At 47.3% G+C, this 115,343-nt stretch carries 111 protein-coding genes and 1 pseudogene (2 of these 112 cut by a window edge); 41 read left to right on the top strand and 71 right to left on the bottom strand.

The features are described from left to right. Positions 1 to 1,988, top strand: partial view of a DEAD/DEAH box helicase gene (locus tag ABD980_RS09985; protein WP_345371423.1) — the 3' portion only. 532 nt of this gene lie to the left of the window's left edge; only the last 1,988 of its 2,520 coding nucleotides appear in the window; the start codon falls outside the window, past its left edge; it ends in the stop codon at positions 1,986 to 1,988. 96 nt (positions 1,989 to 2,084) lie between these two features. On the opposite strand, the gene ABD980_RS09990 is transcribed toward ABD980_RS09985, so the two are convergent. The 4 genes and pseudogenes from ABD980_RS09990 to ABD980_RS10005 all read right to left on the bottom strand — a co-directional run bounded on the left by ABD980_RS09990 (position 2,085) and on the right by ABD980_RS10005 (position 5,361). Next, positions 2,085 to 2,444, bottom strand: a complete 360-nt coding sequence (locus tag ABD980_RS09990) for a JAB domain-containing protein (RefSeq protein ID WP_345371425.1) — start codon at positions 2,442 to 2,444, stop codon at positions 2,085 to 2,087. A gap of 79 nt (positions 2,445 to 2,523) precedes the next feature. After that, positions 2,524 to 3,238: pseudogene (locus ABD980_RS09995) on the bottom strand (recombination directionality factor); the annotation flags it as partial. Between the two features lie 16 nt (positions 3,239 to 3,254). After that, a complete protein-coding gene (locus tag ABD980_RS10000; RefSeq protein ID WP_345371427.1) occupies positions 3,255 to 4,331 on the bottom strand; it encodes a tyrosine-type recombinase/integrase in 1,077 nt (358 codons plus the stop codon). 100 nt (positions 4,332 to 4,431) lie between these two features. Further along, entirely contained in the window at positions 4,432 to 5,361 is a 930-nt protein-coding gene (locus tag ABD980_RS10005) for a YicC/YloC family endoribonuclease (protein ID WP_345371429.1), read from the bottom strand. 87 nt (positions 5,362 to 5,448) lie between these two features. Here ABD980_RS10005 and rph point away from each other — a divergent pair, with 87 nt between their 5' ends. From rph to ABD980_RS10030, 5 genes are all read left to right on the top strand, one after another. Next, positions 5,449 to 6,183 carry a ribonuclease PH gene (rph, locus tag ABD980_RS10010; protein ID WP_345371431.1) on the top strand — a complete coding sequence of 245 codons (735 nt, stop codon included), beginning with the start codon at positions 5,449 to 5,451 and terminating at the stop codon, positions 6,181 to 6,183. 10 nt (positions 6,184 to 6,193) lie between these two features. Beyond that, a complete protein-coding gene (gene rdgB, locus ABD980_RS10015; protein ID WP_345371434.1) occupies positions 6,194 to 6,802 on the top strand; it encodes an RdgB/HAM1 family non-canonical purine NTP pyrophosphatase in 609 nt (202 codons plus the stop codon). Then, positions 6,802 to 8,010: a radical SAM family heme chaperone HemW gene (gene hemW, locus ABD980_RS10020; protein ID WP_345371436.1), complete on the top strand. Its 1,209-nt coding sequence runs from the start codon at positions 6,802 to 6,804 to the stop codon at positions 8,008 to 8,010. Before rdgB ends, hemW begins: the two co-directional genes overlap by 1 nt. Before the next feature lie 113 nt (positions 8,011 to 8,123). After that, positions 8,124 to 9,539 (top strand): type I glutamate--ammonia ligase, encoded by a 1,416-nt coding sequence (gene glnA, locus ABD980_RS10025; RefSeq protein ID WP_260648757.1) that lies wholly within the window; start codon positions 8,124 to 8,126, stop codon positions 9,537 to 9,539. 145 nt (positions 9,540 to 9,684) lie between these two features. Continuing rightward, positions 9,685 to 9,978 (top strand): hypothetical protein, encoded by a 294-nt coding sequence (locus tag ABD980_RS10030; protein WP_300646804.1) that lies wholly within the window; start codon positions 9,685 to 9,687, stop codon positions 9,976 to 9,978. Between the two features lie 20 nt (positions 9,979 to 9,998). Here ABD980_RS10030 and ABD980_RS10035 read toward each other — a convergent pair whose 3' ends face one another. The 3 genes from ABD980_RS10035 to ABD980_RS10045 form a co-directional block, all read right to left on the bottom strand. Further along, entirely contained in the window at positions 9,999 to 10,793 is a 795-nt protein-coding gene (locus tag ABD980_RS10035; RefSeq protein ID WP_345371440.1) for an ABC transporter ATP-binding protein, read from the bottom strand. A gap of 3 nt (positions 10,794 to 10,796) precedes the next feature. Further along, positions 10,797 to 12,467, bottom strand: a complete 1,671-nt coding sequence (locus ABD980_RS10040) for an ABC transporter permease (RefSeq protein ID WP_345371442.1) — start codon at positions 12,465 to 12,467, stop codon at positions 10,797 to 10,799. Positions 12,468 to 12,558: 91 nt separating this feature from the next. Then, positions 12,559 to 13,599: a Fe(3+) ABC transporter substrate-binding protein gene (locus ABD980_RS10045; protein WP_377536229.1), complete on the bottom strand. Its 1,041-nt coding sequence runs from the start codon at positions 13,597 to 13,599 to the stop codon at positions 12,559 to 12,561. A 266-nt stretch (positions 13,600 to 13,865) separates the two neighbouring features. Between ABD980_RS10045 and ABD980_RS10050 the strand changes: the two genes are divergently transcribed. The 6 genes from ABD980_RS10050 to ABD980_RS10075 all read left to right on the top strand — a co-directional run bounded on the left by ABD980_RS10050 (position 13,866) and on the right by ABD980_RS10075 (position 19,959). Further along, entirely contained in the window at positions 13,866 to 14,642 is a 777-nt protein-coding gene (locus tag ABD980_RS10050) for a ferredoxin--NADP reductase (RefSeq protein ID WP_345371444.1), read from the top strand. A 79-nt stretch (positions 14,643 to 14,721) separates the two neighbouring features. Beyond that, positions 14,722 to 15,108 carry a Rid family detoxifying hydrolase gene (locus ABD980_RS10055; RefSeq protein WP_260648752.1) on the top strand — a complete coding sequence of 129 codons (387 nt, stop codon included), beginning with the start codon at positions 14,722 to 14,724 and terminating at the stop codon, positions 15,106 to 15,108. 13 nt (positions 15,109 to 15,121) lie between these two features. After that, positions 15,122 to 17,194 (top strand): ATP-dependent DNA helicase RecG, encoded by a 2,073-nt coding sequence (gene recG / locus ABD980_RS10060; protein WP_345371447.1) that lies wholly within the window; start codon positions 15,122 to 15,124, stop codon positions 17,192 to 17,194. Beyond that, on the top strand, positions 17,195 to 18,118 hold the full coding sequence (locus tag ABD980_RS10065) for a LysR substrate-binding domain-containing protein (RefSeq protein WP_345371449.1): 924 nt from the start codon (positions 17,195 to 17,197) through the stop codon (positions 18,116 to 18,118). It abuts the gene before it with no gap. Positions 18,119 to 18,214: 96 nt separating this feature from the next. Beyond that, a complete protein-coding gene (locus ABD980_RS10070) occupies positions 18,215 to 18,724 on the top strand; it encodes a Dps family protein (RefSeq protein WP_300646808.1) in 510 nt (169 codons plus the stop codon). Between the two features lie 110 nt (positions 18,725 to 18,834). Then, positions 18,835 to 19,959, top strand: a complete 1,125-nt coding sequence (locus tag ABD980_RS10075) for a branched-chain amino acid ABC transporter substrate-binding protein (RefSeq protein WP_377536230.1) — start codon at positions 18,835 to 18,837, stop codon at positions 19,957 to 19,959. A 49-nt stretch (positions 19,960 to 20,008) separates the two neighbouring features. On the opposite strand, the gene ABD980_RS10080 is transcribed toward ABD980_RS10075, so the two are convergent. Beyond that, positions 20,009 to 20,797, bottom strand: coding sequence for an RsiV family protein (locus ABD980_RS10080; protein ID WP_345371476.1), 789 nt, complete (start codon positions 20,795 to 20,797; stop codon positions 20,009 to 20,011). Positions 20,798 to 20,806: 9 nt separating this feature from the next. Beyond that, a complete protein-coding gene (locus ABD980_RS10085; protein ID WP_345371478.1) occupies positions 20,807 to 21,505 on the bottom strand; it encodes a glutathione binding-like protein in 699 nt (232 codons plus the stop codon). A 64-nt stretch (positions 21,506 to 21,569) separates the two neighbouring features. Between ABD980_RS10085 and arsC the strand changes: the two genes are divergently transcribed. Next, on the top strand, positions 21,570 to 21,908 hold the full coding sequence (gene arsC, locus ABD980_RS10090) for an arsenate reductase (glutaredoxin) (protein WP_345371480.1): 339 nt from the start codon (positions 21,570 to 21,572) through the stop codon (positions 21,906 to 21,908). Positions 21,909 to 21,960: 52 nt separating this feature from the next. On the opposite strand, the gene ABD980_RS10095 is transcribed toward arsC, so the two are convergent. From ABD980_RS10095 to ABD980_RS10105, 3 genes are read right to left on the bottom strand one after another with little or no spacing between them, the layout of a single operon-like run. Beyond that, a complete protein-coding gene (locus tag ABD980_RS10095) occupies positions 21,961 to 22,545 on the bottom strand; it encodes a YceI family protein (RefSeq protein ID WP_300646813.1) in 585 nt (194 codons plus the stop codon). 21 nt (positions 22,546 to 22,566) lie between these two features. Further along, the gene (locus tag ABD980_RS10100) at positions 22,567 to 23,118 is read right to left on the bottom strand and encodes a YceI family protein (RefSeq protein ID WP_345371483.1); all 552 of its coding nucleotides are present in this window, start codon (positions 23,116 to 23,118) and stop codon (positions 22,567 to 22,569) included. Between the two features lie 13 nt (positions 23,119 to 23,131). After that, positions 23,132 to 23,653 carry a cytochrome b gene (locus ABD980_RS10105; RefSeq protein ID WP_345371485.1) on the bottom strand — a complete coding sequence of 174 codons (522 nt, stop codon included), beginning with the start codon at positions 23,651 to 23,653 and terminating at the stop codon, positions 23,132 to 23,134. Between the two features lie 100 nt (positions 23,654 to 23,753). On the opposite strand from ABD980_RS10105, the gene ABD980_RS10110 reads away from it, so the two are divergent. After that, on the top strand, positions 23,754 to 24,644 hold the full coding sequence (locus ABD980_RS10110; protein WP_345371487.1) for a LysR family transcriptional regulator: 891 nt from the start codon (positions 23,754 to 23,756) through the stop codon (positions 24,642 to 24,644). A gap of 31 nt (positions 24,645 to 24,675) precedes the next feature. Here the strand turns inward: ABD980_RS10110 and ABD980_RS10115 are convergent, their stop codons facing one another. Further along, positions 24,676 to 25,638, bottom strand: coding sequence for a DNA-binding protein (locus tag ABD980_RS10115; protein WP_300646818.1), 963 nt, complete (start codon positions 25,636 to 25,638; stop codon positions 24,676 to 24,678). Positions 25,639 to 25,873: 235 nt separating this feature from the next. Between ABD980_RS10115 and ABD980_RS10120 the strand changes: the two genes are divergently transcribed. After that, the gene (locus ABD980_RS10120; protein ID WP_300646819.1) at positions 25,874 to 27,052 is read left to right on the top strand and encodes a tyrosine-type recombinase/integrase; all 1,179 of its coding nucleotides are present in this window, start codon (positions 25,874 to 25,876) and stop codon (positions 27,050 to 27,052) included. 50 nt (positions 27,053 to 27,102) lie between these two features. Here ABD980_RS10120 and ABD980_RS10125 read toward each other — a convergent pair whose 3' ends face one another. Continuing rightward, positions 27,103 to 27,438 carry a c-type cytochrome gene (locus ABD980_RS10125; protein WP_300646820.1) on the bottom strand — a complete coding sequence of 112 codons (336 nt, stop codon included), beginning with the start codon at positions 27,436 to 27,438 and terminating at the stop codon, positions 27,103 to 27,105. A gap of 133 nt (positions 27,439 to 27,571) precedes the next feature. Here ABD980_RS10125 and ABD980_RS10130 point away from each other — a divergent pair, with 133 nt between their 5' ends. Beyond that, positions 27,572 to 28,000, top strand: coding sequence for a universal stress protein (locus tag ABD980_RS10130; protein WP_260648739.1), 429 nt, complete (start codon positions 27,572 to 27,574; stop codon positions 27,998 to 28,000). 55 nt (positions 28,001 to 28,055) lie between these two features. Here the strand turns inward: ABD980_RS10130 and fumC are convergent, their stop codons facing one another. The 4 genes from fumC to ABD980_RS10150 are packed head-to-tail and all read right to left on the bottom strand — an operon-like array spanning position 28,056 to position 32,284. Further along, entirely contained in the window at positions 28,056 to 29,453 is a 1,398-nt protein-coding gene (gene fumC / locus ABD980_RS10135; RefSeq protein WP_300646823.1) for a class II fumarate hydratase, read from the bottom strand. Positions 29,454 to 29,503: 50 nt separating this feature from the next. Continuing rightward, positions 29,504 to 30,541: a type I glyceraldehyde-3-phosphate dehydrogenase gene (locus tag ABD980_RS10140; protein ID WP_300646824.1), complete on the bottom strand. Its 1,038-nt coding sequence runs from the start codon at positions 30,539 to 30,541 to the stop codon at positions 29,504 to 29,506. A 16-nt stretch (positions 30,542 to 30,557) separates the two neighbouring features. Then, a complete protein-coding gene (locus ABD980_RS10145; protein WP_377536233.1) occupies positions 30,558 to 31,334 on the bottom strand; it encodes an SDR family oxidoreductase in 777 nt (258 codons plus the stop codon). After that, on the bottom strand, positions 31,331 to 32,284 hold the full coding sequence (locus ABD980_RS10150) for a D-2-hydroxyacid dehydrogenase (RefSeq protein ID WP_345371493.1): 954 nt from the start codon (positions 32,282 to 32,284) through the stop codon (positions 31,331 to 31,333). Before ABD980_RS10150 ends, ABD980_RS10145 begins: the two co-directional genes overlap by 4 nt. Before the next feature lie 105 nt (positions 32,285 to 32,389). Here ABD980_RS10150 and ABD980_RS10155 point away from each other — a divergent pair, with 105 nt between their 5' ends. After that, the gene (locus tag ABD980_RS10155) at positions 32,390 to 34,285 is read left to right on the top strand and encodes a S9 family peptidase (protein WP_345371495.1); all 1,896 of its coding nucleotides are present in this window, start codon (positions 32,390 to 32,392) and stop codon (positions 34,283 to 34,285) included. Then, complete coding sequence (locus ABD980_RS10160) at positions 34,282 to 34,890, top strand: glutathione S-transferase family protein (protein ID WP_345371497.1); 609 nt, start codon at positions 34,282 to 34,284, stop codon at positions 34,888 to 34,890. The genes ABD980_RS10155 and ABD980_RS10160 overlap by 4 nt, the downstream gene beginning before the upstream one ends. Positions 34,891 to 34,931: 41 nt before the next feature. On the opposite strand, the gene ABD980_RS10165 is transcribed toward ABD980_RS10160, so the two are convergent. From ABD980_RS10165 to proC, 6 genes are all read right to left on the bottom strand, one after another. Next, entirely contained in the window at positions 34,932 to 35,633 is a 702-nt protein-coding gene (locus tag ABD980_RS10165) for an ABC transporter ATP-binding protein (RefSeq protein WP_300646828.1), read from the bottom strand. Beyond that, positions 35,634 to 36,398, bottom strand: a complete 765-nt coding sequence (gene livG / locus ABD980_RS10170) for a high-affinity branched-chain amino acid ABC transporter ATP-binding protein LivG (RefSeq protein ID WP_345371499.1) — start codon at positions 36,396 to 36,398, stop codon at positions 35,634 to 35,636. Beyond that, positions 36,395 to 37,621, bottom strand: a complete 1,227-nt coding sequence (livM, locus tag ABD980_RS10175) for a high-affinity branched-chain amino acid ABC transporter permease LivM (protein WP_345371501.1) — start codon at positions 37,619 to 37,621, stop codon at positions 36,395 to 36,397. The genes livG and livM overlap by 4 nt, the downstream gene beginning before the upstream one ends. Further along, positions 37,621 to 38,547: a high-affinity branched-chain amino acid ABC transporter permease LivH gene (gene livH, locus ABD980_RS10180; RefSeq protein ID WP_300646831.1), complete on the bottom strand. Its 927-nt coding sequence runs from the start codon at positions 38,545 to 38,547 to the stop codon at positions 37,621 to 37,623. Before livH ends, livM begins: the two co-directional genes overlap by 1 nt. Positions 38,548 to 38,734: 187 nt before the next feature. Continuing rightward, positions 38,735 to 39,289 carry a VUT family protein gene (locus ABD980_RS10185; RefSeq protein WP_345371755.1) on the bottom strand — a complete coding sequence of 185 codons (555 nt, stop codon included), beginning with the start codon at positions 39,287 to 39,289 and terminating at the stop codon, positions 38,735 to 38,737. Between the two features lie 2 nt (positions 39,290 to 39,291). Next, on the bottom strand, positions 39,292 to 40,131 hold the full coding sequence (gene proC / locus ABD980_RS10190) for a pyrroline-5-carboxylate reductase (RefSeq protein WP_300646832.1): 840 nt from the start codon (positions 40,129 to 40,131) through the stop codon (positions 39,292 to 39,294). Positions 40,132 to 40,317: 186 nt separating this feature from the next. On the opposite strand from proC, the gene ugpB reads away from it, so the two are divergent. The 4 genes from ugpB to ABD980_RS10210 all read left to right on the top strand — a co-directional run bounded on the left by ugpB (position 40,318) and on the right by ABD980_RS10210 (position 44,606). Next, positions 40,318 to 41,625, top strand: a complete 1,308-nt coding sequence (gene ugpB / locus ABD980_RS10195; protein WP_300646833.1) for a sn-glycerol-3-phosphate ABC transporter substrate-binding protein UgpB — start codon at positions 40,318 to 40,320, stop codon at positions 41,623 to 41,625. A 132-nt stretch (positions 41,626 to 41,757) separates the two neighbouring features. After that, on the top strand, positions 41,758 to 42,639 hold the full coding sequence (ugpA, locus tag ABD980_RS10200; protein ID WP_300646835.1) for a sn-glycerol-3-phosphate ABC transporter permease UgpA: 882 nt from the start codon (positions 41,758 to 41,760) through the stop codon (positions 42,637 to 42,639). An 8-nt stretch (positions 42,640 to 42,647) separates the two neighbouring features. Beyond that, positions 42,648 to 43,493, top strand: a complete 846-nt coding sequence (ugpE, locus tag ABD980_RS10205) for a sn-glycerol-3-phosphate ABC transporter permease UgpE (RefSeq protein ID WP_260648726.1) — start codon at positions 42,648 to 42,650, stop codon at positions 43,491 to 43,493. Positions 43,494 to 43,520: 27 nt separating this feature from the next. After that, positions 43,521 to 44,606, top strand: coding sequence for a sn-glycerol-3-phosphate import ATP-binding protein UgpC (locus ABD980_RS10210; RefSeq protein ID WP_345371505.1), 1,086 nt, complete (start codon positions 43,521 to 43,523; stop codon positions 44,604 to 44,606). Positions 44,607 to 44,686: 80 nt separating this feature from the next. Here ABD980_RS10210 and ABD980_RS10215 read toward each other — a convergent pair whose 3' ends face one another. Genes ABD980_RS10215 through mltG form a run of 5 tightly spaced genes read right to left on the bottom strand, consistent with a single transcriptional unit; the run spans position 44,687 to position 48,912 of the window. After that, complete coding sequence (locus ABD980_RS10215) at positions 44,687 to 45,472, bottom strand: ankyrin repeat domain-containing protein (protein WP_345371507.1); 786 nt, start codon at positions 45,470 to 45,472, stop codon at positions 44,687 to 44,689. After that, complete coding sequence (locus ABD980_RS10220) at positions 45,469 to 46,239, bottom strand: TatD family hydrolase (RefSeq protein WP_260648723.1); 771 nt, start codon at positions 46,237 to 46,239, stop codon at positions 45,469 to 45,471. The genes ABD980_RS10215 and ABD980_RS10220 overlap by 4 nt, the downstream gene beginning before the upstream one ends. 8 nt (positions 46,240 to 46,247) lie before the next feature. Then, positions 46,248 to 47,267, bottom strand: a complete 1,020-nt coding sequence (holB, locus tag ABD980_RS10225; protein WP_345371509.1) for a DNA polymerase III subunit delta' — start codon at positions 47,265 to 47,267, stop codon at positions 46,248 to 46,250. Then, positions 47,264 to 47,899: a dTMP kinase gene (gene tmk / locus ABD980_RS10230; protein ID WP_300646840.1), complete on the bottom strand. Its 636-nt coding sequence runs from the start codon at positions 47,897 to 47,899 to the stop codon at positions 47,264 to 47,266. The genes holB and tmk overlap by 4 nt, the downstream gene beginning before the upstream one ends. Positions 47,900 to 47,901: 2 nt before the next feature. Further along, positions 47,902 to 48,912 (bottom strand): endolytic transglycosylase MltG, encoded by a 1,011-nt coding sequence (gene mltG, locus ABD980_RS10235; protein ID WP_345371512.1) that lies wholly within the window; start codon positions 48,910 to 48,912, stop codon positions 47,902 to 47,904. Positions 48,913 to 49,016: 104 nt separating this feature from the next. On the opposite strand from mltG, the gene ygfZ reads away from it, so the two are divergent. Then, positions 49,017 to 49,955: a CAF17-like 4Fe-4S cluster assembly/insertion protein YgfZ gene (gene ygfZ, locus ABD980_RS10240; RefSeq protein ID WP_345371514.1), complete on the top strand. Its 939-nt coding sequence runs from the start codon at positions 49,017 to 49,019 to the stop codon at positions 49,953 to 49,955. Between the two features lies 1 nt (position 49,956). On the opposite strand, the gene ABD980_RS10245 is transcribed toward ygfZ, so the two are convergent. Beyond that, positions 49,957 to 50,304, bottom strand: coding sequence for an RnfH family protein (locus ABD980_RS10245; protein WP_345371516.1), 348 nt, complete (start codon positions 50,302 to 50,304; stop codon positions 49,957 to 49,959). Between the two features lie 21 nt (positions 50,305 to 50,325). Continuing rightward, the gene (locus tag ABD980_RS10250) at positions 50,326 to 50,757 is read right to left on the bottom strand and encodes a type II toxin-antitoxin system RatA family toxin (RefSeq protein ID WP_260648717.1); all 432 of its coding nucleotides are present in this window, start codon (positions 50,755 to 50,757) and stop codon (positions 50,326 to 50,328) included. A gap of 56 nt (positions 50,758 to 50,813) precedes the next feature. Here ABD980_RS10250 and smpB point away from each other — a divergent pair, with 56 nt between their 5' ends. Then, positions 50,814 to 51,272: an SsrA-binding protein SmpB gene (gene smpB, locus ABD980_RS10255; protein ID WP_260648716.1), complete on the top strand. Its 459-nt coding sequence runs from the start codon at positions 50,814 to 50,816 to the stop codon at positions 51,270 to 51,272. Here the strand turns inward: smpB and ABD980_RS10260 are convergent, their stop codons facing one another. Both ABD980_RS10260 and ppsA read right to left on the bottom strand, forming a co-directional pair. Further along, entirely contained in the window at positions 51,273 to 52,604 is a 1,332-nt protein-coding gene (locus ABD980_RS10260; RefSeq protein ID WP_300646846.1) for an NAD(P)/FAD-dependent oxidoreductase, read from the bottom strand. A 103-nt stretch (positions 52,605 to 52,707) separates the two neighbouring features. Next, the gene (gene ppsA, locus ABD980_RS10265; RefSeq protein WP_300646847.1) at positions 52,708 to 55,071 is read right to left on the bottom strand and encodes a phosphoenolpyruvate synthase; all 2,364 of its coding nucleotides are present in this window, start codon (positions 55,069 to 55,071) and stop codon (positions 52,708 to 52,710) included. A 150-nt stretch (positions 55,072 to 55,221) separates the two neighbouring features. Here ppsA and ppsR point away from each other — a divergent pair, with 150 nt between their 5' ends. Continuing rightward, complete coding sequence (gene ppsR / locus ABD980_RS10270; protein ID WP_260648713.1) at positions 55,222 to 56,055, top strand: posphoenolpyruvate synthetase regulatory kinase/phosphorylase PpsR; 834 nt, start codon at positions 55,222 to 55,224, stop codon at positions 56,053 to 56,055. Here ppsR and ABD980_RS10275 read toward each other — a convergent pair. The 16 genes from ABD980_RS10275 to rpsB form a co-directional block, all read right to left on the bottom strand. Continuing rightward, the gene (locus ABD980_RS10275) at positions 56,052 to 56,834 is read right to left on the bottom strand and encodes a TrmH family RNA methyltransferase (protein WP_300646848.1); all 783 of its coding nucleotides are present in this window, start codon (positions 56,832 to 56,834) and stop codon (positions 56,052 to 56,054) included. The genes ppsR and ABD980_RS10275 overlap by 4 nt on opposite strands. Next, positions 56,831 to 57,433 carry a ribonuclease HII gene (gene rnhB, locus ABD980_RS10280; RefSeq protein ID WP_300646849.1) on the bottom strand — a complete coding sequence of 201 codons (603 nt, stop codon included), beginning with the start codon at positions 57,431 to 57,433 and terminating at the stop codon, positions 56,831 to 56,833. Before rnhB ends, ABD980_RS10275 begins: the two co-directional genes overlap by 4 nt. Continuing rightward, positions 57,423 to 58,601, bottom strand: a complete 1,179-nt coding sequence (gene lpxB, locus ABD980_RS10285; RefSeq protein ID WP_345371523.1) for a lipid-A-disaccharide synthase — start codon at positions 58,599 to 58,601, stop codon at positions 57,423 to 57,425. The genes rnhB and lpxB overlap by 11 nt, the downstream gene beginning before the upstream one ends. Continuing rightward, a complete protein-coding gene (gene lpxA, locus ABD980_RS10290) occupies positions 58,598 to 59,386 on the bottom strand; it encodes an acyl-ACP--UDP-N-acetylglucosamine O-acyltransferase (protein WP_345371525.1) in 789 nt (262 codons plus the stop codon). Before lpxA ends, lpxB begins: the two co-directional genes overlap by 4 nt. A gap of 1 nt (position 59,387) precedes the next feature. Beyond that, positions 59,388 to 59,840, bottom strand: coding sequence for a 3-hydroxyacyl-ACP dehydratase FabZ (gene fabZ, locus ABD980_RS10295; RefSeq protein WP_300646863.1), 453 nt, complete (start codon positions 59,838 to 59,840; stop codon positions 59,388 to 59,390). Positions 59,841 to 59,859: 19 nt separating this feature from the next. Then, positions 59,860 to 60,945 carry a UDP-3-O-(3-hydroxymyristoyl)glucosamine N-acyltransferase gene (gene lpxD / locus ABD980_RS10300; RefSeq protein WP_300646852.1) on the bottom strand — a complete coding sequence of 362 codons (1,086 nt, stop codon included), beginning with the start codon at positions 60,943 to 60,945 and terminating at the stop codon, positions 59,860 to 59,862. 2 nt (positions 60,946 to 60,947) lie between these two features. Next, positions 60,948 to 61,499, bottom strand: a complete 552-nt coding sequence (locus tag ABD980_RS10305; RefSeq protein ID WP_260648707.1) for an OmpH/Skp family outer membrane protein — start codon at positions 61,497 to 61,499, stop codon at positions 60,948 to 60,950. Positions 61,500 to 61,543: 44 nt separating this feature from the next. Then, positions 61,544 to 63,883, bottom strand: coding sequence for an outer membrane protein assembly factor BamA (gene bamA, locus ABD980_RS10310; protein WP_260648706.1), 2,340 nt, complete (start codon positions 63,881 to 63,883; stop codon positions 61,544 to 61,546). A gap of 50 nt (positions 63,884 to 63,933) precedes the next feature. Beyond that, entirely contained in the window at positions 63,934 to 65,265 is a 1,332-nt protein-coding gene (gene rseP, locus ABD980_RS10315; RefSeq protein ID WP_345371528.1) for an RIP metalloprotease RseP, read from the bottom strand. Position 65,266: 1 nt separating this feature from the next. Continuing rightward, complete coding sequence (gene ispC / locus ABD980_RS10320; RefSeq protein WP_345371530.1) at positions 65,267 to 66,472, bottom strand: 1-deoxy-D-xylulose-5-phosphate reductoisomerase; 1,206 nt, start codon at positions 66,470 to 66,472, stop codon at positions 65,267 to 65,269. A gap of 5 nt (positions 66,473 to 66,477) precedes the next feature. Then, positions 66,478 to 67,356, bottom strand: a complete 879-nt coding sequence (locus ABD980_RS10325) for a phosphatidate cytidylyltransferase (RefSeq protein WP_260648703.1) — start codon at positions 67,354 to 67,356, stop codon at positions 66,478 to 66,480. An 18-nt stretch (positions 67,357 to 67,374) separates the two neighbouring features. Then, positions 67,375 to 68,121 carry a polyprenyl diphosphate synthase gene (gene uppS / locus ABD980_RS10330; RefSeq protein ID WP_260648702.1) on the bottom strand — a complete coding sequence of 249 codons (747 nt, stop codon included), beginning with the start codon at positions 68,119 to 68,121 and terminating at the stop codon, positions 67,375 to 67,377. 18 nt (positions 68,122 to 68,139) lie between these two features. Continuing rightward, the gene (gene frr, locus ABD980_RS10335; RefSeq protein ID WP_260648701.1) at positions 68,140 to 68,700 is read right to left on the bottom strand and encodes a ribosome recycling factor; all 561 of its coding nucleotides are present in this window, start codon (positions 68,698 to 68,700) and stop codon (positions 68,140 to 68,142) included. Between the two features lie 13 nt (positions 68,701 to 68,713). Then, positions 68,714 to 69,430 (bottom strand): UMP kinase, encoded by a 717-nt coding sequence (pyrH, locus tag ABD980_RS10340; RefSeq protein ID WP_260648700.1) that lies wholly within the window; start codon positions 69,428 to 69,430, stop codon positions 68,714 to 68,716. A 100-nt stretch (positions 69,431 to 69,530) separates the two neighbouring features. Further along, positions 69,531 to 70,403: a translation elongation factor Ts gene (gene tsf, locus ABD980_RS10345; protein WP_300646855.1), complete on the bottom strand. Its 873-nt coding sequence runs from the start codon at positions 70,401 to 70,403 to the stop codon at positions 69,531 to 69,533. Between the two features lie 105 nt (positions 70,404 to 70,508). Continuing rightward, positions 70,509 to 71,267 carry a 30S ribosomal protein S2 gene (rpsB, locus tag ABD980_RS10350; RefSeq protein WP_260648698.1) on the bottom strand — a complete coding sequence of 253 codons (759 nt, stop codon included), beginning with the start codon at positions 71,265 to 71,267 and terminating at the stop codon, positions 70,509 to 70,511. A 337-nt stretch (positions 71,268 to 71,604) separates the two neighbouring features. On the opposite strand from rpsB, the gene map reads away from it, so the two are divergent. The 4 genes from map to ABD980_RS10370 are packed head-to-tail and all read left to right on the top strand — an operon-like array spanning position 71,605 to position 76,199. Beyond that, on the top strand, positions 71,605 to 72,417 hold the full coding sequence (map, locus tag ABD980_RS10355) for a type I methionyl aminopeptidase (RefSeq protein WP_345371534.1): 813 nt from the start codon (positions 71,605 to 71,607) through the stop codon (positions 72,415 to 72,417). Then, positions 72,417 to 74,984 carry a [protein-PII] uridylyltransferase gene (locus ABD980_RS10360; protein ID WP_345371536.1) on the top strand — a complete coding sequence of 856 codons (2,568 nt, stop codon included), beginning with the start codon at positions 72,417 to 72,419 and terminating at the stop codon, positions 74,982 to 74,984. Before map ends, ABD980_RS10360 begins: the two co-directional genes overlap by 1 nt. Positions 74,985 to 74,994: 10 nt before the next feature. Then, positions 74,995 to 75,702, top strand: a complete 708-nt coding sequence (locus ABD980_RS10365; protein ID WP_260648695.1) for a MarC family protein — start codon at positions 74,995 to 74,997, stop codon at positions 75,700 to 75,702. A 14-nt stretch (positions 75,703 to 75,716) separates the two neighbouring features. After that, positions 75,717 to 76,199 (top strand): disulfide bond formation protein B, encoded by a 483-nt coding sequence (locus tag ABD980_RS10370; RefSeq protein WP_300647267.1) that lies wholly within the window; start codon positions 75,717 to 75,719, stop codon positions 76,197 to 76,199. A gap of 84 nt (positions 76,200 to 76,283) precedes the next feature. Here ABD980_RS10370 and purF read toward each other — a convergent pair whose 3' ends face one another. The 7 genes from purF to aceE all read right to left on the bottom strand — a co-directional run bounded on the left by purF (position 76,284) and on the right by aceE (position 86,692). After that, a complete protein-coding gene (purF, locus tag ABD980_RS10375; RefSeq protein ID WP_345371539.1) occupies positions 76,284 to 77,744 on the bottom strand; it encodes an amidophosphoribosyltransferase in 1,461 nt (486 codons plus the stop codon). Between the two features lie 18 nt (positions 77,745 to 77,762). Next, positions 77,763 to 78,251, bottom strand: a complete 489-nt coding sequence (locus ABD980_RS10380; protein WP_300647270.1) for a CvpA family protein — start codon at positions 78,249 to 78,251, stop codon at positions 77,763 to 77,765. After that, positions 78,251 to 79,030: an SPOR domain-containing protein gene (locus ABD980_RS10385; protein ID WP_300647271.1), complete on the bottom strand. Its 780-nt coding sequence runs from the start codon at positions 79,028 to 79,030 to the stop codon at positions 78,251 to 78,253. The genes ABD980_RS10380 and ABD980_RS10385 overlap by 1 nt, the downstream gene beginning before the upstream one ends. Before the next feature lie 75 nt (positions 79,031 to 79,105). Next, positions 79,106 to 80,479, bottom strand: a complete 1,374-nt coding sequence (gene folC / locus ABD980_RS10390; protein ID WP_300647272.1) for a bifunctional tetrahydrofolate synthase/dihydrofolate synthase — start codon at positions 80,477 to 80,479, stop codon at positions 79,106 to 79,108. A gap of 73 nt (positions 80,480 to 80,552) precedes the next feature. After that, positions 80,553 to 82,256, bottom strand: a complete 1,704-nt coding sequence (gene lpdA / locus ABD980_RS10395; RefSeq protein WP_377536241.1) for a dihydrolipoyl dehydrogenase — start codon at positions 82,254 to 82,256, stop codon at positions 80,553 to 80,555. Between the two features lie 11 nt (positions 82,257 to 82,267). Continuing rightward, positions 82,268 to 83,971, bottom strand: coding sequence for a dihydrolipoyllysine-residue acetyltransferase (gene aceF / locus ABD980_RS10400; RefSeq protein WP_260648688.1), 1,704 nt, complete (start codon positions 83,969 to 83,971; stop codon positions 82,268 to 82,270). Positions 83,972 to 83,986: 15 nt separating this feature from the next. Then, complete coding sequence (aceE, locus tag ABD980_RS10405; RefSeq protein WP_300647275.1) at positions 83,987 to 86,692, bottom strand: pyruvate dehydrogenase (acetyl-transferring), homodimeric type; 2,706 nt, start codon at positions 86,690 to 86,692, stop codon at positions 83,987 to 83,989. A 265-nt stretch (positions 86,693 to 86,957) separates the two neighbouring features. On the opposite strand from aceE, the gene ABD980_RS10410 reads away from it, so the two are divergent. From ABD980_RS10410 to ABD980_RS10430, 5 genes are read left to right on the top strand one after another with little or no spacing between them, the layout of a single operon-like run. Further along, the gene (locus ABD980_RS10410; protein WP_260648686.1) at positions 86,958 to 88,715 is read left to right on the top strand and encodes a PAS domain-containing sensor histidine kinase; all 1,758 of its coding nucleotides are present in this window, start codon (positions 86,958 to 86,960) and stop codon (positions 88,713 to 88,715) included. Further along, complete coding sequence (locus tag ABD980_RS10415; RefSeq protein ID WP_260648685.1) at positions 88,712 to 89,335, top strand: response regulator transcription factor; 624 nt, start codon at positions 88,712 to 88,714, stop codon at positions 89,333 to 89,335. The genes ABD980_RS10410 and ABD980_RS10415 overlap by 4 nt, the downstream gene beginning before the upstream one ends. A gap of 1 nt (position 89,336) precedes the next feature. Next, the gene (gene folD / locus ABD980_RS10420) at positions 89,337 to 90,194 is read left to right on the top strand and encodes a bifunctional methylenetetrahydrofolate dehydrogenase/methenyltetrahydrofolate cyclohydrolase FolD (RefSeq protein ID WP_345371551.1); all 858 of its coding nucleotides are present in this window, start codon (positions 89,337 to 89,339) and stop codon (positions 90,192 to 90,194) included. Between the two features lie 14 nt (positions 90,195 to 90,208). Then, on the top strand, positions 90,209 to 92,278 hold the full coding sequence (locus ABD980_RS10425; protein WP_345371553.1) for a M3 family metallopeptidase: 2,070 nt from the start codon (positions 90,209 to 90,211) through the stop codon (positions 92,276 to 92,278). Between the two features lie 15 nt (positions 92,279 to 92,293). After that, positions 92,294 to 92,884: an SCO family protein gene (locus tag ABD980_RS10430; RefSeq protein WP_300647278.1), complete on the top strand. Its 591-nt coding sequence runs from the start codon at positions 92,294 to 92,296 to the stop codon at positions 92,882 to 92,884. Between the two features lie 55 nt (positions 92,885 to 92,939). Here the strand turns inward: ABD980_RS10430 and ABD980_RS10435 are convergent, their stop codons facing one another. Next, positions 92,940 to 94,322 carry a dihydrolipoyl dehydrogenase gene (locus ABD980_RS10435; protein ID WP_300647279.1) on the bottom strand — a complete coding sequence of 461 codons (1,383 nt, stop codon included), beginning with the start codon at positions 94,320 to 94,322 and terminating at the stop codon, positions 92,940 to 92,942. Between the two features lie 90 nt (positions 94,323 to 94,412). Further along, on the bottom strand, positions 94,413 to 94,616 hold the full coding sequence (locus tag ABD980_RS10440) for a heavy-metal-associated domain-containing protein (RefSeq protein ID WP_345371556.1): 204 nt from the start codon (positions 94,614 to 94,616) through the stop codon (positions 94,413 to 94,415). A gap of 156 nt (positions 94,617 to 94,772) precedes the next feature. On the opposite strand from ABD980_RS10440, the gene ABD980_RS10445 reads away from it, so the two are divergent. Both ABD980_RS10445 and cueR read left to right on the top strand, forming a co-directional pair. Beyond that, a complete protein-coding gene (locus ABD980_RS10445; RefSeq protein ID WP_345371558.1) occupies positions 94,773 to 97,040 on the top strand; it encodes a heavy metal translocating P-type ATPase in 2,268 nt (755 codons plus the stop codon). Beyond that, positions 97,037 to 97,450, top strand: coding sequence for a Cu(I)-responsive transcriptional regulator (gene cueR / locus ABD980_RS10450; RefSeq protein WP_260648679.1), 414 nt, complete (start codon positions 97,037 to 97,039; stop codon positions 97,448 to 97,450). The genes ABD980_RS10445 and cueR overlap by 4 nt, the downstream gene beginning before the upstream one ends. Here cueR and ABD980_RS10455 read toward each other — a convergent pair. The 10 genes from ABD980_RS10455 to ABD980_RS10500 form a co-directional block, all read right to left on the bottom strand. Beyond that, positions 97,447 to 98,028: a nitroreductase family protein gene (locus ABD980_RS10455; protein ID WP_377536243.1), complete on the bottom strand. Its 582-nt coding sequence runs from the start codon at positions 98,026 to 98,028 to the stop codon at positions 97,447 to 97,449. The two genes, cueR and ABD980_RS10455, sit on opposite strands and share 4 nt — an antisense overlap. Before the next feature lie 6 nt (positions 98,029 to 98,034). Beyond that, a complete protein-coding gene (locus ABD980_RS10460; RefSeq protein ID WP_300647284.1) occupies positions 98,035 to 98,760 on the bottom strand; it encodes a pyridoxine 5'-phosphate synthase in 726 nt (241 codons plus the stop codon). A gap of 8 nt (positions 98,761 to 98,768) precedes the next feature. Next, positions 98,769 to 100,196: an efflux transporter outer membrane subunit gene (locus tag ABD980_RS10465; RefSeq protein ID WP_345371563.1), complete on the bottom strand. Its 1,428-nt coding sequence runs from the start codon at positions 100,194 to 100,196 to the stop codon at positions 98,769 to 98,771. Continuing rightward, positions 100,193 to 103,351: a multidrug efflux RND transporter permease subunit gene (locus tag ABD980_RS10470; RefSeq protein WP_345371565.1), complete on the bottom strand. Its 3,159-nt coding sequence runs from the start codon at positions 103,349 to 103,351 to the stop codon at positions 100,193 to 100,195. Before ABD980_RS10470 ends, ABD980_RS10465 begins: the two co-directional genes overlap by 4 nt. A 5-nt stretch (positions 103,352 to 103,356) precedes the next feature. Further along, the gene (locus tag ABD980_RS10475) at positions 103,357 to 104,550 is read right to left on the bottom strand and encodes an efflux RND transporter periplasmic adaptor subunit (RefSeq protein WP_345371567.1); all 1,194 of its coding nucleotides are present in this window, start codon (positions 104,548 to 104,550) and stop codon (positions 103,357 to 103,359) included. Positions 104,551 to 104,689: 139 nt separating this feature from the next. Next, a complete protein-coding gene (locus ABD980_RS10480; RefSeq protein ID WP_345371569.1) occupies positions 104,690 to 105,484 on the bottom strand; it encodes an ABC transporter ATP-binding protein in 795 nt (264 codons plus the stop codon). A gap of 5 nt (positions 105,485 to 105,489) precedes the next feature. Next, a complete protein-coding gene (locus tag ABD980_RS10485) occupies positions 105,490 to 106,380 on the bottom strand; it encodes an ABC transporter permease (protein ID WP_300647289.1) in 891 nt (296 codons plus the stop codon). 65 nt (positions 106,381 to 106,445) lie between these two features. Beyond that, positions 106,446 to 107,330 (bottom strand): ABC transporter substrate-binding protein, encoded by an 885-nt coding sequence (locus tag ABD980_RS10490; protein WP_377536261.1) that lies wholly within the window; start codon positions 107,328 to 107,330, stop codon positions 106,446 to 106,448. Between the two features lie 251 nt (positions 107,331 to 107,581). Next, positions 107,582 to 108,343: a spermine/spermidine synthase domain-containing protein gene (locus ABD980_RS10495; protein ID WP_345371572.1), complete on the bottom strand. Its 762-nt coding sequence runs from the start codon at positions 108,341 to 108,343 to the stop codon at positions 107,582 to 107,584. A gap of 73 nt (positions 108,344 to 108,416) precedes the next feature. Beyond that, positions 108,417 to 108,566 (bottom strand): hypothetical protein, encoded by a 150-nt coding sequence (locus tag ABD980_RS10500; RefSeq protein WP_300647292.1) that lies wholly within the window; start codon positions 108,564 to 108,566, stop codon positions 108,417 to 108,419. A gap of 219 nt (positions 108,567 to 108,785) precedes the next feature. Between ABD980_RS10500 and xth the strand changes: the two genes are divergently transcribed. The 5 genes from xth to ABD980_RS10525 are packed head-to-tail and all read left to right on the top strand — an operon-like array spanning position 108,786 to position 113,129. Then, a complete protein-coding gene (gene xth / locus ABD980_RS10505) occupies positions 108,786 to 109,565 on the top strand; it encodes an exodeoxyribonuclease III (RefSeq protein WP_300647293.1) in 780 nt (259 codons plus the stop codon). A 30-nt stretch (positions 109,566 to 109,595) separates the two neighbouring features. Next, positions 109,596 to 109,928 (top strand): hypothetical protein, encoded by a 333-nt coding sequence (locus ABD980_RS10510; RefSeq protein WP_260648667.1) that lies wholly within the window; start codon positions 109,596 to 109,598, stop codon positions 109,926 to 109,928. Between the two features lie 10 nt (positions 109,929 to 109,938). Beyond that, positions 109,939 to 110,589: a guanylate kinase gene (gmk, locus tag ABD980_RS10515; protein WP_260648666.1), complete on the top strand. Its 651-nt coding sequence runs from the start codon at positions 109,939 to 109,941 to the stop codon at positions 110,587 to 110,589. 38 nt (positions 110,590 to 110,627) lie between these two features. After that, the gene (gene rpoZ / locus ABD980_RS10520; protein WP_260648665.1) at positions 110,628 to 110,831 is read left to right on the top strand and encodes a DNA-directed RNA polymerase subunit omega; all 204 of its coding nucleotides are present in this window, start codon (positions 110,628 to 110,630) and stop codon (positions 110,829 to 110,831) included. A gap of 27 nt (positions 110,832 to 110,858) precedes the next feature. Beyond that, positions 110,859 to 113,129 carry a RelA/SpoT family protein gene (locus ABD980_RS10525; RefSeq protein ID WP_345371575.1) on the top strand — a complete coding sequence of 757 codons (2,271 nt, stop codon included), beginning with the start codon at positions 110,859 to 110,861 and terminating at the stop codon, positions 113,127 to 113,129. Here the strand turns inward: ABD980_RS10525 and ABD980_RS10530 are convergent. The 3 genes from ABD980_RS10530 to ABD980_RS10540 all read right to left on the bottom strand — a co-directional run. Then, complete coding sequence (locus ABD980_RS10530; protein ID WP_345371577.1) at positions 113,110 to 113,478, bottom strand: AzlD domain-containing protein; 369 nt, start codon at positions 113,476 to 113,478, stop codon at positions 113,110 to 113,112. The two genes, ABD980_RS10525 and ABD980_RS10530, sit on opposite strands and share 20 nt — an antisense overlap. Then, a complete protein-coding gene (locus ABD980_RS10535; RefSeq protein WP_300647296.1) occupies positions 113,468 to 114,166 on the bottom strand; it encodes an AzlC family ABC transporter permease in 699 nt (232 codons plus the stop codon). Before ABD980_RS10535 ends, ABD980_RS10530 begins: the two co-directional genes overlap by 11 nt. A gap of 94 nt (positions 114,167 to 114,260) precedes the next feature. After that, positions 114,261 to 115,343, bottom strand: partial view of a SurA N-terminal domain-containing protein gene (locus ABD980_RS10540; RefSeq protein WP_345371579.1) — the 3' portion only. Its footprint extends 864 nt past the window's final position; the window shows 1,083 of its 1,947 coding nt (coding positions 865-1,947); its start codon lies off the right edge, out of view — the gene reads right to left on this strand; the stop codon is at positions 114,261 to 114,263.

Below are 115,343 nucleotides of genomic sequence, written 5' to 3' on the forward strand. Positions count from 1 at the left end.
GGTGGAAGAGAATTCTTGTGCTTACTTTCAAACCAGCAGTGCAGAGTGCGTGGGAAGAAGACCTTAATCGTCATGTTGACTTTAAAGGTTGGCAGTTTATTAAGCGTAATGGTGACCTTACTTATGAAAAAGCAAAGAAAGATGCGCCTATTGTTTGTTTTGGATCTTTCCAAGACTATTTGGGACGAAATAAAAAAACAGGTGGAGTCAAAACACATAACGAGTGGGTTCATATAATTAATTGGGATTGTGTGATCTTTGATGAGTATCATTATGGTGCTTGGCGTGATAAAGCCAAAGATCTATTTGAAGCAGAAGGTAGAGCAGAGGTTCAGTTTGGTGAGGGCGAGGGAATTGAGTATTTTGATCAAGATATACTTCCTATAACTACAGATCATTATTTATATTTATCTGGAACCCCATTCCGAGCTATTGCATCAGGGGAGTTTATTGAAGAGCAAATTTTCAACTGGACTTATTCAGATGAGCAAAGAGCTAAAAAAGAATGGAAAGGTGATAACAATCCTTATACCGCCTTGCCTAAAATGGTAATGTTAACCTACCAAATACCTGATGAAATAAGAGTTATTGCATCCCAAGGTGAGTTTAATGAGTTTGATTTAAATGAGTTTTTCGCAGCTACAGGGGAAGAGAAAGAGGCAAGGTTCAAATACCAGAATGAAGTTCAGAAATGGTTGAATCTTATACGTGGCAGTTTTAAAGAAACATTAATTAGTGATTTAAAACTGGGTGGGAAAAAACCACCAATGCCATTCTCTGATGCAAGGTTACTAAACTTGTTATCGCATACATTTTGGTTTTTACCTACGGTGGCATCGTGCTATGCCATGCGAAATCTCTTAGAACAGCCACAAAATAAGTTCTATCATGACTATAAGATTATTGTAGCGGCTGGCAATAAAGCAGGTATTGGTGCCGCAGCGTTACCTCCAGTTGAAGAGGCCATGGGTAATCCGTTAAAGAGTAAAACAATCACGTTGTCTTGCGGTAAATTGACTACAGGGGTAACTGTAAAGCCTTGGACTGGCATTTTAATGCTACGTAACTCATCGAGCCCTGAGACTTATTTTCAAGCTGCTTTTCGAGTTCAGTCTCCCTGGACAGTCAAGAACCCTGATGGGGTCAGCCCAAATAAAGAAGAGGTTATAAAAAAAGTCTGTTACGTTTTTGACTTTGCTCCTGATCGAGCATTGAAACAGATAGCTGATTACAGTTGTCGTTTAAATGTTGATGAGACCAGCCCAGAACAAAAGGTAGCAGAGTTTGTTAGCTTCTTACCTGTTCTTGCTTATGATGGAAGCAGTATGAAGCAAATTAGTGCAAGTGAAATATTGGATATTGCTACTAGCGGTACTAGTGCTTCTTTGCTTGCTAGGAGGTGGGAAAGCGCTCTGCTGGTTAACGTTGATAATGAAACCTTATCTCGTTTAATGGCTAATGAAAAAGCTATGGCTGCGCTAATGAATATTGAAGGCTTTAGGGGGCTAAATCAAGACATTGAAATGATTATCAATAAGTCCGAAGCAGTAAAAAAAGCAAAGCGTGATAAAAATGATGATGAAATGACTTCTAAAGAAAAAAAGGAAATTTCTAAAGAGGAAAGAGAATACAAGAGCTTGCGTAAAAAAGTACAAGAAAAGCTAATTAAGTTTGCAACAAGAATACCTATTTTTATGTACCTTACTGATTATAGAGAACGCACGTTAAAAGATGTTATTACTCAGTTAGAGCCTGGTTTATTTAAACGTGTTACTGGGCTTACACAGGCTGACTTTGAGTTACTTGTGAGTTTAAATGTTTTTAACAGTGGACTTATGAATGATGCTATCTATAAGTTCAAACGTTATGAAGACTCAAGTTTAAATTACATGGGAATAGATAGGCATGAGGGTGAGGAGATTGGTTTATGGGATACGACCCTTACAGCTGCTGAAGCAGGAGCAATATATGAAAATGTTTCACCTTGAGTTTTTAAAGGGCTCCCGAACCATATAACATAATAAGAATGCTTTTTATAAAAATTAAGAGGGGGATGTGGGCTACGTGTATACAGCTTAGCCAACTCAAATCATTGAAGTGATTGATAAAATGACACAAGGCATGTCCGAGCCTATTCTTTGTAAATCTTTAGGATAAACAGGGGCTTGGATGATAGTGCCTCTAAACAGCTCCTCAAAGCCAATTGTTTTGTGTTTGTTGCCAAGTAACAGCACAGCAAAGACCTCATGCTCATAGTCTTGTAGTAAGTTTTGCAAATAGGTTTGAACGGCTTGAGGACTGCTGATGCGGCGGCCTTTCGTTAGGCGCTTTCTAGTGAGCTGGTTTGCCATCGTTAATATATCCGCTTCCGAAAGTACGTTGGACTCCATTAGGTACAGGCCAGACTTGGGGCAGGTTTTCATTTTGTGATAACGAATGATCATTTCCTTTAGACGTTAAAAACGCCACCTGTTAGGGTGGCGTTTATGTTGTTTGGTTATGTAGGGGCTAAGCTGTCGCACGTTATTCTAGCTTCTCAGCGAAGGTCGTGGATTGGGTAGGCTGGGCTTGTGTGTGGGCTTCAGGGTAAAACTCTTCGATAACCTCTAAGGCCTCGTCCTCATTGTCCTCAAAAGCCCCATTGGCAAAGCCTTGTCTTGCTGCTTTATCTAAAGCCGCTTGGTCGTAACCCGACTGGAGACGCTGTTGATGTAATACTCGGGCTTGTTGAATGGCTTCCCCTAGGCTTAGTCTTTCCCGCAGGGTCATGTCCACGTAGTAGATGGCAGACCTAAAGCTTTGCGTCGTGCTCTTGCCTCGTAGCTTGAGCTCTAAGGGCATACTAGGCTAAAAAGCCTCCAGATACCGCATGGTAATAGTGCAGTCGTGCTGCAAGGGTACGGATACTGTTAAAACCCGTTGTTCTAAAGATAAAGGTACCCAGTTCATCGTCTTGGTCAATGACCACATTTAAGCGTCCGTAGGGCTTACAGTAACCGCTTTGCCCAAACTCACATTGGTCTGGAGCAGGGCAGACCAAGGACTGCATGCCGTCTTGTGTGACACGTTTACAGACCTCACCATTACCCATGCAAAGCGGTCGGCCTGATGTGCGGTCAAACAGGCTGTATTCGGCTCGTAGGTTAAGGTCTGGCTCGTTAAATAGCCGGCGAACAGGAATGGAGCGTAGTTTGTCATCCCCCTTGCGCAAGGCACTATCTAGGGGGTGAGGTGTCCAACTGATGGTTTTGAGCCTACTTTTGGTATGGAGCTGTTATCAACAGTAGACTGGCTCTTGTACAAAGAACACGTTGCCCATGACGAAGACTCATTACTACAGTGTGTACAGAATTGGCCTGCACAGTAAAATACGCTATATTCCACATTTTATTTTCAGTCTGAACAGCTCTGCCGGGTTCTCTACCGAATAGCTTGGCGATGGCTCGGTTTAAGGTGTCTTTACCCATGTGAGGCATTTTGCTTGAGCGCCTATTAGGGAAGATATAATTAAATCCTAAAGAACGTACCTTTAACTCATTCAGCCATTGAACAGCCAATTCGGGTAGGGGAATATCAATGGCTACTCCTGACTTACTGCGCTCACTGGGCAAATACCACGTTTTTGTCTTTGGATTAAATTCACTCCACGTCGCTTCAGTTAGCTCACCTTTGCGAACGCTTAGTAGCACCAATAACGCACAGGCTAAATAGTTATCACGTGTGAAGCTGTCTGACTCCTCTCTGAGTTTTATAAAAACTTGTGTAAGTTCTTTAAAGTTAAGTGCTCGGTCTCTGCTTTTTTCCACGTCGCCCGCATCGTCTACTGAAAAAACAAAAGCAGGGTTATGAACTATCAGCTCTAACTTAATGGCATGGTTAAACAGCTGTTTGCAGTAGAGTAGGGCATCATTAGCTACCGTAGGTCTATTGCTTTCCACAATGTTTTGCAATATCTGCTTTATGTCTCGCCCGGTGATATTGGATGGCTGCATCTCTCTAATAACAGAAGCGATGTCTTGCATGCACACCCGCTGTGGGATCTGGTGATGCTTTAAGCGTTTGATATTTCCCTCATGCCAATCTGCAAACAGCTCGTCAATCGTATGAATAGAAGCATATTCCGCTTGTTTTTTTGCAATCAGCGGATCAAGACCTTTACGCAACTGTTTCTTTTTTAAAGCGGCCTCAACACGAGCATCGGCTAAAGATAAGTCATCCACTGGGGCCAGCGTCATTTGTTTACGCTTTGAGTGTGCGGTGTAGCGCAGTGACCAATAGGCTCGTCCCCGCTTAGGTACAACTAAATACAGCCCATTAGCTACCCGCCTCACCTTTTACCTTTGCTGCAACCAGCTTGCTCGTCAGTTTAGTCATTTCTACCCTCCAAAAATGTACTCACCACTTTTTACCTTCGGTAGAGCCCCTTAACCCTCACTCAATATTCTGCGCCTGTTCACGTAGTTGTTCAATCAGCAGTTTTAATTCAATCGCAGCGCGGGTGACTTCGATGGAGCCGGCTTTAGAACCTAAGGTGTTGGCTTCGCGATTCATTTCTTGGAATAAAAAGTCTAAACGTTTGCCGATGCTACCACGACGGGTTTTGTTGGTGCTGGCGGTGGCGGTTGGTTGGCTTTTTAAAATCACATATAACTCTTGTATATGGGAACGTAGGCGGGTTAGTTCTTCTTCTACGTCTACGCGCAAGCCAAATAGTGCGGATTCTTGTGCGACGCGTGCAGACAGCTCTTCGCCGCTAATTTGTGCAAAGCCATCTGGGCTTACCCCTGTGAGTGCTTCGTGTAAACGGTCTGCAATCTTTTGTTGTTGTTCGCGCAAAATATCCGGTAAATGTTGCTCTACGACTTGAACATGTTCGCTCATTTGCTCGGCAAGCTGTTGCATGGCTTCGGCCAAGCGTTGTCCCTCGCGTGCTTTGGCAGCTTGAAAATCATGCAAAGCGCTCTCTAGACAACGCAAGATTATCGGTAGCCAGACTTCGTGATCGAGCCCTTGCTCTTGATGATGGAGTGCGATGACTTCACTAAGACGTGGGGCAGGGATATCAGGGATAATGTTACGCGCCGCTTGCAGCTGGGCGGCTAATTGCGCAAGTAGCTCTGGGTGCAATTGATTTTGCTCTGCATTAAAAGCACGCTGAAACTGAACTCGGATTTCTACTTTACCGCGTTGCAAGGTTTGGGTTAACTGTTCTCTGATAGCGGCTTCGCTAAAACGAAGCTCTTCGGGTAGGCGCAGATGTAAATCTAAAAAGCGATTGTTCACGCTACGAATATCAATGCTTAGGGTGCCAAACTCAAACTCCGTGCGGGCATTAGCAAAAGCGGTCATGCTGCGAATCATAGTTATCCTCTCATCAAAAGCTAAAGATCTATTGTAGGCGAGAGCGTGGCTCATAGTACACTAGAGCCTTTAGAATAAGGAAAGACTATGTTGCGAAGTGATCATCGAGACAGCAAAACATTGCGTTCAGTGCAGATAGAAGCCGGTTTTAGTCAATATGCAGAGGGCTCTGTATTGATTAAAATGGGTAATACCCATGTATTGTGTAATGCAAGCATTCTAGAAAAAGTGCCTCCTTTTCTTAAAGACAGAGCCCAGGGTTGGGTTACCGCCGAATATGGTATGTTGCCACGCGCAACCCATACGCGCTCTGACCGCGAAGCCGCCCGTGGTAAACAAACTGGGCGTACTCAAGAAATCCAGCGTCTTATTGGGCGTAGCTTGCGTGCGGTATTTGATTTAGCAGCTTTAGGCGAGCGCACCATACATATTGATTGTGATGTACTGCAAGCCGATGGTGGTACGCGGTGCGCTAGTATTACAGGGGCGTGGATTGCGGCGGCTTTAGCAGTCAATCATTTATTAGAAAATGATGTGATTGATACTAATCCACTAAAAGACCATGTGGCTGCGGTTTCAGTAGGGATGAAAGATGGCAATGCGCTACTGGATCTAAACTACGAAGAAGACTCTAGCTGTGATGCCGATGTCAATATTGTGATGAATGGGGCGATGCAGTTTGTAGAGATTCAAGGCACTTCCGAGGGGCGGTGTTTTGATCGTAGCGAACTGAATGTGTTGTTAGATTATGCTCAGCACGGGATTACAGAGCTGATTGCTTTACAAAAACAAGCATTAGCGGATCAAGGTATCCACTACTAACGAGGAAAACATGCAAACAAAAAAAATCGTGTTGGCGTCAAACAACCCCGGCAAACTTAAGGAGTTTCAGGCGTTATTTGAGCCCTTGTCGCTTCACGTCATACCGCAAGGGCAGTTAGGTGTCAGCGAAGCCGATGAGCCCTATGGCACTTTTTTAGAAAATGCACTGACTAAAGCGCGTCACGCGAGTGCTATTACCGGTATGCCAGCTGTGGCCGATGATTCAGGGTTGTGTGTCATCGCGCTGGACGGCGCCCCCGGCGTTTATTCAGCACGCTATGCGCAGCTACATGAGGCAGGTAAGGGGGATGCGGATAATAACCGTCTGTTATTAGCGCGTATGCAGAATCAAACCCAACGTAAAGCCTGTTTTGTTTCTGTCTTGGTGTATGTGAATCATCCTGAAGACCCGCGGCCCATTGTTGCCGAAGGAGTCTGGTGGGGTGAGATCGCAGATCAGCCCATAGGGGATAACGGTTTTGGCTATGATCCCGTTTTTTATGTGCCAGATTTAGATTGCACAGCAGCACAGTTATCAGCAGAGCAAAAAAATCATTTTAGTCATCGCGCTCAAGCCTTAAAAATTCTAGCACAACGTTTAGCTGAACTGCATAACTAATGGATACTCTACCTGTAGTACGAATACGGCCACAGGCGCAAGCCGAGAGCTCGTTATTAAATAGTTTGCCTCCCTTGGCATTATATGTGCATGTGCCTTGGTGTGTGCGTAAATGTCCATATTGTGATTTTAACTCTCATCAGGCTCCAGATACGATTCCAGAAGCAGATTATCTGCGCGCGCTACAGGCGGATTTAGAACAGGCCCTGCCATTAGTGTGGGGTCGGTCCATCGTGTCTGTTTTTATTGGGGGGGGAACGCCTAGCTTATTAAGTGCTGCTGCAGTGGATGAGTTAATCAGTTTAATTCGTGCTTATTTGCCGCTGCAACCTTATGCCGAGATTACCCTCGAAGCCAATCCAGGCACAGCAGAGGCGGCTAAATTTGCTGCATATGGTCGTAGCGGTGTGAATCGCTTGTCTTTAGGAATTCAGAGCTTTAATGATCGGGCTTTGGTTGCTTTGGGCCGTGTTCATGATGCCCAACAAGCCAAAGCCGCGATAGGCTTTGCACTGGATGCGGTAGAGCGGGTAAATTTAGATGTGATGTATGCGCTACCACAGCAGCGAGTAGAAGAAGCGCTACTGGATATAAACACAGCTCTTTCTTTTAATACCTCGCACTTATCGCTATATCACCTGACTTTAGAGCCGAATACGGTGTTTGCTAAATACCCCCCGCCATTGCCCTCCGATGATGAAAGCGCAGCGATGCAAGATGCGTTAATCGAATTAACTGCTGAGCAGGGTTATGAGCACTATGAGGTCTCTGCTTATGCCCAAGCTGGCCACCAAGCGGTACATAATACTAACTATTGGGAATTTGGTGATTATTTAGGTATCGGGCCAGGTGCGCACAGCAAGTTATCTTTTCATGATCGTATTGTGCGTCAGGCGCGGGTACGCAATCCGCAGCGATGGATGGATCAAGCCACCGCTCGGGATGGTAGCCATTTGGCCGAGGACAGAACGGTGGATGCACAGGATTTACCCTTCGAGTTTATGTTAAATGCCTTACGTTTGCGTCATGGTGTGCCGGCTACGTATTTTGAGGAGCGTACGGGTCAGCCTTTAACCACCATTTTGCCTACGATTCGTCAAGCCATTGCCAAAGGGTTACTAGACCCTCATCCCACCCGTATCCAAGCCTCTGCATTAGGCTGGCGCTTTTTAAATGATTTACAAGAAATGTTCCTCGAGGTGGGCTAACAATTTTTGATGTTTTTAACGAAAAAATGCCCGAACTCACAACAGAATGCTTTAAGATACTAAATGGGCCATGTCGTAAAAGCCCTTTATTTGCTAATTGATTTGGAGCCTTCATGTCTACCGCCGATGATATCCTAACCCGGATTACTGAAAACGATATTGCCTTTGTGGACCTTCGTTTTACGGATACTTTAGGACGAGAACATCATTTAACTATTCCTGCAACGCGTTTTGACGAAGATCTGATCGAAAGTGGCGTGGCTTTTGATGGGTCGTCCATGCCGGGCTGGAAAGGGATTGAAGCATCCGATATGTTGTTGATGCCCGACTTAGATACTGTGCGCTTTGACCCTTTTCGTGAAGAGCCCACATTGGTTCTAAGCTGTGATGTGGTTGACCCGGCGGATTTAAATGGGTATGACCGTGACCCTCGCTCCATTGCTAAACGCGCCGAGGTTTACCTGCAAGCAACCGGTATTGGCGATACAGCCTTTTTTGGTCCAGAGCCTGAGTTTTTTATTTTTGATGGGGTACGTTGGGATGATCAGCCCTCGGGTTCCTTTGTAAAAATTGATTCCGATACCGCTCAGTGGGCATCTGGTATCGATCACCCTAATCGTAATAACTCCGGCTACAGAGCTCGTCATCAGGGTGGGTATTCTCCTGTACCGCCAGTGGATCATCATCATGATATTCGCTCAGAAATGTGCTTATTACTGGAACAACAAGGGGTTCCAGTGGAAATTCATCATTCCGAGGTCGGGGCGTCAGGGCAGGTTGAAATCGGTACACGATTCTCTACGCTCGTAAAACGAGCAGATTGGAACCAAATCTTGAAATACACTGTGCATAATGTGGCGCACGTGTATGGAAAAACGGCGACGTTTATGCCTAAACCTGTACTGGGTGACAGTGGTTCTGGCATGCATGTACACCAGTCGATCTGGAAAGACGGTGTTAATATTTTTGCAGGTGACGGGTATGGCGGGCTTTCAGAAACGGCGCTCTATTATATTGGTGGTATCATCCATCATGCTCGTGCTTTAAACGCCATTACTAACCCTACCACTAACTCCTATAAGCGCTTGGTTCCCCATTACGAGGCACCGGTTAAGCTAGCTTACTCTGCGCGTAATCGTTCTGCCTCGATTCGTATTCCTTACGTTAGCAATCCCAAAGCACGGCGCGTAGAAGCCCGCTTCCCCGATCCTATGGCTAACCCTTATCTTGCTTTCGCGGCACTGTTAATGGCGGGTTTGGATGGTATTCAAAATAAGATTCACCCTGGAGACGCCGCAGATAAAAACTTATACGATTTACCTCCCGAAGAGGACGCAAAAATCCCAGCCGTTTGCCATTCTTTAGAAGAGGCTCTGGAGCACTTGGATAAAGATCGCGAATTTTTAACACGTGGTGGTGTGTTTAGCAATGAAATGATCGATGCTTATATCGACCTGAAAAGGCAAGAAGTCACCCGTATGCGTATGACTCCCCATCCTATTGAGTTCGATATGTACTACACGCTATAGATTGCTACTCTACATTTAAAGTTAAGCCCATGAAATTCATGGGCTTTTTAAATAGACAATTGGTATGGCTTTGTCATAATTGCTCAAACATTTTTCTGTTTCTATAGCTACACTCAAGGACATCAATACGTTATAGGAGTCTGTTATGCGTATGGCAAAGGTAGCTTTGGCCTGTGCTTTACTTGGGTTGAGTTATACGGCCAGTGCGGATCATTGGCACAGCAAACATCACCGGCATCATAACCAGAAATATGAATACTGGGATGGGCACTGTAAAGTGAAAAGAGAATACAAGAAAAACGGCCGTTATAAAGAAAAGCGTGATTGTAAGCCCAGAGGCCATCCTCATGCATATCGTAGTAAGCCGCCGCGACATTCTGGTTATGGGGTGAGCATACCTGCAATTATTATTGAGCCGGTGATTCGTATTGGTGGCTAACCACCGGCCAATAAATTGATTTAAGCCGCTTCGCCCCGAGCAAAGGCTTGGGCGCGTTGGCTTAATAAAGCTTCGCGGCGAATAAAATCCGCTACAAAATCATTCACAGGGTGGTGGTGCAAGCCATACGCGGTATCCCACTGTACGATTTGACCGTCTTTCATTACCCCGATTCGATCAGCTATAGCAAAAGCTTCTGCTTGGTTATGTGTCACTAAAATCGCGGTTAACCCCGTTTTTTGTAGAATTTCCCGTACTTCAAATGCTAAACGCTCACGGGTGTCTACATCCAAATTAGAGAAAGGCTCATCCAATAATAGTAGCGAAGGCTCAGGGGCTAAAGCCCGTGCTAAAGCAACACGCTGCTGTTGCCCCCCGGATAGCTCGTGTGGATAACGCTTAGCCAAGTCCTCTAAACCCACAAGCTGTAACATGTCTTCGATACGCTCTTGTCGCTTATGTTTGTCCCATTTGCGCAGTCCAAATCCGATATTTTTTTCAATACTAAGATGTGGGAATAAAGCGTAATCTTGGAACATCATGCCCACCTGACGTTTTTCGGGGACAATGGTGTGCTCTGGGGAAGACAGTAATTGCCCATTTAGATATATATGCCCTTGACGTAAAGGCTCAAAGCCTGCAATAGCGCGTAAAACGGTCGTTTTACCGCAACCAGATGCACCTAGTAAGCAACCAATGTGTCCTTTATCGACTTGTAGATCTAGTTGGTTGACAACAGTTTTTAAGCCTTCTGGCGTTTCATAAGCTAAAGATAATTGTTGTAAATCTAAATAGGCCGTGTTGGATGACGTCATGTCTTATCCTTTAAATGAAGCACGTGTGGTTTTTAGCTGGGAGCGTGCCAGTAATACCACTGGCAATAATCCAGCTACCACAATGGCTAAAGCAGCGACTGCACCTTCTTCATAGGTGCCTCGTGCCGCCTCGGCATATAGCCAAGTCGCCAACGTTTCAAAATTCATTGGACGCAACATCAATGTGGCAGGAAGCTCTTTCATGGCGTCCACAAAAATTAATAGTGCGGCTGCTCCCAAAGCGGGGCGCAATAAGGGTAAATGCACTCGTTTGAGGGTGCCTGCAGGGCTTTCTCCTAATAAGCGAGAAGCCTGCTCAATAGAAGGGGGAATGCGAGCTAAACCGGCTTCAATCCCCCCCGCCGCAATTGCTAAAAAGCGAATCACATAAGCCAATACTAAGGCAGCAGAAGACCCCATTAAAAAAAGCTGGGGTGGGGTGTCTTTAAACCAATTAATGACGGTTTGTAGGCTTTGATCAAAGAAAACCAATGGGCTTAATAAGCCAATGGCTAATACTGTTCCCGGAACGGCGTAACCAATGGAGGCAAACTTAGATAAAGCAATAATGAATCCTTGCTTTTGGCCATAACGAACAGTACGTGCCGTCCACGCCACAATCAGCCCAACAATAATAGTGACTGCCGTAGCGATAAAAGCAATATGAATAGTGTTCCATGCGCTGCTAAGCAGTTGATCTGACACCTCGCCAACTAAATGAAAATGTTTATAGCTTTCGCTGAGCAGATAAAGCGCTGGAGCAACAAAACCAATGATAACGGGGGTCCAGCCAAGCAACATGGCAATCAGAGCGGGGAGCCCACGTAATGCGATAGGTTGTACAGGGTGAGAGCGCTGATTTTGACTATACCGCTGATGACGCCGCCCATAGCGCTCAACCATAATCAGGGTAGCCACAATAGCAAGCATGGATAGTGCAATTTGTGCCGCACCGGCCAAATCAGAGCGAGTGACCCAGGTCGTATAAATGGATACGGTTAATGTTTGAATCCCTAAAAATTCCGAGGCCCCAATATCATTTAATGTTTCAAGTAGCGCTAAGCTAACGCCCACGGCGACAGCGGGGCGGGCCATAGGCAGGGCGACTCGATAAAAGACACTACGCTGACTTTCGCCTAAGACCCGTGCGGCCTCAAGCAAACTGGCTGCTTGGGTAGCAAACATAGCGCGAGTGCTTAAATACACATAGGGATAGAGCACAAAGCCTAATAAGAAAATCGCACCGGGCAACGAGCGAATATCAGGCAAACGAAATTGACGGGGGCTGGTGTAGCCCAGTAGCTCTCGAATCCATGTTTGCACCGGGCCGATCGGGTGCAAAATATCTAAGTAGGCGAACGCCACAATGTAGGTGGGCACCGCTAACGGTAGCAACAGCGCCCAGGATAAAAGATGGCGTGTTGGGAAAGCATAGGCCGTCATGAGCCAGGCGCTCCCTACACCAAGAGCGGTAACCAGAACCCCCACGCCTATTAATAACAGCACTGTATTACTAAAGGCCACGGGTAACACGTGATTAAGTAGCAACTGCCAGTGCTCTGTGGAGCCCTGAAAAGCATGCCAAACCAGTACGGTGACCGGTGCTAAAACTAAACAGGTAATGCCTAGAGTTAAAAAGAACCAGCTTTTACCTACGCTTTGCTGCGCGCGCATAGAAGACAACATAGTGAAAGGGTGATAAACGCACAGAGGCCGCTGAGCCTGTAACGTAGCTGCAGCGGCCGTAGTCGTAGAGTAGGAAGATTTAGTTATTGAATCCAACTTTATCTACGAGTTCGCTAGCCAGTTTACGGTGCTTGGCGATTTCTGTGAGGGGAAGATTATCGACATGTAGTTCGCCAAAACTAGCGACGGTAGGGTCGAGTTCTACTCCCGCTTTAACCGGGTATTCGTAGTTGGCTTTGGCATAGAGACTTTGTGCTTTATCCGAAACCAAATACTCTAGCAGTTTAACCGCATTCTCTTTGTTCGGGGAGTGTTTAGCCACTGCTGCCCCAGAAATGTTTACATGCGTGCCACCGCTTTGTTTAAATGTAGGGCGAACCACTTTAATGGCTTCGCCCCATTTGTAGGAGTCGGAGCCGGGTTCTGCGTTTTTCATGCGACCAACATAATACGCGTTTGCAATGCCCACATCACAAATGCCGCCTAAAATATCACGTGCAACATCACGGTCGCCACCAGCAGCTTTACGCCCGAGATTCGCTTTAACACCTTTGAGCCATTGTTCGGTAGCTTCTGAGCCATTGTGTGCAATCATGGCAGCAATTAAAGCCGTGTTATATGGGTGCTGACCAGAACGGATGCAAACTTTGCCTTTCCAGCGCGGGTCAGCAAAATCTTCATAAGTGAGTTCGGTTACATCGTCCATGTCGGCGGCGACATAAGCCACGCGATCACGCATGGATAGACTAAACCATTGGTTATCCTCACCACGTAGATGCGCAGGAATGGCTTCGGTTAATGCCTTGGACTCAACCGGCTGTGTTACTCCGGCTTCGACTAAGTCCAGTAAATTTCCAATGTCCACCGTCATTAAAATATCGGCAGGAGATTGCTCCCCTTCGGTTTTGACGCGCTCAATTAGACCGTCTTTTACAAATACGGTGTTAACCTTAATGTTGGTGTCAGACGTGAACGATTCCAAAATGGGTAAAATCAAACGAGGTTCACGGGTGGTGTAGATATTGATTTCATCAGCAGCCATGGCGGGCGCTGCCGATAGCCCCATCGTAGCAACAGCTAAACTACCCATTAAGGTTCGCAAAGAGGTTTTGAGACGCATTCGTTTACTCCAACGATGACGAAATATGTTTTAAGTATTAACTTTAAATGATAATGATTATCATCATTGAGTGCAACAATAGCAGACTCTGAGGCGAGGCTCAAGAGGTTAATGCTCATTTATGGGAACTAATTGCTAGAACTTTGATCTGTATTAAAGACCTCTTTAGATCAAGTTTTGTATGGTGACCACTCAAATAATTAGGGTTATCCCCGCATAACGGGGTAAACTTAGGCCAAATTCTTCTCTTTTTCTATTTTTGACTTATGGCAGCATTTAATACAGAAACCGTACTTAGTGTGCATCACTGGAACGATACTTTATTTTCTTTTACAACAACACGCGATATGTCATTGCGCTTTACCAATGGTCACTTTGTGATGATTGGTCTAGAGGTCGACGGCAAACCGTTGATGCGCGCTTATAGTGTGGCCAGCCCCAACTATGCAGAACATCTTGAGTTTTTAAGCATTAAAGTACCTGATGGCCCCTTAACCTCGCGTTTACAGCACTTGCAGGTTGGCGATAAAATTCTTATGAGTCGCAAGCCGGTTGGTACGCTTGTTGTGGATGATTTACGTGCCGGGCGCAACCTTTATCTTTTTGGTACAGGCACTGGGTTAGCCCCCTATATGAGTATCATTCAAGACCCAGAAACGTATGAGCGTTTTGAAAAAGTGGTGTTGATTCATGGGGTACGCTACGTCAGCGAGCTGGCTTACAAAGATTTTATCGAAAACGAATTACCCAACAATGAATATTTTGGGGATTTGATCAAAGAAAAGCTCATTTATTATCCTACTGTCACCCGTGAGCCATTTCGCAACGAGGGCCGCATCACGACTTTGATCGAAAGCGGTAAGCTCTTTACTGATATTGGACTACCAGAAATTGACCCAAAACAAGACCGCGCCATGATTTGCGGTAGCCCCGCTATGCTAGAGGATATTAGTGCGTTATTAGATGCGCGCGGCATGGAAATTTCCCCTGGGGTAGGGCAGCCTGGTGACTATGTCATTGAGCGTGCTTTTGTAGAAAAATAAGCACGGGTTTTTGACTTGTTAATTTACGTGTTTGCTGCGTAAAATCAAGGTTGTTCTAACTTTTGCCTAAAGGCCATTTATGAGTAAACAAATTATTCAAACAGAGGCGGCACCGGCCGCAGTTGGTCCCTATTCACAAGCGGTTGCCGTCTCCGGTGGCAAAACAGTTTATGTGTCAGGGCAAATTGGTCTGGATCCCAAAACCGGTGAGCTGGTATCGGATAATTTTGAGGCACAAGTTCGTCAATGTTTTGAAAACATGGCTGCTGTGATTCAGGCGGCTGGAGGGTCGTTAGAGCAGGTGGTTAAATTAAACTTATTTCTAACCGATCTTAGTAAGTTCGCCAGTGTTAATGCCATCATGGCAGAAGTCATGCCACAGCCTTATCCTGCACGCTCTACTTTAGGGGTAGCTAGCTTGCCTAAAAACGCTCAATTCGAAGTTGAGGCGATTGTTGTTATTTGATTGAGGTAGGGCATTGGCCGACACCACAAGCAAAAAAACCGCAAAAAAACCGAGCCTAGCAGAGCGCTTAGCCAAGCTGGGCTTGGTAAAACCGATGGATTTTGTGGTGCATTTACCTTTGCGTTACGAGGACCAAACCCAAATCTATCCTATTGCCTCGCTTGCCGTAGGCGAATATGCACAAATCGAGGGCACGGTAGTACAACAACATATTGTGCAACGACCGCGCCGTCAATTACAGGCCTTGGTACGAGACTCCAGTGGCGAACTCATGGTTCGCCTTTTGCATTATTATCCGAACCAGATCAAACAGTTCCAAGTTGGCCAGACTTTGCGTTTACGCGGAGAGGTACGTCGAGGTTTTCAAACAGCCATTGAAATGGTACACCCCAAGGTCTCACAGGCTGGTGCTCCCTTAGCGACGACGCTCACTCCCATTTATCCTACTACCGAAGGTTTATCACAGCCGGCTTTACGCAAGGCGATTCTTCAAGCTCTAGAGGACGTTGAGCTTGACGACACGCTCCCCCCTAGTGTGCGACAACAATATGATTTATGGGAGTTTGCGCACGCCGTGCGAGCATTGCATTATCCTGCTGCGGAGCAAAGCCAAGCGTTATTAAATCAAACACATCCCGCATGGAAGCGCATTAAATTCGATGAGCTATTGGCTCAGCAGCTATCTTTAGCCGCGGCTCGTGCTCGTCGCGCCAAACTAAAAGCCCCTGCAATTGCTGCCTCTCAAGGTCTTGCTTCTCAGCTATTACATCAATTGCCTTTTCATTTAACTGCTGCGCAACAGCGTGTCATTGCGGAAATCTCTGCGGATATGCAGCGAGCGCAACCCATGCATCGTTTGCTTCAGGGCGATGTAGGAAGCGGTAAAACAGTGGTAGCGGCTTTTGCGGCGGTACAAGCCATTGAGCAGGGGTATCAAGTGGCGTTAATGGCTCCTACAGAGCTTTTGGCTGAGCAGCATTATCAAAAACTTCAGGGCTGGTTAGCTCCTTTAGGTATAACCGTAAGCTGGTTAAGCGGGAGTCTGACAATGGCGCAACGACGTCATGCTTACGAAGCCATCACACAGGGCCAAAGCCAACTTATCGTTGGAACCCAAGCCTTAATTCAAGACAAAGTACAGTTTGCGCGTCTAGGCTTAGTCATTTTAGATGAGCAGCATCGTTTTGGTGTAACACAACGTTTAGACCTGAGTCGTAAAGCCGCTGATAGTCTCCGTAGTCTTGATGATCAAGGTCAAACCTTATTGCCACATCAGTTAAATATGAGTGCGACGCCTATTCCCCGGACGTTAGCCATGACTTTTTATTCTGATCTGGATGTTTCAATTATCGACGAACTTCCTCCTGGGCGCAGTCCTGTGCAAACAAAGCTTGTCGTCGCCGACCGGCGTGATGAGGTGATGCAACGCATACAGGCTGCTGTACAAGCAGGGCAGCAAGTTTATTGGGTTTGCCCCTTAATCGAGGAAAGCGAAGCGCTACAACTGCAAACGGCCGAGGATACCTATGAGCAAATGACCCAAGCTTTGCCTGGTTTACGCATTGGCTTACTACATGGGCGTATGAGTAGCGCAGAAAAAAATGTTGTCATGGATTCATTTAGGCTGGCCCAGTTAGATATATTGGTTGCGACAACAGTGATTGAGGTTGGCGTAGATGTGCCCAATGCCACAATTATGGTCATTGAACATTCAGAGCGCTTTGGGCTGGCTCAATTGCACCAGCTGCGAGGCCGTGTTGGCCGTGGGGCCAAGCAGTCTTATTGCATTTTAATGTATCAGCACCCTTTGTCTGCGATAGCACGGCAACGCTTACGCGCTATGTATGAAACCACTGATGGTTTCGAGATAGCGGAGCGTGATCTTGCTTTGCGTGGACCGGGTGAATTTCTTGGGGTACGACAATCTGGGCAAATGCTATTACGATTTGCTAACCTAGAACAAGACGCTGATTTGATAGAGCAGGCCAAAGCCTGTGCGTCTTATCTTTATGAAAAACACCCTACTGTAGCAACACGTCATGTGGCGCGATGGTTGGGGACAAAAGAAGAGTTGTTACGTAGTTAAATGACATTAACGGAATTAAAATATATTGTTGCTGTAGCACGAGAGCGCCATTTTGGTCGTGCGGCAGAAGCCTGCTTTGTAAGTCAACCCACCTTGTCTGTGGCAATTCGTAAACTAGAAGAAGAGCTGGATGTGGTGATTTTTGAGCGGGGTGGCGCCGAGGTCGGTATTACACCCATTGGTTTGCGCATTATTGAACAAGCACAAAAAGTGCTAGAAGAGGGCGCGAATCTTAAAGAGATTGCTCGTCAGGGACAAAACCCGCTATCTGGCCCGCTGCGTGTGGGGATTATTTATACCGTTGCTCCTTACTTGTTACCTTTATTGGTGCCTCAACAGATTCAGCTCACGCCAGATATGCCGCTAGTACTCCAAGAAAACTACACGGTGCGTTTATTAGAGCTATTACGTCAGGGTGAAATTGATGCCGCCATTGTTGCGTTGCCTCTACCCGAAACAGGGTTTATGGTCAAACCCTTATACGATGAGCCTTTTGTAGTGGCTGTGCCGCATGACCATCCTTGGCAGGGGCGTTCACACATTGATGCCCAAGAATTAAAAAATGAGACCATGCTGCTTCTGGGCTCAGGGCATTGTTTTAGAGATCAAGTGCTTGATGTTTGCCCTGAATTGTCTCGCTTTTCGGCTAGCAGCGAGGGCATACAGCGAACTTTTGAAGGATCATCATTAGAAACCATTCGGCATATGGTTGCGACAGGGATTGGGGTAACGGTCTTGCCGGCTACTGCACTCAGTACTCCTGCACAAGACAATGCCTTATTAGAGTACATTCCGTTTAGTGAGCCGGTGCCGGATCGCCGGATTGCATTGATATGGCGTAAAAGCTTTCCACGCACCGCAGCAGTAGAGGCTTTGGCCGATGCGGTGTTGCAGTGTGGCTTACAAAACGTGCATTACTTATAGTTTTTATTAATAGGGGCGATAGATAAATAATCGCCCCTATTTATTTAAGCGTGGTAATCTTAATACATAGCCTTTTTACTATTAAAGGAGTTCAACATGGCGAAAAAAATGAAAACTAACGTAGCACATACCGATCAGGTTCCCGTAAATATCGGCATTAGTGCAGATGACCGTGCTAAAGTCGCCACGGAGCTATCCAAGGTTTTAGCCGATTCTTATACTTTGTATTTGATGACGCACAACTTTCATTGGAACGTCACTGGCCCCATGTTCAACACCTTGCACACCATGTTCATGGACCAATACACTGAGCTATGGCAGGCTTTAGATGATATCGCAGAGCGTATCCGCGCTTTGGGTCACTTTGCTCCTGGTACTTATGCCGAGTTCGCTAAACTGTCTTCTATTGCCGAGCCAACCTCTGTACCAAGCGCCGAAGAAATGATCAATCTGCTATTACAGGCAAATGAAGCCGTCGCTCGCACTGCACGGAGCGCATTTGAGTGTGCGGATGCGGTTAATGATCAACCGACAGCGGATATTTTGACGCAACGTTTGGATGTACATGAAAAGACAGCGTGGATGCTACGCAGCTTGCTCGCCTAATAGCTCTTCCCCATGAGCCAAATCTAGTCGTAAACCCTAGATTTGGCTTAGAATTTGCAACAAAGATTAAAAAACGGTGTATGCTGGCAGCACTTATGGGAGGTTCTTTTATGAAAATTCGTATTACCCCTTTAGCGGCAGCATTAGGTTTAGCTGCTGGTATGCTTGCAAGCTCTGCGGCTTTTGCTGACACCATTAAATTTGCGGTTGCCGGTCCTTTTACCGGTGCGCTCACCCAATATGGTGAGATGGTCAAACAGGGTGTAGACACAGCGGTAGAACAAATTAACGCCAAAGGCGGTGTGTTAGGTAAACAAATTGAAGTGGTCGTCATGGACGATGCGTGTGAGCCTAAACAGGGGCCTGTTGTGGCAAACCGTGTTGTCAACGAGGGCATTGGCTATGTCGTTGGCCATGTTTGTTCTGGCGCTACGATTGCCGCCACGGATATTTATAATGACGAGGGTGTCATCATGATTTCACCTTCGGCCACAGCACCAGCGGTTACCGAAGGTAAAAACTACGAAACCATTTTCCGCACTATCGGTCGTGATGACCAACAAGGTCCCGCCGCAGCTAAAGTCATCATTGAACAAATTAAACCCAAAAAAGTCGCTGTTTTGCATGATAAACAGTCGTATGGCCAAGGGATTGCCACCGCCGTTAAAAACGATCTAGAAAAAGCCAATATTGATGTGGTGCTTTTCGAGGGGATTAATGCGGGCGATAGCGATTACTCTGCTGTTATCACCAAACTAAAAGGCTCTGGTGCCGAGTTTGTGTACTACGGTGGTTATCACCCAGAAATGGGTTTGTTGCTACGTCAGGGTGCAGAGCAGAATTTGGGTATTACTTTTATGGGCCCAGAGGGTGCGGGGAACCCGGATATTAATGCTATCGCTGGTGATGCAGTAGAAGGCATGCTCGTAACCTTGCCAGCAGATTTCACTAAAGACGAGGCCAACGAAGCACTAGTTAAAGCCTTTAAAGACAAAGGTCGTGATCCAGGTGGTGCTTTCCAAATGACAGCCTATTCTGCGGTGCAAGCATTGGTAGCGGGATTAGAGGGGGCTGGTAAAGACGACCCCATCGCCGTGGCAGAATATCTCCATGCAAACTCTGTTGATACCCCCATTGGTACCATTTCTTGGAATGAGCAGGGTGATTTAAAAGAGTTTAAATTTGATGTGTTTACTTGGCATAAAGACGGCTCTAAATCCGTTTTTGCTCAATAAGCGCTCTATATTTAAAGCAAAAACCCGCTGTTCTCAGCGGGTTTTTTCATTACCGGGGTAAATAAGCAGGGTGTAAAATCCCCCGAAGCTCTGGATAAGGAATGAGTAGCTCTGGCTGCCCAGATGAGTAGGGCGCGATTTCGTAAGAGTTGTATTTCACAACAACGCCGGCATCGGTCAGGGCGATATTATCACTTGGCTGAAATGGCCATAAGCGATTATATTCCGTAGGGTTTTCTTGTGCGGCTTCTTGCGTGGCAAGCCAACGCTGGTGTGCTTGTTGTAGTTTTTCAATAAAAGCAGGTAACTGATTCGGTTTGACGATATCTTTTAGAGTGAGCGCCTGCTTTTTTTGATTATCCCAGTTAATAAAGCGTATCTCTCCCATACCATGAGCTGCACCGGTTAAATATTGCCAAGCTCCTAGCTCTAACACGGTGAGGTACTGATTACGATATCGCACTTTTGAACTAAGAATGACCTCGTCTCTTGGACCTGCATGGACCCAATAATAATCAGTAAAGTCAGAGACGCTAGCTTGTGCTGTATAAGTCCCATCAAACTGAGTCATATCGGCGAGCTGCTGATCCACATAGTCAGTTAAGGCTTTATTACCAGGGAAAATCAAAGAATCGACTTTTAAACGAGGGCAGTCACCCTTGCAACCAGGTTTTTGACGCTCATACTGCAGAGGTTGAGTAAATACACCATCCTTGCTCGTTACATCTGCTGTCTGTGTAGGGATAAGCGATATGTCTTTTTGCGGAGCCGCACAAGCGCTTAAGACTAAAGCGCATAATGCGGTAAGCCCTGCGCGATAGGGTGACTGTAATATCATAGATATTCCTTATTTAATAATTGAAGCATCTTGGCCAAATAGATGTTTACGGGACTCTTCGTCAGAAACAGAAGGTTGCGTATTGATTGTTTCTGCTTTGGCGTAAGCACGTTGTGTTGCAGGCCGTGCCGCAATACGCTCAAACCACGCTTTTAAATGTGGAAAATCGTCTAAGTTCTGGCTTTGCGCTTGATGAGGCACAATCCAAGGATAACACGCCATATCGGCAATGCTGTATTCCCCAACAATATAATCACGATCAGCAAGCTGCTTGTTTAAGACCCCATAGAGACGATTGGTTTCTTTGATATAACGCTCTTGGGCATAAGCAATTTTTTCTGGAGCATATATGTTAAAGTGGTGGTTTTGACCAGCCATAGGCCCAAGCCCACCCATTTGCCAATTTAGCCATTCGAGAGTTTGGGTGCGTTGACGTAGATCTTTAGGTAAAAACAAGCCTGTTTTTTCTGCTAGGTATTGTAGAATCGCCCCGGATTCGAAAACAGAAATAGGGGACCCTCCATCCTGGGGGTTGTGATCTACAATGGCAGGGATACGGTTATTTGGCGCAATGGCTAAAAAATCCGGTTGAAACTGCTCCCCTTTACCGATATTAATAGGAATGATTTGATATTCCAGACCGGCTTCCTCTAAAAAAAGCGTGATTTTATGACCATTAGGCGTGGTCCAGTAGTATAAATCAATCATGTTTTTTCCTTTGTGTGTGTAGTTAGGATTTTATGTTAATCCTTTTTATTCGAGTAGAGAGTAAATGACAAAAATTTATCATAACCCACGTTGTAGCAAATCGCGTGCTGCATTAGCCTATCTACAAGAGCAGGGGCTAGAGCCAGAGGTAATTGAGTACCTCAAAACCCCGTTATCGGTTGAGCAACTTAACGCGTTGGTAGCACAGTGCGACCTTTCTGTTAGAGAACTAGTGCGTACGAATGAAGCGCCTTATACGGATTTACAATTAGATCAGGCCGATGAGCAACAGCTGCTTGAAGCGATTGCCGAGCATCCAATCCTATTAAATCGCCCTTTGGTGCAAACAAAAAAAGGCGTGCGCTTAGGGCGCCCCTTAGAGGCGATTTACGATATTTTATAACCCCAACCCATGTAAAAAAGACCTTCTTAGAGAAGGTCTTTTTTTTAAGTTTTTAGTTAGCAATCGCTTCGAGTGCAATGTTAATAGTGACCTCATCGCTTACTGCGGGTGCAAATTTGTCCGCGTTAAAGTCAGAGCGTTTGATTTTGACCTCTGCGTCAGCACCAATAGCAGGTTTTTTCAGCATTGGATGGGGTTTGGCCGCAAACGAAGTTACTGTTAAGGTTACGGGTTTGGTTACGCCTTTGATGGTTAAGTCACCCTCGACCGCAGTAGGGGTATCGCCTTCAAAGATGATTTTGCTGGATTTAAAGGTAGCAGTGGGGTATTTGGCTGTATCCAGAAAATCCTCGCCCTGAATATGTTCATTAAACGCCTCATGGCCAGTATCTACAGAGGTAGTGTCGATTTCGATTTGCACATCCCCTGTTTTGGCTTCTAAGTCTAGGGCAACAGTACCGCTGGTTTTATTAAAGCGATTCAGCTGCTGGCTTAACCCCATATGATTATAAGAAAAACGGGCAAAGGTATGGGAGGAATCCACGTTGTATGTGACCGTTTCTGCCATAGCAGTAGGCAGGGTAAATAAAGCGGTTAAAGCACCTGTTAGTGCAAGACGGCGCCATGTGGTTTTCATAAAACTCTCCAAATAGATAAATTAAGGGGTGGCAATGATAGTGAAATCAATGCGTACATCGTTTGCAACAATGTCAAACTTGGACCACGCACCTTCGCCAATCGCGTAATCCCCACGCAATAGAGAAAAGCTACCACTAAATGTGGCTTGTTCATCGGTGGTTTCTACCTTGGCAGGAAAACGAATAGTTTGCTCGTGACCTTTGATGCTTAATAAGCCAGCCACTTCGTATTCATTATCCGCTTTAGGCGTAATGCTTTGTGCTTTGAATGTTGCGGTAGGGAAATCAGAGGCATTAAACCATTCTTTTTTCACAACCTCGCTATCGGCCTCTTCTGATCCAGTATCAACGCTTTGCATTTGGACTTCGAGTGTCACCTGTGCTTTTTCGGGAGCATCGGTATCGAAATGCAGTGAGCCATCGATGCCTTTAAAAAAACCATCCATATTTACGCCCATTTGTTCATAGTGAAATTGGATTTCACTTTTTTCGGGAACAAGGGTAGTAAACGTAGCCGCATTAGCTACCAAAGGCAGACTAAGTAATGCGGCAGAAAGAGTTCGTAATAACATAATAAATCCTTACTTATTTCATGCGGGCAAGTAGGTTGTCTTTATCCAAAAACTGGTGTTTTAATGCCGCTAAAACATGGCCAATTACCGTAGCAATAAACGCCCAATTGAGATAGGCATGGACTTGGGCTAAAAGTTCCCCTAGGGCTTTGTCTTTGCTGAGCAAGTCAGGAAGCGGCACAATCCCAAACCATACTGTTTGAAACCCCATAGCGGAACTCATGAGCCAACCAGAAAGTGGTACAGCAAACATAAAAAAGTATAAAGCCCAGTGACCTAAATGCGCTAAGTATTGCGCTGATTGGCTCATACTTTGGGGTAATGCAGGTGGCCGATGTGTGAATCGCCATGTTAAACGCCATATGGCTAAGAAAAACAAGCTCACTCCAGCCCATTTATGCCAAGAGTAGACCTGAAGTTTTGTTGGAGAAAAGGGCATGCTTTGCATATAAAAGCCAAGCGTAAACAATCCAATAAAACCAATGGCCATTAGCCAGTGTAGGGCAATAGCGATTTTTGTATAACGAGCGCTCATATTTCCTCGTGAAGAATGCAGGCAATAGGTATACTGTACCTGTTTTGATTGGTGCAAAAAAGAGTTATTTAGGCAATTAACTATTGTTTAGGGAGCAACAATGAATCAATTTGAGGTCATGAAATTATTTGTGGAGGTTGCAGAGCTAGGTAGCTTTGCTGCGGCAGCCGCACAAAAAGGGGTTGCTCGTTCCGTGGTCACCCGTCAAATTGCTGCCCTAGAAAAACACTTAGGTGTTCAATTAATTGCTCGCAGTACTCGGCGCCAAGCTTTAACTTCGGCAGGGAAAAAGTATTTGGAACAGTGCAAAGCAATTCTGGATCTTGTTGAGCGGAGTGAGTCTGAATTAATAGAAGAACAGGTACGCCCTAAAGGACTGATCCGTGTTAGTTTGCCATTAAGTTTTGGATTGCGCCACCTTACTGATATGTTGATGGAATTTGCTCAAAAGTACCCTGATATCCATTTAGAGCTCGATTATAACGATCGCATGGTAGATGTGGCAGCCGAAGGTTATGACATAGCGATTCGTATTGCTGGGGAATTAGCGCTGAGTGATATTGTGCGCAAAATAGGGGAGTGCGAGCTTTTATTTGTGGCGGCGCCTTCTTATATACAAGCCCATGGCGAGCCGCAGCAGCCGGATGATTTATTAGAACACCAGTGCTTACAGTATTCGCATCATAGTCGTTGGTTATTTTCGGATGGAACGCGTAATTTCAGTATCAGCACCAATGGTCGTATTAAGGCAAATAATGGCGATGCGTTAGCCAAAGCAGCGGCTGCCGGGATGGGGATTAGCTTTATGCCTGATTTTATTGCTAAGGATTATCTAGCGGATGGGCGCTTGGTGGAGTTAAGTGGTTTGCGCTCTGAAAATAAAATCGGGATTTATGCGGTGCTACCCAGTAATAGCTATATCCCAGAAAGAGTGCGCTTACTCATGGATTTTTTACTGAATCATTTGGCTAGCTTTACCGCACTAACATGAGCATGATCTATTTTCCTAAACCGCTACAGATTTATGTAGCGGTTTTTTTTGCGCGCTGCAAAGCAAGGCGACTTGGTGTTGAACGCGTGCGCTGTGTACGTTGTGCGAGTTGCTGTTGTAGCTGTTTAAGAAGCTCACGCAAATCGTGATTTTTTTCATCTAATTGTTGCTGTAATTGTTTTTGTTGTTGCATTTGCTCGCTTTGATAGTGGTAACGCTGCTGCAGTTCTAAATATGCTTTTTGTTGTGCTTGATGCTCCTCTTGTAAGGTTTGGTATTTTTGCAGATGTTGTTGAAAGCGTTGCTGTTCTTGCTGTTGGACTTTGGCTGCATCTTGTCGAACGCGATCGATTTCTAAACGGGCGTATTTTTCCATATCGGCGGCTCGTTGCTCGCTTAGCTGGGTTTTTTCTTGTTGTAGAAGTAGGGCGTGCTCGTGCTGAATATGCAGGGCTTTGATTTGCTCTTGCGTTTGTTCTAGCTGTTGCTGGCGTTGCGTAAGCTGTTGCTCACGCTCAACGAGGGCTTGATCTTGCTGTTCAAGTTGACGCTGAGCCTGCAATAAAGCTTGTTGTAGGGTGTGGGCTTCTGCCTGCGCTTTTTCTAGATTTTGCTGCAGTAGCCCGATTTGCACCAGAAGCGGCTGCTGGTGTTGGTTCGTCATTTTTAACGCCTCATCCAGGCTTTCTTGCCAAAGTTGGGCAATCAGCATGCCAGCTTGTTGTGTAATGGCCGTTGGGATATCTGCTTGCTCCATCCGTACTTGGCTTCGTTCCCGTAGCTCTTGCCAAAATAACCGTAAAGCTTCTGATGGTGCGCTCATGCTGCCTTTGCGCACGAGTTGATACATACGGTTGGTTGTGGGTGTGGTGTCGTATTGAAAAAACAGCAACGCAGCCACGGCCTTGTAAAGATCGACGGTGTTGGTGTGTTGGTTACGTAACTGCTCAACCGCTAGATGCAGTTGCGACTCTGTCAAAGTTGATTGGCTCATGTTTTCCCCAAATGGTAGCGCTACGAAGCCAGAGCATCGTAAAAACAAACAAATGAATTAATTCTATTTTATTACGTAATACGTAAAATAATCAACTTCATTATTGCTCAATTTGACATTACACACATAATGTCAACTTTTGTATTATGATAAGAAAGATTATTGATCCAGCTCTACACATCCAGCCACTTCGATTTATACTGTATGCAACCCCAGCTTTTTCTTAACCACAACTATGACAGAACATTTACCTACTGCGCTTGAATTCTATGCACCTTATTCTTTGGCGCTCGATGGTTCGCATGGCAGTAATCGCGCGACTAGCCCATCTACGTTATTGCAGGCAGATAATGATCTGGATGCAATTAAAGCGTGGTTGGCACAATACATAGATAGTCCAAATACGTTTTCTAGCTATCGTAAAGAATCAGAACGTTTACTGTTATGGGCAAACTTAGAGGCCAATAAACCGATTTCATCGTTAACGCACGAGGATATTCTGCGTTATCAGCACTTTTTACAAGACCCCCAGCCAGCTTCACGTTGGGTGCTTAAAAATGGGTCTAAAGTAGCGCGCTCTCATCCTGACTGGCGCCCTTTTGCTGGCCCTTTATCAGCAAGCAGCATTCGCCAAAGCATGACCGTTATAAATAGTCTATTCACCTGGCTTGTATCAGCTGGTTATTTGGTTGCAAACCCATTAGCCGTATTACGCGGTCGCCGTTATACACCTGCTAAACGCATGCAGCGTTATCTGGATATGGATCTATGGGAACAAGTAAAACGATGTATAGAGGAACTTCCTCGGGATAATGAGCGAGAGCTAGAGCATTATTACCGTTACCGTTGGCTTTTTTCGTTATTATATTTATGTGGTTTACGGGTCTCAGAATTAAGCCAAAACCGTATGGGGGCGTTGTTTTCTCGTCGAGACCGAGATGGACATTTACGTTGGTGGATGGATATTACAGGAAAAGGACAAAAAACACGCACGGTTCCTGTCACCAGTGAGCTTATGGAAGAGCTCTCTAACTATAGACGTTTTAAGGGCTTATCCCCCTATCCCACCGCCAATGAGGAACTGCCTTTGATTTTACCGATTGGCACCATTAAGAATAAACCTTTGACCCGTGCCGCTATCCATAAAATCGTTAAACAGATATTTATTGATACAGCTAAACGTTTACGTGCCTTGGGGCCAGAATACGAAAGCGAGGCGTTGCATGTAGAACAAGCGTCTACTCACTGGCTACGCCATACCGCAGGCACACATATGTTAGAGCAAAATATGGATCTTTTGCATGTACGCGATACTCTCGGTCATGAGTCCATTAATACAACTAACCGTTATCTTCACACCGCCGACGATGCTCGCCACGATGCAACGGAAGATAAACATAAAATCAAATGGTAAACAAAAAAGCGCTCTATCTTAGATAAAGCGCTTTTATTGCCTAGCTATAATTAGTTAGGTGCACCGGCCATGAGCCAGTCCACAACTACGCTTAGGTCTTCATCGGTAATGTTTACGTTTGGTGGCATAGGTACTGCGCCCCATACGCCTTGACTACCCTCTTTAATGTGCTTAGCTAAAATTTCAGCGTTTGCTGGGTCATCTTTGTATTTTTCCGCCACCTCTTTGTAAGCAGGACCAACGACTTTGGTATCTACTTGGTGACAAGCCAAACAGGCGTTATTTTGCAAAATTTCGCTAACCTGCTCGTAAGTAGGCGCATCAGCTTTAGCAACGCCAGCAGCGAATACCAAAGGTAGACACGCAGCTAAATATTTGATTTTCATGAAAAACTCCTAAATAACAATGCTGCTATAGCAGCATGATGTATTATTATCGCACTTTATATGCTTTATGCTATATAGTAAAAAGCTAAAATGATAAAGGCTTTACTCTTTTTTGAATCTTATGGGGGTTGTTATGAAAAACATTCTGGTTCCAGTAGATGGCTCAGAGCCATCTTTGCGAGCGCTTCGTGCGGCGTTAACACTCGCTAAAGACCAATCTACCACTTGTACTGTACATGTGCTAAACGTACAAGCACCTATTATTTCTAATAATGTTGCGCGCTTTTTTACCGCAGATGTACTCGACGCCTACTATCAAGACGAGGGCAAAGAAGCATTAAAAACGGCAAAAGCGCTGCTTGCCCAAGAGCAAATTCCTTACCAAGTCCACGTCACAGTGGGACAGATTGCAGAAAAAGTCCAAGCGTATATTGAAGAGCATGATTGTGACCATGTAGTAATGGGAACACGCGGTCTGAGTGCTGTGCCAGGGCTGCTTTTAGGTTCGGCCACAACAAAGGTATTAAGCCGTATTACTGTTCCCATCACCTTAATCAAATAAGTAGTCATCCCCCTACCCCGTCCTATAGGGCGGGCAGAAAGGGATTACAGTCAGTTTATTCAGGTCGCGTCATTGCCAGCGGATCGATCCACTGATCATATTGTTCAGCGGTGACATAGCCCAGATCGAGTGCTGCCTCTTTTAAATTCAGCCCCTTTTGATGAGCCAGCTTAGCAATAGCAGCCGCTTTGTCATAGCCAATATGGCGATTAAGAGCAGTAACCAGCATGAGATTTTGCTGTAAGTAAGCTTCGATTTTTTCTCGATTTGGGGTGATGCCTACGGCACAATGCTCATTAAAAGCGGCGCATGCATCACCTAATAGCTGAATGCTTTCTAAGACGTTATGCACCATAACGGGTTTGTAGACGTTTAGCTGAAAATTCCCCTGACTTCCAGCAAAAGCTACCGCTGCATCATTACCAAATACTTGCACGCATACCATGGTTAAGGCTTCTGCTTGGGTGGGATTAACTTTGCCTGGCATGATGGATGAGCCTGGTTCATTTTCTGGTATAGAAATCTCTCCAATACCACAACGTGGTCCGCTCGCTAACCAACGTACATCATTAGCCATTTTGAACAAAGCACCGGCTAATGTACGCAAGGCGGCAGAAAAATTCACTAAAGCATCGTGTGCAGATAAAGCAAAAAACTTATTCGCGGCACTTTTAAATGGCATGCCGGTATGTTCAGCAATATAAGCAGCGGTTTTATCGCCAAATTGGGGGTGGGCATTAAGTCCTGTCCCAACAGCAGTACCGCCAATGGCTAAATCATAAATACCGGGTAGTTGCTGTTCAATATGATCTAAAGCAAAATCGATCTGCGCTACCCAGCTACCAATCTCCTGTCCTAAAGTAATGGGGGTCGCATCCTGTAAGTGAGTGCGGCCAGTTTTTACAATCGAGGCATATTTATCGGCAAGTTGCGCTAAAACATCACGCAAAGCACGCACATGAGGAAATAAATGACGATGGGTAGCCAGCGCAACAGCAATATGCATCGCTGTAGGAAAAGTATCGTTGGAAGATTGGCCACGGTTCACATGATCATTAGGATGAACTGGGTTTTTGGAACCCATTTCCCCTCCGGCTAACTCGATCGCACGGTTAGCAATGACCTCGTTGGCATTCATATTACTCTGGGTTCCAGATCCCGTCTGAAAAACCACTAATGGGAACTCTGCATTTAGTTGGCCTGTAATCACCTCGTCGGCAGCTTGAATAATTAGCTCTGCAATATCAGCGGGAATTTGCTCCAAATCACGATTGGCTTTTGCCGCGGCTTGCTTGAGTATCCCTAGGGATTCAATCAAAACGGGTGTAAGCGTAAAGCGTTTTACGCCAATAGGAAAGTTTTGAATGGAGCGTTGTGTTTGTGCTCCCCAATAATGTTGGGCAGGTACGTTGATGGTGCCCATTGAATCGGTTTCAATACGGGTGTTTTGCATGATCAAATCCTAAAAAATTAGCATGCAAGACGGTTACCGATGAGCTGTACTTAAGTGGACTGAGATTGAAAACGGCTAGCCCAAAGCTGACTGATATCAATCATACGATTGGCAAAGCCCCATTCATTATCAAACCAGACAAATAAGTTCACCAAACCGTCTTGGTTCGTACAGGTTTGGCTGCCATCAATAATGGCAGAGTGAGCGTCATGGTTAAAATCAATAGAAGCATGAGGTCTGTCCGAATAGGATAACGTATTCGGATGACGTTGCGCAGCTTGAATGAAAAGACTATTAATTTCCTCTTTGGTGGTAGAGCGGCGTAACTTCACCATCAGATCAATAGCGGATACATTTAAAATAGGCACACGAATCGCTTTGGCTTGGACTCGGCCTTGTAGTTGAGGCAATAGGCGCTCTACTCCACGTGCTAAACCTGTTGCCACAGGTACCATGGACTGCATGGCAGAACGGGTGCGGCGTAAATCACTATGATGGTAACCATCAATCATGGGTTGATCATTCATTACCGAATGCAAAGTAGTAAGAAAAGCATAATCCACCCCATACGCGGCATCGAGCTCAGCCAGTACAGGAATGATGGCATTCGTTGTACAGGAAGCATTCGACACAATGCTCTGCTGCCCATTTAGCTCGGTATCGTTGATACCTAATACTACGGTGTAATCGACTTCGTTAGCGCTATCTGTAGGTTGAGAGACTAAAACCCGCGGACAACCCGCTTGAATGAATTTTTCCAGCTCACTTCGTTGACTATAAGCACCAGAACACTCTAATAAAATATCAATGTCTAAGGCTTGCCAATCAACCGCATCAGGCTGCGTGTGATGAAATACTTGAATGGCTTTACCATTAATTAATAAGCTATTTTCGCTACGCCCTACTTTGCCTGGAAATACACCATGAGTGGAGTCAAACTGCGTTAAATACGCCATGGTTTCTAGATCAGCGGGTTCATTAATAGCGACCACTTCTAGTTCTTGTTCAAGTTGTCGTTCATAGATAGCTCGTAATACACAACGCCCTATCCGCCCATAACCATTAATAGCAATACGCACTGCCTGCATAGAAAATTAGTACACGTTAAAAAGTAATAGAAAAGCCACCATCCACTACCATAACATGGCCATTTACATAGGAGGCGGCAGGAGAAGCTAAAAATACAGCAGCGCCAGTAATTTCATGGGGTTCGGCCCAGCGTTGCATTGGATTTCGTCCCAAAACACGTAAACCTTGAACAGGATCACGGGCAAGCTGTTGGTTGGATTCGGTAGCAAAAGTACCAGGAGCAATACCATTGCTCGTAATACTAAAAGCACCAAACTCTACAGCTAACATGCGTACCATGGCCTCTATACCTTGTTTGGCAATAGGATAAATACTGTCCTCTGGTCTGACTATACGTCCTGCAATAGATGAAAAGCTAATGATACGTCCAGCCAGTTGAGCCTCTTTCATTTTTAATGCTGCGAGACGTGAAATTAATAAAGTAGCGGTTAAATGCTGTTGAATATGTTCTTGAATCTCTAGTGGCTGACAATCTATTAACCCTTTTCTTAGTCGGGGACCCACAGTATTGACATGAATACTTGGGATTCCTATTTCTTTACATAATATATTATAATTATGCGCATAAGATGCGTAATCAGTAATATCTTGAGCAAAGACATCAACCTGATAGCCACGTGCTTGTAAATCATGCTGCAAGGCGGTTAAACCGATTGCGTTACGACCATTTATAATCACGTGGGCGCCTGAGGCTGCCATTGCATAAGCAATAGCCTTACCTAGTCCTTGTGTCGCACCTGTAATAAGGGCTAACTGCCCTGCTAAAGAAAAATTGGGTAAATCATTCATCATTGCACTAAGTGAATCGGCTGCCCTGCAACAAAAGCATTAATATTCGCTATGGTCTGATCTGCCACAAACTGCATGGCTTCAATCGAAGCCCAGCCAATATGAGGCGTTAAAATAAAATGATCCGTCCCCACTAGCTGCATATAGGGATGATCAGCTGGCGGTGGCTCTATTTCACACACATCAATCCCTGCAGCACGGATCTGCCCTACTTGCAAAGCATGGACCAAAGCATCAGGGTCAATCAAAGCCCCTCTGGCGGTATTAATTATCATAGGTTGACGCTGCATTTGCGCAAATGCTTGCGCATCCAGCAAGTGATGTGTTTGAGGGGTAAGAGGACAGTGTAAAGAAATAATATCGCTTTGTTCTAGCATCTGTTCAAAACGAACGTAGCCCTCTCTGCACTGTTTCGCCCCCTTATGCTCTGCTTGTAGCACGTGCACACCTAAAGCGCTAGCAATGCGCGCTACCTCGGAGCCGAGCGCCCCGGCGCCGACCAAACCTAAATAACTGCCTTTTAAATCGCGAATCGGGTAATCAAAATAACAAAACTGACCGCTTTGCTGCCAGCGCCCCGCGAGCAACGAACGCTGATAAGGCAACAACTGCCGTTGCAAAGCAAAAATCAAAGCAAACACGTGCTCCGGCACAGTGGTTTGAGCATAGTCTGGGACATGACACACCTGAACCCCCAAATTTTTACATGCTTCGATATCTATATGGTTGTAACCCGTTGCTGGCACAGCAATTAGCCTTAATTTAGGCAGCTGCTTAAGCGTATCTGCCTCTAAGGGGACCTTATTACTAATCACAATCTCTGCATATTGAGCCCGCTGCACCACCTGCTCCGCTGTAGTCTGATCATACCCCTGCCACTGATGCATAAAATTGGGTTCAGGAAGACGCACAGTCGGTGCCATAGTAGCCTGATCAAGAAATACAATTTGCATAAGCCCACTCTAGAAAGAAAAAGTAAAGCACGGGGTTTTTAATTCGGTCTATGATAAGAGTATAGGTTTAATTTCTTTTTATCGAAACGTATTTAGGATGGTTGTATGAACTTTCATTTGGTGGAGCAGCAAGACACGATCGCCCCGCGGTATGAGTTACGCGATTTTTTCCAAAACCCACAACGCAGTGCTTACGCCCTCTCTGACGATGGCTCGATGATTGGTTTTTTACAACCCATCAATGTTGGTCATGCCACACGCTTAAATGTGTTTGTGCAAACCCTAGATCAAGGTAAACCCGTTGGGGCCCCCAAGCAAGTCACCTATGAAACCGAACGCGATGTCGATGGTTTTTTTTGGAAAGGTCCTAATACCATTGTCTATGCCAAAGACTTTAACGGTGATGAAAATTATCATGTGCTCGCTGTGGATGCGCAAACCGGAGAAAGCAAAGACCTAACCCCCTTTGAAGGCGCACGTGCTGGTATCCAAGATGACCTAGAAGATGACCCTGATCATTTGCTCATTGCTCACAATGCGCGTAACCCTGAAGCTTTTGATGTGTATCGTGTCAATATCCACACCGGTGAACAACAAGCAGTAGCCCAAAACCCCGGTAACATCATTGGTTGGCAAACAGATCATCAAGGAACGGTGCGTTTGGCGATTGCTAGCGATGGCTTACATACCGCGGTGCTCCACCGTCGTCATGATGCAGACGAGTTTAGCGTTATTATCCAGACGGACTTTCGTACGGATGTTACCCCCCAGTTTTTTGATAAAGACAATCAAAAGTTTTATGCACTCAGTAACCGAGGTCGTGACACGGCCGCTTTAGTGCTCATCGACCCCAATCAGCCAGAACAAGAGCAACTGATTTTTGAAAATGCAAAATACGATTTGCTCGGTGCGGGCTATTCTCGCTTACGTCATGTCTTAACCGCTGCTTATTTTGAGGCCGACAAGCTCCACTATCACTTTTTTGATGAAATCAGCGCTATCCGTCACCAACGCTTAAAAGACCTGCTGCCGGGTTACGAAGTCAGCCTACAAAGCGCTACCCGTGATGAGAAAACCTTTGTGGTTGCTGCATATAGCGACCGCACGCCAGGGCATCGTTTTATTTACCATGATGAAACCCAACAGCTTCATCATCTTGGCGAAATCAATCCCAAGCTTAACCCTGCCCACATGGCGAGCATGCGCCCTATCCGCTTTACTGCACGCGATGGCTTAGAAATCCATGGCTACTTGACCCTACCTGTAGGAATGGAGCCCCGTGACCTTCCTGTAGTGGTCAACCCACACGGTGGCCCTTGGGCGCGCGATAGCTGGGGCTTTAACCCTGAAGTCCAATTTTTGGCTAATCGTGGTTATGCCGTCTTACAGATTAATTTCCGCGGCTCAACTGGCTATGGCCGACGTTTTTGGGAAGCCAGTTTTGGGCAATGGGGCTTAAGCATGCAAGATGACATCAGTGACGGTGTAGCGTGGCTGCTCAAACAAGGCGTTGCTGACCCTAACAAATTAGCTATTTATGGCGGAAGCTATGGTGGTTACGCCACACTTATGGCAATCTGCAAAACCCCCGATGTCTACGCCGCCGCTATTGATTATGTGGGGGTTTCGAATTTACTCACGTTTATGCAAACCATTCCCCCATATTGGCGCCCTTTGCTAGAAAAAATGTACACCATGGTTGGGCACCCAGAAAAAGATCGCGAGCGTCTTGAAGCCACTTCGCCTGCTTTGAATGCACAGCATATTAAAACCCCTCTGTTTATTGCCCAGGGTGCCCAAGATCCTCGCGTCAATAAAGCAGAAAGCGACCAAATGGTCAATGCGTTAAAAGCCCGTCATGTTGAAGTCGAATACATGGTAAAAGAGAATGAGGGACATGGTTTCCAGAACGAAGAGAATAAGTTTGAATTCTACGAGCGCATGGAACAATTCCTAGAGCAGCACTTACAACCTAAATCTCGAAGGAAGACACAAAAATGAAACTCTATTACCTACAAGGCGCATGCTCTTTGGCAGTACACATCGTCTTAGAGTGGATTGGTAAACCCTACGCATCGCAAGCCGTTAGCCGCGAAGAGCTCAAACAAGCTACGTTCCTTGCGCTGAACCCATTGGGATCTGCTCCAGCGTTTACCGATGGTGATCTATGCCTAACCCAAAGCAGCGCGATCTTACAGTATTTGGCCGATAAATACCCTAAAAGCCAACTCCTAAGCCAAGATCTTGTCGAGCGCGCACAAACCTTAATGTGGCTTGGCTTAATTAACTCAGATATCCATCGTCATTATGGCTTACTGTTTGGGGCGCCCATGTATGCCCAGCACGAGTCATGTCAAAAAGAACTACAAAGCAATGCCGTGCGCCGTCTAAAGCAGTTTTATGCGGTAGTTAACCAGCAACTCGCTGACAAAGACTACTTGGTAGGGAAGCGTTCAATCGCGGATGCGTATTTGTACGTAACCCTACGTTGGGCACAACGCGCAGACATTGATCTTTCTGACTTTGAGCATTTACCACGATTTTTTGCTTTATTGCATCAGGACGATGGCGTCCAAGCTGCACTAGCAGCCGAGGGGCTAAAATAAAAAAGCGGTCTTTATGACCGCTTTTTTTCTAGATAACCAGCTTACCCACCCAAATAAGCTTTGCGCACCTCGTCATTGGCCAAAAGATTTTGCCCTGTGTCCTCCATAATGACCTTACCAGTCTCTAACACATAAGCTCTATCAGCAATTTGTAGGGCTTTATTCGCATTTTGCTCCACCAAAAATACGGTAACCCCCTCGTCACGAATGGTCTGAATAATCTCAAAAATTTGCGCAATAATAAGTGGTGCTAAGCCTAAGGTTGGCTCATCTAATAACAATAAACGTGGCTGAGTCATCAAAGCACGCCCAATCGCCAGCATTTGTTGCTCGCCCCCTGACATAGTACCAGCACGCTGTTGTGCCCGCTCCTTGAGCCGTGGAAAAAGCTCATAAACATGATCTTCTCCGGCTTCTATATCGGCTTTGGATAAGAAAAACCCGCCCATTTTTAAGTTCTCAGAGACGGTCAGATCAGGAAAAACACGACGTCCTTCGGGAGAAAGCGCAATGCCATTACGCATAATTAAATGCGTAGGCTGCTGTGTAATATCCTTTCCCTCAAAAACCACCGAACCAGAACTGGCACGAGGTGAGCCACACACCGTCATCAACAAGGTGGTTTTGCCCGCACCATTGGCTCCGATCAGCGTCACGATCTCACCTTGGTTTACCTGCACATTTACCTGGTCTAGGGCTTGAATTGCACCATAATAAGTGCATACATTCGTGAGTGTTAACACTTACTCTTCTCCTAGATAGGCTTTAATCACACGCGGATCATTTTGAATAGCTGACGGTGTGCCCATAGCAATGGGCTTACCATACTCCATGACAAGAATCTCATCAGAAATCCCCATGACTAAGCTCATATCATGTTCAATTAATAACACGGCCACCCCCATATCACGCCGTAGCGTATCGATGAGGGCCTGCAGCTCTTTTTTTTCTTGTGGATTTAATCCCGCTGCCGGCTCATCAAGTAACAATAAACGTGGCTGCGTAATCATACAGCGTGCGATCTCCAAACGGCGTTGATGCCCATAAGCCAAATTGCCTGCCTCTCGATTGGCATAAGCACGCAAATCCATAAAATCCAACCATTTGGCTGCTGCTTCTTGTGCTTGTGCCTCTGAGCGCCGATATGCCGGTGTTTTCAGTAAACCACCCAACAAACTCGTATTAAGCTGCTGATGCTGAGCCACGAGTAGATTTTCTAAAACGGTCAGCTGCTTAAACAAGCGCACATTTTGAAACGTACGCACCACCCCTTTTTGAGCGACTTTGTGACTAGGCATCCCATGAATAGGTGCGTTTTCTAGCATAATCTGTCCAGCAGTGGGTTTATAAAAACCACTGATACAGTTAAAAACCGTGGTTTTACCCGCCCCGTTGGGCCCAATGATGGCAAACACCTGATGGGGTTGTACCTCAAAACTTACGGCATCTACCGCCAATAACCCGCCAAAGCGCATGGTCAGATCCTGAACCGATAAAATCGCACTCATGCTTTTAACTCCACATGGGGTCGCTTAACAGGTAATAACCCCTGAGGACGCCACACCATCATGACCACCATTACCAAACCAAAAATTAACATACGATACTCTGCAAACTGACGCGCTATCTCTGGGACTACCGTCAACAGTATGGCTGCTAAAATCACCCCTAGCTGCGACCCCATCCCCCCTAGAACCACAATAGCCAAAATCAGCGCAGATTCGATAAATGTGAATGACTCAGGATTCACTAGCCCTTGTCGCGCCGCAAAAAAGGCGCCCCCAAATCCAGCAAACATTGCCCCAATAGTAAAAGCCGATAGTTTAATCCCCGTTGGATTTAACCCCAACGAACGGCAAGCAATCTCATCCTCGCGCAAGGCCTCCCAAGCACGACCGATTGGCATACGAATCAAGCGATTCGACACAAACAGCGTGATCAATGCCAAAATCAGCGCCAATAAATAAAGATAAATGATCACATCCACATTATTAAACTTCCAGCCCATGAGCTCATGGAAAGTCATCTGCTCCTCGGGAGCACGACGAGCTAACACATAACCAAACACTGTTGGTTTAGGTATCCCTGAAATCCCATCAGGACCGCCAGTGATAGGGTATAAGTTAATTAATAATAAGCGGATAATTTCCCCAAAGCCTAAAGTCACGATGGCTAAATAATCCCCACGCAGGCGCAAAACAGGAAAGCCCAGTAAATAGCCAAACAATGCTGCCATTGCCCCTGCTGCGGGCAATGAGGCCCAAAAACCCCATCCCGCCCAGTAATACAGAAGTGCATAGGTATATGCGCCCACAGCATAAAAACCAACAAAGCCTAAATCTAATAGCCCCGCAAAACCCACGACAATGTTAAGCCCGAGGCCAAGCATGACATAAATCAGTACGAGGGTAGCAATGTCAATTTCCGCTCGCCCTGAAAAAAATGGCCAGATTAAAGCGCCAATAATAATAAAAAACAGCGCTACTTGCCGCGTTTTATCATTAAGGCGTGGCAAACTAAAACTTTGTTGACGTTTAGCTAATAGGGATAAAAGGGAGGGCCGTATTAATTGGAATACAAACACCAAGCCCATACCCCAAAAAATCATTGGCCAATCGGGTTGCAAGGTGGTTTGCATGCCCACCCGTAAAATTTGAAAACCAAAAATCGGCGCAATGATTACCCCAGCCAACAACGCCGCAAAAAAAGCATGTTGAATTCGCTTGGCCATTACACCTTCTCCACTTCCGGTTTACCTAAAAGGCCCGTTGGTCTAAACAAGAGAATCAACACCAGCAACGCAAATGCCACGATATCTTTGTATTGGGAAGAGATATACGCCGCTGCAAAGGTTTCAGCAAGCCCTAGTAACACCCCCCCAAGCATCGCGCCAGGAATACTGCCGATACCTCCTAGTACTGCTGCCGTAAACGCCTTGATGCCAGCAATAAATCCGATAAAAGGATTTAGCTTGCCAATCGCTAATGCAATCAATACCCCGCCCACTGCCGCTAACATCGCGCCAATAATAAAGGTAAAGGAAATAATACGACTTGTATCTATACCCAGTAAATTTGCCATTCCTAGATCTTGGGAACAGGCACGTGAGGCTCGACCTATACGTGAGTATTTAATAAATAAAGTCAAAGCCACCATCAACACCACAGTGGTCACAATAATCAAAATACGCGCGTAGGGCGCATTAAATACAAAACTCTCGCCCAGTGAAAGCTGCAGTGAACCTGACACCAAGTTAGGCACGGCCATATCACGCGCCCCCTGACCCAAAGCCACCCAGTTTTGCAAGAAAATCGACATCCCAATGGCAGAGATTAACGGCACCAAACGAGGACTACCACGCAAAGGGGCATAAGCCACTTTTTCTACCGCAAAACCATAAGCTGCCGTCACTGCCGCCGCCACCAGCAGCATAATCAGCACAATCAGCAAAACGGGTAAACCCGAGTTCATGCCAATCGCAGAAAGGGTAACCAAACCCGTATAGGCGCCAATCATATAAATTTCACCATGGGCAAAGTTAATCATGCCGATGATGCCATAAACCATGGTGTAACCAATAGCAATCAGCGCATAAATGGCGCCTAATGACAGCCCATTAAAGAGCTGTTGCACAAGCTGAGGAAGTAAATCCGACATATGAGCGGTCCCAAAAAGCGGATGATGGCAGCAACAAAGCAACGCCAGAACAACATAAATAAAGGGCTGTTGTCTCTTGTACTAAGAGGCAACAGCCAATAAGACATAGGGTATTTTGTGACAAGTCACGCCAACTTGTCACTACGTAATAGCCCTAGCGCTCCCCATATCTATTGATCTATACCAGTTATTGATTACTGGGGTTAGCTAAGTTCCACATTAATGCGCGGAATGGAGCCAACATAAAAGTGTTTAAACACAACTTAACCGCCAAGTCACCTAAGAGCAGTGTTTGCCATGGCATACTCGTACCAGCAAACGCCACACTAAAGAAGACAAAGGTATCCAGCGTGGCGCCTGCCACCCCCCCCACAAATGGTGCTTGCCACCAAGTGCGGTGACGTAAGCGGTCAAACACATAAATATCACAAAGCTGTGCTACTAAAAAAGCGCTGCCCGATGCCAGAGCAATGCGTGGTGTGGCCACAAAAGCAGAAATCACTAACGCAGCCACAAAACCAAAATAAGCCACGCGCCGCGCCGCCTGTGGCCCAAAACGACGATTTAGCACATCAGCGACGAGAAAAGCGATGGGGTAACTCACTGCCCCCCATGTCAACCAGTTATTAATGGGGTACTGCACCATCACATTCGATGCCACGACAATGAGAATCATGAGCAATACTGCAATGGCTTGTTGACGGGGAGTCATGGGTTCAAAACGAAGGGTTGCCATGGGAATCCTTATGAGTAATGTTGCGCGAGTTCTGCGGCACGCTGTTTGGCTGCATCCATCGCTTGTTGCACAATAGTTGAAAAATTCTGATCTTTAAATACAGCTAAAGCCGCTGCTGTAGTCCCGCCCTCGGAGGTCACATTTTCTCGAAGTTGCGCTAGCGGCAAGGGCGATAAAGCCGCTAATTCGGTGGCGCCTTTTACCGTAGCAAAAGCCAGCTTTTTAGCTTGATCCAAAGATAAACCTTGGGCTTGCCCCGCTTGAATCAACGACTCCAAAAACAAAAACACATAAGCCGGACCGCTACCCGATAAAGCCGTGACCGCATCAATGGCTTCATCATTCTCTACCCATACATACTCGCCCACCGTTTTAAATAAATATTCCGCCACTGCTTTATCGTCCTCGTCAACGGCATCCAATGCCAGCAGCCCGGTCATACCGCAACCGATTAACGCAGGCGTATTAGGCATGCAACGAATAACACGCTGATGAGGCTGGTCCTCAAAACCCAAACGCTCTGCAATGGCCGTTGCCGTAATCCCAGCGGCCACGCTAATGATTAATGTGTCTGGCTGAATAAAGGGCTGACATTGTTGCAGGACTTTTTTCATGTGCTGCGGCTTGACGGCCAACACCCAAACCCGGTATTGCGCTAGTTGTGCTTGCGGCATCTCTGCTGTATGCGTGCCCTGCTGCTGCCAATTTTCTCGAACCTGCTCATTTGGGTCGATGACCAAAATATCTTCGGCAGCACAACGCTTACCGATCAGCCCTGCTGACAAAGCCGACGCCATGTTGCCGCCACCAATAAACGCCAACGTTATAGTATGTTTTTGATTTATCATAAAAAAAATTCAGTCCTACGCGGTAAACTCAACAATAATGCAAGTGTATTTGATTTAATAAGATTGACCAAACCACTATTTACTGGGTACAGTCACGCCAATGTAATAAACAAGTCATATGCTTAAATGCATTTCTGATATAACAAGCTGGCTTGTTCATTCCGTACACACAACAGGAGAACGCATATGCGTAAATCAACCTTTACCCTATCTGTAGCGGCCCTTATCGCCATGATGGGCACAGCCCATGCCGCAACAGACATTCAGTTTTGGCACTCCATGGAAGGCGCACTTGGGGACCGAGTCAACGAACTGGTTGAAGCCTTTAATAAAAGCCAATCCGACTACGAGGTCAAGCCCAGCTACAAAGGTAACTATGGCGAATCCATGAACGCTGGTATTGCCGCTTTCCGTGCAGGTAACGCCCCCGATATTCTACAGGTTTTCGAGGTAGGCACCGCCACCATGATGCACGCCAAAGGGGCGATTCAACCTGTACAAGAGATGTCAGAAAAGGTTGGTAACCCCATTGACCCCAACGATTTCTTAGGGGCAGTGGCTGGCTATTATTCCTCGAGCGACGGCAAGCTTGTTTCCATGCCGTTTAATAGCTCCACGGCCGTACTATATTACAACAAAGACGCTTTCAAAAAAGCTGGCTTGGATCCAGAAAACCCACCTAAAACTTGGGAAGAGGTCGCTGAAGCCGGCAAAAAAATCCGTGAAGCCGGCTACGAATGTGGCTACACCACCTCTTGGCCTTCTTGGATTTTACTCGAGAACTTCGCTGCTTGGCATAATGTTCCTTTTGCCAGTGAAAATAATGGCTTTGGTGGCCTAAATGCTCGCTTAGAGATTGATCAGCCTTTATTTGTTAAACACCTAAGCTTTTTAGCCGACATGGCTAAAGAGGGCTCATTTACCTACGGCGGGCGTGGCGACACCTCCAACGCACTATTTACTGCTGGGAAATGTGGCATGTTTACTGGCTCCAGTGGTAACCGCGCTAACATTATCAAAACAGGAAAATTTGAGTTTGGTACCGCTTCATTGCCTTACTATGCTGACGTAAAAGATGCTCCACAAAACTCCGTCATTGGTGGCGCATCTCTATGGGTGTTTGCCAACAAGTCAGATGAGGTTTACAAAGGGGTAACCGAATTCTTTAAATTTATCTCTAGTCCTGAACAAGCCGCCGCTTGGCACCAAAACACGGGTTATGTGCCTGTAACCACTGCCGGCTACGAGCTCACCAAAGACTCTGGCTTTTATGAGAAAAACGTAGGTGCTGACGTGGCAGTTAAGCAGCTTGATGCTCAAACCACCGAACACTCACGCGGTATCCGTTTAGGCTATTTACCTCAAATTCGTGACATTGAAGACGGTGAAATGGAAAAAATCTTCGCCGGTCAAATCAGTCCCGAAGAGGGGTTAAAAAATATGGTTAAACGCGGTAATGAGTTATTAGAACGCTTTGAGAAAAGTGTAAAATAACAGCTTAATGCTGTCGTTTAGACTACAATTCATACCGGAATGGGGGTGATCCCCCCATTCCGGTATTTGCTTTTTTCTCTTTTACCACTCAAAGACGCTTTGTTGCGGTCTTTATTTTCTTGTCAATTTCCTATGGAAAAGCGTGTCGTTTTTAACCATAAAACGCTGCCCTATTTACTGCTTGCGCCTCAACTGGCGATTACAGTCATTTTTTTCTTTTTACCTGCGGGTCAAGCATTGTGGCAGTCGTTTCATCTGGAAGACCCTTTTGGGCTGAGCTCCAGTTTCGTGGGTTTAGATAATTTCAGAGAGCTGTTTTCACAACAAGCCTATCTGAACTCATTTAAAATCACGGCCAAGTTCTCTCTATTAGTCGCTGTTGCTGGGCTGGCGATCTCCCTATTACTAGCGGTACTCGCTAACCGCGTGATTCGCGCCGCGGCTTTTTATAAAACCATGCTCATCTGGCCTTATGCAGTAGCAACGGCTGTTGCAGGGGTTTTATGGCTCTTTATGTTCTCACCATCGGTAGGGATTATTGCCGTATTTTTATTTGAGCTCGGTATTGCCTGGAACCCTCGCCTAGATGCTGATGATGCCATGCTCTTGGTGGTGATGGCCTCTGTCTGGAAACAAATCTCTTATAATTTTTTGTTTTTCCTTGCTGGCTTACAGGCCATTCCTCGCTCACTGATTGAAGCGGCGGCCATTGACGGTGCCGGCCCAATGCGTCGTTTTTGGTCCATTGTTTTTCCCTTATTATCACCGACCACATTTTTCCTATTGGTGGTTAACGTCATTTACGCCTTCTTTGATACCTTCGCTATCATTGATGTCATGACACAAGGTGGTCCGGGCGAAAGCACATCAATTTTGGTATACCGCGTTTATAACGTTGGGTTCCGTGGGTTGGATTTAGGGGCTTCTGCTGCTCAATCCGTGATTTTGATGCTCATTGTGATAGCGCTAACTGTGATCCAGTTCCGCTACATTGACCGTCGTGTGAATTACTAGGTCCAGTTATGATTGAACGACGTCCTTTACTTGACTTCTTTAGTCATTTTATTTTGTTACTTGGGGTGGCAGTGATTGCGTTCCCCTTGTACATCACCTTTGTCGCTTCTACGCAATCTGCAGTAGAAGTCGCCCAAGCCCCTATGTCTTTGCTCCCAGGCGAGCACTTTTGGTCTAACTACAAAGAAGCGCTCTTTGGTGCGGCAGGCAGTAATGCTCCCCCTGTTGCCCGCATGTTGTTAGTCAGTAGTATCATGGCAATCACCATTGCCGTAGGCAAAATCATTATCTCCATGCTCTCCGCTTTTGCTGTGGTGTATTTTCGCTTTCCGCTGCGCATGGTATTTTTCTGGATGATTTTTGTCACGCTTATGCTACCTGTAGAGGTGCGTATCGCCCCCACTTTTAAAGTCGTTGCCGATTTGGGCCTCTTAAACAGCTACGCAGGTTTAACTTTGCCGTTAATCGCTTCGGCCACCGCCACCTTTTTATTTAGGCAGTTTTATCTCACCATTCCTGACGAGTTGGTCGAGGCCGCACGCATCGATGGCGCTGGTCCCATGCGCTTTTTTAAAGACATTCTTTTGCCTTTATCTAAAACCAGTATTGCGGCGCTATTTGTGATTCAGTTTATTTATGGCTGGAACCAATACCTCTGGCCCTTAATTATCACAACTGAAGAACATATGTACCCGATTGTGATCGGTATCAAGCGTTTAATTTCCGGTGGTGATAGTGTCACTCAATGGAATATCGTTATGGCAACCGCCATGCTAGCCATGATTCCACCCGCTTTGGTGGTCATGCTTATGCAAAAATGGTTTGTTAAAGGTCTGGTCGACTCAGAAAAATAAGACCGCTGCACAGGAATAACAGTAATTATGGCAACCTTAACTTTTAATCAAGTCACCAAAGTCTACCCGGGTAATATCGAAGTCATTCATGGCATTGATATGCAGGTTCAAGATGGCGAATTTGTGGTCATTGTGGGCCCGTCCGGCTGCGGTAAGTCCACCCTGATGCGCATGGTCGCCGGACTAGAAAGCATCACCAGCGGCACCATCGAGATTGATGGTAACGTCGTTAATACCTTAGAGCCCGCTGAGCGGGATATCGCTATGGTATTCCAAAACTATGCGCTCTACCCTCATATGAGTGTGTATGACAACATGGCCTATGGGTTAAAAATCCGCAAATTCAGCAAAGAGGAAATCCGGGAGCGTGTCAATGTGGCTGCACAGATTCTCGAGCTTTCGCATCTACTTGATCGTCGCCCGCGTCAGCTTTCTGGTGGACAGCGTCAACGCGTCGCCATGGGGCGTGCTATTGTGCGTGAACCCAAGGTTTTCTTATTTGACGAGCCACTTTCAAACCTAGATGCTAAGTTGCGGGTACAAATGCGTTTGGAAATTCAACGTTTGCACCAACGCCTTAAAACCACCAGCCTCTACGTCACTCATGATCAAGTTGAAGCCATGACCTTGGCACACCGTATGATTGTGATGAACAAAGGGGTCGCAGAGCAAATTGGTACCCCCATGGAGGTTTTTGAAAAGCCCGCCTCTACCTTTGTCGCCAGTTTTATCGGTTCACCACCGATGAACTTAATCCCTGTACATATTGATCAACAGGGTACGGTCTACAATGATAGAAACATAGCTTTGCACTTTCCTTCTCATTTAATTGCACCCGCGCTCTATGGCAAATCAGTTATTTTAGGGATTCGTCCTGAGCATATTGCTTTACACCAAGCCGGACTGCCTATGGAAATCGAAATGATCGAGATTTTAGGCTCAGAACAGCTGATTCACGGTCGTAATGGCGATCATACGCTTGTTATCCGTACCCCTACAGAGAGCACTCGTGATAACCCATTACAAGTTGGTGAATCCATTCAAATTGGTCTTAACGAGGATTATCAACTGCATTGGTTTGATGCCAACACTACGAAACGTATTGAAATATAAACAAATCGTGTAAATAACAAGCACAAAAAAGCCCCCAAAAAAACACATTTTGGGGGCTTTTTATGACGACTAATAAAACATCACTCTTCAAATCGCTTTAAATCAAAATACTGACTCGTTCCTGTAGAAGGACGGCTTTCCGCAGTTTCCAGATTATCTACCTCTTCTTGCCCTTGTCCCAACAAAATAGGTGCCACCTGCCCGTGATTCTGTGCTCGTTTTTGCTCGTATTCAGCAGCAATCTCACGTAAACGTGCCGCCAAACGAGTATTTTTATTCGACTGGGCCCAGTCCGCTGCAGACAGTTTTGTCACACTCAATGTAGTTGGATCCGCCCCCTGCTCTAAAAGCAGGTTCACTAGTTTTGCACTGCCTGAGCGCGCTGCCATCATTAAAGGTGTGGTTCCATCCGGTGCTGGAGCATTCACCAGAGCCCCATGCTGCAATAATAACTGCACCATCGCGATTTGTTTTTTTGAAGCCGCGTAATGCAATGGCGTCCAGCCTAAACGGTTCACCTGTGCACCTTGCTGAATAAGTGCTTGCGCCCGCTCGGTTTGCCCCATAATGGCTAAGTACATCAGCGGGGTTTCATCGTTAGCATTGGTTATATTGGGCTCAAACTGGCGATGCTGGCGCAATAACTCATATACATCCCACGCTTCATTTTGTATCGCCCACATCACCACTGGTTGTTGCTCACGGCTTTTAATATTGGGGTCTACCCCCTGAGCTAAATAGCGCGTAACCGCCGCCGTTTTATTATTTTGCACCTCTAACCAAAAACTATCATCCACTGCATAACTTGTGCTAAAACTAACAGCGAAAACAAGTCCAATACCAATTTTTTGTAATGGTTTGATCATGGCTGAGCCTTTGTAAAAAGTTGATAAAAATTATGCGTTGTCTGGTCCGCAATCTGTGCTGCCGGTACCCCACGCAATTGAGCAATACACTCCGCCACATGCACCACCAAAGCAGGATGATTCATTTTTCCACGATGCGGCACCGGCGCCAAATATGGAGAATCGGTTTCAATCAATAATCGATCCAAAGGCACTTTTTGTGCTACCTCGTGCACTTGTTTTGCACTTTTAAACGTCACAATACCTGATAATGAGATATATAACCCCAGATCCAGCGCTTTTTTAGCCGCCGTCCAATCTTCACTAAAACAGTGCATAACACCACCACTTTGCTCCACCTCGCCCTCGCGTAAAATGGCGAGCGTGTCAGCAATAGCTTGGCGTGTATGTACAATCACGGGTAGTCCAGTATCTTTACTGACTGCTAAGTGCAAAGCAAACCGCTCACGCTGCCAATCCAAAGGCTCTTGCAAACGATAATAATCCAAACCCGTTTCACCAATAGCGATGACTTTTTCATGTTGTGCGCGCTCAAAAAGTTCAGCATAAGTCGGCTCTGGCACCTGATCATAACCGGGATGCACGCCTACAGACGCATAAAACTCGGGGTAGGCCTCTACCACTTGCATTAAACGCGGCCAATCTTCTAAACAAACACTTACTACTAAGGCACGTGTGACCTGATTATGCTGCATCGCTTGGCGCAAAGACGCCATATCTTGAGCTAAATCAGGAAAATCCACATGACAATGCGAATCAATATACATAATCGGTATCAATGAATAAAACTGTGAATGACACGCTCTAATGCGGTGTGTACCCATAGTTTAGCGTTTAATGGGTGTTCACTATGCTGCTTTTGTGTGAGCAACCATTTCCACTGTTGCTGCAGGCGTAGCGCATGACTACGTTGGCTTAGTTGCTGAGTGCTCACTTGCAAATCAGGGTAGTAACGTACCGGCTGCCCATAACACGCCAAAAGCAAATCCACATACCAACGCTGTAATACAGTTAGCCATTGCGTCGCCGGCTCTTTTTCTATTTCCGACGCTAAGGCAATAATGGCTTGCTCTTGTCCTTTAAGCAGCGTATTTTGCAACTGTTCCAACCAGTCTGGGTAGGGTTTGGACATTTGCTGCGCTAAACGATACGCGGCCAAAGGGGCGCCCCCGGCAGCGGCTAACCAAGCCTCTGGCGTTTGTACCATCTGTGCTTGTAGCCAAACTAAACTTGTCGTGTGGTCTGGGGTACTTAAAGGCAAGCGCCGACAACGCGAGATAATCGTTGGCAACAACTGCTGATAGCGATCCGCCACCAGTAAAAATACGGTATGAGTGGGCGGCTCCTCTAGAATTTTTAGCAATGCATTAGACGATACTGGATTTAAGGCTTCGGCCGGATACAGTACAGCCACCCGATACCCACCGCGGTGCGTAGCAGTATTAAACCAATCCGTTAACGCCCGTAATTGCTCAACACGAAGCCATTTAGAGGGAGTTTTACTATCAATCGTTGGATCATCGGGGTTTTCTATGGCGGCGACGGCATCCGGACGCACCCAACGCAAATCCGGATGATTTCCTGACTGTACCCATTGGCAAGCATCACATTGACCACATGCTAAAAACGACTGTGGCTGCTCACAAAGCAAAGCCGCCGCTCCCGCTTTAGCAAACTGGGTTTTGCCTATTCCTGCTAAGCCATGAATGAGCCAAGCATGGGCAAAACGCTCTCGCTGCTGTAACCAGCGTTGCGCCGTCGCGCGTTGCCACGGATAGAACTCCAAAGGACTCATACGTTTTTCCAAGAAAGAATCAAAGCCTCCAGCTGATGCTGTAACTGCGTTTGAATCTGCTGCACACTTTGGCTACTATCAATACAAATAAAGCGCTCTGGCTGTGCTTGCGCACGCTGATGATAAAAGCGTTGCGTGCGGTAAAAAAATGCTTCTTGCTCTTTTTCAAAACGATCTAAAACTCGCCCACTTTGTAAACGTTGGGCAGCAACCGCTAAGGGCAAATCAAATAGCCAGGTACGATCGGGTTGTAAGTCTGGGTGTACCCAGTGTTCCAGTATCTCAATGGCGGTGGCTCCTAGCTGCCTGCCTCCCCCCTGATAAGCATAGCTGGCATCGCTGAACCGATCACAAAGCACCCACTTACCCGCATTGAGTGCTGGTTGAATCACTGTTTCTATATGCTCATTGCGAGCCGCAAACATCAACAAAGTCTCGGTTTTAAGATGCATCGGCTGATGCAATAATAACTCCCGTAAGCCCTCGCCAAGCTCTGTGCCACCAGGCTCGCGCGTTATGACTACCGGTATACCTGCTTGCTGTATATAGTCTGCCATAAAAGGAATATGGGTGCTTTTACCAGCCCCATCCACCCCTTCCAGGCTTAAAAACAATCCTTTTTTTTCCGTCATGCTTAGCCACTTCGATTCAAAATATATTTACGTACTGCCCGATTGTGATCGCGCAAGTTTTTGGAGAACTCACTGGTCCCATCACCGCGTGAAACAAAATACAGATAATCATGCTTTTCAGGGTGTAGGGTCGCTAACAAAGCGGCTTTACCAGGACTGGCAATGGGTGTAGGCGGTAATCCCGCTCGCGTGTAAGTGTTCCATGGCGTATCTGTCTGTAGGTCTTTTTTCCGTATACGCCCCTGATACTGATCCCCCATCCCATAAATCACTGTCGGATCCGTTTGCAGCAACATACCAATACGCAAACGGTTAATAAACACCCCTGCTACACGCGCCCTGTCTTCGCCATGACCGGTTTCTTTTTCAACGATAGAAGCTAAGATCAACGCTTCATAAGGGGTTTTTAATGGCAAATCCGGGTCACGACTTTCCCAAAGCTGCTGTAATAACTCTGTTTGCGCCTGGTAGGCACGACGCAAAATATCAAAATCCGTACTACCTGGTACAAACACATATGTATCTGGGTAAAACAGTCCTTCGGGGTGAGTCGCTTGAGCCCCTAAACGCTCCAGTAATTCACTATCACCCACTGTAGTAAGCGTCTGTTTAATATTTGGGTCTGCGGCCAGCTGTTGACGTATACGCTTATAATCCCACCCCTCTACCAAGGTAATACGTGTCTGCATCATATCGCCCTGGGCCATACGCTCTAGTAAAGTCCACAAACTATCGCCTTGCACGGCCTCATACGCACCCGCCTGTAGCTGTGTATCTTTTTCCGTTAGGCGTGCCAAAAGAGCAAAATGGTTTTCATCTACAGCGATGCCAGCTTGGCGCATAGTGCGAGCAATGGCTTTAGGTCCAGAGCCAGACTCAATAATATAGTCCACTCGTTCAGCTTGCATAGGCACAGCACGCCACATCACCCACCACCACACGCCATAGGCACTTGCCAGCGCTAGCAAAAGCGCCAGCAAAAAACTCCCTATGAGAACGCGTTTTTTTTTCATAGCTGTTTTTTATTCCTTTCATCACTTAGTGGCATCATTTTAACCTTAAGCCAAGCAAGTTATTATATAGAATCCCTTTTATTTATCTGCGCTGTATTAACATCATGAATAACTCTTTACTCTCTGCTCAATCTGTCTGTCCTCTTTCGCATCTAGCTCTCTGGCATATTACTGGTGCGGACACCTTAGACTTTATGCAGTCTCAGCTAACGAGCTCTATTAATGAGCTCACAGAAAATCAGGCCGTATTAGCAGGGTTTTGTCAGGCTAAAGGACGCTTACAAGCCACCATGCTCGTCTGGCGCGACCCTCAACAGCCCGCGCATTTATACGTGATGATTGATCGCTCCATCGAAGAACAAGTGCGCAAACGTTTATCTATGTTTGTATTACGTGCCAAGGTCAGCATCACACCTATACATACGAAGGTCTATGGTGCTTTGCTCCCAGACAGCCCTGGCTTTCAACTGCCTCAAGCGCATTATGCTGTACGTCACGAGCAAGCACTCACATGGATAGCCGCACCCAATGCAAGTGAACAAAGTGCTCGCGCCTGGGTCATTGATTGGGACAATCAAATTCAAGCCGCCGAGCTCTCACCAGCGCATTGGGCTGCTGCCGATATTTATGCCGGTCTGCCTTGGGTACAAGCCCCCATTTACGAAACGTTTTTACCCCAAGATATCAATCTGGATATTATTGGGGGCGTAAATTTCAAAAAAGGCTGCTTTCCTGGGCAAGAAGTGGTGGCTCGTTTGCATTACCGCACTACCGCAAAACGTCGTGCAGCCCTAGGTACATTGGCCGTGGATGCCCAAAGCGATATTCGTGCTGGTATGGATATCTTTGCTTGCGACGACCTCGAGCGCCCATGCGGACGTATTATTAATGCAGCATACGACCCACAAGCTCAGTGTTGGGCGCTACTCATGGAAGTCCACATTGAGCAAATTCAAACCCAATCCATTTGTTTGGCCAGCGCTCCGCAAACTGCTATTACCGTCCAAACTTTGCCTTACGGTTGGGAAATCGCTAAATATTGATTTAGCCCTCGCGATTGATCACCATACGCGCCGCCGCACTCAATGTGCGCCGGCGTGTGCTTTTGGTTTGTTGGTTAGCGCGGTGCGCCGCACGACGGCGCCGGGATTCCATCGGGTCAAAAACCAAAGGTCGATAAACCTCGATCCGGTCCCCGGCTTGCAGCCGTGTATCTTGATGGCAGCGCTCCCCAAAAATACCCACAGCTAAATGCTGCGCCTCGGGGTGATCATGAAATAATCGGCTTTGCTCCAAAGCTTCCTGTACGGTCGCACCTGCAGGCAACGTTAAGGTTTGCTGCCAAAGTGTATTTTTTGCCGCAAAAACGATTTCAATTGTTATCATAGTCATAGCTTAGATGTTTGCCTTGAACTAATCATATAAATCCAAGGCTCGGCGCGTAAAGGAGTCAATAAAACTATTTGCTACCCGATTAAAAATGGGGCCAACAACCATTTCAAGGGCGCGACTAGAAAAAGCATACTCCATGACAAACTCCACTTTACACCCCTCATCGCCTAACGCGGTAAAATACCAATCCCCTTTTAAATCAGAAAAAGGGCCATCTACCAGCTGCAAACGTATATGCCTGGGATAATCATGGGTATTTTGGGTGGTAAAGCTTTGTTTAATGCCAGCAATACTGATGGTGACAGAAGCACGCATGCCCTGATCATTTTCTTCATGTACGCAAGCGCCACCGCACCATGGCATGAACTCTGGATAACGCGCCACATCGGCGACCAGATCAAACATTTGAGCAGCAGAATAAGGAACTAAGACGGATCGTTTAACTGTATGCATCGAGTCGGATTAGTAGATAAAATAAATCGATTTTACCTAAGATAGGTGATGAATTCATGAGTATTGTTGAAAATCGTAAAGCGCGTCACGAGTATTTCATCGAAGAACGCTACGAAGCTGGGCTTGTTTTACAGGGTTGGGAGGTCAAAGCCATCCGCAGTGGCCATGTGCAGCTTGCTGAAAGCTACATTGTGATTCGAGATGGCGAAATTTGGGTCATCGGGATGCATATTAGCCCACTTCCAAATGCTTCTACCCATATTGTGCCAGACAGCACTCGCACTCGTAAGCTTTTACTTAAAGCCGAGGAAATCAGCAAGCTCATTGGTCGCGTTGAACAGCGCGGCTACACCCTGGTACCCCTCAACCTCCATTTTAGCCGTGGTCGCATCAAAATGGACATCGGATTGGGCAAAGGGAAAAAGCAACATGATAAACGCGATACTGCGCGCGATCGCGATTGGAAGCGCGAACAAGAACGCTGGCTCAAACACGATACGCGCCGTCGAGACTGATCAATGCAACTTAATGCGGGGGGCAGAGCGTTTCAGCAATAAGCGCCCTAGCGCTAGACTAAACGTACGCAGCACCCCCAACACGGCAGCATGATGCATCAGGTGTAGGCTCATATACATCATGCGTGCTACCAGGCCCTCTACAAACCAACTTTTCCCTGATAACACCCCCATCAAGCTTCCTACGCCTTTAGAGTGCCCTACGGCCACTAAAGAACCATAGTCTTTATAGGTAAAAGGTGCCGTATGGCTTTGCCCTTTTATTTTTGCGTCCAAAACACGCCGTAAATAATTAGCTTGTTGGTGCGCCACCTGAGCTCGGGCGGGAAGATAAGCATCCTCTCCCACCCATGGCGCTTGCGCACAATCGCCCATTGCATAAATCGATGGGTCCACTGTTTCTAAGCGCTCATTGACCACTAATTGATGAATCCGATTCGTCTCCAGGCCCAGTGTTGTTAAAAACACAGGTGCCTGTATGCCAGCAGCCCATACACACAAGTCCGCCGCATAGCATTCACCATTTTGATCAACCAACTGGTTCGCTTGCACCTCTGTTACGCGCACGCCTGTGCGTACCGTAATCCCACGATCATGCAATAACTGTGTGGCACGTGCAGACAACTCGGGGGGTAATGCCGCCAAAATACGGTCGGCCCCTTCGATAAGAGTGATGGATAAATGTCGTTCAGGCGTAAAAGTATTTGCGCCATAAAAATGTAAGCTTGCCACGGCTTCGGTTAGCTCTGCGGCTAATTCCACCCCTGTTGCTCCACCTCCAACAATTGCAATACGCACCGGCTCAGCCGTTGTATCCACAGCTGCGGTGCCTTGATGCTGTGTTAACGCATGAAGCAACTGCATGCGAAAATGCTCAGCCTGTGCTGTCGCATCCAAAGTAATAGCGTGTTCAGCCGCACCAGGAGTATTGAAAAAATTAGACTTACTCCCCACAGCTATCACCAATGTGCCATACGCGATGGTACGTGCGGGAAAAAGTGTTTGCCCGGCCTCATTTTGTGCTGCCGCAACATGAATAACTTTCTTTTCTCTGTCCAGTCCTTCTAAAGCACCTAAAATAAACGTAAAGTGACAATCACGGGCTAACATAAAATATGACAAGCCCTCGCGATGAATATCCAGTGTGCCCGCCGCCACCTCATGTAAAGAAGGCTTCCAGATATGATCGGTGTCCTTATCCACCAAATACACCTTATCAGGCCCATGCTTACGCCCTAACTTGGCGGCTAACTCTAACCCCCCCGCACCACCACCAATAATCACTATAGGTGTGACTGTATTCACTCGCAACTCCTTTTCTTTATATTTCATTGCTTTTTATTATGCGGCATTGAAAAGCTCTTGCCTAGCAGCAAAAGTAAATAGCCACCTCGTACGAGGTGGCTATTACCTACAGAATAAGCGCTTTAGCTTTTTATTTTGCTAAACGCTGCCAAGTATCTACAACCGTATCTGGGTTCAAGGAAATAGATATAATTCCCTCGTCACGTAACCATTCGGCTAGATCAGGGTGATCACTTGGACCTTGACCACAAATCCCCACGTATTTACCCGCTTTACGACATGCTTGAATGGCACGGCTTAGCATGAATTTTACCGCCGCATCACGCTCGTCAAAATCATCGGCTAATAGCTCCATACCGGAATCTCGGTCTAAGCCCAAAGTCAACTGCGTCATATCGTTAGAACCGATGGAGAAACCATCAAAATACTGTAGGAACTCGTCGGCTAAGATAGCATTAGAGGGAACTTCGCACATCATGATTAGGCGCAATCCATTTTTACCGCGCTCTAAACCGTTTTCTGCTAATAAGTTCACCACTTTTTCTGCTTGCGTTAAGGTACGCACAAAAGGCACCATAATTTCTACGTTAGTGAGCCCCATCTCATCGCGTACTTTTTTCAACGCCTCACATTCCATACGGAAACACTCTTGGAAGTCCTCAGAAATGTAACGTGCGGCACCACGGAACCCTAGCATCGGGTTCTCTTCCTCGGGCTCGTAGCGTGATCCACCCACCAATTTGCGGTATTCATTCGACTTAAAGTCTGACATACGCACAATGACGGTTTTTGGATAGAATGCCGCTGCTAGTGTTGCCACCCCTTCGGCCAGTTTTTCCACAAAAAACGCACGCGGGCTCGCGTAGCCACGAGCGGCGGACTCTACGGCTTTTTTCAGATCAGCATCCACATTGGGGTAATCTAATACCGCTTTGGGGTGAATCGCAATGTTGTTGTTAATGATGAACTCTAAACGCGCTAAGCCAACACCATCATTTGGGATTTGTGCAAAATCAAACGCGAGTTGTGGGTTACCCACGTTCATCATGACCTTCATGCCAATCTCGGGCATTTCCCCCCAGCTAACCTCTTCGATTTCGGTTTCGAGTAGGCCATCATAAATACGACCTTCGTCCCCTTCGGCACATGACACAGTAACCTCTTGGCCCTCTTTGAGCACATCGGTTGCATCGCCACAGCCTACCACCGCAGGGATACCTAGTTCACGTGCAATAATTGCGGCGTGACATGTGCGCCCACCACGATTTGTCACAATCGCAGACGCCAGTTTCATCACGGGCTCCCAGTTTGGATCGGTCATATCCGTGACAAGTACATCACCGGCTTGAACATGATGCATTTCGCTAGCATCACCCACTAAGCGGACTTTACCTGAACCGATTTTTTGCCCAATCGCACGCCCTGTTACTAGGACTTCGCCGGTGGCTTTGAGCTTATAACGCTCTTGAACATCACTGTTGCCTAATTGGGATTTAACGGTTTCCGGACGCGCTTGCAGGATATAAATCTTGCCATCAATACCATCACGACCCCACTCGATATCCATAGGGCGCTCATAGTGTTTTTCAATAATCATGGCATAGCGCGCTAGCTCAATGACCTCATCATCAGTCAATGAGTAACGGTTACGCTCAGAGACTGGAACTTCGACAGTACGTACGGCTTCGCCGCTTTCACGCTTTTCGTCAAATTCCATGCGTAGGAGTTTGGAGCCAATACGACGGCTAATAATGGCATCATGTCCAGCAGCCAATGAAGGCTTAAAGACATAAAATTCGTCTGGGTTAACAGCGCCCTGTACAACCGTTTCGCCCAAACCATAAGCTGAGGTGATAAAGACTACGTCTTTAAAGCCAGACTCGGTATCAATGGTAAACATGACCCCAGAGCTGCCTTTATCCGAGCGCACCATGCGCTGAACCCCAGCAGAGATGGCCACGTCTTCGTGCGCAAAACCTTTGTGAACACGATAAGAAATCGCACGGTCGTTGTATAAAGAAGCAAACACAAGGTGGATTTTTTCTAAGACATCATCAATACCCACCACGTTAAGGTAACTTTCCTGTTGCCCGGCAAAAGACGCATCGGGTAAGTCTTCAGCTGTTGCCGAAGAACGCACTGCAAAAGAACCTTTGCCATCCGCATCAAGCTTGGCAAATGCCTCACGGATTTGTTGCTCAAGCTCAGCAGGGAAAGGGGTTTCGATGATCCACTGGCGGATTTGTGAGCCGGCCTCGGCTAAAGCACGCACATCATCGGGGTCCAGTGTTGCTAAGCGGTCTTCAATACGCTTATCGAGATTGTCGGCACGTAAAAACTGACGGAATGCTTCTGCCGTGGTGGCAAAACCACCTGGTACCCGCACTCCAGCAGAAGAAAGCTGGCTAATCATCTCGCCCAAAGAGGCGTTTTTACCACCCACAATTTCGACGTCTGTCATGCGCAGCGTCTCGAAAGGCAATACATAAGACATAAAAGTCACCTTAAAAGAATAAAAAGCAAGTTTGTGTAATACATTAAGGCTTATGATTAAAATGTATTAGGCAAACCTGCCTTGATTAGCAACGCGATGGTTGGTACTCTTTGCGATTGTACCGTTTATCGCCTTTGTGTGTACTTTAATATGACTAATTCCCCTATAGAGCGTACTGTTTTTGTGGTTTCTGATAGTACAGGCATTACTGCCGAAACCTTCAGCCACTCGGTTTTATCACAGTTTCAGCAATTTGAGTTCCAAGCCGTACGGGTTCCTTTTATTGATACCATCGAAAAAGCCCAAGACGTCACCGCCCGCATCAACCGTTGTTTTGAAGAAACAGGGGTTAAACCACTGGTATTTAGCACACTGGTTGACCCAAAAATGGCACGTGTTGTAGGTTCGGCAAATTGTATTTTCATGGATTTGTTTGGTAGCTTTGTGCGCCACATCGAGCGAGCTTTAGGTGTAAAAGCGGATCGCTCCGTTGGACGCTCACACAGCAATGTCATGTCTAAACAATACAGCAACCGTATCGAGGCCATTAATTTCAGTTTGGCTCATGATGATGGCCAGCTCGTCAATGGCCTCGAACAAGCTGATGTGATTTTAGTAGGGGTTTCGCGCTGTGGCAAGACACCTACTAGCCTCTATTTAGCCATGCAATACGGGGTCAAAGCGGCAAACTACCCGCTGATCCCAGATGACTTTGAACGCGGCGCTTTACCGGCCTCTCTAGTGCCCTATAGAAAAAAACTTTTTGGTTTATCTATTCACCCTGAGCGTTTGGCCGAAGTACGACACGAACGCCGCCCAAACAGTACCTATGCTTCATTAAAACAATGTATTAACGAGGTTGCCGAAGCGGAACGCTTAATGCGCTTAGAAAATATCCCATGGCTCTCTACCACTACACGCTCTATTGAAGAAATCTCCACCAAAATCTTAGATGAGGTCGGACTCAACAAACGTATTTATTAATTAACCCCGTGCTGACGGCGGTGCTCAAATAAACACACCGCTGCAGCCACGGCCACATTCAATGACTCCACAGCAGTACTCTGGGGAATATACACCGCTTGAGAGGCCGCCTGCAGCAACGCTGGTGCTACCCCCTGCCCTTCATTACCAAAGGCCCATGCCACGCTTGGTGGTAATTTCATGGTGTATAAAGATTGTGCTTGTTCTAGGGCCGTGACATAAAGAGGAACACACAAGCGTTCCAAAAAATCATCAATGCTCACATTCTCATAGAGCTGTAACGCAAAATGCGCTCCTTGAGCGCTACGTAACACTTTTTGTGACCAGACCGCCGCGCACCCCGGCGATAAGTACACGGCATCAATCCCAGCTGCAGCAACCGTACGTAATAATGTGCCTACATTGCCTGGATCTTGAACCCGATCTAGATAGACACAGCTATGATGTATCGTCTGCCCTAAAACGTGTTCAGGCATGGCCGCCACAGCTCCAACCCCTTGCCCATGCTCTACTTGAGATAATTGACGCATTAAAGCCGAAGGGAGCTGTATTATCTGCTGTGCTGGCACTCGTTTAATCAACTGCTGTAGCTCTTGATCCAGCTCCAAGCGCTCTGCATCCACCCACAACTGTGCAACCTCATAGCCTCTATCAAGCCACGCCTGACAAAGATGAATGCCTTCTAGCCATACCCAAGTCTCTCGTCCTACTTTACGACCTTGGGCAATACGCAACGCTTTTTTATATAAGGGATTATCTTTAGATTGGATCTGTTTCATGAGGCTTGCCAATTTTTAATGGGCGCAAAACTACGACGATGTTCTGGGCATGGTCCATATTGAGCTAAGCGCTCAAGATGCAGCTTCGTGCCATAGCCTTTGTGCTGATCAAATCCATATTGTGGGTACTGCTCATGCATCACCATACAAGCCTGATCACGAGCAGTTTTCGCCAAAATAGAAGCCGCAGAAATAGCAGGCACCAGCGCATCTCCTTTGATTACGGCACGCGCTGGCGCTGGTAGCTCTTCTGGCACTCGATTACCATCAATCAACACCCAATCAGGGCGCATAGGCAACTGTTGACAAGCCCTCTGCATAGCTAAAAGCGTTGCTTGCAATATATTTAACTGATCAATTTCCTCAGTGTTAGCACTGGCTATACACCATGCTAAGGCTTGTGCTTTAATTTGCTCCGCCAGTGTTTCACGACGCTTAGCACTCAGTTTTTTTGAATCAGTCAGTGCAATAATAGGCTGCGCGGGATCAAGAATCACCGCTGCTGCAAAAACGGGCCCTGCTAATGGACCGCGCCCTGCTTCATCTACCCCCGCTATCGCTGTATATTGGGTCAATAAACGTTGTAAATCATCTTCCATGGGCTAACTCTACAATTTTTTCTGCAGCAAGACGCGGTGTATCTAAACATAAGCTCTGGTGTATCTGCACAAAGCGCTCAGCCACCTGATCCGCCCATGCTTGATCAAAAAGCGCTTTTTCTGTTGCTTTCATCAATTTTTCTGGCGTGGCCTCGTCTTGTAATAATTCAGGTACCACAAAATCCTGCGCCAAAATATTAGGCAAGCCCACCCATGGAGTAAGAGGTCGACTTAATCCAGATTGCCATGCCATCAATCGTCGCATCCAGGGTGATAACACATAAGAAATCACCATAGGACGCTTAAATAGCATTGCCTCCAGTGTTGCGGTCCCACTAGCCACTAACAAAGCATCAGCCGCCTCCATTGCCTCCCACGCTACAGGCTGTGTACGCACCTGATGTGTAGCCGTAGACAATAGGTGTAAGTGAGATACTGGATATTGCGACAACAAGGCGCGAAACTCTTTTTCGCGTTGCGCATTCACCATAGGTACAACTATCTGCAAATCAGGATGAGCCTGTTGTAGGCGTTGCACAGTTTGCAAGAAGCGTGGTGCAAGCAATGCAATTTCACTACGACGACTTCCTGGTAATAACGCCAGTACCTTGGCATTTTCTGCCAAACCCAAACGCTGTCGTGCCGCAGCTTTATTCGGCACCAATGGAATATTTTGCGCTAATGGATGCCCCACACAGGTAACAGGAATACCCTCTTTTTCGTAAATAGGCACTTCGAAGGGAAATAATACCAACATGTGGGAAACTGCTTGGCGGATTTTATGGATTCGCTCATAACGCCATGCCCAAATAGAAGGCCCGACAAACTGTACTGTAGGGATGCCGCGCTTATGCAATTTGGCTTCTAAACGTAAGTTAAAATCTGGTGCATCAATACCTACAAATACATCAGGCGGTTGCGCCTGCCAACGCCCAGCACTTCCATAGTAAGAGCGTAAAATTTTCGGTAGTGCACGAAACACATCGGTATAGCCAAATACGCTTAATGTATCCATGCTATACCAGGTTTCCAAGCCTTCTGCCTGCATGTAAGGGCCGCCTATGCCAGAAAAATGCGCTTGAGGTTCAAGCGCATGGATTCCCTGCATAATACGACCCGCTAACAAGTCTCCCGACGGCTCACCAGCAACCATGCCGATTTGTATCATGGGCGTACAATACCCCGATTAGACTGTGCTAAGAATGTTGTAAAGAGCTGCACCGCTGCTCGTTGCTCCTGATCTTGTCCCAGTTGATGTATCTGCTCAAGGGCTTGCTCTACTGTTAACTGCCGTCGATACAATAAGCGATAAGCATCTTTAATGCATTTAATACTGGCTGGCGTAAAGCCACGTCGTTTTAAACCCTCGGCATTAATCCCACTTGGTCGAAATGGGTCCCCCGTGCCAATCACATAAGGTGGGATATCTTGGCGCACAGAGCTGGTACCACCTACCATCGCATGTGCTCCGATACGCACAAACTGATGTACCGCAGACAAGCCCCCTAAAATCGCCCAATCCCCAATATGAATATGCCCAGCGAGCTGTACACTGTTAGCGATGATCGTATGATTGCCAACCTGACAATCATGTGCAATATGCACATACGCCATGATCCAGTTATCATCACCCACACGAGTAACCCCTACGTCCTGCACAGTACCGGTATTAATCGTTACGTACTCACGAATGGTATTGCCATCACCAATTTCTAGGCGCGTAGACTCTCCTGCATACTTTTTATCTTGTGGTATGCCGCCAATAGAACAAAAGCGATAAAAATGGTTATTTTCGCCTATAGTTGTATGGCCATCGATGACACAATGTGGACCTATTATCGTACCGGCACCAATGGTGACATGCTCACCAATAATACTGTACGCGCCGATTTCCACATCATCCGCAATCACAGCGCCTTTAGCCACAATGGCGGTAGGATGAATGCGACCCATCTTATTTATCCAATACACGAATAGCGCACATCAACTTAGCCTCGGCCACTACTTGATCATCCACCAAGGCTTTAGCTGTATATTTGCACATAACACGACTAATGCGATCTGCTACTACCTCGAGACGCAACTGATCACCTGGTACGACAGGTTTACGGAAACGCGCCCCGTCGACACCTACTAAGTAATACGCCACCTTTTGGCTTGCCGGATCAATGTCGGCATCATCCTCAAAAGAAAACAAGGCGGCGGCTTGTGCCATGGCTTCGATAATCAATACCCCTGGCATTACAGGGTGGTGGGGAAAATGCCCCGTAAAAAAAGGCTCATTGATTGAGACATTTTTGATGGCAACAATACTTTTGCCGGGAACCATTTCAACGACCCGATCCACTAACAGCATCGGATAACGATGCGGTAAGCGTTCCATGATCTGTTGTATATCAAGTTCCATCATATCTTGTTCCTACTTGTTATTGTGATGTGCTGTTTCGCTCCAATGAGCGCACACGTTTACGTAATTGAGAAAGCTGAGAAATCACAGCGGCATTATGCTGCCAATCTTTGTGCGAAGCATAGGGGTATACGCCACTGTAGCGCCCAGCGGTTTTTATCGAAGAGGTAATCGCTGTTCCACCCGAGATCTGCACATGATCCGTAATAGTTAAGTGCCCAGAAATCATCGCTGCACCGCCAATAATACAATGCGCACCGATATGGGTAGAGCCCGCAATCCCTACACAAGCCGCAATGGCTGTATGCTCTCCAATATGGACATTATGCCCAACCATAATTTGGTTATCGAGTTTAACGCCATCTGCAATCACCGTATTATCCAACGCACCCCGATCAACGGTCGTGTTCGCGCCGATTTCGACATCATTGCCAATTTCTACGGTTCCAACTTGAGCAATTTTCGCCCAGCCGCCTTGTGGATGGGGAGCAAACCCAAAGCCATCAGCTCCTATCACACACCCACTATGCAATAGGCAGCGCTCGCCAATTTGCACTTGGTGATACAACGTAACCCGTGGCTGTAAGCGTGTGTTTTTACCGATCTGCGTCCCGGCCCCAACCACACAACCTGCACCGATACGGACGTTTTCAGCGAGCACCACATCAGCCTCGATCACGGCATGTGGGCCGATGTGCACATTCGCAGCAATCTGTGCACTCGGGTGAATGACGGCAGTGGCATGAATACCGTGCTCTAAAGCCTGCAATCGATGTTGGTCAAACCACTGTGCCAACAAAGCATACATTAAATAGGGCTGCTCAAATAACACCACCGCAAAAGCTGGTGGTGTACTTAACTGCGCATACACTTGCTCTGACAAAATTACCGCGGCCGCTTGACAATGTGTCAATTGATCAAAAAGCTGAGGATTCGATAAAAAGCTGATTTCTACCGAAGAAGCGTGCTGCAGCGAACCAATACCCTGTATTTTAAGTGCCGCACTCGCTGGGTCAGCGAGTGTGGCAGCTAAGCCTTGTTGCGCCACAAACTCCACCAGTTGTCCCAAGGTGGGCGCTTGATCGGCTGTTAATAGCACCGGCATGTTTAACCACCCAAGGCTTTAAGTACCTCATCAGTGATATCTACGCGTGGGCTAACGGTGACAGCATCTTGAATAATAATGTCATAGCCCTGCGTTTCTGCGATTTTTTGGATGGCCGCGTCTGCTTTTTCTACAATTGCAGAAAACTCTTCGTTACGGCGACGGTTAAAGTCCTCTTGGAACTCTCGTCGTTTACGCTGTAAATCAGAATCTAAGTCCGCCAATTGGCGTTGACGTTTGATGCGCTCTGCTTCAGAAAGAGCTGGCGCATCTTTATCAAATTTTTGTGCGTCATTACGAAGCTTATTGGCCATATTTTGGAGTTCATCATCACGACGCTTAAACTCAGATTCGATTTTGGCTTGAGCAGCTTTAGCAGGCTGAGAGTCACGCAAAATGCGTTCTGTGCTAACAAAGCCAATTTTAGTTTGTGCTTGGGCAATAGGCGTTGCGGCAACGGAAAGGCCGAGCGCGGCAGCCATCATTAGCGCGCGTTGATTACGGCCTAACTGACGAGCGATTTGTGTAAGTTGTAATGCGAATTTAGATTTCATGAAAATCCACCTTGCTAAAGTTGCTGCTAAAAGAATATATATTATTAAAACCCTGTCCCAATTTGGAATTGGAAAGCTTGCTTTTCATCACCCGGCTTCGTGTTCAGCGCACGGCCGTAAGAAAGCTCCAAGGGCCCCATGGGCGACTGCCAAGAGAAGCCTATACCTGCTGCGTATTTCCAGCCGCAAGCATCGGTAGCGGGATCATTCGGACGCCCTTTTGCACATCCACCACTGGTATTGTCGACTCGACCCACATCGCCAAAGATGAACCAACGTAAAGTTCGGTCACGCGTTGCTCCAGGGAAAGGCAGATACAACTGAACATTACCAACAACGCGACGCGACCCCCCTAGATAGTCACCCGTTAGGGTATCACGTGGCCCCAAGGAGGCTCCCTCGAAGCCACGCACTGAGCCAATACCCCCTGCGTAAACGGTTTTAATCACAGGGAAACTACGGCCGCCATAAGACTTACCCCAATCTACTAATCCATTTAGCGCTAAAGTATAGTCTGTGCCAAGTGGCAGATAGTACTGCTGCTGAGCACTAAGCATATAATAGCGTAAGTCTAAGGTTGAAAAGTCACCTGATAACCGTGTGTAGCCACCCCGTGTGGGAGCAATCGCACTATCGCGAGTATCCTTATCCCAACCTACGTTAAAGATAAAAGCATTCGTGCTTTTGCCGAATTCTCGCACAAACTCCTGATAGGCTAATGGCGTGTATCGCGGATCCAAACGATCGAGACGGTTGTGCTCGTAACTTGCACCCATGTAAATCCGATCGTTTTCCGAAATCGGAATACCAAAATTTAACCCTGCCCCGATAGCTGTGACCTCATAATCGCCATCCGAATAATCATTATCGTAAGGGGTAGTGCGACGGTAATACAAAGACGTGGTTTTACTAATTCCGTCTTTAGTCCAATATGGATCCGTGTGCGCTAAAATCGCTGCCCGGTTGGATTTACTGGTATTCACCTGTAATGACAAGCTATTACCACTACCAAAAATATTATCCTGACTAATGCCCCCGGTCAGCATGAGCTTATCCGTCGAGCCGTATCCAACCCCAAGGTTAATCATACCTGTGGGCTTTTCCTTGACCTCGACATGTACATCGACCTGATCCGCGGTGCCGGGCACCGCAGCAGTAGAAACATCCACCTCTGTAAAGTAACCTAAGCGGTCGATACGATCACGCGAAGTAGCAATGTCTTGAGCGTCATACCAAGCGGCCTCATGTTGACGCATTTCACGGCGAATTACCTGATCGCGCGTGCGTACGTTACCGCCGATCTCAATCCGACGCACATATACCCGACGCCCAGGATCCACATAAAAAGTAAGATCAGCTGTTTTATTTTCCCGATCCAAAACAGGATTAGGGTTAATGTTTGCAAAAGCATAGCCCAAACCACCCAAATAGCTAGAAATGGCTTCTACTGTTTGATTGGTTTTTTCGGCTGAGAATGTTTCCCCCGCTTTAACTGTGACCAAAGGTTGGATTTGCGCATCTAAACCGAGTAAGTCACCTGCTAATTTCACATCACTGAGACGATAACGATCCCCCTCGTGAATCGTAAGTGTAATAAAAATATCTTTACGATCAGGTGAAATCGAGACCTGTGGAGGTTCAATCTGGATCTCTAAAAACCCTCGATCCAAGTAGTAAGAGCGTAAACGCTCAATGTCCCCTTCTAGCTTTTCTCGCGAGTATTTGTTGCTTCCGGTATACCACGTCATCATGCCAGAAGTGGTCAACTGCATTTGTTTTAACAGCTCACTGGTCTTTAGCTGCTGGTTGCCCACCAAATTAATTTCTTTAATTTTGGCAAGATCCCCCTCGAAGACATCAAAACTAATCCCTACGCGGTTACGTGGCAAAGGCGTAATAATCGGAGTGACCTCTACGCCATATTTACCTTTGGCAAGATACTGTTGTTTAAGCTCAAACTCGGCGCGCTCAAGCATAGAGCGATCAAATACGCGCCCCTCTGAAAAGCCAACCTGCGCCAAGGCCTGAGTGATATTTTTATCATTAAACTCGCGCATCCCGTTAAAGCTGATCGAAGCAATAGTGGGACGCTCTTGAACCGTAATCACTAAAACGTTATTTTCCACATCGATTTTGACATCATTGAAAAAACCGCTGGAATATAAACGCTGAATGGATTCACTGGCTTTGCTTTCATCAAAGCTTTCGCCTACTTTTACTGGCAAAAATCCAAATACGGCACCGGGATCAATACGCTGAATGCCATTAACCTGAATATCCTGAATCACAAAGGGGGTGAATGCATTAGCTAGTGGCGCAAGCAATGCCGCCATCGCAGCAGATACCGCACGCAAAGCAAATTGTTTTTTTCGGCTAGATGACATCCTTGATTGTCCTTGCGTAGTCAAAGAGGTTGATATTATAAGACATGTGACTAATTTAATAACCGATTAAAATCATTAAAAAAAGCCAACATGGTCAATGCAGCAAGCAGTGCTATGCCTATTCGTTGCCCAACAAGCTTTATTTCATCCGATACCGGACGTCCTGTTACGGCCTCGATGGCATAATACAGCAAATGCCCACCATCTAACATAGGTATAGGTAAAAGATTTAATAATCCTATACTTATACTGATGAGTGCAAGAAAATGTATATAGGCGCTTAACCCTATACGTGCGCTTTGTCCGGCATAATCCGCAATGGAAACAGGTCCACTGATGTTTTTCACTGATACATCACCAGTCACCATGCGAGCCAGCATTTTCAATGAAAGCCAAAAGGTATCCACCGTGCGAGTTAGACCTTGCTGTATGCTTTGAATAGGACCATAACGTACCGTTACCATTTCAATATTGGCCCCCAGCATAATCCCTACTCGACCAGTTTTAATACCTTTGTCATCCAAATGCGCCTCAACCTGCACAGGTATTGTCAGCGGCTGTTCTTCGCGCAATACCGTTAGTTGAATGGTTTGATCAGGCCGAGCCTGAATCGCCTCTACAAACTGCTTGGCACTCTGAATAGACTCAGCATCAATGGCCACCAATATATCATTTTCCATCAGCCCTGCGCGAGCTGCTGCCGAACCCGCTATCACCTGACGCACGCTTGGTTGTGGAGTTGCCAACATTAAACCGGCTAATGCTAAAGGGTCCTGCTCTGGTTCTAACAAGGAAGGGGGTAAGTATAATGATCGTGTGACTTGAGCCCCACCAGCGCGCTCTAGGGTCAAATCAATGTTTGCCCCCGTATGCATTTTGTCTAGAAGCTGCCAGCGTAATTGCGACCAAGAGGCCACTGGCTTCTGGTCTAAAGCCAGCACTCGATCGCCTGCCTCGATACCCGCTTGTGCTGCAGCGGTTTGCAACGGCGGTTGAGCTAATAGCGCGGCGGGCTCCTGTGTACCAACCCAACCTACCAACGCATACAACAGTACAGCCAATAATAAGTTGGCTACTGGGCCAGCAACAGTAATAGCAGCCCGCTGCCCTACGGTTTTACTTTCAAAAGCACTCTGTTTTATGGCTTCTGGCGCCTGTTCAGGGACTTGGCTACGCATCATCACGTATCCACCTAAAGGCAAAGCTGAGATAGCCCACTCACAACCGTGTTTATCTGTACGCTTAAAAAGCACCCGCCCAAAACCAATGGAAAAGCGCTCGATATGTACACCACAACGCTTAGCCACCCAATAATGACCCAGCTCATGAATGGTGACAAGCAAGCCAATCGCAACAGCAAAAGCCAGCAGTGTTATTAACATATTAGTGGACACTCATAAGAACTTGAGTCTGCTCATTGGCCAAGGCACGCGCATGTTGATCCAGCGCTAACACATCCGCAAGCTCCGCCAATACATAAGCCTTTTTTTCAATCCGATCTATAGTATGCGCTATCACCTGAGGTATATGGGTATAGCGGATTTTTTCTTGTAAAAAAGCATCAACCGCTACCTCGTTAGCCGCGTTTAGGGCCACACAGGCTGCCTGAGAAGTATTGAGCGCATCAAAAGCTAACTGCAAACAAGGAAAACGGGCAAAATCCGGCGCATAAAAATCTAAGCGCCCCAATTGCACTAAGTCCATAAGACCTACCCCGCTTTGGATACGCTGAGGATAGCCAAGACCATAAGCAATAGGAGTGCGCATATCAGGTTGTCCAAGCTGAGCTAAGATAGAGCCATCGGTATATTCCACCATCGAATGCACAACACTTTGTGGGTGGACAACCACCTGGATTTTATCTGCAGGCATAGCAAAGAGCCAGTGCGCCTCAATCACCTCTAAACCTTTGTTGAGCATCGTGGCTGAATCCACAGAAATTTTGCGCCCCATCGACCAATTAGGGTGATTACATGCCTGCTCTGGAGTCACGTGATGCAGTTGATCTGGAGTGGCTTCTCTAAAGGGTCCCCCCGAAGCGGTTAGCAACAAACGCCGTATGGTGCCATGTGGTTCTGTAGGTGCACTACACTGAGCCTCTGGAGGTAAGCATTGAAACATCGCATTATGTTCGCTGTCTATGGGTAACACCTGCGCACCGGATTCGCGCACAGCCTGCATAAACAAGCCCCCTGCTGCCACTAAAGACTCTTTATTAGCCAATAATATCCGCTTTGCGGATTTAGCCGCAGCCAACGCAGGCTCTAAACAGGCGGCGCCAACAATAGCGGCCATCACGGTAGTGACTTCTGGCGCACTGGCTACGCTGTTTAATCCTTCGGTGCCTAAACGGATTTCTGGCAAGGGCAAAGAGCTATTCCAAGCGTCTTTAAACCTTTGTGCCGCCGCCGCATCTGGTACGACCACGACTTTAGCTTGACTTTGTTGGGCTTGGTGAGCCAACTCCACCATTTGGCTAAAAGCAGATAAGGCATACACTCGCATCGTTTCTGGATGACGCGCAATCACATCTAAGGTACTTTTTCCAATGGAGCCGGTCGAGCCCAACACACAGATAGACTGAATCATAAATGCTAAGAATTAACGGGGTTAGTTAGCAAAGCCTGCAGCCATGGCCCTGCCACAAAAGCAGCCAGAGGAGCCACGGGAATAAGCGCATCAATACGATCTAAAACACCACCGTGACCTGGTAAAAGTTGGCTGGAATCTTTGTAACCAGCACGTCGCTTGAGCAGCGACTCAAATAAATCCCCCACCACAGAAAATAACGCTAGAAGCACAGCAAAAACCATAGCACCAAACCAGGACCAATTAGCAACTAGCTCTGCACCAAAAGAACCGGACCAGGTACTACTAATCAGTACCCAAGCAACCACCGCCAGTACCCCCCCACCTAAGCCTGCCCACGTTTTCCCTGGACTAATGCGCGGAGCTAACTTGCGTTGACCAAACGCCTTACCACTAAAATAAGCAGCAATATCAGCCACCCAAACCACGGCCATCATGGATAATAAGTACCACGCACCACGATATAACCACATATCGACCAAGGCCGCCCAGGCCACCGCTATACTCATTACGCCAAATAAGGACAGCGCAAGGGGATTTTGCCGCTTTTGTGTTTGCGCCATGGCGAGCATAAAACCGACACCAATGACCCAATATGCCAAAACAATCGGGCTAATCAGCAAAAAAGGGTGCGAATGCATTAACCCTTGTTCTGCATCGATGATCCATTGGCGTGCATATCCCCATGTCATGAAGGCAAAAGCCACAGCAACAAGAGTGGGAACCAGTGGCTTATCGCTATAAGAAAGTCGTAACCACTCCCAAACAGCACAACTGGCCATGACACATAAAATAAGCACCAATGCCCATGGCGTTGGTGCCCATATAGCGCCTAATAACAGTGCAATCAAAATAGCAGCTGTAACAACGCGTTGTTTTAACATACAGAACCTAAATGTGAATTAAAGCTGAGCACTCGTCCGCCCAAAACGGCGTTCCCGTTTACTATACCAGTCAAAAGCTTCTTGTAGGTGTTTTAGCCCAAAGTCCGGCCAATAGACATCAGTAAAGTACAGCTCTGTATACGCTAGCTGCCAAATTAAGAAGTTAGAAATACGTTGCTCTCCCCCCGTACGAATAAACAAATCGGGCTCTGGTGCAAAAGCCATCGATAAGTACGGGCTAAAAGCCGCCTCGTCGAGCTGAGAGGGATTCTGACAAAGTTGTGGCTGATTTTTAAGTAACTGCTGCGTGGCTTGTAAAATATCCCAGCGCCCACCGTAATTAGCTGCAACTGTTAAATGCAAAGCGTCGTTATGCGCCGTTTTTTGCTCAGCCTGATGGATTAATTCGCGCAAATTAGGGTCAAAACGACTTAAATCCCCGACCACCCGTAATCGCACCCCTTGCTGCTCAAGTTTATGCACCTCTTTTTCAAGGGCTTGCACAAACAATCGCATTAAAAGAGAAACCTCTTCTTCGGGGCGTCGCCAGTTTTCAGAACTAAAAGCAAACAATGTGAGGTATTTCACCCCTGCTTTACCACAGCCTTCTACTACACGGCGCACGGACTGAACCCCACGGACATGACCTGCCGTACGAGGTAGCATGCGACGGGTCGCCCATCGCCCATTACCATCCATAATAATGGCAAGGTGGCGCGGCACTGCGCTGTAGTCGGGTATGGTTTGAGTAGAGCTAAACAGCATCGCAACCACCTAACGGTATTAGACCGTCATCACTTCGTCTTCTTTTTCGGCAATTAACCGATCAATCTCAGCGACGAATTTATCTGTAAGACGTTGAATTTCTTCCTGAAAACGACGATCCTCGTCTTCGGATATTTCCTTATCTTTGAGTAAGCGCTTAGAAGAGTCGTTCGCATCCCGGCGTAAATTACGCACCGCTACCTTAGCGTCCTCGCCTTCAGCACGCACAATACGAGTCAAGTCGCGACGACGCTCCTCGGTCAAGGGGGGCATAGGCACACGAATGGTCTCACCCAACAGAATTGGGTTTAAACCCAAATCGGACTCACGAATGGCTTTATCTACAACCGGAGCCATTTGTTTTTCCCATACTTGTAAGCTTAGTGTACGCGCATCAGCAACGGTGATATTAGCCACTTGACTAACAGGAACCTCGGAGCCGTAGTATTCCACCGAAACATGATCAAGAATACCGGGCGTAGCACGACCAGTACGAATTTTGGCTAAATTGGTGACTAGGGCTTCGATCGATTTTTTCATACGATCTTCAGCGGATTTTTTAATCTCTGAAAGACTCATAACTATTCCTATATTAAACGTGCACTAAAGTGCCTTCGTCTTCACCACACACTGCACGACGTAGTGCGCCAGGCTTATTAATAGAAAAAACTTTAATGGGGAGCTTTTGATCACGACACAGCGCAAAAGCAGTGGCATCCATGACCTCGAGACGACGCACAATTGCTTCGTCAAAACTAATTCGCGCATAACGTGTTGCACCAGGGTCTTTATTTGGGTCTGCGCTATAAATACCATCTACCTTTGTCGCTTTTAAGACGATTTCCGCGCCAACTTCTGCCCCGCGCAATGCCGCTGCAGTATCTGTAGTAAAGAAAGGGTTCCCTGTACCCGCTGCAAACACAACAACCTTGCCTTCCTCGAGGTAGCGTAGGGCCTTAGGACGAATATAAGGTTCGACCACCTGCTCAATATTAAGAGCGGACTGAACGCGAGCATCTAAGCCAGCATTTTTTAGTGCATCCTGCAGGGCTAAAGCATTCATTACGGTTGCCATCATGCCCATATAGTCTGCAGTTGCACGATCCATACCTTGAGCACCAGGAGCAATCCCACGGAAGATATTACCCCCGCCAATGACTATAGCGACCTGAACACCTAGCTTTGCGACTTCGGATATTTCTTCAGTCATGCGCATGATCGTTGCGCGGTTAATTCCAAAGGCATCTTCGCCCATGAGCGCTTCGCCAGACAATTTAAGCAAAACGCGCTTGTATAAAGGGGTGTTCATGACAGAAATTCCGAGAGTTAGAACAGTGAAAGTATAAAACAGAGCGCAAGGTATTGCCTAGAGGCAATACACCTGCGCCTTGCTCAATCAAACTAAATACTTAGGCACCTGTTACGGCAGCAACCTCGGCAGCAAAGTCCTCGTTGCGACGCTCGATACCTTCGCCTACGACATATACGGTGTAAGCAGCAACAGTAGCGTTGTTTTCTTTGAGCATTTGCTCAACGCTTTGTTTATCATTTTTAACAAATGGCTGAGATAGCAACGTGACCTCTTTGAGGAATTTGTTTACAGCACCCTCTACCATTTTTTCTACGATATTAGCAGGCTTACCGGACTCGGCTGCTTTTTGTGCAGCAACGGAGCGCTCGGCTTCGATGTCCTCGGCTGGCACCTGTTCTGCTGATAATGCTTTAGGCTTCATCGCAGCCACGTGCATTGCCACGTCTTTACCGACCTCATCGTCACCAGAGTAATCAACAATTACACCGATTTTGCCGCCGTGTACGTATTGGGCGAGCTTATTTTCGGTTTCAAAACGCTGGAAACGACGTACAGTAATGTTTTCACCGATTTTACCAACCAGACCAGCACGCACGCTTTCCACAGTACCATCACGGAAAGGAAGCTCCGCTAAAGCGGCAACATCCGCTGGGTTTTTCTCGGCAACTAGCTGTGTTACTTCGTTAACAAAGTTGATGAAGTCTTCGTTTTTTGCCACAAAGTCGGTTTCGCAGTTTACCTCTACGACGGCGCCAGTTTTGGCATCGTCAGCAATGTAAACCGTGACCAGACCTTCGGCAGTGATACGAGAAGCGGCTTTGCTTGCTTTGCTACCTAGCTTAACGCGCAACAGTTCTTCTGCACGAGCCATATCACCTTCGGCTTCCACCAAGGCGTTTTTGCACTCCATCATAGGAGCGTCTGTTTTCTCGCGCAATTCTTTAACCATCGATGCTGTAATTTGAGCCACGATTTTCTCCAAATCTGTAAAACATGCCCCAGTAAACTGGGGCAAGTAAAAGTCTACGGTGCACGACTGCGATAAGCCGTGCCTGCCCCCTATGGGTAATAGGGATTACTCTTCGCTGGTTTGTTCAGCTGCTTCTACCTCGACGAACTCTTCTTCGCCGCGGATTTCCTCAACTAAACCGCTTAGAGCTTGGTTGCGACCTTGTAGAACGGCATCAGCCATACCACGAGCATAAAGAGCAATAGCTTTAGCCGAGTCATCGTTACCAGGGATCACTTTTTCGATACCCTCGGGCGAGTGGTTAGTATCCACCACTGCCACAACAGGGATACCAAGCGTTTTAGCTTCGGCCACTGCAATTTTATGATAGCCAACGTCGATGACAAATAAAGCATCGGGTAGTTTGGCCATGTCCTTGATACCACCAATGGACTTGTTGAGTTTTTCCATTTCGCGCTCAAACAACAGACCTTCTTTTTTGGTCATACGCTCTAGCGCGCCATCAGCAAGCTGAGCTTCCATGTCTTTAAGGCGTTTGATAGAAGTTTTAACGGTTTTAAAGTTGGTCATCATACCGCCCAACCAACGGCTGTCTACATAAGGCATGCCACAACGTTGTGCTTCAGCAGCGACAATTTCGCGAGCGGCACGCTTGGTACCTACAAATAAAATGGTACCGCCACGAGCAGCTAGATCGCTGAGGTATTTTTGGGCTTCAACAAACTGCACAACCGTTTTTTCCAAGTTAATGATATGGATACGGTTACGTTGGCCAAAAATGTATTGTTCCATTTTTGGGTTCCAGAAACGAGTTTGGTGGCCAAAGTGTACGCCAGCCTCTAGCATTTCACGCATTAAAGACATGAGAGTTCTCCAAGGGTTTGTTCTTGCATCTAATCCAACATCCGGTAAGGAAACAGTTAAACCGTATATCCAGACACCCTGAGACGATTAGATGCGCGATTTAAAAAAAGAATAAAAACGCAAAAAGACCGTCTTTGCTGAAAAAAGAAAGACACCAACGCAATCTAAGTATTAAACTAAATAGGAAGGCTACCGGTCTGTAGTGCAAATCAAGTGCGTTTACAGCACTTAGCTGATCAAACGGATCTGTCCGATCTCATCGTTTTGCCAAGACGCATGAATTGACTTACGATAGCCAATGATTATATTACTTTTTTCCCATTAAACTCAAGCTATTATGAGCCCAATTGTTACCGATCCAACAGATTTAGATAAAATGCGTGCTGCTTGCCAAGCGGCAGCCCAAACTCTTGACTATTTAACACCCTTTATTCAGCCTGGTATCACTACCGCAGAAATCGATCAACTGTGTAAAGATTATATTCGCGATGTGCTTCACGTCGAGTCGGCGACAGTAGGCTACGCGCCCCCTGGGCACCCCCCTTTTCCCGGTGCCGTTTGCACCTCTGTCAACCATGTCATTTGCCATGGTATTCCCAGTGATAAAAAACTTAAAAACGGCGATATCATTAACTTAGACGTCACTGTCATTAAGGATGGGTGGTTTGGCGATACCAGCCGTATGTATTTTGTAGGTGAGCCCTCCATTCTGGCTCGTCGTCTAACCGAAGTCACTTATGAGTGCATGTGGTTAGGGATCGAACAGGTAAAGCCGGGAGCCACCCTGGGTGATATTGGTCACGCTATTCAAAAGCATGCCGAAGACCATCATTACTCTGTGGTACGCGAATATTGCGGACATGGTATTGGTCAAGTTTTTCACCAAGATCCCCAAGTCCTACATTACGGTAAGCCTGGTACTGGGATGAAGCTTAAGCCCGGCATGATCTTTACGATTGAGCCCATGATTAATGCTGGCAAGCGGGATCTTAAACTACTACCGGATCAATGGACGGTGGTTACCCGTGACCGCAGTTTATCTGCACAATGGGAGCATACCATTTTAGTCACAGAAGACGGCTACGAGGTATTAACCGTTTCCCCAGAGATGCCCGAGCCGCCCGCTTTTGTAAAAGATTTTAAACGCTAATGCAAGCTGCCTCGGATCTTACGCAACTAAAAAAGCGCTTACAACGGCAACGACACAAAGCCATTCAACGCTTCCGTTTGCGTCCTCGATCCGAGCATTTACTACGTCGACTCAGCACCTATACTGATCAATGCTTAACCCAGCTTACCGCTTTAAAGCCGCTACCAGCAGCTAGCGCTCTTATCGCCGTGGGTGGCTATGGTCGCCAAGAGCTTTATCCCTTTTCTGATGTCGATATTTTAATTTTACTTCATCACCCACCATCCCTAAACGAGCAACATGCTATTGAACAGTTTATAGCGGCGCTATGGGATATAGGCATTAAAGCGGCTTCCAGTGTGCGTACCATTGCCCAATGTCTAGAGGCCGCCGAGGCAGACATTGCTACCCAAACCGCACAATTAGAAGCCCGCTTTATCACTGGCCATCTCAAACTTTTTAAACAACTTCAAAAAAGCTTAGAGCAGCAACTTGAGGTTAAGACTTTCTTTCAAGCGAAGCTGGCAGAAATGCGTCAGCGTCATGCTCACTACCAAAATACGCCCTATGCGCTTGAACCCAACTGCAAAGAATCCCCAGGCGCTTTACGAGATTTACAAATTTTATTATGGCTAGCCAAAGCCATGGGGCTGGGAGACTCATGGCAACAAATCGCACAGGCTCAACTCTTGAGCCCAGCCGAACTACGTGCCATTACACGCGCTTCCGCTGCTTTTATGCGTTTACGTATCGAGCTGCATTTGCTTAGCCAGCGTGCCGAGGACCGATTACTGTTTGACTATCAGCCAGAGTTAGCACGTATCTATGGGTTTACGGGCAAAGATAAACAACAGGCAAGCGAAAAGCTCATGCAGCGCTATTACTGGGCTGCACGCACCGTGCATCAAATGAATACCATTTTGATGCAAAACCTTGAGGAGATTTTATTTTCCCCCCAACCGCCTGTACGCGAACCCATCGATGCTTTTTTTGAGGTCCGTAATCAACGCTTGCACCTGCGCCAGCCGGAGCAATTACAAAAACACCCCGATCTCATCCTACGTGCGTTTTTGCTTTTGCAGCAACGCGGTGATCTGCATCATTTTAGTGCCCAGACTTTGCGCGCTCTATGGCACGCGCGCCGTTTAATTAATGAGTCTTTTCGGCAGCAGCCTTTGCACCAACAGCTTTTTTTAGCCATTCTACAGCAACCACGAGGGGTGTTGCATGCTCTTCGGCTCATGAATATGCTTAACATTTTGCCCCGTTATATCCCGGAGTTTCGGCATATCGTGGGGCAAATGCAGCATGATCTTTTTCATGTCTACACCGTAGACCAACATACACTGATGGTGATCCGTAACTTGCGCCGTTTTACGCTCGCCGAATATGCGAATGACCATCCATTAGCCAGCCAGCTCATGGATGCTTTTGAACGACCTTGGGTGCTTTATATCGCCGCGCTTTTCCATGATATTGCTAAAGGTCGAGGTGGTAATCACGCTGAGCTTGGCGCGCAAGATGCTTTGGCGTTTTGTCAGCGCCATCAGCTTAGCGCAGCCGATACGGAACTGATTGTTTTTTTAGTTTATGACCATTTAAGTATGTCTATGGTGGCACAGAAGCGGGATATCAGTGACCCAACGGTCATTGCTGATTTTGCGAAACATGTCAGCACCCCACGCCGCTTATCTGCCTTGTTCTTACTAACTGTAGCCGATATCAAAGGCACCAACCCTACCATATGGAACTCATGGAAAGCCAAACTACTGAGTGATCTCTACACCCTGACACTCCGTGTTTTACAAGGCGATCAGCCAAACGCCACAGAGATTTTAGCACAGCGTAAAGCTCAGGCCCTCACCCAGCTATTGGCTCAAAACATTGATGCAAACGATATTGAAAACCTTTGGGATGTATTTGATATTAGTTATTTTTTACGTCATGAGTGTGAGGAGATCGTTTGGCATGGGCAAGCATTACACAAAGCGTTGCTCCACCCCCACCCTGTAGTCGAAACACGTCCCGTCGGCAAGGGAGAAACCATACAGATCATGATTTATACGCCCGACCGCGAAGACTTGTTCATGCATATTTGTGCTTTTTTTGACCAACACCACCTTAACACCCAAGACGCCCGCATCTACACCACCAACCACGGCTGGGCTTTAGATAGTTTTGTACTGCTTTTACCTCGACATCAGCGTTACTCTACGAACTTTGCCAAGACACTTCAACACCAGTTGTGTACTTTTTTACAGCATCCACAAACCCCATTTGACACCGCTCCCCGCTATCTACCCCAAACACAATCAAGACGTGCACGGGTTTTTCCTATTGCCCCTATTGTGGACATCCAACCAATGAGCCAACCACACACGTGGAAAATCTCTATTGTTTGCGCAGACCGCAAAGGGTTGCTCTATAGCATCGCCCAGGCCTTTACTGCACAACGCATTAACGTAAAATCCGCTAAAATTATGACTTTAGGTGAGCGCGTGGAAGACACGTTCATTGTGCACAGCGATGAACTTCACCACACCGCTTTTTTTAAGCAGTTCGAGCGCGCCTTGCGTTCGGTCCTTTAAGCCATGCTCCATGGAAACCTCCTTATTTTTTGATTTTAGTCGCAGTTTCTTATTTACCATAGCGACTCTACTGCCTATGCTGAATCCACCGGCGGCAGCTCCTATTTTTTTAACACTTACCGAGGGCGCTAGCACATCAGCACGCACTCGCCTCTCTAAAAAAGTCGCAATCAACATCTTTATTATGCTGACGGTAGCCATGATTGCTGGCAATGTGGTGCTGAACTTTTTTGGCATATCTTTGCCGATCATTCGTATTGGTGGCGGCTTACTCGTTATTGCCACAGCATGGCGTTTGGTGAGTGCTTCGGATTTTGATGCAGAGCAAGCGCAGGATATGGCTGAGTCCTACTCATGGGAACATGTGCGGGCCAAAGCCTTTTACCCTCTGACTTTTCCCATGCTCTGTGGCCCAGGGTCACTATCCGCTGCTCTTACTGTGGGCGCCACCTTACACCACAGTAGCGCTGTTGTTGGTGCCACAAAACTAGCCGGTGCCATCCCCGCTGTAGCAGCAGCGGCTTTTGTGGTGTATTTATGTTTACGCTTTGCCTCTCAGTTCTTACACCGTTTAGGCCAAAATGGTACCGCCGTCGTCATGCGACTATCAGCTTTTATTCTGCTTTGTTTAGGCGTGCAAATTGTCTGGGATGGTTTTCACGAAATCGTGTTAGATCTGTTAGTCGAAGCTGCTCATCGCAGCGCTACTGCTCAATAAACCAAGGTTTTTTTATGCAACAACGCTTTTTTCTTTATACCGCCGTCCTCAGTTTACTCGCCCTGGGGGTTGCACTAATCTCTCAACATGGGTTTGGCTTACGCCCTTGTGCCTGGTGCGTTTTTCAACGTCTCTTATTAGTTGTTTTGTTTTTATTGAGTCTCATCGGATATATTGCTATGGCCTGGCGCCAACTTTGGCTAGGCTTATTGGCTCGGATTTTTATTATTATTACGGCCTACGGTGGCGTAATGGCTGCATGGTATCAGCACTCTGTGGCCGCTAAACTGTTTTCCTGCGATATGAGTTTTGCAGATCAATTCATGATCAACACGGGCTTAGAGTCAAGCATTCCCTGGTTATTTGGGATTTATGCTTCTTGTATGGATGCCACAACGGCTGTGTTAGGGCTGGATTATGCTCTCTGGGCTTTGTTGTTTTTTGCTCTGGTTGGCATTACAAATACCTTTGTGCTCTTTCGTAAAGCCGTTATTTAGTTTTCATTCCACCTAAATCAAAAAGCCCCCCAAGACTGACCTGAGTCGTCTTGAGGGGCGTTTTCTTATTGTTACCAACAAATACTATGACCCACCACGCTCTTGTTCTAGTTGGTCTAAATCCTCGGCGGTAATATCCCCTGTCACATAATCCGCATCGAAGCAAGAAGACTCAAAGCGATCAAAATCCGGATTTAAATCGCGTAAGGCTTGCTCTAAATCATCTAGGTCTTGATAGACTAAGCCATCTACCCCAATTTCCAAAGCAACGTCCTCTACCGTTTTGCCATACGCAATGAGCTCACGCCGTGTAGGCATATCAATACCATACACATTCGGGTAACGAACGGGTGGCGCTGCGGATGCAAAAAAGACTTTATTGGCTCCGGCTGAGCGAGCCATCTCAACAATCTCGCGGCTCGTTGTTCCTCTTACAATGGAATCGTCCACAAGCAATACATTCTTGCCTTTAAATTCCATAGGAATAGCACTCAATTTCTGCCTAACCGATTTTTTACGTACCGCTTGCCCCGGCATAATAAAGGTGCGCCCAATATAACGATTTTTAATAAAGCCTTCGCGATAGTTAAGATTTAGCTGTGCAGCCAACTGCATGGCAGACGGACGTGCCGAATCAGGAATAGGCATCACCACATCAATATCCGCTAAACGTAACTGCTTTGCTACCTTGTTCCCCAAATACTCGCCCATTTTCAAGCGTGCATCATACACCGAGACCCCATCCAAGGTAGAATCTGGCCGAGCAAAATAAACGTACTCAAATACACAGGGGGATAACTGAGTGCTTTCTGCGCACTGGTGACGCTGTACATTACCTTTTAAATCAATAAAAATGGCTTCGCCCGGTAAAACATCCCGCTCTAAGTGGAAACCACAGCCCGTCACCGCCACTGACTCTGACGCGATCATCCACTCTTTGCCCTCGGGTGTAAGCTGGCTGCCAATGCAAAGTGGTCGAATCCCATTTGGATCCCGAAATGCCACTAAACCGTAATGAGCGATTTGAGCAATCACCGCATAGGCCCCTTTGGCACGGCGATGTACAGCAGTTACTGCATCAAAAATAATATCCGGCGTTAAATCCCCACCATTCGCTGCTCGTTGTAGCTCGTGCGCAAAAACATTGAGCAATACCTCTGAGTCAGAGTTCGTATTAATATGACGACGATCAATGCTAAAAAGCTCCTGGCGTAGCTGACGCCAGTTGCTCAAGTTGCCATTATGCACAAAGCTAATACCAAAAGGGGCATTAACATAAAAAGGCTGCACCTCGTCAGCATTTTCAGCACTATCTGTGGTCGGATAGCGGACATGACCCACGCCCGAATTGCCCACTAAGCTGCGCATATTGCGTGTACGAAATACATCACGGACCAAACCTGGTCCGCGATGAGTGTGAAAAAAGTAATTGTTGTAGGTGGTTATTCCTGCAGCATCTTGGCCTCGGTGCTGTAGCAGCAATAAACTATCGTAAATCAATTGATTTACTGGCCCACGGCCGACGACCCCTACGACTCCTGACATAATGTTCTATCCATAATGTTAATAAGGTAACCACGCAGCCACATCGGGCGGCAAATAGGATTTTATACCTATTATTACATTGATGGCAGTATTTGCTAAGGTGGATTGTTGCCACCACGGCTCAACTGGTAGTTGCGTGTAGCCTGCTACTAAAATCACACCTAAAACTATCACACTACCTTTGGCTAAACCAAATAGAGCGCCAAGACTATGATCCGCTGAGCCTAAACCGGTATGCTCAATCAGCGCATTTAATGCCATATTTAGCAGGCCTACGCCAAGCAAGGCGACAAAAAACGTGGCAATATAACCCACCGCTGTGCGCAATAAGGGCGTAGCAATTAAATTTTCTAACCAACCGCTGGTTTGTGGCCCCCACCAAATCGCTGCCATAAATGCTGCCACATAAGCCACCAGTGACATCAGCTCTTTCATTAAACCGCGAGCAAAGCCTAACACGCTGGTTAGGCCAAGTACGGCGAGCAGTACATAATCAAAGCTATTCACTACTTAGATGAAATAAAGCTATTTTCGTAACCCAAGGAACGTAAGCGAGCTTGAGCGGCTTGAGCGGCTTGGCGGCTCGGAAAGGGCCCCACGCGCAAGCGATAAGCAGGTTTACCTGAAACTGTTGCGGTTTCTACATAAGCATTGCTCACCCCTGCCGCCACAAGTTTAGCGCGTCGTGCATTCGCATCACTTTGTGAAGAGTAAGCACCGATTTGCACCACGACAGCCCCCTGCTGCATTGTAGGTGCTGATGTGGTTTTGGGTGGGGTTCTGCCCTCGAGCAATGCTAAGGCTACCGCCCCGTCATCCGTACGCACAGGAGCTGGTTTGGGCTTTGGCTCTGGCTTAGGTTCGGGTTTCGGTTTTGGTTCAGGTTTTGGTTCTGGCTTAGGCTCGGGTTTTGCTTGAGCTACAGGCTCCACACTAGGGGGCAAAACGGTAGGCTCTGGCTCAGGCACCGTAACGGGCGTTTCGATTAGCCCAGGGTCTTCGGTGTTATCTATTTCCTGCTCGAACACAGGCTGCTCTAAACTTTCAGCAAGACGGTATTTTTCTTCTGAAGGTGGAATAATTGATGGAATTACACTTACCACCTGCTCTGGCTCTTGTGTGCTTTTATCACTAATAAGAATAGGAATAAGCACAATTGCTGCTAACACCAGCACTACAGCACCAATCAAACGCCGACGCGCCCGATTACGCAGCTCAATGAGCTGATCATCACTTGAGCTTCGTGCTGTTTTTACTGCTGCCTCTTTACGTGAAAACAGTCCCATTTAAATTTTAAAACCTATAACAAGTCAGTGGGCAAAATAAATCATGAAATGCTATTTTAGCCTCTTTTGAATAAATTACAGTCGCCCTAAGTGCGTTAGCACTGGCCCCACCGCAAAAAATGAGCCAAACACTAAAATTCTATCATTTAGCTGTGCGATCTCTTGTGCTTTTACAAACGCTTGCACCATATCAGTACAACTTTGGATTTGTACTGTGCTCTTATCCACCCTAGGCTGCGAGCTACGCACACCAGGACTTAGGGCTGTAGACCCTGTATTATCGTCTATATCCGGCGCTTGCACGACTTGGTTAACCAATTCTGACAATTCCTCTGCCATCAAGGCTCGAGGGCCGCTTAAACTAGCACACAACCAAATATCGACCCAGGGTGCTAAACGCTGAATCACGGCCTTGGCATCTTTATCTTTGAGCATCCCCACCACAGCAATTGTTTTTGCATGCGGTTGATAAGGCATCTGCTGTAAGTTTTGTGCCAAAGCCCCTGCTGCATGCGGATTATGTGCAACATCCAATATCACGGTAGGCTGCCCCGGTAAAATCTGCATACGTCCAGGCACAGCCGCACGCAACAGCCCCTCGCGTACTGCGCTTGCCGGTATCACTAATTGCATACGCAATGCCTCTAATGCTGCTAAAACAGCCGAAGCATTCAAAAGCTGGTTGACCCCACGCAATGCAGGATACGCCAAAGCGGGACGACGTTGCTCACGCCCGGCAAATGCCCACTGCTGCGCATCGCCTGAATAGTTAAAATCCACGCCAAACTGCCATAAATCAGCCCCTACTTGGCGAGCATAGCGAGCAATCGATGCCGGTGGCATCGGATCAGCACAAATGGCTGGTTTATCAGCACGAAATATATGAGCTTTTTCCCAACCAATTTGCTCTCGGTCATCGCCCAAATACTCCACATGATCAATATCCACACTTGTAATAATGCTGCAATCCGCATCTACCACATTGACGGCATCTAAACGCCCACCTAGGCCGACCTCTAGCAACATCACATCGACGTTTGCGTCCATAAAAGCAGTTAATGCGGCAAGCGTAGAAAACTCAAAGTAGCTCAGGGAAATAGCACCTCGTGCTTGCTCTATGCGCGCAAATTGGGTGGTAATCACTGCGTCTTCAACAGGAGCACCATTAATACGTATACGCTCGTTATAATGCACTAAGTGTGGTGATGTGTACGTCCCCACTCGATACCCAGCCGCTAATAAAATTGCCTCTAGCATCGCACATGTTGAGCCTTTGCCATTGGTCCCACCCACCACAATTTTTAATGCCTTACTCTGCGCAACACCTAAGCTCTGTGCTACCTTGCCGACTCGCTCTAGCCCCATATCAATGACCTGCGGGTGTAAGCGTTCCAGATGAGCTAACCATTGGGATAAGGGACTATATTGATCTAAGGTTGTGGTGTTCATAACTGTCATAAAAAGTAAAAGCGGTAGGCGCCCATCATAGCACCTACCGCTCAAAAAATAACCGATAAATGCGTTATTTACGGCGCGCAGGAGGAATATCCGTACAAGCACCTAACGAAGCAGCCGCTGCCATGCCAACTGACTCCCCTAAAGTGGGATGAGGATGGATAGTTTTGGCAATATCCACTTGATCAGCACCCATCTCAATCGCTAAGACGATCTCGCTAATCAAATCACCAGCACCCACCCCTACGATACCTCCACCGAGAATACGCTTGGTTTCTGCATCGAATAAAAGCTTAGTAAAGCCCTCATCACGATTGTTCGCAATGGCCCGCCCTGAAGCCTGCCAAGGAAACAATCCTTTTTCGATTGCTATACCCTGCGCTTTGGCTTGCTCTTCGGTAAGCCCCACCCAAGCTACCTCTGGATCGGTGTAGGCAACGGAAGGAATCACACGTGCATCAAAGAATGATTTTTGCCCTGCGATTACCTCTGCCGCCACATGACCCTCGTGGACGGCTTTATGCGCTAGCATAGGTTGCCCCACAATATCACCAATGGCATAAATATGCGGTACATTGGTACGCATTTGATTATCAACAGCAATAAAACCGCGCTCATCCACACGTACACCGGCATTTTCAGCGCCGATTTTCTTGCCATTGGGGCTCCGTCCTACCGCCTGCAACACAAGGTCATAGCGCTGGGGTTCATCCGGAGCGCCTTCGCCCTCAAAACGCACCCAAATGCCATCATCCTTGGCCTCAGCAGAGATAGTTTTAGTATTGAGCATAATCTGATCAAAACGATGTTTGTTTTGATTTTGCCATACACGAACTAAATCCCGATCGGCGCCTTGCATCAGACCAGACTGCATTTCCACAACGTCTAAACGTGCACCCAGCCCCGAATAAACCGTACCCATTTCGAGGCCAATAATACCGCCCCCGATAATAAGCATTTTTTCTGGAATGGATTGCAGCTGCAAAGCCCCTGTAGAGTCGACAACGCGAGGGTCGTCTGGAAGAAAAGGCAGTTTCACAGACTCGCTGCCTGCCGCAATAATGGCAGATTTAAACCCAAGTGTCAGTGTTCCTGCTACATTTTCCACTTGAAGCTGATGTGGTCCAATAAAGCGCCCCGTTCCAGTGATGACTTCTACCTTGCGCGCTTTAGCCATGCCGGCCAAGCCTTTGGTTAGTTTTGCAATCACACCGTCTTTGTAGCCGCGCAGGCGCTCTAGATCAATACTCGCTTCGCCAAACTGAATGCCCTGCTCAGACAACGTTTGGGCAGCCTCATACACACCTATGGTATGTAATAGGGCTTTAGAAGGGATGCAGCCTACGTTTAAACACACGCCGCCTAGGGTCAAATAGCGTTCAACCAGAGCTACCTTTAGCCCTAAGTCTGCGGCACGAAAAGCCGCCGAATACCCACCGGGCCCTGATCCCAAGACCACCACATCAAACTGCTGCTCCGATTCAGTCGACACGGGCGCTGCAGCGACTGGCTTAGGTGCTGCAGCAGCAGGTGACGCCGTCTCAATGCGCACAATAGCAGAGCCCTCAGAGACTTGATCTCCTACTTGAACCAATACCTCTTTTACCACCCCCGCATGACTGGCGGGGATTTCCATCGAGGCTTTATCGGACTCCACCGTAATCAAACTTTGCTCAAGCTCAATTTGATCGCCCGGCTGCACCAGAACCTCGATCACATCAACGCTTTCAAAGTCACCGATGTTTGGCACGACAATATCTTGTGTACTCATCAATGCGCTCCTTAAAGGACAATGCGACGGAAATCAGCCAATAACTGACCTAAGTACGCATTAAATCGCGCCCCTGCCGCCCCATCAATGACCCGATGATCATACGATAACGACAACGGCAACATCAGCCGAGGCTCAAAGTCTTTACCATTCCAAACCGGCTGCATCGTAGAACGTGATACCCCTAAAATAGCTACCTCGGGAGCATTAATAATAGGAGTAAAGTCTGTACCACCAATACCACCTAAAGAGGAAATGGTAAAGCACCCGCCTTGCATTTGAGCCGCACTCAGTTTGCCATCTCGCGCCAAAGCAGCGAGCTCTGCGGTTTCTTGGGCAATATCCAAAATACCTTTTTTATCGGCATCTTTAATCACCGGTACAACCAATCCATTTGGTGTGTCCGCAGCAAAGCCAATATTGTAGTATTTTTTAAGGACCAGATTATCCCCATCTAGCGAGGCATTAAACTCAGGGAACTGTTTTAAAGCCGCCACACTTGCTTTGATTAAAAAAGCTAGCATCGTCACGCGCACAGCCTGACCTGATTTTTTACCCTCCTCGTTAATTTGCTTACGGAAGGCTTCTAGCTCTGTGATATCGGCCACATCATTATTCGTAACATGCGGAATCATCACCCAGTTACGATGCAAGTTCGCACCAGAAATCTTTTTAATGCGTGATAGTGGCTGGATTTCGGTTTCACCAAAGCGTGCAAAATCCACCTTCGGCCAGGGCAAGACTTGGAAATCACCCGATACCGTTGCAACCCCGGCGGCAGGTGCGGCGCCACCTACGGCCCCACCTGCTAATGCCTGCTTAACAAAATTACGCACATCCTCCGGTTTAATACGACCTTTGCTGCCTGTTCCCTGAACGAGATTTAAGTCTACCCCTAGCTCACGAGCAAATTTACGTACCGACGGTGAGGCATGTGGCAGATTTCGTAAAGGCACATTGGCATCAGCAAAAGAAGAGGTTGGTGACTCGCGCTTAGGTGGGCTAGAGACCATCGCCCCCCCACTGCTTTGCCCCACAATAGCAGAAGGCTTTGACTCCACTTTTGGTGTAGTAGATGCGGCAGGCGCAGGGGCGGGAGCGGGGGCGGCCTTTTGCTCTTTAACCGTATCCGTACCGCTCATGGTTAGCTCTAAGATATCTGAGCCTTCAGACACCTTGTCACCTACCTTAACAAGGATTTTTTGAATCACGCCAGCATGACTCGAAGGCACCTCCATCGATGCTTTTTCTGTTTCGAGAGTAATTAAGCTTTGATCCCGCTCAATCGTATCGCCCTCGCTAACCAAAACCTCGATCACATCCACATCATGCGCATCCCCAATATCAGGAACACGTACCACGACGGTTTTTGTTTCTGTGCTCTCTGCAGCAGCGGTCACTGGCGCCGCTGAAGCGGACTCTGCTGGCTGCTCAGCAACAGCTGCACTTGATGTCTGCGCTGTTGCTGAAGCATCAGCACTTTCTAATTCTAAAATCAACGAGCCCTGACGAACTTTATCGCCCAACTTGACCTTGATAGATTTCACCACCCCAGCATGGCTAGAAGGGATTTCCATCGAGGCCTTGTCCGATTCCACAGTAATCAAGCTGTCCTCTTGGGCTACCGTATCCCCTTCGTTGACAAGGATCTCGATCACGTCCACATCTTCATCACTGCCAATATCAGGGACAACGACTTCAATAATTTCACTCATGACTTGCTCCCCTCTTTAAACGTGATGAGGATTGGGTTTATTTGGGTTAATCCCGTATTTATCAATGGCCTCAACCACTTTATCCATACTGATTTTGCCTTCGTCTGCTAAAGCGCGTAAAGCACTCAACACCACAAAGTAGCGATCGACCTCAAAGTGAGAACGTAGCTTGGCACGGAAATCCGAGCGACCATAACCATCGGTTCCCAATACACGATACGCTCGGTTTTGCGGAATAAACGCACGAATCTGATCGGCAAAAGCTTTGATATAGTCGGTAGATGCCACAATAGGCCCTTCGGTTTGCTCAAGCTGAGCAGTTACATAGGGCTTAGGCGGTTGGGTATCACGCGGGTGTAGTAGCGCATAACGCTCGCAATCCAAGCCATCGCGGCGCAGCTCTGTAAAGCTAGTAACACTCCACACATCCGAGCCAATCCCCCAGTCTTTTTCAAGCAAGTCTTGCGCAGCAATAACCTCACGCAAAATCGTGCCCGACCCCAGCAGCTGTACGCGGTGTTCGCCGTCCACAGACTTGAACTTATACATGCCGCGCAAAATGCCTTCTTCATCACCCGCTTTTAAACCTGGCTGGGCATAGTTCTCATTCATCAAGGTGATGTAGTAATACACATCCTCTTGTTTTTCCACCATGCGGTATAAACCATCACGGATGATAACGGCTACCTCATGAGCAAAAGTAGGATCATAAGACACGCAATTGGGAATAACAGAAGACTGAATATGGCTATGTCCGTCTTCGTGCTGTAAACCCTCTCCGTTCAATGTGGTACGACCGGCCGTCCCTCCAAGCACAAAACCACGTGCCTGCATATCACCGGCCGCCCATGCCAAGTCACCAAAACGCTGGAAACCAAACATGGAATAGTAAATAAAGAACGGGATCATGATGCGGTTATTGCTGGAATAGGAAGTAGCCGCCGCAATCCAAGAGCTAAACGCACCAAGCTCATTAATCCCTTCTTGCAGAAGCTGACCGTTTTCCGCTTCGCGGTAGTACATCACCTGGTCTTTATCCACCGGGGTGTATTTTTGCCCTTCAGGAGCATAAATTCCAATCTGGCGGAATAAACCTTCCATCCCAAAAGTACGCGACTCATCCGCCAAAATGGGCACAACGCGTGGTCCCAATTGTTTATCACGTAATAACTGATTTAATACGCGCACAAAAGCTTGTGTAGTGGAAATCTCACGCCCTTCGGCCGTTGGCTCAAGCACCGCTTTAAAAGTATCTAGGCTAGGCGCAGGCAAATGCTCATCGGCTTTTACACGACGTTTTGGTAAGTATCCCCCTAAGGCCTGACGATGTTCATGCAAATACCGCATTTCAGGCGAGTCTTCGGCGGGTTTAAAGTAAGGAACCTCTTCGAGGCGCTCATCAGGGATTGGGATATTAAAGCGATCACGGAACTCACGTAAGGACTCAACATCCAAGCTTTTTTGTTGATGCGTGGGGTTTTTCGCTTGCCCCACATGCCCCATCCCATAACCTTTAATAGTTTTAGCAAGAATTACCGTAGGCTGGCCTTCGTGTTTAACGGCAGAATCAAACGCGGCATACACCTTATATGGATCATGACCGCCACGATTTAATCGCCAAATATCCTCGTCACTCATGCGACTGACCATCTCAAGCAGCTTGGGATGCTTACCAAAGAAATGTTCGCGCACATAAGCGCCATCATTGGCTTTATAGGCCTGATATTCGCCATCGATGGTGTCTTCCATCACCTGACGTAAAATGCCCTCTTTGTCACGCGCTAATAAAGGATCCCAGTACCCGCCCCAGATCAGCTTGATGACGTTCCAACCACCCCCACGGAATACACCCTCTAGTTCTTGGATGATTTTGCCGTTACCACGTACGGGGCCGTCCAAGCGCTGCAGGTTACAGTTAACCACAAAAATCAGGTTATCCAGTTTTTCTCTTGCCGCTAAGCCAATCGCACCTAAAGATTCTGGCTCATCCATTTCGCCATCGCCCAAAAACACCCATACTTTGCGGCCAGAGGTGTCAGCAATCCCACGAGCGTGTAGGTATTTTAAAAATCGGGCTTGATAAATACCCATCAGTGGCCCTAAACCCATTGATACAGTTGGGAACTGCCAAAAATCAGGCATAAGCTTAGGGTGAGGATAAGAAGAAAGCCCTTTGCCATCGACCTCTTGACGGAAATTATCGAGCTGCTCCTCGGTCAACCGACCCTCTAGGTAAGCTCGCGCATACATGCCAGGAGAGGTATGGCCCTGAAAGTAAACCAGATCCCCGCCTCGACCATCGCTATCGGCTTTCCAGAAATGGTTTTGACCACACTCGATCATGGTCGCCAACGAAGCAAAAGAGGCAATATGACCACCTAAACCACCACCATCTGGAGGCGTTTCTTGGTTGGCTTTAACTACCATTGCCATCGCATTCCAGCGAATGTAGGAACGGATACGCTCCTCTAGGACAGGATCCCCTGGATATTTGGGTTCTAAACCTACAGGAATCGTATTAACGTAAGCCGTATAAGGAGAGAAAGGAATACGTGACCCAGAACGACGCGCTACGTCAGTCAAGCGCTCAATTAAATAGTGGGCTCGAGCCGGACCTTCGCGGTCCAATACGGCTTCTAGAGCCTCTAGCCATTCTTGGGTTTCTAAGGCTTCATCATTATCTACGTGAGCCGAATTATATACTTGATCAAGAGAGGACATAGGGCGTGTCTCCGGTGAATGAATATGAAGTCCGCTCTGACAAAGTTCTGGCATTATTATTCGCGTCTCAAACACTGTCAGATGGCACGAACCGCAAACATAAAAAACGATTTGTTCTTATGCTTGACCTATTCTAGGAAAGAAAAGCAAATGGCTCAAGCAAAATTTCATTTTATGGTAATAGATTTCATATTGCGAAAAGCAACCCATAGCAATACCATAGCATTCACGCTTACAATATTGCTTGGTCTTTTTTATTACTGCTATGGCTAATCACTCTAAAAAGTCTCTCATCCCCTCTACTTTCTACGAGCAAGCACGCCACAACCGGCGCGGCTTTTATTGGCTTACACCGGTTATCGTATTAGTCTTGTATTTATGCGTGATGGGGGCGTTTTTTTGGTTGCAACGGCTGCAACATGACAGTGTCATGTTCATCACCATCGACCAAGAAATCCGACAACAACGCCTGCTTTTGGTGGTGGTTGCCCTGTCGCTGGTGATTATTTTCAGCCTATTAGCTTTATGGCGCTACACGCGTTTTCGCTCCCATGCCGAGGCCGCACTCATCGCAGAAACAGGCTTTAGACGCGCCATGGAAAACTCCATGTCAACGGGGATGCGCGTTTTTGACATGTATGGGCGTATAGCCTACGTCAACCCAGCTTTCTGCCGCATGATTGGCTGGAATGAGGCCGATTTAATCGGACGCACAGCCCCTTTCCCTTATTGGTTACCTGGGCGTCATCAACAACATCAGGAAATTCTCGACCTACTCATGTCGGGTCGCACACCAAGTAGTGGCCTAGAGGTCGAAGCGCAACGGCGTGACGGTTCACGCTTTACTGCCCGCATGTACGTGTCACCTTTACGCGATCCAAATGGCGAGCAAATCGGCTGGATGACCTCCATGACCGATATTACTGAGCCTAAACGGATTCGCGAAGCTCTCACCGCCGCACATGAGCGCTTTATGACCGTCCTAGAGGGCTTGGATGATGCGATTTCTGTTGTAGCAGATACACCCGAAGGCCTAGAGCTGCTTTTTGCTAACCGTACTTACCGTCGTATTTTCGGCGCTCAACCCAATGGGCATGCTGAGCTTATGGGGGGGCGATTAGGACGCTTTACCGATGAAACCGTCGAAACTTTTTCCTTATCCGCTCAGCGTTGGTTTGAGGTCCACCACCGAATGCTAGCTTGGACGGACGGCCGACGGGTACGGCTACAAGTGGCTCGCGATATTACTGAGCGGCGCCAACACGAAGAAGCGTCTCGCATTCAACAAGAAAAAGTCCAGCTCACCAGTCGTCTTACTACCATGGGAGAAATGGCATCCTCTCTGGCTCATGAGTTAAACCAGCCCCTAACGGCGATTAGCAATTACAGCATGGGGGCAGTGGCTATGGTAAAATCAGGGCGATACAATCCGGAAACATTAATTGACGCGCTCGAAAAAGCAGCTGCCCAGGCAGAGCGCGCAGGTAAAATCATTAGTCGCATTCGCGAATTTGTAAAACGCAGTGAACCTCGTCGTCAACAGGTTCCATTAGCTCAAATTCTTGATAATGCGGTGGCTTTTGCTGATATTGATGCCCGCAAACGGCAAATTAAAATTGAAGTCAGCTTACCTACCCCCATTCCGGATGTATTAGCGGATCCCATTTTAATTGAACAGGTGTTATTAAACCTGCTCAAAAATGGGGTCGAGGCGATGGAAAATAGTGATTATCCTATTTTGCACGTCTACGTTACCCCACTCGAAGGTAACTTACTTGAAATCGCTGTCGTCGATAGAGGCTATGGTCTAAAAGACCCTGAGCGTTTATTTGAGCCTTTTTACAGCACAAAAAACGAAGGTTTAGGCATGGGCTTAAATATCTGTCGTACTATTATCGAATCCCATCATGGGCGTCTCTGGGCCACAGATAATCCAGATGGCGGTACGATTTTCCGTTTTACTCTGCCCTGTGCCCACCCCTCACAAAACACAACCACGCATTCCGAGGAGATTCAAGCATGAGTAGTACCCAAATGTCTTGCACTGTATTTATCGTAGATGATGACGAAGCCGTGCGTGACTCGCTCCGTTGGCTACTTGAAGCCAATGGTTATCGCGTCAAATGTTTTGCGGCGGCCGAAGAGTTTTTACAGCACTACGATGCCGAGCAAGTTGGCGTACTCATTGTCGATGTGCGTATGCCCGGCATGAGTGGTTTAGAGCTTCAAGAAGCGCTCATCGCCCGCAAAGCGCCTTTACCCATGGTCTTTATCACCGGACACGGTGATGTCCCAATGGCAGTCAGCACCATGAAAAAAGGGGCTGTGGATTTCTTAGAAAAGCCTTTTAACGAGGCTGATCTACGGGCTATTGTGGCGCGCATGATTGACCAAGCCATTGAGCTTGCCGATCAAGCCGCTCAGCAGCGTAATCACGAGCAAGTCTTATCCCGTTTAACCGCACGTGAGCAACAAGTTCTTGAGCGTATTGTAGCTGGCCGCCTGAATAAACAAATCGCAGGCGATCTTAATATCAGTATTAAAACCGTAGAGGCGCACCGCGCCAATATTATGGAAAAACTGGAAGTCACCACGGTGGCCGATTTAATGAAAATTGCTTTAGCAAAAACCGGAGAAAACTAAAATGAGTTCTAGCAGTGCGCGCCCTATCGATGGCAAAGCATTAGCACAGCGTGTACGTGCCGAAGTCGCACAACGTGTTGAAAAACTAAAAACCCAAGGGATCACCCCGGGCCTAACCGTTGTGCTCGTCGGCGAAGATCCTGCCTCACAAGTCTATGTGCGCAATAAGGCCCTAGCTTGTGAAAAAGCAGGCATGAAATCCGATGTGATCCGCCTTCCTGCCACGACCTCTCAGGCCGAACTGCTAGCGCTTATTGACCAGCTCAATCAAGACCCCACTGTGCATGGTATTTTGGTGCAGTTACCCCTCCCAGATTCCCTCGATGAACACGCTGTGATCGAGGCCATTGCCGCCACAAAGGACGTGGACGGTTTTCATATTAGCAATGCTGGACTCTTATTAACTGGCAAACCACTTTTCCGCCCTTGTACCCCTTACGGGGTCATGAAAATGCTCGAGGACGAACAGGTGAATCTGCGTGGTGCCGAAGCCGTGGTAATCGGTGCAAGCAATATCGTGGGTAAGCCCATGGCATTGATGCTACAAGCCGAAGGAGCAACGGTCACCATCTGTAACAGCAAAACCAAAGATCTTGCTGCTCACACCCGCCGTGCTGATGTACTGGTGGTCGCTGTAGGCCGCCCCCAAATGATCACCGGGGACATGGTTAAACCTGGCGCTATTGTTATTGACGTAGGCATTAACCGTCTCGAATCCGGCAAGCTAGTGGGCGATGTGGATTATGACTCTGTCGCTCAAGTCGCCAGTGCTGTTACCCCTGTGCCTGGTGGTGTTGGCCCCATGACCATTGCCATGCTGCTCGTCAACACCGTTGAAGCAGCCGAACGTCTTATTTAATTTTTACTACCATCATGATGACCAATCCTTTGCTTGCACCCATTACTGAACTCATTGATTATGCAGCGATTCAAGCTGATCATGTTGAGCCGGCGATCACTCAACTACTGCAACAAGCACGTCAAGCAGTAGAGCAGATCGCACAACAGTCAACACCGACATGGGAGAGCACTGTTCCTGCCTTACATCTCGCCACAGAACAATTGTGGCGTGCTTGGACCGTTGTAGGACACTTGGATTCGGTCATCAATAGCCCCGCTTTGCGCGATGCCAAAAACCAATGTTTGCCGCACATCACCGAGTTCTCTACATGGATGGGGCAGCACCAAGGCTTGTATCAGCAATACCTTGCACTATCGCAAAGCCCTGATTATGCCCATTACAATGCAGAGCAAAAGCGCACCATTGAGCTTGCTTTACGCGATTTCCGTTTAGGCGGGGTTGAGCTCCAAGGCCAAGCGCGTCAACGCTATGGCGAAATCACGGAGCAACAGGCGCTGGCCTCACAGCGTTTTTCTGAAAATGTGCTTGACAGCATGGATCAATGGGCCCTTTATATTACAGATGCCTCCCAGCTAGCTGGGATCCCAGCTGACGCCCAAGCCGCCTTTGCACAAGCCGCTGCAGCCGATGGCAAACCGGGCTGGAAAATCACTCTAAAAATGCCAAGCTACCTACCCGTCATGCAATATGCAGACAACCGCGAGCTACGGCAAACCCTCTACAAGGCCTATGCCACCATCGCTTCCGATCAAGCAGAAAACACCGATTTAGATAACTCTGACGTGATTGAGCAACTGCTACGATTACGTGCGGAAAAAGCCAAGTTACTCGGCTATGACAGTTTTGCTGATCTACGCCTAGAAACACGCATGGCAGATAATGCTCACCAAGTTATTGACTTTCTCAACGATTTAGCTCGACGCGCCCTTCCTTTTGCACAACGTGATCTAGAGCAGCTTAAAGCGCACGCACAACAACTGGGGATCGCGGATTTTCAACCTTGGGATGCGGCCTATGTTTCAGAAAAACTGCGTCAGTCACAATATAATTATTCCGAGGACGAGGTCAAACAATACTTTACCGAGCCCCAAGTCCTCAACGGCTTATTTGATGTCGCTCAGCGGCTCTTTGGTGTAGAGTTCAAGCCCGCTACTTTATCGGTTTGGCATCCCGATGTAAAAGCGTACGAAGTACATAATCAACATCAGCAAGCAATCGGCTATTTGTATATCGACTTATATGCACGCTCTGGTAAACAGGGGGGAGCATGGGTTAATAGTGAGCGTTCTCGCCGTTATCACCCAGATGGTCTTTATTTGCCTGTTACCTATTTGATATGCAATTTTAGTGCCCCTCAAGACAACAAGCCGGCTTTATTAACACACGATGATGTGATCACGCTTTTCCACGAAAGCGGTCATGCGCTACACAACCTATTATCCACCGTCGATGAGCCCGACGTTTCCGCCTTTGCTGCAGTGGAATGGGATGCCATTGAGCTTCCCTCTCAGTTTATGGAGAATTTCTGCTGGGAATACCCCGTACTTAAAACGCTTTCCGCACACGTGGATACGCAAGAACCGCTACCCTTAGCCCTCTATCAAAAACTTGTCGCCGCCAAAAACTTCCAAAGCGGTATGCAAATGGTGCGTCAAATTGAATTTGCCTTGTTCGATATGCTGATTCACCATCAATCCCGTGGGCTAACCATCCAAGAGGTCCTAGAAACCTTAGATCAGGTTCGCAACGAGGTAGCGGTAATTATTCCCCCAGCTTGGCATCGCTTCCCCCATGCCTTCTCACACTTATTTGCGGGGGGCTACGGAGCGGGTTATTACAGCTACAAATGGGCAGAGGTTCTCTCGGCCGATGCCTATGCGGCGTTTGAGGAAAATGCTACAACCACTGCTGATGGCAGCCGTGACACGCTGGATCCGGCTACCGGAGCACGGTTCCGCGATGAAATCCTAGCAGTCGGGGGGGTACGCCCGGCGGCACAAAGCTTTGTCGCTTTCCGCGGTCGCGAACCCTCGGCTGAAGCCTTATTACGCCATAGCGGACTCAGTGAAGACGCGGCTTAATCTCAAGGAGCAATCATGTCCAGCCCTCTTCGTTTATTATCCGTGATTCTGGCGCTGTGTATGCTGAGCTTAACCCAAATAAGTCTAGCTAGCTCACAGATTCACCCAGTACGGGGCTTTATGCCAGATCTTAAATTCACGTTAAATGCCGCCAACCAAACAGTCTTAACCGAAAAAGATATGCGCGGCAAAGTCGTACTGATGTTTTTCGGTTACGCTAATTGTCCCGACATTTGCCCAACTTCCATGGCGCAATTAGCGGATGTGATGGAAAAACTCGGTGATGACGCACAGCATGTACGCATTTTATTCGTTAGTGTCGACCCTCACCGTGACACACCCGATATGCTGCAAGAATACGTGGAAAATTTCGATGACCGTTATGCTATTGGGCTTACCGGCACAGAAAAACAAATCGCCGACCTGGCGCGTCGTTATCGGGTTGCCTATCAAATTGAAAAGCCTCGCTCCGCTAATCCCAATGACTACGAGGTATCACACAGTCGAGGCGTCTATTTTTTTGATGCCAAAGGCAAAGCACGTTATTTAGCCTCTGACTCCGAAGAAGTCGAAGCACTTGTAGAAAAAGTACGTGCCATCTTATAAATGCCCAGTAAAAAAGCTCAACAGACGTTGAGCTTTTTTGCGGTTAAAACACTTTTTACTCTACGCGCGCGCCGCGTAATGCTGTACGTAACCCCTCTTCCAACACGGGATGATAAAACGGCATCGCCAGCATTTGCTCAATGGTTAGCTCCATCTGCAAGCACCACGCTAATAAATGCGCCATATGCTCAGCAGCTGGCCCTAGCATCTCTGCTCCCAAAAAACGGCCATTTTCTTTATCCGCATACACGCGTAGACGCCCACAGTTTTTTAACATGACGCGTGCACGACCTTGATTCGCAAAATTGACCTCGCCAATCTGTGTTCGCGCTAAATCCAAATCCTTATAGGCGCAACCTACTTTCATAATCTGAGGGTCTGTAAAGACAATACCCATCGGCGCACGCCGTGCTACGGCAACTGGCGCTTGAGGCCAATGCGCCGCATTCATTCCTGACTGGTACCCGTCATCCGCCGCTTCGTGCAAAATAGGATGTTGATTATTGGCATCACCAGCAATAAAAATAGCTGTATTTTTGATTTGTAAGGTCTCCGTATCAAACAACGGCATCCCTTTCTCATCTAGCTCAGCCGATGTATTCTCTAAACCAAGCCCTTGCACATTGGGTATACGACCTGCTGCACTCAAAACAAAATCTGCTGTCACATGGTGTGTCTGGCCATTTTGTTCATAATGCACTACCACCTGATTATCTTTAAGCTCCGTAGCTGTTACCGTAGCATTCGCTTCTAGGGCAAACTCACAACAAAATGCTGCGCGCGCGGCTTCTCGTACCTCTGGATCTGTGATACCCCCTACCGTATCACTCCGATTCAGCAGGGTGGTTTTTACGCCTAAGCGGCTAAGAGCTTGGCCTAATTCTAAACCAATCACACCGGCCCCAACCACTACAATACGCTGGGGTAAATCCTCCCACTCAAACACATCATCATTAATCACCAGTCGGTCACCAGCGGCCAAAAGTGCTTTGGGAATAAAAGAAGTAGAACCCGTTGCTATCACAAAACTTTGGGCTTGAATTTGCGTGTGCTCATCTACTTGTACTGTTTGGTCATCCAAAAATTTAGCATAGCCTACGACCTTATCGTCCGCAGGAAACGCTTCTACATCACTTAACACAAAACTCACAAAGCGATCCCGTTCACTTTTAACCCGCTGCATCACCTGTTTGCCATCAATGCGCACCGTGCCATCCACATGGACACCAAAGGCAGACGTATGTTGCGCTTGGTGCGCCGCATCGGCCGCGGCAATTAATAGTTTAGAAGGCATACACCCCACCCGGGCACATGTTGTCCCAAAAGCCCCTCCTTCAACTAAAATGGCTTTTTTCCCTGCTCGGGTTGCCGCCCGATAAGCAGTCATTCCTGCTGTTCCAGCACCTATAATGACTACATCAGCCTGACGTTTTTGCATAAACGGTTCCTTTGTGATTAACAATGCATAAAATCAACGCAATCGAGCGGCAAAAACACCCTGCCGCTCTGGACGATACAAAAATCGCCCTTATGCTACGTTCGGGGTATAACCAGCCTCTTGTAGCAGCAGCAAAACCGCTGCCTCATCTAATTGCGTCGTCTCTACCGTCACCTGATGCGTCTGCGTGTCAGCATGAACCTGAGCATCAGCGTCCGCAGCCTGTACGGCTTGTGTGATCATTTTTACACAATGCCCACATGTCATATCGGGCACAATAAAAGTATGTTTCATCGCTTTTTTCCTACAAGTAAATCCATCGTGTAGTCCTTATGCTACCCAGCATAACATTTCACTACAACTACCCTATCATAATCTTCTCTTTATTATTTGACCTTCACCTAAGGTAAAGGTTCATACTAAAATAAAGCAAATCATATCGAGGTATCCATGACACAACAGGAAGGCGTCCAATTAGCGGTGCACGGCATGAATTGTGCCGCATGTGTACGGCACGTAGAAAATGCGCTGAAAGCAATCGAAGGCGTGGACCAAGCTTTTGTCAATTTAGCAACGGCCAAAGCCTATGTCACTCTGGCACCGCATGCCAGGGTTGCCCACACAACGCTCATTCAGGCTATTCAGAAAAAAGGCTTTGAAGCACAACTCTTAAATGAAAGTAATGAGCTCAACGCTCCAGCAGAAAATCAAAAAGCCCTCGCCAAAGAGGCCCAACAAAAAAAACAAGCGTTTCTCCTTGCGCTGATTCTAACCCTACCTGTTTTTATCAGTGATATGGGCAGCCATCTCATTGCCCCCTTTGCCCATTGGTTACACCAACAAATCTCACCTTATGCCCTTGGTCTCATGCAGGCCTCACTCGCCACACTGGTTATGGTAGTACCAGGACGTGATTTTTTTCTGCTTGGCTTCAACGCCTTGTGGCAGCGACAGCCTGATATGAATAGCTTAGTCGCCGTCGGTGCAGGCAGTGCTTGGCTTTATTCGATGGTGGCTTTATTTGCTCCCTTCCTCTTACCAGCAGGAGCCAACCATTTGTATTTTGAAGCGGCTGCGGTGGTAATCACTCTCATTTTGCTAGGTAAATACCTAGAAGCACGTGCCAAAGGTCAAACTGGTGAAGCCATCAATCAGCTTTTACGTCTACAGAGCCGCTTTGCCCGTGTATGGCGCCAAGAACAGTGGTTGGATTTACCAATTGATCAAATAATGATTGGTGATCGCATTTTAGTGCGCGCCGGAGAAACCATTCCTCTCGATGGTAAAATCCTCCAAGGCCAAAGCCATGTAAACGAAGCCATGATTACCGGTGAATCCATGCCCGTTTATAAAAGCACAGAGGATACCGTTATTGGCGGTACACTAAATGGCAATGGTCCTTTAGAAATTCACGTCACCCATCTGGCCAATCAATCTACCTTGGCCACGATTATCCGTATGGTGGAGTCAGCACAGGCCACTAAGCTACCTGTACAAAATCATGTTGATCGCATCACGGCTTGGTTTGTGCCCACTGTCCTCGCTATTGCCGGTGCTGTTTTTATCGGTTGGGCCATATGGGGGCCTGGTTTAAATTATGCGGTAGTCAATGCCGTTGCCGTTCTTATTGTTGCCTGCCCATGTGCGATGGGTTTAGCCGTGCCCACTTCTATTATGGTGGCTACAGGCCGTGCTGCTCAGCTCGGAGTACTCTTTAGACAGGGCGATGCGCTTCAACAATTAGCCTCTGTGCAGTTAATTGCTTTTGACAAAACAGGCACGCTCACTTTAGCTCAGCCGGTAGTTCAGGATCTATTTTTTAACGAGGGCATTGACGCGACACAGACGCTTAGCCATATTGCCTCCTTACAACAGCATTCTGAGCACCCCATCGCCACGGCCTTAGTCAATGCGGCTCAAGCTAAGTCCTTACCACTTTCTGCACCCAGCCAGTTTCACACCCATACAGGCTTGGGCGTTAGCGCCCAAGTCGAGCAACATCACTATTATCTTGGCTCGGCGGCCCTGATGGCGCAACAAGGCTTGCAACCCAGCGCTGCGCAAAAAAATCAATTTGAACAATTAGCCGAACAAGGGAAAACCGTCATTTATGTGGCGCGAGACCAAGATATTATTGGGGTCATCGCCATTATGGACGCCATCCGCCCCGAAGCTGCTGCTGCCATTCAGCAATTACATCAGCTAGGTATAAAAACGGCTATGATTACAGGCGACCATATCCTAACAGCGCATCATGTCGCCAATGCACTCAGCATCGATGTGGTGTATGCGCAAACCCAACCCGGCGATAAAGCGCAAATTATTAAACAGCTACAAGCCAATTATGGTACGGTAGCCTTTGTCGGCGATGGCATTAATGATGCACCCGCGCTCGCCCAAGCCGATGTTGGTATTGCAGTAGGCGCAGGTACAGATGTAGCAATCGAATCTGCTAACGTAGTTTTGCTGAATAATGATCTTGGCACCACCAGTGCCGCCGTACGGCTTTCTCAAGCTACCTTACGCAATATTAAACAAAATCTTTTTTGGGCGTTTGCTTACAATATTGCCCTTATTCCGCTAGCCGCGGGTTTGTTATTGTGGCTAACTGGCCACGTATTCTCCCCTGTCTATAGTGCATTAGCGATGGCATTTTCCAGTGTATTTGTTGTAACAAATGCACTGCGGTTAAAACGCCTTCGTGTCAATCCATCATGACCTATTACAGTATCCGTCAGGCCGCTGAGCACAGCGGGCTGACACCAAAGATGATTCGCGACTATGAGCAAAAAGGCTTGTTAGTCAATATACGCCGTAATGATGCTGGGTATCGCTTATATACCGAGCAGGATTTACATACATTATTTTTTATCGCCCATGCCCGTACTTTAGGATTTTCGCTAAAACAAATCGCTGAGTTAGTCGCTTTATGGCAAAACCCAACACGCAGCAGTGCAGATGTTAAAGCCTTAGCACAAAGCCATATACAAACCTTGGAGCAAAAAGCGCAACAATTGCATGAAATGGCAAACAGCTTACGCCAGCTTGTCCGCCAATGCCATGGTGATGAGCATCCCGACTGTCCAATATTAAAGGGCTTAGAAAAGCCCTTTAATTCCCTCGATTAAGCTAAGTCAGGCTCCCAGTCGGTAACATGGTCCGCTACCGCAGGACGCTCTTTTTGTGCTAGGGGTTCTTGTAATGAGCCAATCACAACAAAGCCCAAAAATTCATATTCTAAGGGGTCAAAACCTAAGGCTTCAGGCACGGCATCAGTATATGTTCCAATACCTGTGCTCCAAAATGCACCAAAACCCAAAGCATGCGCTGCGTTCAGAATATTCATCACAGCCGCCCCCGTAGCGAGCAAACGCTCATGTTGTGGGATACGATCATTACTATGATCCACATAGGAGCCCACCGCTAACACTAAAGGCGCGCGCCCTAACCACTCACGCATGTTTTTTTCTTTGTTTTCAGCTAATGGACGCCCCTCGTCTGCCATGGCTTTAACCGCCAAGTCAGCTAAATGCGCAATGTTTTCCCCTTGAATGCGCTTAAAGCGCCAGGGGCGCAAACGCCCATGATCAGGCGCACACATTGCCGTCGCAAGTATCTGCTGCAACTGCGCCTCATTCGGGCCAGGCCCCGTAATCGCTTTTGTGGAGTTACGAGATAATAATACAGAAATCACATCAGACATCATTAATCCTTAAGCTGCTGCAGTACGAATCAAGGCTTTCATATCACGCACGGCTTTTTCCCAACCATCAAAAACCGCTTGTGCCACAATTGCATGACCAATATTAAGCTCGGCAATACCAGGAATCGCCGCCACCGCTTGCACATTCTGATAATGCAAACCATGCCCCGCGTTTACGCGTAAGCCTAACGCTACGCCGTGTGCCGCTCCCACTCGGATACGGTCAAGTTCTTTGGCCGCACTATCAGGGCTAGCAGCATCAGCATACGCTCCTGTATGTAACTCAATCACTGTCGCCCCAGCACGTTGAGCCGCTTCAATTTGCTCTGTACACGCATCAATAAACAAAGAAACACGAATCCCATGATTCTGCAGTTTTTTTACTGCAGCTTGTACTGCCTCGTAATGTGTAATCACATCCAAACCGCCTTCTGTGGTGAGCTCATTACGTTTTTCCGGCACTAAACACACATCTTCCGGTTTGACCTCGCATGCGATATTCAGCATTTCCTCTGTGATCGCGCATTCTAAGTTCATGCGTGTACGAATCGCTTTACGCATTTTCCATACATCAGCGTCTTGAATATGACGTCGATCCTCTCGTAAATGAAGCGTAATCAGGTCAGCCCCGGCTTCTTCGGCACGCACTGCCGCTAAAATCGGATCAGGATAAGTAGTAAGTCGCTGCTGCCGTAAGGTTGCAACATGATCAATATTTACGCCAAGTTCAATCATGTAAATTCCTAATAAGTGTTATCCAGTTGCCATCCGCCTCCAAGGGCTTTATACAACATAACACGATTCAATAATGACTCCATGCCTGTTTGCACAAAGCGCTGCTGTGCCGCATAGAGGTTAATTTCTGCCGTTTGTACCTGCAAAAAGCTATCAATGCCTGTTTCATAGCGAAGATTAGCTAAGCGTAAACTTTCTGCTGCAGCATGCTCCATATCACGCAAAGCATTCAATTGCTCTGTATAGGTGGCCTCGCCCGCTAAAGCATCTGCCACCTCTTTAAACGCCACTTGAATGGCTTTTTCGTAATTGGAGATCGCAATATTTTGACGTGCTTTTGCTAAATCTAAGCCACCCTTAACCCCTCCAGAAAACAAGGGCATGGTGATTTGAGGCGAATACTGCCAATACGTGCGCCCCGAATCAAATAAGGCACTCAAAGAAGGGCTTGCAAAGCCAAATAGCCCTGTAATAGAAATATTTGGAAAAAAAGCCGCGCGCGCCGCACCGATATTGGCATAAGCCGCTTTAAGCTGATGTTCTGCCGCTAAAATATCAGGCCTGCGCACCAGCAAGCTCGAGGGCAAACCCACAGGTATATCGACAACAATTTGCTCTTTACCAAATACAGCTGGTTCCGGTAAATCCTGTGGTAGTTGGGTACCCACCAGCAGAGTTAAGGCATTATAAGCCTGCATTTGAGCCCGCTGCATTGCTTGAATATCAGCACGTACAGTATCCAGCTGTACCTGCGCTTGATGGCGCTCTAAGGCTGAAGCTGTCCCCACCTCAAAGAGGCGATTGACCAAACGATACGTACGCTCTCGACTGGCCAAGGTGGATTGCATTAAATCAACCATCTGCTGCGCACTACGCCAACGAAAATAAGCCTCTGCAACCTGAGCTACCACGTTAATTCGTACCGTACGCTGTGCTTGCTCAGTCGCTAAGTATTGCTGATAAGCAGCCTCGGAAAGATTACGTACGCGACCAAAAAAATCAAGCTCAAACGCCGTAATCCCTACCCCGGCTTGAAAAAACCGACTGATGGCTGGCGCTTCGGGGCCCCCTGCTCGTAAGTCAGAGGGACTACGTGTTACCTGCCCGGCTCCACCAGCACCAAATGTTGGAAATTGGTCACTTTGCGCAATACCATATTGAGCTCGAGCTTCCTCAATACGATCCACTGCCATCCGTAAATCACGGTTATTCAATAAAGCAAGCTCAATCAAGGCTTGTAACCGAGGATCCGCGAAAAAATCACGCCAACCTAAAGCGTCTAGCTTTGACATATCCTGCTCTATGGTGGCCGGATCCTGATGATCAAACTGCGGCGCCACCGGCGCCATCGGCTGCTCGTATTTGGGGGCTAAAGAGCAACCTGCCAAAATCAACGCCATTGCCATCGCAGATAAGCTAAATTTTGCTCCCATCATGATACATGATCTCCTTTCTGCGCCTGTTGTTTGGCTTCAGCACCAAGTAAACGAGGTTTTGTTTTAAACACTTTTATCACTGCCACAAAGAAAGCGGGAACAAATAATACAGCTAAGGGGGTAGCGGCTAACATCCCACCCAACACCCCAAAACCTACGGCGTTTTGACTGGCAGCCCCGGCCCCAGAAGACAAAGCTAAAGGCGTAACCCCTAAAATAAAGGCAAAAGAGGTCATGATAATAGGACGGAAACGCATACGGGCTGCCTCGACGGTGGACTCAATTAAGCCACCACCACGCGCGACCGCGTCTTTAGCAAACTCGATAATCAAAATCGCATTTTTTGCAGAAAGCCCAATAACTGTCACCATGCCCACTTGGAAATAAACATCATTGGCCATCCCTTTGGCCGAGACCAATAACACGGCTCCTAACATACCTAGTGGCACAGCAAGCATTACCGCTAGGGGTATCGCCCAGCTCTCGTATAACGCGGCTAACACCATAAAGACCACGAGAATCGCTAGCCCCATTAATATCGTGCTCTGACCCGCCGCTTGGATTTCCTGATAGGACAAGCCTGTCCACTCAAAACCAAACCCAGCTGGCAGCTCGCCCACTAGACGTTCCATTTCCGCCATAGCCTCGCCCGTGGTGTAGCCAGGTGCGGCAGAACCACCGATACGAATGGACTCATAACTGTTATAGCGCACAATTTGTACCGGCGCCTGCACAGAATGCGCTGTCACAAATGTGCTTAACGGCACCATTTCCCCACGGTTGTTTTTGGCATTCAGCTTCATCACATCATCAATGTTCATACGGAATCGATCATCCGCTTGTACCCAGATGTTTTCCACCCAGCCCGCATTCGTATACTTACCAATATATGCGGAACCTAATGCGGTGGAAATAAGCTGAGCGGCCTCATCAAAGTTAACCCCTTGAGCCGCAGCCTTTTCCCGGTCAATCGTCAAATTCCACTGACGACCAGGCCCTAAGCCGGTAATGCGCGTTTGCGTTAAAACCGGGCTTTGTGAGGCCAACATTAAAAGCTGTTGGGATGCTTCAAGCAAAGCCTGATGCCCATGGTTCGCTCGGTCCTCTAGGCGCATATCAAACCCAGAAGCATTCCCCAACGAGCTAATAGCAGGTGGCACGATGGAAAACACCATGGCATCGGGTAAGCCGAAAAGTAAATTCTGCATGGCCTTGCCCGCGATAGCCTGCGCTGAATCACCCGGCCCACGTCGCTCTGCAAAATCTTTTAACGTTACGAAAGCAATGGCCGAGTTCAAACCATTACCGTTAAAGCTAAAACCTTGAACGGCAACAATGTCTTTGACCTGTGGTTGCTGTTGAAAATAATTTTCTACTTGCTCAATAATTTCAATGGTGCGGTTGGATGTAGACCCAGCAGGCAACTCAATGTTAGCTAAGGCAAAGCCCTGGTCTTCTTCGGGTAAAAAAGCAGTAGGCATGCGCATATAGGCCCAACCTAACAACACCACAAGAAGCACATAGAGCAGCATCATTCGCCCAACAGCACCAAGGCTCTTGCTCACAATACCCATATAGCCTTTGGTGATACCGTTAAAGAAACGGTTAAACCAGCCAAAAAAGCCACGACGTTCTTTACCGTGTTCCCCTTTGGGAATCGGCTTTAACATCGTCACACATAAGGCAGGGGTAAAAGCCAATGCCAAGAAGCCAGAAAATAAAATCGAAACTGACATCGCCACAGCAAACTGGCGATAAATCACCCCGACGGACCCCGACATAAAAGCCAGCGGCAAAAATACCACGGTAAGAATTAAAGTAATCCCTACAATTGCTCCACTAATTTGGGGCATGGCTTTTTTCGTGGCCTCTTTGGGCGATAAGCCCTCTTCGGACATGATGCGCTCAACGTTTTCCACCACCACAATGGCGTCATCCACCAAAATCCCGATAGCTAATACCATCGCGAACATGGTCAATACATTGATGGAAAAGCCCAACGCATTCATCACCGCTAGCGCCCCCAAAATCGCCACGGGTACAACCAAGGCCGGGATCAAGGTATAGCGAATGTTTTGTAAAAACACAAACATCACGATAAACACCAGCACCATGGCCTCGAGCAATGTATGTACTACTTGCTCAATAGAGGTTTCGATATAAGGTGAGGTGTCATAAGGAATACTGTAGCTAATGCCGGCCGGGAAAAACTCGGCAAGCTCATCCATTTTTGCTTTGATCCCTTTGGCAGTAGATAAGGCATTGGCATCGGGTGAAAGCGAAATAGCAAAAGCCGCCGTGGTTTTCCCATTCAAACGCGCGCCAAACTGGTAGTTATCCGCGCCCACCTCTACACGTGCCACATCTTTAACACGCACACTTGAACCATCCGCATAAGAGCGTAGGATCACGTTTTCAAATTCTTCAGCCGTACGCAACTGCCCGTTCACCACAATAGGGGCCGTCACACGCTGATCACTGGGGTTAGGCGGTGAACCTAAAATCCCGGCAGAAATCAGGACGTTTTGTTGCGCAATAGCAGCGTTGACCTCTGCCATACTGAGGTTATAGCTCACTAGCTTTTCAGGATCTACCCAAATACGCATAGCACGCCCCGCCGCAAACAGCTGGAACTTACCCACACCAGGTACACGTGAAATGGCGTTTTGAATATTGCGCTTAATGTAGTCTGCCAACTCGGTTTGTGTAAGCGAGCCATCATCTGATGACAGGGCTACCACAAGCAAAAAGCCCGTATTGCTTTGCTCGACCTTTAAACCTTGTTGCATCACGGCTGCAGGCAACGTCGCCGTCACGTTTGACACGCGGTTTTGTACATCCACCTGTGCCATATCTGGGTCTGTACCTGGAGCAAAAGTAGCTGTGATTTGGCTTTGACCATAGGAGTCACTCACCGACTCGTAATACAACAAGCCTTTAGCCCCGTTCAACTCATTTTCGATCACACTCGCTACCGAGCTGGCCGCATCGTCGGCGGAGGCTCCTGGATAGGTCGCACTGATCGTGATGGCCGGTGGAGCGACCTCAGGATACTGAGACACAGGCATATTAGGTAAAGACAACAAACCCAACAGCGTAATGCCTAGGGCTACCACCCAAGCAAAAATGGGTCTATCAATAAAAAACTGTGGCATGAGCATTATCCATTATTTGAGCTAGAGGACGCGTCTTCTTGTGTCGCTGGAGCCGCTTTCCAGGGCATACCTTGTACAGGTGCACCCGGACGGATTTTCTGGAAGCCCTCTACAATGACGGTACTATTGGGCTCGAGCCCCTCGTTAATAATGACTCGTCCATCGATTGTGCTACCTAATTTCACAGGAACCACTTGTACCACATCGTCTTTAACTATCATTAAAGAGGTCGTGCCGTTAGCTCCATACTGTACTGCTTGTGTAGGGACTAATAATGCTTTTTCATCTACCCCTTGTTCTAAGCGTACACGCACGAACATACCAGGTAACAATAGCTGATCTGGATTAGGAAAAACCGCCCGCATGTTTAGTTGACCCGTGGTAGGATCCACAGATACCCCGGAGAAAAGCAGACGCCCTGTTTCCTCATACACGGAGCGATCATCCAATATGGCAGAAACTCGGGCTGCCCCATCGGGATCTGACTTTAAGGTACCATCAGCAATCGCTTTGCGCAGGCTCATGACCTCTCCGACAGGGCGAGTAATATCAACATACATCTCATCCAGATGCTGAATGGTTGCCAAATGCGTGGCCTGTGTGGCACTAACTAAAGCACCCTCTGTGATTTCTGCCCGACCAATACGCCCGGAGATAGGCGCAGTTACCTTCGTATAGCCTAAATCAATTTCCGCGGCTTTTAGCGCTGCCTTTGCCGCCGCCACAGCCGCTTGCGCCTGATTTGCTCGTGCCATCGCCGTATCGTAATCCTGACGACTCACTGCATTTTCTTTAATGAGCTTGCCATAGCGCTGAGCCAGCAAAGAAGCGGTCTGTGCTTCGGCCTGTGCATTTTTCAACTGAGCTGCTGCTTGATCACGCACCGCCTCGTAAGGTGCTGGGTCAATAGTAAACAGCAAGTCGCCCTCTTTGACCTCTGAGCCTTGCTCAAAGTTAATCGCTGTCACAATACCCGTTACCCGTGCACGAACCTCGGCTTCTTTAATCGCCTCTACGCGGCCGGGAAGCTCAGTAAATATGGGAGTAACCTCTGGTTGGACTTGAATCACACTAACAGGAACCTTCATGCCAGACATATCTTGTTGTTGTGGTTTCTCACCACATGCCGCCAACAGTACGGTGGCTGATAACAAAGCAACGCGCAGTGGGCGCCATGCCGTATGGCGATTTCTTAACATGAACAAACTCCTGTAATTCAGGCTAATTAAGCTAGACCGTTTTCGTGGCATAACTTAAGCAATAAATAAATAAATAAATAAATAAACAAATACAGTAAATGGATATCGGCGCCCTGAGGCGCCGATATAGTATGACGAGTTAGCCTAATAATAAGGCATCATCCGTAATGGCTTCGCCCCTCACTTTTTCAAACATGGCGAGTAGATCGGGAACTTGTAGCCCTTTGCGCTCAGGACCGCTAACGTCTAAAACGACCTTGCCTTGATGTAACATAATGGTGCGCTCGCCCACTTCAAGGGCTTGCTTCATGCTGTGCGTTACCATCATTGTTGTGAGCTTACCTTCGCTTACAATGCGCTCGGTCAACGCTAATACAAAATCCGCCGTGCGCGGGTCTAAAGCAGCTGTGTGCTCATCTAGTAACAAAATACGCGATGGCCGCATTGCCGCCATCAATAAGCTCACAGCTTGTCGTTGCCCCCCGGACAGTAGCCCAATTCTATCGCTAAGACGATTCTCCAAGCCCAAGCCCAGTGTTTCTAAGCGCGCCCGAAACTCATCACGCATTGAGGCTTGTACTGCTGTGCTTAAGCCTCTGCGTGAGCCCCTGCAAGTCGCCAGCGCCATGTTCTCTTCGATGGTTAGGTCCTCACAGGTGCCAGCCATTGGATCTTGGAATACACGCGCCACATATTGGGCTCTTTCCCATACTGGCATACGTGTTACATCTTTATCATCGATATGTATAGTACCCGAATCCACGGTCTGGTCGCCAGATACCGTATTCAAAAATGTGGATTTTCCCGCACCATTTGAGCCAATAACTGTCACAAATTGACCACTAGGGATGTCTAACGATAAGCCCCTTAGCGCTTTGGTTTCAATTGGCGTATCTGGATTAAAGGTGAGATAAAGGTTTTTTGCACTTAACATGGTGATTACGCTTTGCGCCCCCCTTTAAACCGTTTTTTCAGTAGAGGAATAACCAGAGCCACTGTAACTAATATTGCTGTGACTAGGTTCAAATCCTGAGCTTTAAGACCAATGAAATCGGCGTTTAACGCCAGCGCAATAAAAAAACGATATAAGATTGCACCTAAAATGACGGCTAAGGTAGCATAGACTAAACGACGAGCTGGTAAAATGCTTTCGCCTACAATCACTGCGGCTAAACCAATCACAATCGTACCAATACCCATCGAGATATCCGCTCCCCCTTGGGACTGGGCAAACAACGCGCCGGCCAAAGCCACTAACGCATTAGAAATAGCCATTCCTAACAGCACCATATTACCTGTGGCCACGCCTTGCGAGCGAGCCATACGGGCATTCGAGCCTGTCGCACGCATCGCTAAACCAGTTTGCGTAGCAAAAAACCAGTCTAAAAGTAGTTTAGCCGCCAGTACAACCACAATAAGCAATAATGGACGCGCCATATAGTCGCCTAAATTTTCTGGCTGTAGTACCGAAAACACCGTGGGCTCCATAATCAATGGGACGTTTGGCTTACCCATAATACGTAGATTAATGGAGTACAACGCGATCATCATCAAAATACTAGCCAATAAGTCCATGATTTTGAGGCGCACGTTTAGCCAGCCGGTTACCATACCAGCACCTGCTCCAATCAGCGTAGCAATAGCTGTCGCTGAGAAGGGATCAAAGCCTTGAGTAATTAATGTTGCAGCAACAGCGCCACCTAGCGGAAAACTACCATCTACCGTTAAATCAGGAAAACGAAGGATGCGAAAAGAAATAAACACCCCTAAGGCCACCAAGCCAAAGATCAGGCCAATTTCTAAAGCACCCCATAAGGAGTAAATAGACATTGTGTGTCAACTCTTAAAAAAGCAGGCACACCCTGATAAGGGCGGCCTGCAACATGGGTGATGAGTTATTCAATAATTTTTGTGGCTGACTTAACAAAGGCTTCGTCTAAAGTTACGCCTTGTTTTTTGGCCGCAGCGGGGTTTACAAACAGCTCCAAACGATCACTGGTTTCCGATGCGATATCCCCAGGTTTTTCCCCTTTTAGAATTCGCACCACCATTTTCCCTGTCTGCAGCCCCAAATCGTAGTAATTCACCCCTAATGCCGCGATGGCTCCACGCGCTACACTATCCGTATCTGAAGCGATAATAGGAATTTTGGCGTCATTGCCCACTTTAACTAAGGCCTCAAAGGCAGAAACCACGTTATTGTCTGTATTGGTGTAGATCACATCCACTTTGCCAACTAGGCTACGAGCCGCTGCACCCACATCCACCGTACGTGCTGCTGTTGCCTCGACTAAGCTCATGTCGTTAGCAGACAATAGTTCACGCAAACGCTCTACCACAACCACAGAGTTGGCTTCGCCTGGGTTATAAACCATACCAACATGTTTGGCCTCGGGCACCACTTGTTTGATCAGCTCTAGCTGCTTTTCGAGCACTAACATATCCGATACGCCGCTCACATTCGTCCCCGAGGGCTCCCAAGAAGGCACTAGCTGAGCTGCCACCGGATCTGTTACCCCAGAGTACACTACTGGTATCGTTTTTGTAGCCGCTACCACCGCTTGTGCTGAGGGCGTAGAAATGGCCACAATTACATCGGATTTATCACCTACGTACTTACGCGCGATTTGAGCGGCAATCGCGGTATTACCCTGGGCGGTTTGAAACTGCCATTTAAGCCCATTGGCTTCGGTATAACCCGCGTCTGTTAGCGCTTGCTTGACACCGTCCCGCACCGAATCTAATGCGGGATGCTCTACGATAGACGACACTGAAACCATTTGTGCCCACGCTGCAGAGGTGGCGAGCAGACTGGTGCTTAATGCCAGACCCAATAGGGTTTTTAGGGTTTTATTGCGTTTCATAATGGGTGCTCCTAGTTATTTTTTATGCAAAAATGCAATTGCGCTCAAGTCTACCCCGATTTGTTGTAAATTGCCGCAGGGAATAACCCTGTCTACCTTGTACAAATACGGACCCCGTTACTATAAACCAACCTTTGCAAAAAACCCCAGCATCTGTTCGTATTATGTTACGTCTTTGGCTGCTCAGCTAGAATCCCTTTGGCCCAACGCCGAGCTGGTAATTTGTATTTCTTCTGTATGTATTCGGCTTGATCCATAAGCATGGCCGTTGTTGTCCGCGACAGATCATCCCCTTTAAATGCCAGTACGACAATATTACCCTCGTCAATTTCAGGCAAAATCAATATATTGCCGTGAAAAGCTTGAGAAATATGATTGATATTCACATCATAACTTTCGTGAGCGCCAAATAAATTTACCGTCATCAAACCCTGCTCATCTAAGCAGCGGTAACATCCTTGATAAAACGCCAACGACGAACATACCGGACCTTGTGCGGCCGCATCATATAAATCCACCATCAACACGCGATATCGATCAAAATGTGTCGGGTCTTGTACCCACGACTCTGCATCCTCATGGTAAATAACCGAGCGTTGATTTTGTGGCAAACGAAAAAAAGCTTGGCACATGGCGGTGACGCGCGGATTAATTTCAACCGTATGCAAATCACTTTGGGTATGTTTCATACAAAAGCGCAGCAGTGAGCCTGCCCCTAAGCCTAATATCGCGATCCCATCATCTTTGCTGACTTCCTGAAAAAGTAACCAAGCCATCATTTGCTGAGTGTAAGTTAAAACCAAATCATGGGGACGCATGATGCGCATAGCGCCTTGAATCCATTGCGTACCAAAATGCAAATAACGAATCCCATCCTCTTCGGAGATGGTGACATCATTCATATCAATGGCTTGATTAAACATTTCCATAGTTAAGATCCTCAGAAAACAAAACGCGCAGGCATAACCTGCGCGTTCAGTATTTTAGTACAAACAATAAAAATTAGCTTTTTGCCATTTTTTTATCGTCTTGTTCTACTTCGTCCTTCTCGACGCGTTTATCGCTTTGATCTTCGCGTGCATCGGGTGCTACCCAGTTTAAGGGCTCAATCACAAGCTCTTTACGACGACGTGTGGGTCGTTTCGTAGCCATACATACACCTCCTGCTAAAAATTTGCGGGACAACCCTTTTGCCCCGCATTCCAATCATTATAACACGAACTATTAAAAAATCCAATAAAGACAAAGACTTACAAATAAAAGTTAAATAAAATGCCCATAAAGACTCCTGCGATACCCCTTCGTCCTATATTGAATTCGGTTATGATCTAAGGAATTTTTACTTTCTTTTTATTTTTTGAGCCAAAAATCGTGAAACTCGCAACGTGGAATGTCAACTCATTACGGGTGCGCCTGCCCCAGGTCATTGACTGGCTACAACAAAACCCCGTGGACGTACTGTGCTTACAAGAGCTTAAACTTCCTCAAGACAAATTCCCGCTCGATGCATTACAAGCCATCGGCTACCAAGCAGTCTGGGCCGGGCAACCCACCTATAACGGCGTCGCCTTGATTAGCAAAACCGAAGGCACGCAAGTGCAGCGTAATATTCCTCATTTTGAAGACCCACAGCAACGTGTGATCGCCGCTACCTATGACTCCGCCAAAGGTCCTATACGGGTCATCAGTGCCTACTGCCCAAATGGTCAAGCCCCTGACAGTGATAAATACATTTATAAAATGCAATGGTTTGCTGCTCTAGAAAATTGGTTAAGTGATGAACTACAACATTATCCTCACCTAGCTATTTTAGGGGACTATAATGTAGCGCCCACAGACCTCGATGTGCATGATCCTAAAAAATGGGAAGGCAAAATTCATGTTTCCCCAGCAGAGCGAGCCGCTTGGCAAAAACTCATTGACCTTGGTCTACATGACGCTTTCCGGCATATTCATCCTGAAGACCCTGGTTTTACTTGGTGGGACTATCGACGCGGCGCCTTTAGACGTAACGCAGGTCTACGTATTGACCACGCTTTGCTCTCTACGCCTTTGTTGACCCACTGCTCCGACTGCTTGGTGGACAAATCCCCACGCGCTAATGAGCAGCCTTCGGACCACACCCCTGTTATCGTGCAACTTGATCTCTAACACAGCCAATCCCATTACACGGAGGCAATAATGAGCCAAACCAACCAGTTGATCTCCACCTTAAACGAAGGCGCCGTATTGCAAGTATATGTAGACGGCTGTCTTGTCCACGCTTACGTTGTCGTAAGCGAGCCTAATATTGATAGAGTCGCCGATATCGTCCCACAAGAACGATTTGATGCCGATGGAGATATCCATGTCATGGCCGTCGGCCAACCACAAGACGCAAGCGCTATGATTGATGACGTTAGTCAAAATCTTAACGCTGAGGACACCGTTGTTTTTCTCTGCATTGACCATGCTACCAAAGATGAAGTGCTGAAGCAGTTCGGTATTAACGCAGGTCAAGCTCATCACCACTAAAAGGATACCTATGCCAGCTACGTTTCACGGCAATGTGTTTTTAGTCGCCGCTCCAAGTGGGGCGGGCAAATCCAGTCTTGTTAATGCGCTGTTAGCACAAGAGCCCAATATAGAGCTATCTATATCATGTACAACTCGTCCCATGCGCCCCGGCGAAACCAACGGACAGCACTACCACTTTGTCAGCCTTGAACAATACCAACAGTTACGTGACAGCAATAATTTGCTTGAGCATGCCGAGGTACATGGCAATTTTTATGGCACCCCAGCCCAACCTGTTGAGCAAGCATTAGCCACGGGCAAAGATGTGCTCCTCGAAATTGACTGGCAAGGTGCACGTCAAGTGCGTGAACGCTTTCCTAAAGCCATTGGCATTTTTATCCTCCCCCCTTCTATCCAAGCTCTAGAAGAGCGCTTACGCAAACGTGGTCAAGATGATGACTCAGTGATTGCACGACGCTTACTCGCAGCCGGTGGTGAGATGGCTCACGTTGGCGAGTTCCAATATGCTATTATCAATGATGACTTTGATGTCGCCTTGGCCCAACTACAAGCCATTATTCAAGCGAGTCGCTTACGCACTGCTCAACAGGCGGCGCGCTATGCGGATTTATTTGATCAACTTGGCATCAGTGCCTCTGTGGCCGCAAATTTACTATAATAGTACTTATTGATATTTTGACTTACAGGTAAACCATTATGGCTCGTATTACGGTCGAAGACTGCTTAGAAAAAATCCCAAACCGCTTTAATCTCACTTTAGTCGCGGCATACCGTGCGCGTGAGCTTGCTCAAGGTCACGAACCCCGCTTGGAAAGCAAAAACAAGCCCACAGTGACCGCGTTGCGTGAAGTCGCTGCTGGAGCTACCGGTATGGAAATGTTACGCAAAGTCCCCACCTAATCACTTAGTAGCACAAAAGGACAGGCAATGGCTTTTTCTACCCTCAAAGGCGCCTCTTCAGGCTTACTCGCTGTACTAAAAAAAGGATCCCGACTCGGTCGTCGCAAAGATACCGTATCGGTGCCTAAGCTTGAGCCCGCGAAAAACACCATTGCCTCACTCGCTCCTTTAACTAAAATCATCAGCAAATATCTAGATGAGGCCGATGTAGAGCGTGTACGCGAAGCTTATAAATTAGCCGACGAGGCCCATTTAGGTCAGTTTCGATCAAGCGGTGAGCCCTATATCACTCACCCTATTGCTGTGACTGAAATTTGCGCCGGCTGGAAACTCGATGCCGAGTCCCTCATGGCTGCGCTACTACACGACGTTATCGAAGACCAAGACGTCAGCAAACAAGAGCTTGCTGAAAAATTCGGCACCGATGTTGCTGAGATTGTAGATGGTGTTTCCAAACTAGAGCGCTTGCAGTTTGAAACCAAAAGCCAACAACAAGCCGAAAGCTTTAGAAAAATGTTGTTGGCCATGTCACGCGATGTTCGTGTCATATTAATTAAACTGGCAGACCGCCTGCACAATATGCGCACGCTTGATGCGGTCAGCCCTGAAAAACAACGTCGCATTGCCAAAGAAACCCTAGAAATTTACGCGCCTATTGCGCACCGGCTGGGGCTTAATGCGCTTTTTCGAGAACTCCAAGATCGTTGTTTTCAAGCCATTCATCCCAATCGTTATCGTGTGTTACACAAAGCGCTCCTTGCCGCTCGTGGTAATCGCCGTGATGCGTTAGGAAAAATCAGTGATGCGGTTCATGCTGCGCTGCCTGCCGCTGGGATTGAAGCCGAAATTTCCGGCCGTGAAAAATCCCTCTATAGCATTTTCTGTAAAATGGGTGAACAGAAAAAATCATTTTCTGATGTGTTGGATATTTATGGCTTTAGAATTATTGTCCACACCCTTCCAGAATGCTATTTAACCCTAGGTACATTACATCAGCTTTACAGACCCATTCCTGGAAAATTTAAAGACTACATTGCCATCCCTAAAATCAATGGCTATCAGTCTTTGCATACCACTCTTATTGGCCCTCATGGTACCCCTGTAGAGTTCCAAATACGCACTCGCGAAATGGATCATGTCGCCGAAGAGGGGGTTGCCTCACACTGGCTATATAAAGACGATGACGTTTCTTTGAGCGAGCTACAAAAACGCACGCACCGCTGGTTACAATCATTATTAGATATTCAAAGCCAAACTGGGGACTCTAGCGAATTTTTAGAGCACGTAAAAGTCGACCTATTTCCTGATGCTGTCTACGTCAATACACCTCGTGGCAAAATTATCTCTTTACCACGTGGGGCAACGCCTATTGATTTTGCATATACCATTCACTCGGATATTGGTAACCACGCTGTAGCGGCTAAAGTCAATGATGAGTTCGTATCTTTACGCAGCGAGCTCAAAAGCGGCGATATGGTGGAAATCATCACCTCACCCGCAGCTCGACCCAGTGCACAATGGTTAAATCATGTGCGTACTGGTCGTGCGCGCTCAGAAATACGGCATTATCTGCGTACGGTTCAATACGAGGAATCAGTAGCCTTTGGTCGCCGTCTTTTAAAACAAGCCCTTAATGAGCTCGGCATTGAAATGCCCGCAGACAATGACCCCATGTGGGAAGGGCTGGTGAAAAGCTCAGGTGCAACCTCACAAACTGAAATCCTAGCCGATATTGGTTTAGGCAAACGTTTGGCTGCCGTGGTGGCTCGTCGCTTTATCGCTGATAATCCTCTTATTAAAACCACCGCTGCCGCGGTAGATGAGTACACCTCCACCACCCGAGCCCCCGTCGTCATCCATGGCAATGAAGGCCAAGCCGTTCAGTTAGCCACCTGCTGCGGTCCTCTTCCTGGTGATGCTATTGTCGGTGGCATTCGCATGGGGCATGGCTTAGTTGTGCATATGGCAGAATGCGCCGTCGCCCAACGACAACAAGCCAAAGAGCCCGAGCGTTGGATTCCCGTGATCTGGGATACCAAAACCGCTCGCCACTTATCCACACGCCTAGATGTTACTGCGCTTAATGAGCGCGGGGTACTCGGGCGCTTAGCGGCGACAATCACCGAGGCTGACTCTAATATCTTACACCTCACTATGCCCGATGATGAGGGTGTCACTACACTCCTTCACCTGACTATTCAAGTCGATAGCCGCAATCACCTTGCACAGGTTATCCGCTCCATGCGTCAAGTCCCCCAAGTACAAAAGATTGTCCGCGTTAAAGGCCAGACAAACTAAAAAGCGATTGGCTATAAAGCACAACACCATAACTGAATACTCCAATAACTGTGATCAGTATGGTGTTGCGCCACCACCTAAAGACGATCCACATCACAGTGCAAGCAAGCCCAATCGGACCCACTTGCCCTAAGGCAACCTTAGGGGTATTGAGCCCCACTAATCCACTTAGCGACACCACAAGTAAGGCCACTATTGCAGCGGGACCCAAGGTAACCAAGACCGCGCGTAAGTCTGGGCGCTCGAAAATAGTTTGCAATGTTAAATACCAACGCATAGGTAAATAACGTAATAAATACGTTCCTACTCCAGCGCCTACCAACAAAAAAAACACAGATTTAGTATCCACTTTTACCCTTTTGCTGCAACCAAGCCCATATCCCTCCTATCCCCATACCAATCAATAAGCTGTGATGAGCAGGTAAGTAGTAATGTGCACATAGTGTGGTCGTAGCCACACTCAATAACAAATAACCCGATACATACTGCTTCATATCAAGCAATAAGGCAAAGAATAAAGCAGGCAATACAAAAGCTAAGGTTTGCTGCAATAGCGGCTGCTCCATTAACCAGTCACTGGCAACATAGGCCCCCAACACGGTACCACTCACCCAAGCGCTATAAGCACCTAGCTGCAGTCCCAAATACCAAGCTTCTTTTTGCCCGGGTGGAATTCTACTCAAACGCCCCCGTGCCGTGGCAAATACCTCGTCCGTTAAACCAAATGCCATCAATGCCGGCCAGCGCGGTAGCTCCTTCTGTTGAAATTGGCTTAATAATGCAGGCCCATAAAATAGGTGTCGTAAATTCACAGCAATGGTAATCATCACCATTTGCAGAATAGCGGTCTGCTGCGCAATCAGTACAATCAGAATAAATTGACTAGCTCCCGCATAAACCCCAATGGAGATTAAGGTCGCAAACCAAGGCGACAATCCAGCCTGAACCGCTGCCACCCCAAAAGAAACGGCCACAGGAAAATATCCTAGAGCAATCGAACTACTGGCCCCCAAGCCGCTCAATAGCGCTTTTTTCATACTCTTACCTTTTGGCTTTGCACCTTGAACCACAAAAAACCCCCTATATTAAAAGCATATAGGGGGTTTTCACAACGGTTTACACTTTATAAGCTTATTCCTCTAGCTCTGACTCCATGGCAGTAGCTGCTGCAGGTAAGGTTTTGACCTGTAGCTGATCGCGTAACGCTTGCATAAAGACCTGCTCTTGTGCATTCCCCCAGAGCTGCTGCAACTGCATTTGCAAGAAATCAGCAATTAAAGGATCTGGCGTTGCAGACTCTTTAGCGATAATTTTAACCAGCTGATAGCCTGTTTCGGTTTCCACACCAACATACGCCGGTAGGCTTTGTACGTCGGTTGTCATAATACGATCCAAAGTCGCCTTAGGTAACTGCTGGTTATCAATACGACTCACGGTTAGGCTCTCGGAAAAATCCACAGCGATATCTTCGCCTGCTTGTAGCTGTTTAAGCAGTTGCTGCCCTGCTTTTTGCGTCGCTTCTAAGGCTTTTTCTTGGGCCAAAGTCTGCTCTACCTGCGTACGCAGCTGCTCTAGGCTGGGTACATGTGAGGGCACAAATTCATTGACACGCACCGCTACCAACGTATCCGAAGAAAGCTCAATCACCCCTGCATTTTGCTTGTGCTCTAAAGAGGTAGGTGTATAAAGCGCTCGACGTACACGAGGATCCTCGAGCAAGGCGGCGCTTGCAGAAGGTTGTTTGCTTAAACCAAGCTCAGCCTCGCTAAGCAAACGATCTCGAGCCACACCTTTAGCCTGCAAAATAGGCAAACCTAAGGTCTCAGCCGCCGCCGCTAAGCTCTCGGGGCTTTCATACACTAAGTCGGTTAGCTTAGTTGCCATATCGGCAAAACGCTCCGCTGCTAGTTGTTGACGGGCTTCATTCGTAATCTGCTCGCGCACCGCCTCAAACGGTTGACGCTGTTCTTCTTGGAAGTCATTTGCTTTAAAAATGTGATAGCCATCCGGCCCCTCAATCACACCCGAGACCTCTCCTTTTTTCAAAGCAAATACCGCATTTTGTAACACCTCGGGCCAATTGCCCTGCGTGATCCAACCAAGCTCGCCCCCTGATGTAGCGCTCCCTTTATCTTGAGAATGCGCCTTAGCAAGCTCCGCAAACTGATCTGGGGCGGCTTGGGCTTGCGCGGCTAAGTCTTTAGCCTGTTTTTG

This window comes from Paenalcaligenes hermetiae, from assembly GCF_039543645.1.
Lineage (GTDB): Bacteria > Pseudomonadota > Gammaproteobacteria > Burkholderiales > Burkholderiaceae_B > Paenalcaligenes > Paenalcaligenes hermetiae.

Coding starts and splice junctions, on each gene's coding strand:
- ABD980_RS09990 (WP_345371425.1), bottom strand. CDS start 2,444: ATGATCATTCGTTATCACAAAATGAAAACCTGCCCCAAGTCTGGCCTG.
- ABD980_RS10005 (WP_345371429.1), bottom strand. CDS start 5,361: ATGATTCGCAGCATGACCGCTTTTGCTAATGCCCGCACGGAGTTTGAG.
- rph (WP_345371431.1), top strand. CDS start 5,449: ATGTTGCGAAGTGATCATCGAGACAGCAAAACATTGCGTTCAGTGCAG.
- rdgB (WP_345371434.1), top strand. CDS start 6,194: ATGCAAACAAAAAAAATCGTGTTGGCGTCAAACAACCCCGGCAAACTT.
- hemW (WP_345371436.1), top strand. CDS start 6,802: ATGGATACTCTACCTGTAGTACGAATACGGCCACAGGCGCAAGCCGAG.
- glnA (WP_260648757.1), top strand. CDS start 8,124: ATGTCTACCGCCGATGATATCCTAACCCGGATTACTGAAAACGATATT.
- ABD980_RS10030 (WP_300646804.1), top strand. CDS start 9,685: ATGCGTATGGCAAAGGTAGCTTTGGCCTGTGCTTTACTTGGGTTGAGT.
- ABD980_RS10035 (WP_345371440.1), bottom strand. CDS start 10,793: ATGACGTCATCCAACACGGCCTATTTAGATTTACAACAATTATCTTTA.
- ABD980_RS10040 (WP_345371442.1), bottom strand. CDS start 12,467: ATGCGCGCGCAGCAAAGCGTAGGTAAAAGCTGGTTCTTTTTAACTCTA.
- ABD980_RS10045 (WP_377536229.1), bottom strand. CDS start 13,599: ATGCGTCTCAAAACCTCTTTGCGAACCTTAATGGGTAGTTTAGCTGTT.
- ABD980_RS10050 (WP_345371444.1), top strand. CDS start 13,866: ATGGCAGCATTTAATACAGAAACCGTACTTAGTGTGCATCACTGGAAC.
- ABD980_RS10055 (WP_260648752.1), top strand. CDS start 14,722: ATGAGTAAACAAATTATTCAAACAGAGGCGGCACCGGCCGCAGTTGGT.
- ABD980_RS10065 (WP_345371449.1), top strand. CDS start 17,195: ATGACATTAACGGAATTAAAATATATTGTTGCTGTAGCACGAGAGCGC.
- ABD980_RS10070 (WP_300646808.1), top strand. CDS start 18,215: ATGGCGAAAAAAATGAAAACTAACGTAGCACATACCGATCAGGTTCCC.
- ABD980_RS10075 (WP_377536230.1), top strand. CDS start 18,835: ATGAAAATTCGTATTACCCCTTTAGCGGCAGCATTAGGTTTAGCTGCT.
- ABD980_RS10080 (WP_345371476.1), bottom strand. CDS start 20,797: ATGATATTACAGTCACCCTATCGCGCAGGGCTTACCGCATTATGCGCT.
- ABD980_RS10085 (WP_345371478.1), bottom strand. CDS start 21,505: ATGATTGATTTATACTACTGGACCACGCCTAATGGTCATAAAATCACG.
- arsC (WP_345371480.1), top strand. CDS start 21,570: ATGACAAAAATTTATCATAACCCACGTTGTAGCAAATCGCGTGCTGCA.
- ABD980_RS10095 (WP_300646813.1), bottom strand. CDS start 22,545: ATGAAAACCACATGGCGCCGTCTTGCACTAACAGGTGCTTTAACCGCT.
- ABD980_RS10100 (WP_345371483.1), bottom strand. CDS start 23,118: ATGTTATTACGAACTCTTTCTGCCGCATTACTTAGTCTGCCTTTGGTA.
- ABD980_RS10105 (WP_345371485.1), bottom strand. CDS start 23,653: ATGAGCGCTCGTTATACAAAAATCGCTATTGCCCTACACTGGCTAATG.
- ABD980_RS10110 (WP_345371487.1), top strand. CDS start 23,754: ATGAATCAATTTGAGGTCATGAAATTATTTGTGGAGGTTGCAGAGCTA.
- ABD980_RS10115 (WP_300646818.1), bottom strand. CDS start 25,638: ATGAGCCAATCAACTTTGACAGAGTCGCAACTGCATCTAGCGGTTGAG.
- ABD980_RS10120 (WP_300646819.1), top strand. CDS start 25,874: ATGACAGAACATTTACCTACTGCGCTTGAATTCTATGCACCTTATTCT.
- ABD980_RS10125 (WP_300646820.1), bottom strand. CDS start 27,438: ATGAAAATCAAATATTTAGCTGCGTGTCTACCTTTGGTATTCGCTGCT.
- ABD980_RS10130 (WP_260648739.1), top strand. CDS start 27,572: ATGAAAAACATTCTGGTTCCAGTAGATGGCTCAGAGCCATCTTTGCGA.
- fumC (WP_300646823.1), bottom strand. CDS start 29,453: ATGCAAAACACCCGTATTGAAACCGATTCAATGGGCACCATCAACGTA.
- ABD980_RS10140 (WP_300646824.1), bottom strand. CDS start 30,541: ATGCAGGCAGTGCGTATTGCTATTAATGGTTATGGGCGGATAGGGCGT.
- ABD980_RS10145 (WP_377536233.1), bottom strand. CDS start 31,334: ATGATGAATGATTTACCCAATTTTTCTTTAGCAGGGCAGTTAGCCCTT.
- ABD980_RS10150 (WP_345371493.1), bottom strand. CDS start 32,284: ATGCAAATTGTATTTCTTGATCAGGCTACTATGGCACCGACTGTGCGT.
- ABD980_RS10155 (WP_345371495.1), top strand. CDS start 32,390: ATGAACTTTCATTTGGTGGAGCAGCAAGACACGATCGCCCCGCGGTAT.
- ABD980_RS10160 (WP_345371497.1), top strand. CDS start 34,282: ATGAAACTCTATTACCTACAAGGCGCATGCTCTTTGGCAGTACACATC.
- livG (WP_345371499.1), bottom strand. CDS start 36,398: ATGAGTGCGATTTTATCGGTTCAGGATCTGACCATGCGCTTTGGCGGG.
- livM (WP_345371501.1), bottom strand. CDS start 37,621: ATGGCCAAGCGAATTCAACATGCTTTTTTTGCGGCGTTGTTGGCTGGG.
- livH (WP_300646831.1), bottom strand. CDS start 38,547: ATGTCGGATTTACTTCCTCAGCTTGTGCAACAGCTCTTTAATGGGCTG.
- proC (WP_300646832.1), bottom strand. CDS start 40,131: ATGATAAATCAAAAACATACTATAACGTTGGCGTTTATTGGTGGCGGC.
- ugpB (WP_300646833.1), top strand. CDS start 40,318: ATGCGTAAATCAACCTTTACCCTATCTGTAGCGGCCCTTATCGCCATG.
- ugpA (WP_300646835.1), top strand. CDS start 41,758: ATGGAAAAGCGTGTCGTTTTTAACCATAAAACGCTGCCCTATTTACTG.
- ugpE (WP_260648726.1), top strand. CDS start 42,648: ATGATTGAACGACGTCCTTTACTTGACTTCTTTAGTCATTTTATTTTG.
- ABD980_RS10210 (WP_345371505.1), top strand. CDS start 43,521: ATGGCAACCTTAACTTTTAATCAAGTCACCAAAGTCTACCCGGGTAAT.
- ABD980_RS10215 (WP_345371507.1), bottom strand. CDS start 45,472: ATGATCAAACCATTACAAAAAATTGGTATTGGACTTGTTTTCGCTGTT.
- ABD980_RS10220 (WP_260648723.1), bottom strand. CDS start 46,239: ATGTATATTGATTCGCATTGTCATGTGGATTTTCCTGATTTAGCTCAA.
- holB (WP_345371509.1), bottom strand. CDS start 47,267: ATGAGTCCTTTGGAGTTCTATCCGTGGCAACGCGCGACGGCGCAACGC.
- tmk (WP_300646840.1), bottom strand. CDS start 47,899: ATGACGGAAAAAAAAGGATTGTTTTTAAGCCTGGAAGGGGTGGATGGG.
- mltG (WP_345371512.1), bottom strand. CDS start 48,912: ATGAAAAAAAAACGCGTTCTCATAGGGAGTTTTTTGCTGGCGCTTTTG.
- ygfZ (WP_345371514.1), top strand. CDS start 49,017: ATGAATAACTCTTTACTCTCTGCTCAATCTGTCTGTCCTCTTTCGCAT.
- ABD980_RS10245 (WP_345371516.1), bottom strand. CDS start 50,304: ATGACTATGATAACAATTGAAATCGTTTTTGCGGCAAAAAATACACTT.
- ABD980_RS10250 (WP_260648717.1), bottom strand. CDS start 50,757: ATGCATACAGTTAAACGATCCGTCTTAGTTCCTTATTCTGCTGCTCAA.
- smpB (WP_260648716.1), top strand. CDS start 50,814: ATGAGTATTGTTGAAAATCGTAAAGCGCGTCACGAGTATTTCATCGAA.
- ABD980_RS10260 (WP_300646846.1), bottom strand. CDS start 52,604: ATGAAATATAAAGAAAAGGAGTTGCGAGTGAATACAGTCACACCTATA.
- ppsA (WP_300646847.1), bottom strand. CDS start 55,071: ATGTCTTATGTATTGCCTTTCGAGACGCTGCGCATGACAGACGTCGAA.
- ppsR (WP_260648713.1), top strand. CDS start 55,222: ATGACTAATTCCCCTATAGAGCGTACTGTTTTTGTGGTTTCTGATAGT.
- ABD980_RS10275 (WP_300646848.1), bottom strand. CDS start 56,834: ATGAAACAGATCCAATCTAAAGATAATCCCTTATATAAAAAAGCGTTG.
- rnhB (WP_300646849.1), bottom strand. CDS start 57,433: ATGGAAGATGATTTACAACGTTTATTGACCCAATATACAGCGATAGCG.
- lpxB (WP_345371523.1), bottom strand. CDS start 58,601: ATGATACAAATCGGCATGGTTGCTGGTGAGCCGTCGGGAGACTTGTTA.
- lpxA (WP_345371525.1), bottom strand. CDS start 59,386: ATGGGTCGCATTCATCCTACCGCCATTGTGGCTAAAGGCGCTGTGATT.
- fabZ (WP_300646863.1), bottom strand. CDS start 59,840: ATGGAACTTGATATACAACAGATCATGGAACGCTTACCGCATCGTTAT.
- lpxD (WP_300646852.1), bottom strand. CDS start 60,945: ATGCCGGTGCTATTAACAGCCGATCAAGCGCCCACCTTGGGACAACTG.
- ABD980_RS10305 (WP_260648707.1), bottom strand. CDS start 61,499: ATGAAATCTAAATTCGCATTACAACTTACACAAATCGCTCGTCAGTTA.
- bamA (WP_260648706.1), bottom strand. CDS start 63,883: ATGTCATCTAGCCGAAAAAAACAATTTGCTTTGCGTGCGGTATCTGCT.
- rseP (WP_345371528.1), bottom strand. CDS start 65,265: ATGTTAATAACACTGCTGGCTTTTGCTGTTGCGATTGGCTTGCTTGTC.
- ispC (WP_345371530.1), bottom strand. CDS start 66,472: ATGATTCAGTCTATCTGTGTGTTGGGCTCGACCGGCTCCATTGGAAAA.
- ABD980_RS10325 (WP_260648703.1), bottom strand. CDS start 67,356: ATGTTAAAACAACGCGTTGTTACAGCTGCTATTTTGATTGCACTGTTA.
- uppS (WP_260648702.1), bottom strand. CDS start 68,121: ATGCTGTTTAGCTCTACTCAAACCATACCCGACTACAGCGCAGTGCCG.
- frr (WP_260648701.1), bottom strand. CDS start 68,700: ATGAGTCTTTCAGAGATTAAAAAATCCGCTGAAGATCGTATGAAAAAA.
- pyrH (WP_260648700.1), bottom strand. CDS start 69,430: ATGAACACCCCTTTATACAAGCGCGTTTTGCTTAAATTGTCTGGCGAA.
- rpsB (WP_260648698.1), bottom strand. CDS start 71,267: ATGTCTTTAATGCGTGAAATGCTAGAGGCTGGCGTACACTTTGGCCAC.
- map (WP_345371534.1), top strand. CDS start 71,605: ATGAGCCCAATTGTTACCGATCCAACAGATTTAGATAAAATGCGTGCT.
- ABD980_RS10360 (WP_345371536.1), top strand. CDS start 72,417: ATGCAAGCTGCCTCGGATCTTACGCAACTAAAAAAGCGCTTACAACGG.
- ABD980_RS10365 (WP_260648695.1), top strand. CDS start 74,995: ATGGAAACCTCCTTATTTTTTGATTTTAGTCGCAGTTTCTTATTTACC.
- ABD980_RS10370 (WP_300647267.1), top strand. CDS start 75,717: ATGCAACAACGCTTTTTTCTTTATACCGCCGTCCTCAGTTTACTCGCC.
- purF (WP_345371539.1), bottom strand. CDS start 77,744: ATGTCAGGAGTCGTAGGGGTCGTCGGCCGTGGGCCAGTAAATCAATTG.
- ABD980_RS10385 (WP_300647271.1), bottom strand. CDS start 79,030: ATGGGACTGTTTTCACGTAAAGAGGCAGCAGTAAAAACAGCACGAAGC.
- folC (WP_300647272.1), bottom strand. CDS start 80,479: ATGAACACCACAACCTTAGATCAATATAGTCCCTTATCCCAATGGTTA.
- lpdA (WP_377536241.1), bottom strand. CDS start 82,256: ATGAGTACACAAGATATTGTCGTGCCAAACATCGGTGACTTTGAAAGC.
- aceF (WP_260648688.1), bottom strand. CDS start 83,971: ATGAGTGAAATTATTGAAGTCGTTGTCCCTGATATTGGCAGTGATGAA.
- aceE (WP_300647275.1), bottom strand. CDS start 86,692: ATGTCCTCTCTTGATCAAGTATATAATTCGGCTCACGTAGATAATGAT.
- ABD980_RS10410 (WP_260648686.1), top strand. CDS start 86,958: ATGGCTAATCACTCTAAAAAGTCTCTCATCCCCTCTACTTTCTACGAG.
- ABD980_RS10415 (WP_260648685.1), top strand. CDS start 88,712: ATGAGTAGTACCCAAATGTCTTGCACTGTATTTATCGTAGATGATGAC.
- folD (WP_345371551.1), top strand. CDS start 89,337: ATGAGTTCTAGCAGTGCGCGCCCTATCGATGGCAAAGCATTAGCACAG.
- ABD980_RS10425 (WP_345371553.1), top strand. CDS start 90,209: ATGATGACCAATCCTTTGCTTGCACCCATTACTGAACTCATTGATTAT.
- ABD980_RS10430 (WP_300647278.1), top strand. CDS start 92,294: ATGTCCAGCCCTCTTCGTTTATTATCCGTGATTCTGGCGCTGTGTATG.
- ABD980_RS10435 (WP_300647279.1), bottom strand. CDS start 94,322: ATGCAAAAACGTCAGGCTGATGTAGTCATTATAGGTGCTGGAACAGCA.
- ABD980_RS10440 (WP_345371556.1), bottom strand. CDS start 94,616: ATGAAACATACTTTTATTGTGCCCGATATGACATGTGGGCATTGTGTA.
- ABD980_RS10445 (WP_345371558.1), top strand. CDS start 94,773: ATGACACAACAGGAAGGCGTCCAATTAGCGGTGCACGGCATGAATTGT.
- cueR (WP_260648679.1), top strand. CDS start 97,037: ATGACCTATTACAGTATCCGTCAGGCCGCTGAGCACAGCGGGCTGACA.
- ABD980_RS10455 (WP_377536243.1), bottom strand. CDS start 98,028: ATGATGTCTGATGTGATTTCTGTATTATTATCTCGTAACTCCACAAAA.
- ABD980_RS10460 (WP_300647284.1), bottom strand. CDS start 98,760: ATGATTGAACTTGGCGTAAATATTGATCATGTTGCAACCTTACGGCAG.
- ABD980_RS10465 (WP_345371563.1), bottom strand. CDS start 100,196: ATGATGGGAGCAAAATTTAGCTTATCTGCGATGGCAATGGCGTTGATT.
- ABD980_RS10470 (WP_345371565.1), bottom strand. CDS start 103,351: ATGCCACAGTTTTTTATTGATAGACCCATTTTTGCTTGGGTGGTAGCC.
- ABD980_RS10475 (WP_345371567.1), bottom strand. CDS start 104,550: ATGTTAAGAAATCGCCATACGGCATGGCGCCCACTGCGCGTTGCTTTG.
- ABD980_RS10480 (WP_345371569.1), bottom strand. CDS start 105,484: ATGTTAAGTGCAAAAAACCTTTATCTCACCTTTAATCCAGATACGCCA.
- ABD980_RS10485 (WP_300647289.1), bottom strand. CDS start 106,380: ATGTCTATTTACTCCTTATGGGGTGCTTTAGAAATTGGCCTGATCTTT.
- ABD980_RS10490 (WP_377536261.1), bottom strand. CDS start 107,330: ATGGTTTCAGTGTCGTCTATCGTAGAGCATCCCGCATTAGATTCGGTG.
- ABD980_RS10495 (WP_345371572.1), bottom strand. CDS start 108,343: ATGGAAATGTTTAATCAAGCCATTGATATGAATGATGTCACCATCTCC.
- ABD980_RS10500 (WP_300647292.1), bottom strand. CDS start 108,566: ATGGCTACGAAACGACCCACACGTCGTCGTAAAGAGCTTGTGATTGAG.
- ABD980_RS10510 (WP_260648667.1), top strand. CDS start 109,596: ATGAGCCAAACCAACCAGTTGATCTCCACCTTAAACGAAGGCGCCGTA.
- gmk (WP_260648666.1), top strand. CDS start 109,939: ATGCCAGCTACGTTTCACGGCAATGTGTTTTTAGTCGCCGCTCCAAGT.
- rpoZ (WP_260648665.1), top strand. CDS start 110,628: ATGGCTCGTATTACGGTCGAAGACTGCTTAGAAAAAATCCCAAACCGC.
- ABD980_RS10525 (WP_345371575.1), top strand. CDS start 110,859: ATGGCTTTTTCTACCCTCAAAGGCGCCTCTTCAGGCTTACTCGCTGTA.
- ABD980_RS10535 (WP_300647296.1), bottom strand. CDS start 114,166: ATGAAAAAAGCGCTATTGAGCGGCTTGGGGGCCAGTAGTTCGATTGCT.